Source organism: Tychonema sp. LEGE 07196 (genome assembly GCF_963890365.1).
Lineage (GTDB): Bacteria > Cyanobacteriota > Cyanobacteriia > Cyanobacteriales > Microcoleaceae > Microcoleus.
This window is the reverse complement of sequence record NZ_CAWPRX010000013.1, coordinates 1-115343: the sequence shown is the minus strand read 5'-3', so window position 1 is coordinate 115343 and position 115343 is coordinate 1. Positions and strand designations below refer to the sequence as shown.

The 115343-nt window shown below is 46.5% G+C and carries 98 protein-coding genes and 2 pseudogenes (1 of these 100 running past the window's edge); 66 read left to right on the top strand and 34 right to left on the bottom strand.

Annotated features, from left to right (window positions below):
- Both nth and rpsN read left to right on the top strand, forming a co-directional pair.
- On the top strand, positions 1–408 hold the 3' portion of the coding sequence (gene nth / locus AACV78_RS01830) for an endonuclease III (protein ID WP_194008667.1). It extends 237 nt beyond the left edge of the window; only the last 408 of its 645 coding nucleotides appear in the window; its start codon lies beyond the left edge, outside the window; it ends in the stop codon at positions 406–408.
- A gap of 146 nt (positions 409–554) precedes the next feature.
- Entirely contained in the window at positions 555–857 is a 303-nt protein-coding gene (rpsN, locus tag AACV78_RS01825) for a 30S ribosomal protein S14 (protein WP_194008668.1), read from the top strand.
- A gap of 264 nt (positions 858–1121) precedes the next feature.
- Here rpsN and AACV78_RS01820 read toward each other — a convergent pair whose 3' ends face one another.
- The gene (locus AACV78_RS01820; protein ID WP_194008669.1) at positions 1122–1451 is read right to left on the bottom strand and encodes a hypothetical protein; all 330 of its coding nucleotides are present in this window, start codon (positions 1449–1451) and stop codon (positions 1122–1124) included.
- 64 nt (positions 1452–1515) lie between these two features.
- Between AACV78_RS01820 and aat the strand changes: the two genes are divergently transcribed.
- The 3 genes from aat to leuS all read left to right on the top strand — a co-directional run bounded on the left by aat (position 1516) and on the right by leuS (position 5835).
- Entirely contained in the window at positions 1516–2094 is a 579-nt protein-coding gene (aat, locus tag AACV78_RS01815) for a leucyl/phenylalanyl-tRNA--protein transferase (RefSeq protein WP_194008702.1), read from the top strand.
- 100 nt (positions 2095–2194) lie between these two features.
- Entirely contained in the window at positions 2195–2875 is a 681-nt protein-coding gene (locus AACV78_RS01810) for a Uma2 family endonuclease (RefSeq protein ID WP_194008670.1), read from the top strand.
- Positions 2876–3237: 362 nt separating this feature from the next.
- A complete protein-coding gene (gene leuS, locus AACV78_RS01805; protein WP_194008671.1) occupies positions 3238–5835 on the top strand; it encodes a leucine--tRNA ligase in 2598 nt (865 codons plus the stop codon).
- Between the two features lie 120 nt (positions 5836–5955).
- Here the strand turns inward: leuS and AACV78_RS01800 are convergent, their stop codons facing one another.
- Positions 5956–6765 carry an SAM hydrolase/SAM-dependent halogenase family protein gene (locus AACV78_RS01800; RefSeq protein WP_194008672.1) on the bottom strand — a complete coding sequence of 270 codons (810 nt, stop codon included), beginning with the start codon at positions 6763–6765 and terminating at the stop codon, positions 5956–5958.
- 18 nt (positions 6766–6783) lie between these two features.
- On the opposite strand from AACV78_RS01800, the gene AACV78_RS01795 reads away from it, so the two are divergent.
- Positions 6784–7629: a DUF3598 family protein gene (locus tag AACV78_RS01795; RefSeq protein ID WP_194008673.1), complete on the top strand. Its 846-nt coding sequence runs from the start codon at positions 6784–6786 to the stop codon at positions 7627–7629.
- A gap of 248 nt (positions 7630–7877) precedes the next feature.
- On the opposite strand, the gene AACV78_RS01790 is transcribed toward AACV78_RS01795, so the two are convergent.
- The 3 genes from AACV78_RS01790 to AACV78_RS01780 all read right to left on the bottom strand — a co-directional run bounded on the left by AACV78_RS01790 (position 7878) and on the right by AACV78_RS01780 (position 10620).
- The gene (locus AACV78_RS01790) at positions 7878–8555 is read right to left on the bottom strand and encodes a GIY-YIG nuclease family protein (protein ID WP_194008674.1); all 678 of its coding nucleotides are present in this window, start codon (positions 8553–8555) and stop codon (positions 7878–7880) included.
- Positions 8556–8716: 161 nt separating this feature from the next.
- Positions 8717–9580: an aldo/keto reductase gene (locus tag AACV78_RS01785; protein WP_194008675.1), complete on the bottom strand. Its 864-nt coding sequence runs from the start codon at positions 9578–9580 to the stop codon at positions 8717–8719.
- Between the two features lie 245 nt (positions 9581–9825).
- A complete protein-coding gene (locus AACV78_RS01780) occupies positions 9826–10620 on the bottom strand; it encodes an ABC transporter permease (protein WP_339383426.1) in 795 nt (264 codons plus the stop codon).
- A 497-nt stretch (positions 10621–11117) separates the two neighbouring features.
- On the opposite strand from AACV78_RS01780, the gene AACV78_RS01775 reads away from it, so the two are divergent.
- The 4 genes from AACV78_RS01775 (at position 11118) to AACV78_RS01760 (ending at position 18580) form a co-directional block, all read left to right on the top strand.
- Positions 11118–11729, top strand: a complete 612-nt coding sequence (locus tag AACV78_RS01775) for a PadR family transcriptional regulator (RefSeq protein ID WP_194008676.1) — start codon at positions 11118–11120, stop codon at positions 11727–11729.
- Positions 11730–11767: 38 nt separating this feature from the next.
- Complete coding sequence (locus AACV78_RS01770; RefSeq protein ID WP_194008677.1) at positions 11768–13567, top strand: efflux RND transporter periplasmic adaptor subunit; 1800 nt, start codon at positions 11768–11770, stop codon at positions 13565–13567.
- Positions 13568–13975: 408 nt separating this feature from the next.
- Positions 13976–17179, top strand: coding sequence for an efflux RND transporter permease subunit (locus AACV78_RS01765; RefSeq protein ID WP_194008678.1), 3204 nt, complete (start codon positions 13976–13978; stop codon positions 17177–17179).
- Positions 17180–17551: 372 nt separating this feature from the next.
- Positions 17552–18580, top strand: coding sequence for a hypothetical protein (locus AACV78_RS01760; protein ID WP_194008679.1), 1029 nt, complete (start codon positions 17552–17554; stop codon positions 18578–18580).
- A gap of 201 nt (positions 18581–18781) precedes the next feature.
- On the opposite strand, the gene AACV78_RS01755 is transcribed toward AACV78_RS01760, so the two are convergent.
- Positions 18782–19030, bottom strand: a complete 249-nt coding sequence (locus AACV78_RS01755) for a transporter suffix domain-containing protein (RefSeq protein WP_194008680.1) — start codon at positions 19028–19030, stop codon at positions 18782–18784.
- Between the two features lie 122 nt (positions 19031–19152).
- Positions 19153–19971 (bottom strand): carbohydrate ABC transporter permease, encoded by an 819-nt coding sequence (locus AACV78_RS01750; protein WP_194008681.1) that lies wholly within the window; start codon positions 19969–19971, stop codon positions 19153–19155.
- 179 nt (positions 19972–20150) lie between these two features.
- Between AACV78_RS01750 and AACV78_RS01745 the strand changes: the two genes are divergently transcribed.
- Positions 20151–20843 carry an aldehyde oxygenase (deformylating) gene (locus AACV78_RS01745; RefSeq protein ID WP_194008682.1) on the top strand — a complete coding sequence of 231 codons (693 nt, stop codon included), beginning with the start codon at positions 20151–20153 and terminating at the stop codon, positions 20841–20843.
- Here AACV78_RS01745 and AACV78_RS01740 read toward each other — a convergent pair whose 3' ends face one another.
- Positions 20844–20990 carry a hypothetical protein gene (locus AACV78_RS01740; protein ID WP_194008683.1) on the bottom strand — a complete coding sequence of 49 codons (147 nt, stop codon included), beginning with the start codon at positions 20988–20990 and terminating at the stop codon, positions 20844–20846. It abuts the gene before it with no gap.
- A 102-nt stretch (positions 20991–21092) separates the two neighbouring features.
- Here AACV78_RS01740 and AACV78_RS01735 point away from each other — a divergent pair, with 102 nt between their 5' ends.
- Positions 21093–22115, top strand: coding sequence for a long-chain acyl-[acyl-carrier-protein] reductase (locus AACV78_RS01735; protein WP_194008684.1), 1023 nt, complete (start codon positions 21093–21095; stop codon positions 22113–22115).
- Between the two features lie 159 nt (positions 22116–22274).
- Here the strand turns inward: AACV78_RS01735 and AACV78_RS01730 are convergent, their stop codons facing one another.
- Both AACV78_RS01730 and AACV78_RS01725 read right to left on the bottom strand, forming a co-directional pair.
- Positions 22275–22421, bottom strand: a complete 147-nt coding sequence (locus AACV78_RS01730; RefSeq protein ID WP_228042039.1) for a hypothetical protein — start codon at positions 22419–22421, stop codon at positions 22275–22277.
- 43 nt (positions 22422–22464) lie between these two features.
- Entirely contained in the window at positions 22465–22692 is a 228-nt protein-coding gene (locus tag AACV78_RS01725) for a hypothetical protein (protein ID WP_228042038.1), read from the bottom strand.
- Between the two features lie 260 nt (positions 22693–22952).
- Here AACV78_RS01725 and accA point away from each other — a divergent pair, with 260 nt between their 5' ends.
- From accA to rdgB, 6 genes are all read left to right on the top strand, one after another.
- Complete coding sequence (gene accA, locus AACV78_RS01720; protein ID WP_194008685.1) at positions 22953–23933, top strand: acetyl-CoA carboxylase carboxyl transferase subunit alpha; 981 nt, start codon at positions 22953–22955, stop codon at positions 23931–23933.
- 395 nt (positions 23934–24328) lie between these two features.
- Positions 24329–25054 (top strand): SDR family oxidoreductase, encoded by a 726-nt coding sequence (locus AACV78_RS01715; protein WP_194008686.1) that lies wholly within the window; start codon positions 24329–24331, stop codon positions 25052–25054.
- A gap of 204 nt (positions 25055–25258) precedes the next feature.
- Positions 25259–25993: a GTP cyclohydrolase I FolE gene (folE, locus tag AACV78_RS01710; RefSeq protein WP_194008687.1), complete on the top strand. Its 735-nt coding sequence runs from the start codon at positions 25259–25261 to the stop codon at positions 25991–25993.
- A 271-nt stretch (positions 25994–26264) separates the two neighbouring features.
- A complete protein-coding gene (locus tag AACV78_RS01705; RefSeq protein ID WP_194008688.1) occupies positions 26265–27689 on the top strand; it encodes a phosphoglucomutase/phosphomannomutase family protein in 1425 nt (474 codons plus the stop codon).
- Between the two features lie 20 nt (positions 27690–27709).
- Positions 27710–27973, top strand: a complete 264-nt coding sequence (locus AACV78_RS01700; protein WP_194008689.1) for a hypothetical protein — start codon at positions 27710–27712, stop codon at positions 27971–27973.
- A gap of 30 nt (positions 27974–28003) precedes the next feature.
- Positions 28004–28594: an RdgB/HAM1 family non-canonical purine NTP pyrophosphatase gene (gene rdgB / locus AACV78_RS01695; RefSeq protein WP_194008690.1), complete on the top strand. Its 591-nt coding sequence runs from the start codon at positions 28004–28006 to the stop codon at positions 28592–28594.
- Positions 28595–28705: 111 nt separating this feature from the next.
- On the opposite strand, the gene AACV78_RS01690 is transcribed toward rdgB, so the two are convergent.
- Positions 28706–29044 (bottom strand): P-II family nitrogen regulator, encoded by a 339-nt coding sequence (locus AACV78_RS01690; RefSeq protein WP_006633346.1) that lies wholly within the window; start codon positions 29042–29044, stop codon positions 28706–28708.
- A gap of 348 nt (positions 29045–29392) precedes the next feature.
- Here AACV78_RS01690 and AACV78_RS01685 point away from each other — a divergent pair, with 348 nt between their 5' ends.
- The 8 genes and pseudogenes from AACV78_RS01685 (at position 29393) to AACV78_RS01650 (ending at position 37167) form a co-directional block, all read left to right on the top strand.
- Positions 29393–30691: an MFS transporter gene (locus AACV78_RS01685; RefSeq protein WP_194008691.1), complete on the top strand. Its 1299-nt coding sequence runs from the start codon at positions 29393–29395 to the stop codon at positions 30689–30691.
- Positions 30688–31218 (top strand): hypothetical protein, encoded by a 531-nt coding sequence (locus tag AACV78_RS01680; RefSeq protein ID WP_194008692.1) that lies wholly within the window; start codon positions 30688–30690, stop codon positions 31216–31218. The genes AACV78_RS01685 and AACV78_RS01680 overlap by 4 nt, the downstream gene beginning before the upstream one ends.
- 357 nt (positions 31219–31575) lie before the next feature.
- Positions 31576–33411, top strand: a complete 1836-nt coding sequence (ilvB, locus tag AACV78_RS01675) for a biosynthetic-type acetolactate synthase large subunit (RefSeq protein WP_194008693.1) — start codon at positions 31576–31578, stop codon at positions 33409–33411.
- Positions 33412–33828: 417 nt separating this feature from the next.
- Positions 33829–34320, top strand: a pseudogene (locus tag AACV78_RS01670) (protein kinase domain-containing protein); the annotation flags it as partial.
- 285 nt (positions 34321–34605) lie between these two features.
- On the top strand, positions 34606–34818 hold the full coding sequence (locus AACV78_RS01665; RefSeq protein ID WP_339383423.1) for a type II toxin-antitoxin system HicB family antitoxin: 213 nt from the start codon (positions 34606–34608) through the stop codon (positions 34816–34818).
- A 207-nt stretch (positions 34819–35025) separates the two neighbouring features.
- Positions 35026–36357 (top strand): FGGY-family carbohydrate kinase, encoded by a 1332-nt coding sequence (locus AACV78_RS01660; RefSeq protein WP_194008694.1) that lies wholly within the window; start codon positions 35026–35028, stop codon positions 36355–36357.
- A gap of 268 nt (positions 36358–36625) precedes the next feature.
- Positions 36626–36970: a hypothetical protein gene (locus AACV78_RS01655; RefSeq protein WP_194008695.1), complete on the top strand. Its 345-nt coding sequence runs from the start codon at positions 36626–36628 to the stop codon at positions 36968–36970.
- Positions 36967–37167 (top strand): hypothetical protein, encoded by a 201-nt coding sequence (locus tag AACV78_RS01650; RefSeq protein ID WP_194008696.1) that lies wholly within the window; start codon positions 36967–36969, stop codon positions 37165–37167. Before AACV78_RS01655 ends, AACV78_RS01650 begins: the two co-directional genes overlap by 4 nt.
- Positions 37168–37344: 177 nt before the next feature.
- On the opposite strand, the gene pcrA is transcribed toward AACV78_RS01650, so the two are convergent.
- Together pcrA and AACV78_RS01640 are read right to left on the bottom strand one after the other, a co-directional pair.
- Positions 37345–39693: a DNA helicase PcrA gene (gene pcrA, locus AACV78_RS01645; RefSeq protein ID WP_194008697.1), complete on the bottom strand. Its 2349-nt coding sequence runs from the start codon at positions 39691–39693 to the stop codon at positions 37345–37347.
- A 266-nt stretch (positions 39694–39959) separates the two neighbouring features.
- On the bottom strand, positions 39960–40343 hold the full coding sequence (locus AACV78_RS01640; RefSeq protein WP_194008698.1) for a YkvA family protein: 384 nt from the start codon (positions 40341–40343) through the stop codon (positions 39960–39962).
- Positions 40344–40513: 170 nt separating this feature from the next.
- Here AACV78_RS01640 and AACV78_RS01635 point away from each other — a divergent pair, with 170 nt between their 5' ends.
- The 16 genes from AACV78_RS01635 to AACV78_RS01560 all read left to right on the top strand — a co-directional run bounded on the left by AACV78_RS01635 (position 40514) and on the right by AACV78_RS01560 (position 55211).
- On the top strand, positions 40514–41248 hold the full coding sequence (locus tag AACV78_RS01635) for an SIMPL domain-containing protein (protein ID WP_194008699.1): 735 nt from the start codon (positions 40514–40516) through the stop codon (positions 41246–41248).
- Between the two features lie 183 nt (positions 41249–41431).
- On the top strand, positions 41432–42520 hold the full coding sequence (locus AACV78_RS01630; RefSeq protein WP_194008700.1) for a flagellar assembly protein H: 1089 nt from the start codon (positions 41432–41434) through the stop codon (positions 42518–42520).
- A 214-nt stretch (positions 42521–42734) separates the two neighbouring features.
- Positions 42735–43916: a F420-0:Gamma-glutamyl ligase gene (locus AACV78_RS01625; RefSeq protein ID WP_194008484.1), complete on the top strand. Its 1182-nt coding sequence runs from the start codon at positions 42735–42737 to the stop codon at positions 43914–43916.
- Positions 43917–44240: 324 nt separating this feature from the next.
- Positions 44241–45572 carry a GNAT family N-acetyltransferase gene (locus tag AACV78_RS01620; RefSeq protein ID WP_194008483.1) on the top strand — a complete coding sequence of 444 codons (1332 nt, stop codon included), beginning with the start codon at positions 44241–44243 and terminating at the stop codon, positions 45570–45572.
- A 227-nt stretch (positions 45573–45799) separates the two neighbouring features.
- Positions 45800–46267, top strand: coding sequence for a Holliday junction resolvase RuvX (ruvX, locus tag AACV78_RS01615; RefSeq protein WP_194008482.1), 468 nt, complete (start codon positions 45800–45802; stop codon positions 46265–46267).
- 107 nt (positions 46268–46374) lie between these two features.
- A complete protein-coding gene (locus tag AACV78_RS01610; RefSeq protein ID WP_194066471.1) occupies positions 46375–46539 on the top strand; it encodes a hypothetical protein in 165 nt (54 codons plus the stop codon).
- Positions 46540–46568: 29 nt separating this feature from the next.
- Positions 46569–47144 carry a DUF3727 domain-containing protein gene (locus AACV78_RS01605; RefSeq protein ID WP_194008480.1) on the top strand — a complete coding sequence of 192 codons (576 nt, stop codon included), beginning with the start codon at positions 46569–46571 and terminating at the stop codon, positions 47142–47144.
- A 377-nt stretch (positions 47145–47521) separates the two neighbouring features.
- Positions 47522–48646 carry an endolytic transglycosylase MltG gene (mltG, locus tag AACV78_RS01600; RefSeq protein WP_194008479.1) on the top strand — a complete coding sequence of 375 codons (1125 nt, stop codon included), beginning with the start codon at positions 47522–47524 and terminating at the stop codon, positions 48644–48646.
- 141 nt (positions 48647–48787) lie between these two features.
- Complete coding sequence (locus AACV78_RS01595; RefSeq protein ID WP_194008478.1) at positions 48788–49309, top strand: YqeG family HAD IIIA-type phosphatase; 522 nt, start codon at positions 48788–48790, stop codon at positions 49307–49309.
- 358 nt (positions 49310–49667) lie between these two features.
- Positions 49668–50777 carry a glutamate 5-kinase gene (gene proB / locus AACV78_RS01590; protein ID WP_194008477.1) on the top strand — a complete coding sequence of 370 codons (1110 nt, stop codon included), beginning with the start codon at positions 49668–49670 and terminating at the stop codon, positions 50775–50777.
- 648 nt (positions 50778–51425) lie between these two features.
- On the top strand, positions 51426–51875 hold the full coding sequence (gene ndk, locus AACV78_RS01585; protein ID WP_194008476.1) for a nucleoside-diphosphate kinase: 450 nt from the start codon (positions 51426–51428) through the stop codon (positions 51873–51875).
- Positions 51876–52149: 274 nt separating this feature from the next.
- A complete protein-coding gene (locus AACV78_RS01580; protein ID WP_194008475.1) occupies positions 52150–52443 on the top strand; it encodes a hypothetical protein in 294 nt (97 codons plus the stop codon).
- On the top strand, positions 52444–52656 hold the full coding sequence (locus AACV78_RS01575; RefSeq protein WP_194008474.1) for a hypothetical protein: 213 nt from the start codon (positions 52444–52446) through the stop codon (positions 52654–52656). It begins immediately after the preceding gene.
- Positions 52657–52874: 218 nt separating this feature from the next.
- Entirely contained in the window at positions 52875–54500 is a 1626-nt protein-coding gene (locus AACV78_RS01570) for a bifunctional lysylphosphatidylglycerol flippase/synthetase MprF (RefSeq protein ID WP_228042036.1), read from the top strand.
- 62 nt (positions 54501–54562) lie between these two features.
- Positions 54563–54805 carry a hypothetical protein gene (locus AACV78_RS01565; protein ID WP_194008487.1) on the top strand — a complete coding sequence of 81 codons (243 nt, stop codon included), beginning with the start codon at positions 54563–54565 and terminating at the stop codon, positions 54803–54805.
- A gap of 64 nt (positions 54806–54869) precedes the next feature.
- Positions 54870–55211 carry an aspartyl protease family protein gene (locus tag AACV78_RS01560; protein ID WP_228042035.1) on the top strand — a complete coding sequence of 114 codons (342 nt, stop codon included), beginning with the start codon at positions 54870–54872 and terminating at the stop codon, positions 55209–55211.
- Between the two features lie 154 nt (positions 55212–55365).
- Here AACV78_RS01560 and AACV78_RS28615 read toward each other — a convergent pair whose 3' ends face one another.
- The 6 genes from AACV78_RS28615 to deoC form a co-directional block, all read right to left on the bottom strand.
- Entirely contained in the window at positions 55366–55485 is a 120-nt protein-coding gene (locus AACV78_RS28615) for a D-galactonate transporter (protein ID WP_445329575.1), read from the bottom strand.
- A gap of 14 nt (positions 55486–55499) precedes the next feature.
- Positions 55500–56726: a glycosyltransferase family 4 protein gene (locus tag AACV78_RS01555; RefSeq protein ID WP_194008472.1), complete on the bottom strand. Its 1227-nt coding sequence runs from the start codon at positions 56724–56726 to the stop codon at positions 55500–55502.
- 118 nt (positions 56727–56844) lie between these two features.
- Positions 56845–58428 carry an MFS transporter gene (locus AACV78_RS01550; RefSeq protein ID WP_194008471.1) on the bottom strand — a complete coding sequence of 528 codons (1584 nt, stop codon included), beginning with the start codon at positions 58426–58428 and terminating at the stop codon, positions 56845–56847.
- A gap of 212 nt (positions 58429–58640) precedes the next feature.
- Positions 58641–59516, bottom strand: coding sequence for a DNA repair protein RecO (gene recO, locus AACV78_RS01545; RefSeq protein WP_194008470.1), 876 nt, complete (start codon positions 59514–59516; stop codon positions 58641–58643).
- Between the two features lie 133 nt (positions 59517–59649).
- The gene (locus AACV78_RS01540) at positions 59650–60015 is read right to left on the bottom strand and encodes a four helix bundle protein (protein WP_194008486.1); all 366 of its coding nucleotides are present in this window, start codon (positions 60013–60015) and stop codon (positions 59650–59652) included.
- Positions 60016–60236: 221 nt separating this feature from the next.
- The gene (gene deoC / locus AACV78_RS01535; RefSeq protein WP_194008469.1) at positions 60237–60914 is read right to left on the bottom strand and encodes a deoxyribose-phosphate aldolase; all 678 of its coding nucleotides are present in this window, start codon (positions 60912–60914) and stop codon (positions 60237–60239) included.
- A 194-nt stretch (positions 60915–61108) separates the two neighbouring features.
- Between deoC and AACV78_RS01530 the strand changes: the two are divergent.
- A pseudogene (locus AACV78_RS01530) lies at positions 61109–62301 on the top strand (RNA-guided endonuclease InsQ/TnpB family protein).
- Positions 62302–62485: 184 nt separating this feature from the next.
- Here AACV78_RS01530 and AACV78_RS01525 read toward each other — a convergent pair.
- A complete protein-coding gene (locus tag AACV78_RS01525; RefSeq protein ID WP_194008468.1) occupies positions 62486–62626 on the bottom strand; it encodes a hypothetical protein in 141 nt (46 codons plus the stop codon).
- Here AACV78_RS01525 and AACV78_RS01520 point away from each other — a divergent pair.
- Positions 62625–62987 (top strand): hypothetical protein, encoded by a 363-nt coding sequence (locus AACV78_RS01520; RefSeq protein WP_194008467.1) that lies wholly within the window; start codon positions 62625–62627, stop codon positions 62985–62987. The genes AACV78_RS01525 and AACV78_RS01520 overlap by 2 nt on opposite strands.
- 326 nt (positions 62988–63313) lie before the next feature.
- Positions 63314–64336, top strand: coding sequence for a tetratricopeptide repeat protein (locus AACV78_RS01515; RefSeq protein ID WP_194008466.1), 1023 nt, complete (start codon positions 63314–63316; stop codon positions 64334–64336).
- Positions 64337–64431: 95 nt separating this feature from the next.
- Here the strand turns inward: AACV78_RS01515 and AACV78_RS01510 are convergent, their stop codons facing one another.
- Positions 64432–65226 (bottom strand): hypothetical protein, encoded by a 795-nt coding sequence (locus tag AACV78_RS01510; RefSeq protein ID WP_194008465.1) that lies wholly within the window; start codon positions 65224–65226, stop codon positions 64432–64434.
- Here AACV78_RS01510 and AACV78_RS01505 point away from each other — a divergent pair.
- Together AACV78_RS01505 and AACV78_RS01500 are read left to right on the top strand one after the other, a co-directional pair.
- Positions 65225–65398, top strand: a complete 174-nt coding sequence (locus AACV78_RS01505; RefSeq protein ID WP_194008464.1) for a hypothetical protein — start codon at positions 65225–65227, stop codon at positions 65396–65398. The two genes, AACV78_RS01510 and AACV78_RS01505, sit on opposite strands and share 2 nt — an antisense overlap.
- Positions 65399–65512: 114 nt before the next feature.
- Positions 65513–65683: a hypothetical protein gene (locus AACV78_RS01500; protein ID WP_194008463.1), complete on the top strand. Its 171-nt coding sequence runs from the start codon at positions 65513–65515 to the stop codon at positions 65681–65683.
- Positions 65684–65996: 313 nt separating this feature from the next.
- Here the strand turns inward: AACV78_RS01500 and AACV78_RS01495 are convergent, their stop codons facing one another.
- From AACV78_RS01495 to AACV78_RS01485, 3 genes are all read right to left on the bottom strand, one after another.
- Positions 65997–66719: a pyridoxine 5'-phosphate synthase gene (locus AACV78_RS01495; protein ID WP_194008462.1), complete on the bottom strand. Its 723-nt coding sequence runs from the start codon at positions 66717–66719 to the stop codon at positions 65997–65999.
- 83 nt (positions 66720–66802) lie between these two features.
- Entirely contained in the window at positions 66803–67582 is a 780-nt protein-coding gene (locus tag AACV78_RS01490) for a nucleotidyltransferase domain-containing protein (protein ID WP_194008461.1), read from the bottom strand.
- A gap of 23 nt (positions 67583–67605) precedes the next feature.
- The gene (locus AACV78_RS01485) at positions 67606–67794 is read right to left on the bottom strand and encodes a hypothetical protein (RefSeq protein WP_146136968.1); all 189 of its coding nucleotides are present in this window, start codon (positions 67792–67794) and stop codon (positions 67606–67608) included.
- Between the two features lie 57 nt (positions 67795–67851).
- On the opposite strand from AACV78_RS01485, the gene AACV78_RS01480 reads away from it, so the two are divergent.
- The 4 genes from AACV78_RS01480 to AACV78_RS01465 all read left to right on the top strand — a co-directional run bounded on the left by AACV78_RS01480 (position 67852) and on the right by AACV78_RS01465 (position 73572).
- On the top strand, positions 67852–68712 hold the full coding sequence (locus AACV78_RS01480; RefSeq protein WP_194008460.1) for a Tab2/Atab2 family RNA-binding protein: 861 nt from the start codon (positions 67852–67854) through the stop codon (positions 68710–68712).
- A 224-nt stretch (positions 68713–68936) separates the two neighbouring features.
- The gene (locus AACV78_RS01475) at positions 68937–70232 is read left to right on the top strand and encodes a TldD/PmbA family protein (protein WP_194008459.1); all 1296 of its coding nucleotides are present in this window, start codon (positions 68937–68939) and stop codon (positions 70230–70232) included.
- Between the two features lie 698 nt (positions 70233–70930).
- Positions 70931–71887 (top strand): GDSL-type esterase/lipase family protein, encoded by a 957-nt coding sequence (locus AACV78_RS01470; protein ID WP_194008458.1) that lies wholly within the window; start codon positions 70931–70933, stop codon positions 71885–71887.
- 611 nt (positions 71888–72498) lie between these two features.
- Positions 72499–73572: a tetratricopeptide repeat protein gene (locus AACV78_RS01465; protein ID WP_194008456.1), complete on the top strand. Its 1074-nt coding sequence runs from the start codon at positions 72499–72501 to the stop codon at positions 73570–73572.
- 100 nt (positions 73573–73672) lie between these two features.
- Here AACV78_RS01465 and AACV78_RS01460 read toward each other — a convergent pair whose 3' ends face one another.
- Positions 73673–74032 (bottom strand): hypothetical protein, encoded by a 360-nt coding sequence (locus AACV78_RS01460; RefSeq protein WP_194008455.1) that lies wholly within the window; start codon positions 74030–74032, stop codon positions 73673–73675.
- A gap of 212 nt (positions 74033–74244) precedes the next feature.
- Complete coding sequence (locus AACV78_RS01455; protein ID WP_194008454.1) at positions 74245–79749, bottom strand: S8 family serine peptidase; 5505 nt, start codon at positions 79747–79749, stop codon at positions 74245–74247.
- Positions 79750–80575: 826 nt separating this feature from the next.
- Here AACV78_RS01455 and AACV78_RS01450 point away from each other — a divergent pair.
- The 3 genes from AACV78_RS01450 to AACV78_RS01440 all read left to right on the top strand — a co-directional run bounded on the left by AACV78_RS01450 (position 80576) and on the right by AACV78_RS01440 (position 84890).
- On the top strand, positions 80576–83386 hold the full coding sequence (locus AACV78_RS01450) for a chloride channel protein (RefSeq protein WP_194008453.1): 2811 nt from the start codon (positions 80576–80578) through the stop codon (positions 83384–83386).
- A gap of 132 nt (positions 83387–83518) precedes the next feature.
- Positions 83519–84646 (top strand): glycosyltransferase family 4 protein, encoded by a 1128-nt coding sequence (locus AACV78_RS01445; RefSeq protein ID WP_228042034.1) that lies wholly within the window; start codon positions 83519–83521, stop codon positions 84644–84646.
- A 10-nt stretch (positions 84647–84656) separates the two neighbouring features.
- Positions 84657–84890: a hypothetical protein gene (locus tag AACV78_RS01440; protein WP_194008452.1), complete on the top strand. Its 234-nt coding sequence runs from the start codon at positions 84657–84659 to the stop codon at positions 84888–84890.
- 201 nt (positions 84891–85091) lie between these two features.
- Here the strand turns inward: AACV78_RS01440 and AACV78_RS01435 are convergent, their stop codons facing one another.
- Positions 85092–86027, bottom strand: coding sequence for a DHH family phosphoesterase (locus AACV78_RS01435; protein ID WP_194008451.1), 936 nt, complete (start codon positions 86025–86027; stop codon positions 85092–85094).
- A gap of 66 nt (positions 86028–86093) precedes the next feature.
- On the opposite strand from AACV78_RS01435, the gene bioF reads away from it, so the two are divergent.
- Complete coding sequence (gene bioF, locus AACV78_RS01430) at positions 86094–87269, top strand: 8-amino-7-oxononanoate synthase (RefSeq protein WP_194008450.1); 1176 nt, start codon at positions 86094–86096, stop codon at positions 87267–87269.
- Positions 87270–87507: 238 nt separating this feature from the next.
- Positions 87508–87657, top strand: coding sequence for an arginine synthesis PII-interacting regulator PirA (gene pirA, locus AACV78_RS01425; RefSeq protein WP_194008449.1), 150 nt, complete (start codon positions 87508–87510; stop codon positions 87655–87657).
- A gap of 358 nt (positions 87658–88015) precedes the next feature.
- Here the strand turns inward: pirA and AACV78_RS01420 are convergent, their stop codons facing one another.
- Entirely contained in the window at positions 88016–89383 is a 1368-nt protein-coding gene (locus AACV78_RS01420; protein ID WP_194008448.1) for a TldD/PmbA family protein, read from the bottom strand.
- 439 nt (positions 89384–89822) lie between these two features.
- On the opposite strand from AACV78_RS01420, the gene AACV78_RS01415 reads away from it, so the two are divergent.
- The 4 genes from AACV78_RS01415 to AACV78_RS01400 all read left to right on the top strand — a co-directional run bounded on the left by AACV78_RS01415 (position 89823) and on the right by AACV78_RS01400 (position 99478).
- Positions 89823–94094, top strand: a complete 4272-nt coding sequence (locus AACV78_RS01415) for a PAS domain S-box protein (protein ID WP_194008447.1) — start codon at positions 89823–89825, stop codon at positions 94092–94094.
- 177 nt (positions 94095–94271) lie between these two features.
- Entirely contained in the window at positions 94272–95129 is an 858-nt protein-coding gene (locus AACV78_RS01410; protein WP_194008446.1) for a DUF1361 domain-containing protein, read from the top strand.
- A 316-nt stretch (positions 95130–95445) separates the two neighbouring features.
- Positions 95446–97419 (top strand): ABC transporter ATP-binding protein/permease, encoded by a 1974-nt coding sequence (locus AACV78_RS01405; RefSeq protein ID WP_194008445.1) that lies wholly within the window; start codon positions 95446–95448, stop codon positions 97417–97419.
- Between the two features lie 349 nt (positions 97420–97768).
- Complete coding sequence (locus AACV78_RS01400; RefSeq protein WP_194008444.1) at positions 97769–99478, top strand: NB-ARC domain-containing protein; 1710 nt, start codon at positions 97769–97771, stop codon at positions 99476–99478.
- A gap of 598 nt (positions 99479–100076) precedes the next feature.
- Here the strand turns inward: AACV78_RS01400 and AACV78_RS01395 are convergent.
- From AACV78_RS01395 to AACV78_RS01385, 3 genes are all read right to left on the bottom strand, one after another.
- Complete coding sequence (locus AACV78_RS01395; protein WP_194008443.1) at positions 100077–101807, bottom strand: NAD(P)H-quinone oxidoreductase subunit 4; 1731 nt, start codon at positions 101805–101807, stop codon at positions 100077–100079.
- Positions 101808–102149: 342 nt separating this feature from the next.
- Entirely contained in the window at positions 102150–102851 is a 702-nt protein-coding gene (locus AACV78_RS01390) for a DUF4079 domain-containing protein (protein ID WP_194008442.1), read from the bottom strand.
- 421 nt (positions 102852–103272) lie between these two features.
- On the bottom strand, positions 103273–104004 hold the full coding sequence (locus AACV78_RS01385; protein WP_228042033.1) for a YHS domain-containing (seleno)protein: 732 nt from the start codon (positions 104002–104004) through the stop codon (positions 103273–103275).
- A gap of 440 nt (positions 104005–104444) precedes the next feature.
- On the opposite strand from AACV78_RS01385, the gene AACV78_RS01380 reads away from it, so the two are divergent.
- The 6 genes from AACV78_RS01380 (at position 104445) to minE (ending at position 110444) form a co-directional block, all read left to right on the top strand.
- Entirely contained in the window at positions 104445–105056 is a 612-nt protein-coding gene (locus AACV78_RS01380) for a cysteine dioxygenase family protein (protein ID WP_194008440.1), read from the top strand.
- A 60-nt stretch (positions 105057–105116) separates the two neighbouring features.
- Positions 105117–106571: a sensor histidine kinase gene (locus AACV78_RS01375; protein WP_194008439.1), complete on the top strand. Its 1455-nt coding sequence runs from the start codon at positions 105117–105119 to the stop codon at positions 106569–106571.
- A complete protein-coding gene (locus AACV78_RS01370; RefSeq protein WP_194008438.1) occupies positions 106568–107248 on the top strand; it encodes a response regulator transcription factor in 681 nt (226 codons plus the stop codon). Before AACV78_RS01375 ends, AACV78_RS01370 begins: the two co-directional genes overlap by 4 nt.
- 388 nt (positions 107249–107636) lie before the next feature.
- Entirely contained in the window at positions 107637–108434 is a 798-nt protein-coding gene (gene minC / locus AACV78_RS01365) for a septum site-determining protein MinC (protein WP_194008437.1), read from the top strand.
- Positions 108435–109019: 585 nt separating this feature from the next.
- Positions 109020–109826, top strand: coding sequence for a septum site-determining protein MinD (minD, locus tag AACV78_RS01360; protein ID WP_194008436.1), 807 nt, complete (start codon positions 109020–109022; stop codon positions 109824–109826).
- 246 nt (positions 109827–110072) lie between these two features.
- On the top strand, positions 110073–110444 hold the full coding sequence (minE, locus tag AACV78_RS01355; protein WP_194008435.1) for a cell division topological specificity factor MinE: 372 nt from the start codon (positions 110073–110075) through the stop codon (positions 110442–110444).
- A 329-nt stretch (positions 110445–110773) separates the two neighbouring features.
- On the opposite strand, the gene AACV78_RS01350 is transcribed toward minE, so the two are convergent.
- From AACV78_RS01350 to AACV78_RS01340, 3 genes are all read right to left on the bottom strand, one after another.
- Positions 110774–113386: a chloride channel protein gene (locus AACV78_RS01350; protein ID WP_194008434.1), complete on the bottom strand. Its 2613-nt coding sequence runs from the start codon at positions 113384–113386 to the stop codon at positions 110774–110776.
- Positions 113387–113424: 38 nt separating this feature from the next.
- Positions 113425–113640: a hypothetical protein gene (locus AACV78_RS01345; protein WP_194008433.1), complete on the bottom strand. Its 216-nt coding sequence runs from the start codon at positions 113638–113640 to the stop codon at positions 113425–113427.
- Positions 113641–113726: 86 nt separating this feature from the next.
- Positions 113727–114881, bottom strand: a complete 1155-nt coding sequence (locus AACV78_RS01340; RefSeq protein WP_194008432.1) for a DUF58 domain-containing protein — start codon at positions 114879–114881, stop codon at positions 113727–113729.
- Positions 114882–115343: the final 462 nt, after the last annotated feature.

The window sequence follows — 115343 nt, the reverse complement described above, 5'->3', positions numbered from 1 at the left end:
CTGGTGCGATCGACTGGTTTTTACCGAAATAAGTCTAAAAATATTAAAGCTGCTTGTTGGGCGATCGTCAACAAATTCAACAATCAAGTGCCGCAGCAAATGGAACTGCTGCTAGAATTGCCCGGAGTTGCCCGCAAAACAGCTAATGTCGTTCTCGCTCACGCTTTTGGTATTCATATGGGCGTGACAGTAGACACCCACGTCAAGCGTTTGAGTCAACGGTTGGGATTGACCGAACATACCGATCCGAATCGGATCGAGCGGGATTTGATGCTATTGTTGCCGCAGCCGGATTGGGAAAATTGGTCGATTCGGTTAGTTTATCACGGTCGGGCGGTTTGTAATGCAAGAAAGCCGATTTGCAATATTTGCGAACTTGCCGATTTGTGCCCTTCTGCTAATAGTTAGATGTTGCACTATTTTCAGGAACAAGCAAGATGCCTGTGGTTAAAAATATTGTCAACAAAAAAAGTAATTTAAATAAAAGCGATCCGAAATGACCAAAATATAGTAAAATAGTTGATCGTGATTTATCTAAGGATATAAACTGAGTTATGGCAAAAAAGAGCATGATCGAGCGCGAGAAAAAGCGCCAAGCACTCGTAGACAAGTACGCTGACAAGCGGGAAGACCTGAAAGAGCAGTTTGACCAAGCTAGCAACCAGATGGACAAAATGGCGATTCACCGACAACTGCAACAGCTACCCCGCAGCAGTTCGCGGACTCGCTTGCGGAACCGCTGCTGGGCAACAGGACGGCCCAGAGGTTACTATCGCGACTTCGGACTGTCTCGCAACGTGATGCGAGAAATGGCTCACGAAGGTCTTTTGCCCGGTGTTGTGAAGTCTAGCTGGTAGCAGAAAGAACGAAGTTCGGCAACGGATTTCGTATTTCGTAACGGATTTAACGGATAGAAGAAAGAAGGGTTTAGTTATCGTCGCGAGAGAGGGAAGAAATAAGAAGGAATGAAGAAAAACTTATGAATAATCGGCAAGATTATATTTAGGGTTAATTTTTGTTTCAGACTTTCTTCCTTCTTCCTTCTTCCTTCTTCCTTCTTCCTTCTTCCTTCTTCCTTCTTCCTTCTTCCTTCTTCCTTCTTCCTTCTTCTCTTTCTTGCTTCACTGACCGCAGCATTTATCGATGCCGAGACTTTCGAGTAATAAGTCGCTGACGGCATTGGCGATCGCAAATTCGCCGTAAAAGCTTTTAGAAAAATCATAGGCCTGCATTTCGGTGACGATCGCAATTACGAGGCTGCCCACGTCGTTTTCGCCTTCCATACGCTGGCGGACATAGATTTGGGCAGCTCTTTTAGCTATTTGCTGGTTGGCAGCTTCTGGGATAAACTCGGAGTCTAGCCATGCGAGCAGCGTTTGTTGGAGCCACTGACCTTCTTGCTCTGGGTTTTGGGCGGGCGGTAAGGTAATAGGTTCGATGGTTTCAGACATAATTATTCCTAATTGCTAATGTTGACTTTGAAAAGTTAGCGGACAAATGACAACTGATAAATATATGCAATATGATATACCGTCAATTATACAGGGATACGCGCAAGGCTACTTCTTGATGGCAAATGACGGCGAAGAGAGTTTGGGGTGGTATTCGAGCCGTCAGCGGGCGCTGATACCGCTAGATGAAAGATTTACCTATCCGCGATCGCTGAGCCGCGCTATAAATCAAAATCGGTTTTCAGTGGCTGTAAACCGCGATTTTGGGGCGGTGGTTGAGGGTTGTGCCGATCGGGAAACGACCTGGATTTCTAAGGAGCTCAAGCAGATTTACTGGCGTTTGTATGAGGCCGGTTGGGCTTACAGCTTCGAGACTTGGTGCGGCGACGAATTGGCGGGCGGTATTCTGGGATTGTCTATAGGCGGTGCGTTTATTGGCGAATCGATGTTTTACCGAATTTCCGAGGGTTCTAAGGTGGCGATGGTAAAGTTGGTGGAGAGATTGCGCGATCGATCTTATCTACTTTTTGACGCTCAAATGAACAATCCCCACTTGGAAAGATTCGGAGCATATACTGTCAACCAAAAACAGTACAACACTCTTTTGCAAGCCGCTTTAAAACGCCGCTGTTCGCTCTTGTGAATATTCTTACCTGGCAAATAGCACTTCCGCATTCTCACCCGATACACCTACTTCAAATAATAGTATAATTAAGCATAGATACTTCTCGGAGACCACCACAATGCAAGTCACAACCGAAGAAATAATTTATCCATCCAGCGACGGTCAACCAATGGCAGAAAGTACAATTCAATACAAATTAATTGTCACCATCAAAGAAGGTTGCGAATCGCTGTTTCAAGATGACCCCAACGTGTTTGTAGCAGCCGATTTACTCTGGTATCCGGTTGAGAGAAGAAATGACATTTCTCAAGCACCAGATACAATGGTAATATTTGGTAGACCAAAAGGCGATCGCCGTTCCTACCTACAATTTAGCGAAGATAATATCCCTCCCCAAGTCGTCTTTGAGATTCGTTCCCACAACGATAGCAACACAAAAATGCACAAAAAACTTTCATTTTACAATCGCTATGGAGTTGAGGAATATTACCTTTACGACCCCGAAATAAATGAGTTGGAAGGTTGGCAAAGAATTGAAGGAAGCTTAGAACCAATTGAACCGATGGAGGGATGGATAAGTCCGAGACTGGGAGTGCGGTTTGAGTTGCCAGAATCAGGGTTAGAAATTTATAAACCTGATGGAGAAAAGTTTCTTTCCCCTGCTGAAATGAATGCAGAGCGACTACTAGAGCGAGAGCGTGCCGAAGAAGCCTCGCAGCGCGCCGAACAACAAGCTCAAAAAGCCGAACGTTTAGCCGCCAAACTGCGCGAATTGAACATCGACCCAGATAGCATCTAAGCCCAAACAACGAGTAGAAACCCGGTTTTTTAAACAAATCGGGTTGCTGCAGATTGCAGTTATTTACTTTTTTAGGACTTACGCATCAAGACCAAAGAAACCGGGTTTTTTGCGATTTGGCTGACTGTAACGGGTCTTCTCGTAAAAACCCGGTTTCTGACCGCCCCTGCGTAATTCTTATTCTTTTAACGGCGCATCGGGAATTTGGTCGATCGCCCCCAAGGAAAATTGCATATACTACAATATATAATACAGATATTAGAGCCAAAATGCTTGGGGTTCAAAAGAATCCTAATCGCGGCCCCATGAATGTGCAAAAATACTGAAGCAAACATTACTAAACTCTGCACGGAGAAATTGCTGTGGACTCCAGATACAACCCCCAATCCATAGAAGAAAAATGGCAGCAGATATGGGCTGAGCAAAACTTAGACCAAATGCCAGAAGATACCGAAAAGCCTAAATTTTATGCCTTATCCATGTTCCCCTACCCGTCGGGAAACCTGCACATGGGCCACGTCCGCAACTACACAATCATCGATGTAATTGCCAGACTCAAGCGAATGCAAGGCTATCGCGTACTCAATCCGATGGGATGGGACGCTTTTGGTTTGCCGGCAGAAAATGCAGCCATCGAACGCGGAATTCCCCCCGCAAAATGGACTTATGAAAATATTGCCCAAATGAAAGGCTTATTTCAGCGGCTGGGCATTTCCTTTGATTGGACAAAAGAAGTTACAACCTGTTCTCCCGATTATTATCGGTGGACTCAATGGATTTTCTTGCAATTTTTAGAAGCAGGATTAGCTTATCAAAAAGAAGCAGCAGTTAATTGGGATCCCATCGACCAAACAGTCTTAGCAAACGAACAAGTAGACAACGAAGGTCGTTCCTGGCGTTCCGGTGCGAAAGTCGAGCGCAAATTATTGCGGCAGTGGTTCCTCAAAATTACCGATTACGCCGAACAGTTATTAAACGACTTAGACAAATTGCCAAATTGGCCCGAAAGAGTCAAATTAATGCAAGCCAATTGGATTGGCAAATCAGTCGGCGCTTACTTGGAATTTCCGATTGTGGGAATGGATGAAAAAATCGCCGTTTTCACCACTCGCCCCGATACAGTTTATGGCGTTAGTTACCTTGTTTTAGCGCCAGAACATCCGTTAACCGCGCGCGTGACTACCGAAGACCAAAAAGCTGCTGCAGACACCTTCATCAAAGAAGTTGCACTGCAAAGCGAGATCGATCGCACCGCCGAAGACAAACCAAAGCGCGGCATCCCCACAGGCGGCAAAGCAATCAACCCTTTCAGCGGCGAAGAAATCCCGATTTGGATTGCCGATTACGTACTGTACGAATACGGCACCGGCGCAGTGATGGGAGTACCAGCCCACGACACGCGAGATTTCAAATTTGCCACTGAATATCAACTGCCAATTAAAGTAGTAATTGTGGATGATGATGAAACTCCGCTAACCGAAGCTTACACCGAACCAGGAATTATGATTAATTCCGAAAGCTTCAACGGCATGGATTCAATTAAATGCAAAGCCGCAATTATTGAAGCTGCCGAAAGTTCAGGTTGTGGCAAAGCGCGAGTGCAATATCGCTTGAGAGATTGGCTAATTTCTCGACAGCGTTATTGGGGTGCTCCGATTCCGGTAATTCACTGTCCCAACTGCGGAACAGTCCCCGTCCCGCAATCGGATTTACCCGTATTGTTGCCGGAAAATGTAGAATTTACTGGCAAAGGTTCGCCCTTGGCAAAAATGGCAGAATGGGTAAACGTTGCTTGTCCGAGTTGCGGCACTCCAGCGCATCGGGAAACAGATACGATGGATACTTTTATGGATTCATCGTGGTATTTCTTGCGCTATCCCGATGCAAAAAATCAGGAACAAGTTTTCGATACGGCGAAGACGAATGATTGGATGCCGGTAGATCAATATGTCGGCGGTATCGAACACGCAATCCTGCATTTACTATATTCGCGGTTCTTTACGAAGGTTTTGCGCGATCGGGGTTTGATCGACTGCGACGAACCATTTAAACGCCTCTTAACTCAAGGCATGGTGCAAGCAATGGCCTACAAAAATCCCGTTACTGGCAAATACGTTCCCCCAGCAGATGTAGACCCAACAAATCCCAAAGATCCGCAAACTGGCGAAGCTTTAGAAGTCTTCTACGAGAAGATGTCAAAATCAAAATACAACGGCGTTGACCCCTTGGAAGTTATGGGGAAATACGGGGTAGATACGGCGCGAATGTTTATTTTATTCAAAGCGCCGCCAGAGAAGGATTTGGAGTGGGACGACGCAGATGTGGAAGGGCAATTCCGCTTTTTAAATCGCGTTTGGCGCTTGGTGACAGAGTTTGCTTCACCCCCCCCAGCCCCCCCTTGGCAAGGGGGGGAGAAAGATGTGTTGAGCCAAGCTCACCCCGACCAAGGGGAGAAAGATGTGTTGAGCAAGGCTGAGAAGGATTTGCGGCGGGCGATTCACACTGCAATTAAGGAAGTGCGAGAAGATTTGGAGGGCGATTATCAGTTCAATACTGCTGTTTCGGAAATGATGAAATTGAACAATGCGCTGGCTGATTATAAATGTAAAGATTCGCCTGTTTATGCAGAGGGAATTAACACTTTAATTTTGCTGTTAGCGCCTTTTTCACCGCATATTGCTGATGAATTGTGGCATTTGATTGGTAACAGCGAATCGGTGCATACGCAAACTTGGCCGACTGTCGATCCATCAGCTTTAATTACCGATGAAATTACGCTGGTAATTCAAGTTATGGGCAAGACTCGTGGCACTATTCAAGTACCTTCTGGTGCTGATAAAGCTGCTTTGGAAAATTACGCCCGCGAGTCGGAATTGGCGAAGCGTCACCTGGAAGGTAAGGAGATTAAAAAGGTGATTGTAGTTCCTGGAAAGTTGGTAAATTTCGTGGTAGCTGGATAAAGATGAGAAACCCGGTTTTTTGGCTAAACCGGGTTTTTTATAATTGTATAGATATGAAACGGATATTGAAATCGTTTTTACAAGCAAAACATCTGCAGACGCGGACTGCAAGAGATGATTTTAATTGTTGGTTTCAAAAAGCAATTGTACGATCGCCCCACAGTCCAATTCTAATACTGATTGAGCGCTGCCGCCGTTAACGGCAATTTCTAGCCAACCGTCAGAACCAGTTATGGCAATTAAATCCCCTGGCTTGCTGTCGCTGTAAGTTTTACCGCTGGGGATGCGAATTGGATCGGAACTATTGCTAATTATAACTGACCAATTGTTAGATACAATGCAATTATTCGGGATATTAGTAATTAAATTGCCGAAGCGATCGACATATTGAACGCAACCTACCGCACCTGTGGCTGTAACGGCGCAATTTGGTATCTGTAGCTGCACTAAACTCGCAGGGCTTACCGCCCTTCCCAACTCTGCCAAAGCCACCCCGTTCGCCAAATGAGCCCCCGCTGCTGCGAAAATATCGCGACCGTGAAATGTGCTGCTGGGTTCGGGTGTACGCCAATATTGAGAATTCGTGAGTTCGACACAGGATCTCGCCCTTTCCCGACTCAACACCCCGCTAAACAACCCGTTATCAGGCCCGACAAGGAAGCAATTAGCACATTTAATTGCAACTGCGCGTCTGTTGCTACCCACACCCGGATCGACTACAGCAATATGTACGGTTTCCGCTGGAAAATAAGCAAAAGCAGTCATCAAACAAAACCTGGCCGCTGCAATATTTTGAGAGGGTATTTGGTGTGTAATGTCAATAACTTTTAACTGCGAGTTAATTTGGGCGATCGTACCTTTCATCACTCCCACATAAACATCGCTCAATCCAAAATCCGTCAGTAGAGTTATAATTCTATTTTTAGACATATATCCAAAGGTAAGAATATGGTAGCGCAGTGGGAAAACTTTCTGCAAAACTTAGGAGAATGGCACGGTTCCTTCACCCAGCTATCAACGCGAGGAGAGGTACTTCAAGATACTCCCAGCATTATTTCTCTCGAAGGACTCAACGACAACAAAACAGTGCGGTTAAAACTGCGCCGCTTCTCGCCAAATCCTAGCGGTGTCGGCGAACCGGAAGTCAGCGAACTTGTTCGAGAATATCAGAGTTTGGGACGAGATATCCTGTTCTTTGAAAATGGAAATTTTTGTCAGGGTACTATTCAATTAGCGCCTTATTCTGAGTCTGGTGCCGAGTTTGGTTTTATCTACAACTATCGCAGGTTGCGCTTCGTTCAACTCTATAATATTGACGGCAATTTATCCAAACTTACCTTAATTCGCGAAAAACAGCTTGATAAAAATGTCCCCGAACGGCCGCCTTTAACTGTTGATGCTTTGCTGGGAGAATGGCAAGGTGAGGCCGTGACAATCTATCCAGATTATCGTCATCCTGATTCCTATTCTACCAATTTACAATTGCATTTGCAAAATGGCGATCGGCTAGTACAGAAAATCACTTTTGGCAATAATGCTAATGTTATCAGTTCTAGCGGCAGCATTGACGGTTCTGCGATCGATTTTAACGAAGGTGCAACGCCCGTGCAAGTTTTGCTGCTTCCTGACGGCGCTTCTTGCACTTGTCCGGTAAAAGTTGAATTCAGAAAACCTATATTTTTTGAGGCCGGTTGGTTGGTAGAACCTGACTTGCGATTTCGGATGATTCGCAGTTACAATGACAAAGGTGAATGGGTAAGTTTGACTTTAGTTACTGAACGCAAAAAAGGTTGATCGCACTAATCCCAGAAACCGGGTTTCTTTCTATATCTCTCGTACTAAACCGAAAATTGTCGCAGAAACCCGGTTTCTCGCCACGCAACGAGAGAAATTAGAGCGCACCCTAATCCCAGAAACCGGGTTTCTTTCTATATCTTTCGTACTAAATCCAAACTTATCGCAGAAACCCGGTTTCTCGCCACGCAACAAGAGAAATTAGAGCGCGTACTTACGACAAACAAAAGTTGATCTAGCAGCGAATTTTATTCGCCGGACTTTGTTTCCTGGGTTTGCGATTGAATCACCGCACTCCAATCATCATTGTTAACTGCAGCTTCCAGATGTTCGTGTCGTTCGCCGTCAATCTTGGCTGCTGTTTCTAACTCTTTGGTAAGAGTAGAATCTGCCATTGCTTTGCGTAATTTTAGCTTCTTTTCTTCATAAGCTGTTTGTTCCTCAGCAGACATAGCAGCGCGCGCTGCTTGACCTACCGTACTCGCCCACATTTCGCTCTCTGCGCCGTTTCCCGGCGGAATAGTGCCTAGTTCTGCGATCCAAGCATCCCGCAAACTTTCCATTTCTTCCCGTTTGGGGAATTTGAAAGTTTGGACGCGCACAAAAGCACAATTTTCTGCGCCGTTTTGCGCGATGTGACCGTTGATTGAAAGCAGGATATTTCGCGAATAACCGATATACTGAGTGTTGCGCGCACTGTCCGTGACAGCGTAAACTCCGGCGACTTTTGCGTTAGTTGCTAGGTTTCGCCAGGTATCGATCGACATTACTTGCGTGCCGTCATTTTCTACTTCAGAAACAGCGGCCGCTGCGCTGTGTTCTGAGTCGGAACTGTATAAAAAGTTGTGCAGTCCTTCATGGGCGACAGGTACGTTTTGATGTTCAATTGCTACGTCTCGATCGGCATTCACTTGATTAGATTCCATAAAACGCAATTCCTCAAAAAGTGGCAATTTTACTAATTAAATCTCTGGATTTATAAGCTGTTGCGACATTTAAATATAATTTAAACAAATCAACAAATATTCTGGGTGCGCTTTTAGCAGCGTCCAGAATATGCAATTTAAATGCCCAACAGCTTACTTATTTAACTTACTGCAATTTGTTGCAATTCTTCGTCAGTTAATTTAACTTCGATCGCCTTTACGGAGTCCTCAATGCTCGATAATTTTGTCGCAGCAGGAATCGGAACGACGCAGGGCGATTGTGCCATCAACCAAGCTAATACTATACAGTACACTGAAACATTTTTTTCGGCTGCTAAAGAGGCGATCGCAGGCATATCTTGCAAGCTGGTGACGCGGCGGCTTCCCCCCAAAGGACTCCAGGGGAAAAATGTCAGGTTTTCGGCTTCGCAATATTCCAGTACGCCGTCAGATTCCGGCTGTCTGTGCCACGGATTGTACTGATTCTGCACCGAGACAATTTCTACTACATCCCGGGCGCGTTTGATCTGCTCTACAGAAAAGTTGGAAACTCCGATAAATCGAATCATTCCTGCTTCTACTGCTTCCTTTGCGGGTGCTAGGGCTGCTTCGATTGTATAGGCTGGATCGGGTGAGTGATACTGCCAAAGGTCGATCGGGTGATTGCCGCCCAAAGCTTCAAAACTTTCGCGAATTGTCTTACGCAAATGGTGGGGATTCCCGTTGCGCGTCCAGGCACCTTGAGGTCGCATTAAGCCGCCTTTCGTGGCCACAGTAACCGGCCGAATATCTCCGGTGTACTCTTGCAAAGCTTTGGCAATCAGGTGCTCGTTGTGGTGTTTGTCCGATTGATCTTCGCAATAGGAATCAGCAGTGTCAATCAGGGTGATACCCAAATCGAGGGCGCGGTGAATTACCGCAATTGCTTGCGATTCTGGTGGCCTGCCGCTTAACGACAACGGCATACCTCCCAGACCGATCGCGCTGATGTTAAAATTACTGTTGCCCAGTTTTTTTCTTTTCATTTGTTGGCCCTCGTTTGCGTGGTTGATTGAGAGTTGAGATTTCAAGCATATTTTGAAATTTTACTGTTTTTTTTAGAATATAAGTAGATAGGACACAAATATTTTCTCCGTCGGCTGTACTGTATTTAAACTGTATATGTTCGCTGCATATTTTAATTTGCTCTTTTCCTCGGTCAAATTTTCTCTCCCTCTCCCCCTCAAACATAACAGAAGATTTCTAGCCCCGCAGCAGCTTACCTACTTACCTAACTCGAAGCGCTGGTGTAAAAGCGGAGTGCAAATTTCCAGAAGTAGCACGAAAACAACAACAGCCCGATCGCCAAAATTCCCGCCCCTGCGATCCAAACAATTTCACCTCTGCCCAGCATGGTTTCTGCCGGCACAGTCGTCAAGAAAGCAACCGGAACTATAAAAGTGAAGAAAAATCGATAAGCTGCGGGATAAGCTGCCATTGGAAATCTACCCGCTTCTAACAATCCTTTGAGCACCGAGGTAACGTTGTAAATTTTGACAAACCAAATGCTAGTTGCACCTAACACAAACCAGATACTGTAAAGACTAATAGCTCCGAATAACAGCGGTATTGCTGTTAAAAAATAGTTGCCGATTGCTACTTCCAATTTGTTAGTAGCATATAGCAATAATAGCGCGCCGAAGATTAAATCGGGGACTCCCCAAGGAGAGACTGTGTTTGCAGACAGCCAAAATTGCGAATTGATGGGTTTGAGGAGTACGAAATCGAGAGTACCTTGCTGCACTCGATCGACAATACGGTTGAGGTTAGGGGCGAGAAAGGTTGACGAAAACCCTTGCAAAACCGTAAAAATGCCGAGTACAACCAAAGCTTCTTCCCATGAATAGCCCGAAAAACTGTAGCCAGTACGGTAGAACAAAAACAGTCCGAACCAACTGCCAGCAAGGTTTCCGAGGCTGCTAAGGGCTGCCAGGACAAAGTTGATCCGGTATTCGAGCTCCGCGGAGATCGCCGCAGCCCAGAACAATTTCAGTACCTGCAAATATCGTCCCATGTTTGTCGCCATTTTTTGTCCTTCAAATACTTAAATTCTCTCCTATAGCAATCCTAAATGATTTTCTGTAGGGAGACGGCAGTGCCGTGTTCCTACTCAAAACAAGATGGAGGCAGAGCCGACTGATCTGCGTTACTTTCGCAGAGCCTGGTAACGAGTAAATCCTGCATCAAAACAAGATGCAAAACAAGATGCAAAACAAGATGGAGGCTGGTGATGAGCGTGCCGATTCGTCGGAAAGTGCAATTGATTGTACAAATAGACGATCGCGACGTTCAGCGCAGTTGTTATTTTGATATATTTAGACATCTCCCCTCGCTTTGCAACAGGCTTTTCCAGCTTGTTCTTCAGTTTATTTGTTTGGTATGTCTAATCTGTCTTTAGAGTGTTGACAAATTTTATAAAATGTGTACTACACATTAAAATTTCTATCAAACTAACTATTGACCCGATCGCCCTTGAGTCAGCTATAGTTGTATAATCCAAAATATAATATCAACTTGATATAAATGCTTGAATTATCAGCCCTTGGTCTGCTACAGCGGGAACCGTTGCACGGCTATCGGCTAAAGCAAAAACTAGAGCTGTTCATGAGCAGTTGCATCAGCGTTAACTACGGAGCGATTTACCCGCTGCTCAAGCGTTTGGAACAGCGAGGCCAGATTGCGACAATTGCCGAAGAAGCCGGAGATGCGGGCTGTCCGCGCAAAATTTACGCCATTACAGACAAAGGGCGCGAACTCTGGCGAAAAAAAATGGTCGATCACCCTCAAGAAAGTTGGGTAAATAGTGGTTCCCGTTTCCAAATCAAATTTTTCTTTTTTGGCGACTTAGAACCTGCAGAACGCCTGAAATTGTTGGAACACCGCTTGCGAGTCTGTTACATCCGCCAAGACTACATCGAAAGTCTCAAAAGCGAATATCCACTCACCGACGAGTATCAACTCGCCTCTGGCGATCGCTGCAACTCAGTGCTGGCCTTAGAAATACAGTGGTTAACCGAGCAACTAGCTAAGGAGAAAAGCGATCGCGCGATTCTCCAACCCCATCAAAAAAACACTTGGGAGATTCCATCCCGCTTGAGAGGGACGCTAGGGAGCAAAGATTCCGCCAAAGTCTAAGTAAGTCAAATGTTAAAAAAAAATCTAAATGGTGCTCCATGAGTTATTCTAAATCCCCAGAATCCGTCGTTGAATCTAAATCTCTAGAATCCGCCGTTGAAGTTGAAAACCCAAAAACTGGTACACCAGAACTTCATCTAACCGATGCAGACAACTATCAACCCGAAGATTTTCCCGCCGTTGCCGATCGCCAGCGTCCAGCCAAACCGCGATCGCGCTGGCTGCTAATCGCCGCCATCGCGATCGTCACAGGTGGCGGCGGCTGGTACCTGTGGCAGTCGAGTCACAGTCGCCCGCCGCAACAAGCAGCAGCAGGTAAACCCAAAGGCATACCAGTCAAAATCGCAGCCCTTGAAACCAGCTCAATCCAAGATACCTCCGAATTTGTCAGCAGCCTAGAGGCAAAACGCTCAGTACAAATCAAACCCCAAACCGAAGGGCTAGTCACGGAGATCTTTGTCAAATCTGGAGACTCGATCGAAAAAGGACAAGCCATCGCCCGGATCAAAAGCGACAGCGCTCAAGCTCAGTTAAGACAATCCCAAGCCAATCTCAGCGCCGCCGAATCGAATTTAGCCGAACTCCAAGCAGGTGCCAGGCCAGAAGAAATCGCCCAAGCCCAAGCCCAAGTCGCCCAAGCTCAAGCCAACCTAGCCCAACTGCGATCGGGCAGTCGGCCCGAAGAAATTGGTCAAGCCCAAGCCCTCGTCTCCCAAGCCGAAGCCAACCTGGCCGATGCCCAAACAGGTAGCCTCCTAGAAGACATCGCCCAAGCAAAAGCCCAAGTAGAAGCAAGCACAGCCGAAGCTAAGCTGGCGGCCCAGCAACTTGTCAGATATCAAGCATTAGCCAAAGAAGGCGCAACATCCGCCAACACCCTCCAGGAATACATTCAAAAAGAAAGCACCGCCAAAGCCAATCTCCGAGAAGCTCAAAGGCGGTTGCAGCAGCGGCAAAAAAACCGAGAAGCCGAGATCGATCGGCGCACAGCAGCCTTGCAACAGCAGCGGGAAGCTTTGCGGCAATCGCAAAACGGTGCCCGCCCCGAAGAAATAGCCAAAGCCGAAGCAGAAGTCGCCCAAGCCAAAGCCAAATTAGCTCAGTTAGCCAACGGCACCCGCCAAGAACAGATCGATCGAGCCGAAGCGCAAGTGGCCCAAGCCGCCGCTCAAGTGCGCGGTTTTGAAGTACAACTCCAAGAAACTGCTGTCATCGCGCCCTTCGCCGGAGTCATCGGCGACATACCAGTCAAAGTCGGCGACTACTTGAAAACAGGTGATGCGATCGCCATCTTAACAGAGAACCAACTGCTAGACTTGCGGTTATCAATTCCTTTAGAACGGATGCCACAATTACGCCTCGGGTTGCCAGTAGAAATGCTCGACACTCAAGGAAAGGCGATCGCCAAAGGTCAAATCAGTTTTATCTCCCCCAACGTCAGCGCCAACTCCCAAACAATCTTAGCTAAAGCCACCTTTCCCAACCCCACTGGCGAACTACTAAACCTCCAATTTGTCAAAGCCAGAGTCATCTGGGATCAGAAGCCAGGAATTTTAGTTCCAGTCACAGCAGTCACTCGCTTGGGCGGGGAAACTTTTGTCTTCACAGCTCAAAAGCCAGAACAGTCAAAACCTGGAATGCCACCTTTAGTAGCGCGACAAAAAACCGTGAAACTGGGAACCATCGAAGGCAATAATTATCAAGTTATCGAAGGCTTGCAAGCCGGAGAAAAAGTTATTGTCGCAGGCATTCTCAACTTGACAGACGGCGCTCCCATCGTGATTCAAGAACCAGCAGAAGCGGAAGGAAAAAAACCACCAGTAGGAGGAAAAATTTAATCCCGGTTCGTAGTGCAGACGCTGACTGACGCAACATCTAATCAGACTTACAGCAGATTCCAGTTAAGTGAGTTACAAAAAAATTGTTATCTGTAGGGGCGATGCCCCCGCGATCGCCCTCCCGCTCCCGCTCCGGCTTTTTTGTACTTCATAAACCTGAAATCTTCTGTAAGTCCGCACTACCAACTAATTAAATATATTCGCAGCTTATACAAAAAATCAGGAAATAAACAAACTTTTTTGGGAGATCAATAATTTTTATAAATAGTATCAAATTTGAATCAAGATTTAGAGTATTTTTCAAATTAACAGGATTGAATAGAGGATGAATAAAATTAATCACCTTCATCCTTAAATATCTAAATTCCAATTGCAATTACCAATTACCGATTACCCATTACAGAAATAATGTTTGCAGATTTCTTTATTAAACGACCCGTCTTTGCCAGTGTCTGCGCCTTAGTGATCGTTCTAGTAGGCGCAATTAGCATTCCCACGCTGCCGATCGAACGCTTCCCCGACATCAGCCCCACCCAAATCACCGTCACAGCCAACTATAGCGGGGCTAGTGCCGAAATTGTCGAAAATGCAGTTACAAACATCCTAGAGAGGCAGATAAACGGCGTTGAAGGACTAAAATATCTAACTTCTAGCAGCAGTAACGACGGCACCAGTAGCATCACAGCCACCTTTGACTCCTCGCGCAACAAAGATATTGCCGCAGTCGATGTTCAAAATCGAGTTGCAGTCGCCCAACCCCAACTACCAGATGCCGTACAGCGCACGGGAGTGAGAGTTACAAAACAATCTAGCAGTCTCTTGCTGGCGATCGGCTTATTTACAGAAAATAAAGAATACGACACCATATTTTTAAGCAATTACGCCGACTTGTATTTAGCAGACGCGCTAAAGCGAGTAAAAGGCGTTGGCGACGTGCGAATTTTTGGAGAACGCCGCTATGCAATGCGCCTGTGGATAGACCCCAATAAATTAGCCGCCCGCAGTTTGACAATGCAAGATGTCACCAGGGCACTTAACGAACAAAACATACAAGTTGGCGCCGGGAGAGTTGGCCAAGAACCAGCTCCAGAGGGGCAAATGTATCAAATTGACTTACGGGCAAAAAGCCGCCTCCAAGAACCCGCAGAATTTGAAAACATTGTCTTAAAAACAGAGGCCAATGGCACGGTTGTTAAATTAAAAGACGTTGGTAGAGCCGAATTAGGAGCCGAGAATTACAACTCTTTTCTGCGATTTAGAGGCAAGGATGCGGTAGGCTTGGGAATTTATCAATTGCCAGGAAGCAATGCTTTGAATGTTGCCAATGCCGTCAAAGCAGAAATGGAAACACTAGCTAAAGGTTTCCCTCCGGGCTTGATACATAGAGTAGCGCTAGATACGACTTTGTTTGTCCAAGAGTCGATGTCAGAAGTTGTGAAGACACTATTTGAAGCCATCTTGCTAGTGGTAATAGTAATTTTTGTTTTCTTGCAAGACTGGCGGACTACTATTATTCCCACCATCACAATTCCGATTTCTTTGATTGGGACTTTTGCCTTTATCAAAGTTTTCGGATTTACAATTAACAGCTTATCTCTGTTTGGTCTAACATTAGCGACAGGGTTGGTGGTTGACGACGCTATTATTGTAGTAGAAAATATCGATCGTTTGATTCGCCAAGGCATGAATGCCCGCCAAGCAGCTTTCGAGTCAATGCGGGAGCTTTTTAGCGCTGTAATTGCGACTTCCTTAGTGTTGATGGCAGTGTTTATACCAGTGGCATTTTTTCCCGGAACTACGGGAGCACTCTACAAACAATTTGCTCTGACAATTGCTTTTTCTATTGCTCTTTCTACCTTCATGGCTATTACCCTCACGCCTGCACTGGCAGCTATATTACTGCGGCGAGGGCCGAAGTTTGGAGGGCCAATTGGTTGGGTGTTCGATCGCGTTAATGGATTTCTCGATTGGACGCAGCGGCAATACCGGCGATCTTTGATATTTCTCACTCGAATTAAAACAATCGTCACTCTTCTATTCATCGCTTCTCTGGGATTCACAGCTTGGCTTTATCTATCAGTACCGACAGCATTTATCCCAGAGGAAGACCAGGGCTATTTTCTAACAATTATTCAAGGGCCGCAAGGTGTTTCGCTGCAATACACTCGGCAAGTGATGGATGAAGTTGAAAAAGAAATTCTTAAACTTCCTGAAGTGGTAGGGACTTTTTCAGTAGGAGGTTTTGGTTTTAGCGGTAGCACATCTAACCAAGGTATTATTTTTACTACGCTTAAACCCTGGAGCGAACGTCACGGAGAAAGTCAAACTGTACAAGCGATTATTGGCAGCTTGCAGGGTAAGCTTATGGCGATTCCCGAAGCTAGGATTTTCCCGGTGAATCCGCCGGCAATTCAAGGTTTAGGTCAATTTGGAGGCTTCCAATTTCAATTGCAAGACCGCAAAGGTAACAGCGGTTTGGATGCGATGGTTCAGACGATGGGTGGAATTTTGAAGCAGGCAAATCAGACACCGGGATTGCAGGCGGTATTTAGTACGTTTGCTGCGAATACGCCTCAGTTAATTGTGGAGGTTGACCGCAATCGAGCTAAGGCTTTGGATATTTCTCTCAATGATATTTTCAGTACGCTACAAACGGCTCTGGGTTCGCAGTACGTGAACGATTTCAATCTGGAGCAGCGCAATTATCGGGTGTACGTTCAGGCCGATAAACAGTTTCGCGATAATCCTGAAGATATTGGTAAACTGTACGTCCGCTCTGGAAAGAATGAAATGATTTCTTTGAGCAATTTGGTGAAGCTAACTCCGGTGGTGGGAGCACAAACTGTTAATCACTACAATTTATATAGGTCAATTGAAATTACGGGTTCTCCGTCTCCGGGCGCGAGTTCGGGACAGGCGATTAAATCGATGGAAAAGGTCGCGGCTAAAGTTTTACCAGCAGGTTTTGCCTACGAATGGTCTGGCACTTCTTTAGAAGAAATTGAGTCGGGGGGTCAAGCTCCAATTATTTTTGGTTTGGGCTTAATTTTTGTGTTCTTGGTTTTGGCGGCTCAGTATGAGAATTATGTCGATCCTTTCATTATTTTGCTGTCGGTGCCTCTGGCGATTTTAGGTGCGCTCTTGGCTCAGTCGTTGCGGGGTTTGGCGAATGATGTTTATTGCCAGATTGGTTTGGTGATGTTGATTGGATTGGCTAGTAAAAATGCGATTTTAATCGTGGAGTTTGCTAATCAGTTGCGGGAGCGGGGATATCCAATTGCTAAGGCAGCAGTTGAGGCGGCCACGGAGCGTTTGCGACCGATTTTGATGACTTCTCTGTCTTTTATTTTGGGTATTACTCCTCTGATTAACCCGGAAGGTGCGGGGGCGGCGAGTCGCCGATCGCTAGGGAATGCGATCGCGGGGGGGATGGTTGTTTCTACTTTCTTGAGTTTGTTTATCGTGCCGGTGCTGTATGTGGTGATTGCTTCGGCTAGCGATCGCTTTAGGAAGCCCTCTCGCCCGGAAAATCCCCCCGACGATGACATCAATGTGGATGGAAAAACGACTGTCCACGATGAGGTGGAACGCGATCGGGTATCGCCATTGTAGTTTTAGAGGGATGGGTTTTTACTCATCCTGATTCTGAAAGCGAGTAATTCCTTGGTCGATCAAACCCTGGGTTACTCTTATCTTTTGGGAGATTTCAGAGTTTTTCAGCAAGCCCTAATTATAGAATGTCATCGCGAGCGTAACGGATTGAGATTGGTTCGCGCGGACGATCGCAATGGCCGTTAGGTAATTAGTCATTGCAGGTATCTTTTCGCCGATCGCCCTCCACCGTGCAATAATAAAATGACTTGCACCCAAACTCTATCACTAGGGTAAACACTGACAAATTTACCGCTACATATAGCGTCTCAACTGTCAAGCTATGCAAGTTTCAAAATCAAACCGGCTGTTGCACTACACAAATTTTTCCTAATGGCTGAAGTCCCCCAAACACCCTCAGAACTTGCCGAAGCCCTCAACGGCTTTACCGATATCAACTTTCAATTGCCAGATCCCGAAGACGAACAAATACCCGACTTCGACTTTGAGAATCAGGTTGACACAGCATGGAAAGTGTGCGATCGCTTCGACTTGCAAACCGACATCTGGCGCGGACAAATTCTCCGAACAGTTAGAGACAGAGAAAAAAAAGGCGGCGAAGGACGTGGCACTGGCTTTTTGAACTGGCTCAAAGAACGAGAAATTGGCAAAAGTCAAGCCTATTCTTTGATAGAATTAGCTAATAGCGCCGATACTCTAATCCAGCAAGGAGATTTAGATCCAAATTCGATTAGAAACTTCAGCAAAAGAGCCTTTATAGAAACCGCCAAAGCATCTCCCGAAGTGCAGCAAATGGTAACAGATGCAGCCGCAAGCGGCGATCGCATTACCCGTCGCGAAGTCAAACAACTGTCCGACGAATGGATGGCCATGAACTCAGAATTATTGCCAGAAGAAGTCAAAGAAAAAGCATCTAGCGGTTCTCTTCCTTCCCGCTACCTCGCACCCTTAGTCAAAGAAATGGAGAAACTATCTCCATCTCACCAAAGCGAAATTCAAAAAGAAATAACAGAAAATCCCGACGTAGATACAGTAAAACAGCTAACTTCCGATGCCAAGAATTTATCAAAATATCTCGACGCAGCCGCCCAAGTACAAGCTCTCAACCAGTCTCATTTAGACATGGAAATGGCTTTAGAAGAATCTTTGCGAGTCGGTTGTTTGGGAACCACCGCCGACGTAGTAAAACAAGCAGCACAGCTAGAACAAACAGTAGTCAAACTCTATACAATTTGGAAGCGTTTAGGGAGTTTAGCAGATAGATTGTATGTAGACACAGGAGCAAGCACACCCAATTTACGCTTACTGTTGGGATGCTTGGACAGTCTTTCGGGAGAAAAGATTGAGGTGGATTTCGGAGACGGAGAACGCTCTATTCGCTTACAAATTTTCAGCGAATAGCTAAACGTTGAAATAGGTTTGTAGTCAGGAATTCAGTTTTTCCTTATTGATGCGGAATAAAGTCCTGACTGCGAACCAAATCGGGAGCATCTGGTGTTTTGCAAAAAGCATTTTTTTATTGTAGTACCACTCGCGAGCGGGGATGCTCGCACTATCAATGAAAAACTGAAATACTGCCACCAAATCTGCGTTAATTCATGCTTATTTCCGCTTGAAATTTCTGATTTTTTTCCAAAGATAGCGCGGACTCAAATAACGCCGATATTTAGTAACTACTTCTTTCCCCAAAATTACCACGCTCAGCCAAAAGCAAACTTCTGCCCCAACAGCTAGAATGATATTAATTGTAGTTTTTTCGGCGAGGCTCAGTGGCATAAACGGCACAATAAACAAGATTGCCACCCAGGGTAGGAAAGATGCAATAAATAAAAACCAGCCCAGCTTTTGCATAGATTCACTTTGTCCGCAATGACATATTTTTTGGTAGCAAGCACTTCAGTCATTGTTGAGTTTGAATCCCAACAGAGGACTTATGTTCTTACTACTAACTTAATTTTGCTCCAAACCCAAAGTCAATTCTTAATTCCCGTCGCTGCAATCCCGCGAATAAACTGTCGCTGACCGGTCAAAAATAGCAACACCACCGGCACAGTCCCAATTACTACCGCCGCCATCAACAACTGCCAACTGCTAGTAAACTGTTCCTGAAACTCCGCTAAAACCAACTGCACAGTCCGCAATTCTGGCCGCGTCGTAAACACCAACGGCTTAAACAAATCGTTCCACTCCCCGATAAACGTAAACAAAAACAGCGTCACCAAAGCAGGGCGGGCCAAAGGTAACATCACCCGCCACAACACCTGCCAGCGGTTAGCCCCATCCAGCATTGCCGCTTCTTCCAATTCCACCGGAATTGTCATAAAATACTGGCGCAGCAGAAAAATCCCGAAACCGTTAGCCGCCGTCGGCAAAATCAGCGCCCCGTAAGTATTCAGCAGGTGGCCCCACTTCAAAACCATGAAAATGGGAATTACCAAAAGCTGAAACGGAATCACCAGCGTTGCCAAAACCACCAAAACTAGAGCCTGCCGCCCCCGAAACTTCAGCCGGGCCAAAGCATAACCCGCCAAAGCAGAAGTCACTACCTGAAAAGCGGTAACTGCGATCGCCACTAGAGTAGAATTAACAAATGCCAACAAAAAATTCCCCCTGCGCCAAGCCTCCTGATAGTTCGCCAAAGTCAAGCCTGTGGCCTTGACACCGACACCAGATGGTGACAGCGAAACCAAAAAAACCGCAGCCAGCGGCAGCAGCACCAGCGCAGCCCCCGCCAACAAAAAAATAAAGCTCAGCACTTTCAGCGCTTGAGACCAGCCCAACGATTTACCCATAAACTTGTGAATTAACCTAAAATAATAAGCTTGTGAGGCTCTCAAACCAGATCGCCTCCCAGATTCCCACACAATCGTAAATTTTTAGTCGAAAATAGGTAAAGTGTAGTGCACGTGACCCCAAAATTTTAAGGGGTTTCCAAACATCCTACAAGGTTATATAAGGAGAAAACGTATCCATGCCACAGCTTGAGGCCAGCCCAACAATAGACTTTCAAACCGAAACTTACAAAGACGCTTACAGCCGTATCAACGCCATTGTGATTGAAGGCGAACAAGAAGCTCACGACAATTACCTGACACTGGCCGAACTGTTGGCTGACAAAAAAAGCGAATTAATTGGCTTGTCCAAGATGGAAAACCGCCACATGAAAGGCTTCCAAGCTTGCGGTCGCAATCTCAAGGTTACGCCCGATATGGCATTTGCCAAGCAATTCTTTTCTGATTTGCACAGAAACTTCCAAACAGCCGCGGCTGAGGGTCAGATTGTAACTTGCTTGCTGATTCAATCGCTAATTATCGAGTGTTTTGCGATCGCAGCCTACAACATCTACATCCCCGTCGCCGATGACTTTGCACGCAAAATCACCGAAGGCGTCGTCAAAGAAGAATACAGCCACCTCAACTTTGGGGAAGTCTGGCTGCAAGCTCACTTCGAGGAATCCAAAGCCGAACTCGAAGCCGCCAACCGTCAAAACCTGCCCATCATCTGGAAGCTGCTAAACGCTGTCGCAGACGATGCCCGCGTCTTGGGAATGGAAAAAGACGCTTTAATCGAAGACTTTATGATTGCCTACGGCGAAGCCCTAGGCAACATTGGTTTTAACAACCGCGACATCATGCGGATGTCAGCACAAGGCCTCGCAGCCTAGTTAATTGGGAAATAAGGAATGGGGAAAAACTTGAAAATTAAAAATGATATCCCTCATTTTTAATGGAAAAATTGATATTTTTCTTCTTTCTTCTTCCTTCTTCCTTCTTCCTAATGACGGCAGAACTGATGGGTAATCGGTAATCAATGATGGGTAATCGGGAATTCTATCCGTTACATCCGTTAAATCCGCTACACAATCGGCTGCCGAACTTCCTTCTTCTTCAATCTTCCTTCATTTGACAACTTAATGTTTGGTCTAATCGGTCACTTAACCAGCTTAGAACACGCCCAATCAGTAGCTAACGAGCTGGGCTATCCAGAATATGCCGATCAAGGTCTCGATTTTTGGTGCAGCGCACCGCCCCAAATAGTTGACAATATCACTGTCACTAGCATTACCGGGCAAAAAATAGAAGGCCGCTATGTGGAGTCCTGTTTTCTGCCGGAAATGCTAGCCACGCGCCGGATTAAAGCAGCCACTCGCAAAATTCTTAATGCGATGGCACACGCTCAAAAAAACGGGATTAATATCACTGCATTAGGCGGATTTTCTTCGATAATTTTTGAGACTTTCAACTTGCAGCAAATTAAGCAAATTCGCAATCTCAAGTTGGAATTCGAGCGCTTCACCACTGGTAACACCCACACGGCTTACATCCTGTGCCGCCAAGTAGAACAAGCTGCCCCAAAATTGGGGATTGAACTTTCAAAAGCTACTGTAGCGGTTTGTGGGGCTACAGGTGATATTGGCAGTGCGGTGTGTCGCTGGCTCAATGTTAAAACAAATGTAGCAGAATTGTTGCTAATTGCCCGCGACAAAGAACGCTTGCAAGATTTGCAATCGGAATTGGGGCGAGGCAAAATCATGAAGTTGGAAGAAGCCCTGCCACAAGCGGATATTGTAGTGTGGGTCGCCAGTATGCCAAAGGGAGTAGAAATTGACCCGACAACTTTGAAGCAACCCTGTTTGTTGATTGACGGTGGCTATCCGAAAAATTTGGCAACTCAGGTTCAGCATCCCGAAGTTTTTGTGCTCAATGGCGGGATTGTGGAGCATTCCCTCGATATTGAGTGGAAAATCATGAAGATTGTCAATATGGATGTGCCGGGCCGACAGTTGTTTGCCTGTTTTGCCGAATCCATGCTGCTGGAATTTGAAAAATTGTATACCAATTTTTCTTGGGGACGGAATCAAATTACAGTGGAAAAGATGGAGCAAATTGGCGAGATGTCCGTTAAACACGGTTTCCGACCTTTGATGTCATTCTGATGTGATTTGTTGCGGTTATTGGTTATTGAGGAAAGTTTTTCTGAGAATAACCAGTAACTTTTTTTGATGCAGCTAACAGTTCATTAACAACGGATATATAGCAGTTAGAGCGAAAGATGAGGTGTTGACCGATCGATCTCTCATCGAAAGTCAAAACTGCTATATGTCGCCTCGAAAGTTCTCCCCGCAGTTTTTGAGAGTCATGACTGCGATAATGTTTTTGCTAAGTTCGTCTGGAATCTCCAAAGCTTCGGACAGTTGACGCAAAAAATCCTGTTCTTGAGCGGTGAAAATTCCATCTACCAAAACCAAATCTGTAGCGCAAAAGCTGTTCCTCGAAGCTGAGGAGTTAAGGCTTTTTTAGCAGCAGCAAATACCTCTTCAGGACTTTCTTAAAAAGTTTTTGGAAGTGTTGGCTAGAGTAATATCTAAATAAGCGAATGTGATTGGCTGCGAGAGTTGGTCTTTCTTCTTCTGAGATTTTACCGTCGGCGGCAACAGCTAATACAGACAGAGCTGTTAAAGCTTCCGAAGCGGTGAGTTCGATCGCACTGGTATCGCTTTTTGCACTTTGCAACACTTCAACAGAATTTAGTTTTTTGTTGCTGTGGCGGGCATAGGCCCGTGGGGAGTGGCGCCGGTAAACTCAGGGATTTAGCAAAAACAGTGTAGCAAAAAACGAGGCTGGAGCCTCTGGCTTTTAACTCTTGTCAACGAGCCAAGCATAATTAAAAATTAAAAACTTCCCAAGAACACTCTTTTTCAGCAACGCCTGACAGGGTAGGATCGGGAAACAGTCGATCGACTAAACCTTAAAACCCTATAGAAATTATCAGCGTGCCAAACTCAGACCGCAAACCACTACTCCTAGATTTTGAAAAGCCGCTGGCCGAACTCGAAGCCCGAATTCACCAGATCAGGCAACTCGCCGAAGAAAACAGCGTCGATGTCACCGACGAAATTCGCAAACTCGAAGCTCGTTCCACCCAACTGCGGCAAGAAATTTTCAGCAGCTTGTCCCCCATGCAGCGGCTGCAACTGGCCCGTCACCCGCGCCGCCCCAGCACCCTCGATTACATTCAGGCAATTAGCGACGAGTGGATCGAGCTGCACGGCGATCGCCGCGGCGGAGACGACCCGGCCCTAGTCGGCGGAATTGCCCGTATAGACGGGCGTCCTACAGTCATCATCGGCCATCAAAAAGGGCGCGACACCAAAGACAATATCGCCCGCAACTTCGGGATGGCAGCGCCGGGGGGCTACCGCAAAGCCTTGCGGTTGATGGAACACGCCGATCGCTTCTCCATGCCAATTTTCACCTTTATCGACACTCCCGGAGCTTGGGCGGGCTTAGAAGCCGAACAGCTAGGACAAGGAGAGGCGATCGCCTGCAACCTCCGAGAAATGTTTCGCCTCGACGTTCCGATTATATGTACGGTCATCGGCGAAGGAGGTTCCGGCGGTGCATTAGGTATCGGTGTTGGCGAGCGACTGTTGATGATGGAACATTCTGTTTATACCGTCGCCACCCCGGAAGCTTGCGCCGCCATCCTCTGGAAAGACTCTGGCAAAGCCAACTTAGCAGCAGAAGCCCTAAAAATCACTTCCTGGGACTTAAAAAACCTCGGCGTTCTCGATCAGATAGTACCCGAACCGATTGGTGGCGCTCACTCGAATCCCCTAAAAGCTGCGTCAGCGCTCAAACAAGCTTTGTTGGAAAACTTAGCAGAACTGACACAGCTTACTGGCAAGCAGCGGCGGGATCTCAGGTATCAAAAGTTTCGTAATATCGGTGTATTCAATGAAATTGCTGCTTGAGCCGATCAATTCAGATTTATAAGACACAAACAATAATTCTTGTGGAGCAGGCTCAAAGAGCCTGCTCTTTACAGGCTTTGAGAAGATTCGTTTATTAGTCACGAGTTTAAAATTTCTTAACTTCCAGCGACTAATATCATCTCCGGTCGATTATCACCATAACAAAAATGGTTCGCGCGTGCCCTGAGTCAATCCACCGGACACGACATCAAAACTCACTACGATCTGCAAATCTCTCAGCAGTGTTATAATTTTTCAGGTGACACCGGCTTAACAGTTCTTAATGTCGATCTCATAATTAACTGTTATCACCCGCAGCCGACAGTTGTGTAATTTGCCACAGAAGGCTGTAACGCTCGATCGAGAGTTGCCGAGGGAAAGTATCAGGAAATTTAATGAACGATCGAACAACAAAGCAGGCTCTGATTACCGGAGCCAGCAGCGGTATTGGCAAAGCGACGGCCCTGGCTTTCGCCGCCGAGGGCATCAATCTGGCCTTAGTTAGCCGAGAGTCAGAAAAATTAGAAGCCGTTGCAGCAGCGGCCAGAGAAGTCGGAGTGAAAGCAGAAGCTTATCCCTTAGACTTGGCAAAAATTGAACAAGTGCAAAGCGGCATCAGCGCGATCGCATCTCAATTCGGGCCCGTAGATATCCTGGTCAACAGCGCTGGCATGGGCTACACCGGCTCCTTGACGGAAACCTCCCTAGCCGACTGGCAGAGAGTTCTCGACCTCAATCTGACTAGCGTTTGGCAGTGCATTCTCGGAGTTGTGCCGTCCATGCGCGATCGCGGATCGGGAATCATCATCAACGTTTCCTCGATCGCAGGCAGCCAAACTTTCCCCAACTGGGGGCCCTACTCCGTCAGCAAATTCGGTCTCATGGCTTTGTCCAAGACTTTAGCCGCCGAAGAACGAGCTCGGGGAATTCGCGTCACAGTCGTATGTCCCGGTTCTGTCAACACTCCCATGTGGGACACAAACACCGTGCAAGCCGACTTCGATCGCACTGCCATGCTAACCCCTGAAATCGTCGCGCAATCAATTCTGCACGCAGTTCAGTTGCCGACAAGTGCAGTAATTGAAGAAATCACGATCATGTCCAACGCAGGAGTTTTGTGAACTTGAGATTTTAGACTGCTGAATTGCGATCGAATTCAACAATCTTTGAATCGATAGCTTGATCCCAATCCAAAATCGATAGATCGATCGCAATCGACAATCAAAAATCGAAAATCGATAGCTTTATCACAATCGAAAATTGATAGCTTGATCGCAATCGAAAATCACAAATTGAAAATAGCTCATTCCTCACACGAAATTATTATGACAATTGCATCGAACAACGGCTCAAATACCTCGAACTCTATTTCAACAGACAGCATGAAACCTTCACAAACCGCAGACAACAACGCCCCGCGCATCACGACTAGACCCGATCGCAATTCTTCCAACGGTCAAGAGTCTAACATACCCGTATCCTCAGAAGTAGGTATGGATGAAATGATGCAGTCCGTTCGGACGATGCTGCTGGGAATAGGAGAAGACCCCGAACGGGAAGGATTGCTCAAAACCCCCAAACGGGTAGCAGAAGCAATGCAGTTTCTCACCAGCGGCTACAGCCAATCCCTGGAAGAACTCCTCAACGGCGCTATCTTTGACGAAGGTCACAACGAAATGGTACTGGTGCGAGACATCAGCGTATTCAGTATGTGCGAACACCATATGCTGCCATTTATGGGTCGAGTTCACATCGCTTACATTCCCAACCAAAAAGTAGTGGGACTGAGCAAATTAGCCAGAATTGCCGAGATGTACAGCCGTCGCTTGCAGGTGCAGGAACGTTTGACCCGCCAAATTGCCGAAGCAGTTCAGACCATATTGGAACCGCAGGGAGTCGCTGTAGTAATGGAAGCCAGCCATATGTGCATGACAATGCGGGGCGTACAAAAACCCGGTGCTTGGACGGTTACGAGTGCCATGTTGGGCGTGTTTCAAGATGAACAAAAAACTCGCGAAGAATTCTTAAATTTGATCCGCCACCAACCAGCATTCTTTTAGTCATTAGTCATTAGTCATCAGTCATTAGTCATCAGTCATTAGTCATCAGTCATTAGTCATTAGCCAATCACTTTTTTCCTGGTGGCTGTAATCAAACATGGGGCCCAGAAACCGGGTTTTTTTACGATATACTTCGTTACGCACCGTAAATTCGGTAAAAAACCCGGTTTCTTTGTCGGAGTGCGTCCAGGACCGATCTAAAATCTAAAATCAGATGACGATCGCCCGTTCTGCCAATAAAATAGACGAGTGACCTATGGCTTTTGACTAAATGAATCCTATTAAATTCGGAACCGATGGCTGGCGCGGCATTATAGCCGACGATTTTACCTTCGATCGCGTAGCATTAGTAGCTCCCCTAGCAGCACAAGTTCTCGCACAAACCAGTGGCAATAATGCCAGCAGCGGTACCGTAATTGTCGGTTACGACCGCCGTTTTTTGGCTGAAGATTTTGCCCAAAACGCGGCTGAGGCAGTCCAAAACGCCGGATTTGACGTGCTGCTGAGCGAATCCTACGCCCCCACTCCGGCTTTCAGTTTAGCAGCCAAACAATTAAATGCTTTAGGTGCGATCGTCCTGACAGCCAGCCACAATCCCGGTCCATATTTAGGGTTAAAAGTCAAGGGCGGATTTGGAGGTTCAGTTTCGCCCGAAGTGACGCAACAGATAGAAGCAAAACTCGAAAATCCGGCCGCACTTTCAGCAACTCCCGGAAAATTGGAGAATTTCAATCCTTGGCCGGCTTACTGCAAAACCTTGCGGGAAATGGTGGATATTGAGGCGATTAAAGATGCGATCGCATCCGGGAAAATTACAGTATTTGTAGATGTAATGCACGGCGCTGCAGCAGGAGGATTATCTCAAATATTAGAAGAAACAGTGCAAGAAATCAACAGCGATCGCGATCCGCTGTTTGGCGGCGGCGCACCAGAACCATTACCGCGCTACCTGTCGAAATTGTTCCGCATGATGCGTACCCATCAGCGCCAAAATGCCGGTTTGTCGGTGGGATTTGTATTTGATGGAGATAGCGATCGAATTGCAGCCGTTGACTCTAGCGGCAACTTTCTCAGTTCACAAATCCTAGTTCCCATATTAATCGAACATTTAGCAAAACGGCGCGGGTTAACCGGAGAAGTCATCAAAACCGTCAGCGGTTCCGACATCATTCCCAAAATTGCCGAACTTTACGGCTTACCATTATTTGAAACGCCGATCGGTTACAAGTATATAGCCGATCGAATGTTAACCACCAAAGTCCTAGTAGGCGGCGAAGAATCAGGAGGAATCGGCTACGGAACCCACATACCCGAAAGAGACGCTTTACTATCAGCCCTGTACTTATTAGAAGCAGTCGTCAAATCCGGGGAAGACTTAAGCGAAATTTACAGCCGACTGCAAAAAGAAACAGAGTTTACCTCAGCCTACGACAGAATTGACCTGCACCTAGCAAACATGGAAGAAAGAGCGCGCTTGCTGGATTTGCTGCAAAACCAACCATTAACAGAAATCGCCGGCAAAACAGTAGTAGAATGCAACAAAGTAGACGGATACAAATTCCGTTTAGCCGACGGAAGCTGGCTGTTAATTCGGTTTAGCGGCACAGAACCGGTGTTGCGGTTGTATTCAGAAGCAGCCACATTGAAAGAAGTGATGCAAAACTTAAACTGGGCGAAAGCTTGGGCGCAGAATTAATCGGATAAAAACCACCGCAGATGAACGCAAATGGATTAATATTAAACCTCTCCTTCTCTGCGTTCTATGCGGCCTCTGCGGTAAAAAAAATCCACAAAATTGGGAAAACTCTCTTCTCTTCTTCTCTCTTCCTTCGCGTCTTCGCGGTTCGTAAAAAATCCATGATGAACGCAAATGGATTAATATTAAACCTCTCCTTCTCTGCGTTCTATGCGGCCTCTGCGGTAAAAAAAAATCCACAAAATTGGGAACTCTCTCTTCCTTCGCGTCTTCGCGGTTCGTAAAAAATCCATCCGTAAATTTTAACAGAAATAATGACTAATAATAAATTGCTAGTTGTGGCTACGGGCAATCCGGGTAAACTCAAAGAAATGCAGCTTTATCTTCAGGATTTGGGGTGGGAATTGCGGCTGAAACCGGAAGAATTGGAAATCGAGGAAACAGGCGAGACTTTTATTGCTAATGCTTGCTTGAAAGCTTCTGAAATAGCCAAAGCTACAGGCGAATGGTCGATCGCCGATGATTCTGGTTTAATGGTGGATGCACTCGACGGTAAACCTGGGATTTATTCCGCGCGCTACGGTTCAAGCGATGCTGACAGGATATCTCGGCTGCTGAAAGAATTGGGAAACGAAACAAACCGGGAAGCACAATTTGTTTGCGCGATCGCGATCGCCCGTCCCGACGGTACAATTGCCCTGCAAGTAGAAGGAATTTGCCCAGGTGAAATCCTGCACAGTCCTCGCGGTACCGGAGGTTTCGGATATGACCCGATTTTCTACGTGCGGGCACAGCAGCAGACTTTTGCCGAAATGACAACGGATATCAAGCGATCGCACTCCCACCGCGGCAAAGCATTCGAGGCTCTATTACCACAAATGGAGTCATTAGTCATTAGTCATTAGTTATTAGTCATTAGTTATTAGTTATTGGTTATTTGTGATTAGTACCAATTATCCAATGCCCAATGCCCAATGCTATAATGCCCAATGCCCAATGCCCCATTCCCCAGTATCCTAGATTGCCTCCAGGTTCTTTTCCCCAGTCCGAATTCGGATAATTTGTTCTACCGGAGAGATAAAAATCTTGCCGTCGCCAATCTCGCCCGTGCGGGAAGCAGCGATAATTTTATCAACCACCATATCAACCTGATCGTTTTCCACAACAATCTCGACTTTGAGCTTTTGCAAGAACTCAACGGTGTACTCAGAACCGCGATAGCGTTCAGTCATGCCCTTTTGACGGCCAAAACCTCTAACTTCAGAAACAGTCATCCCCACAATGCCGGCATTGACGAGCGCGATTTTCACTTCGTCTAGTTTAAAGGGGCGAATAATAGCTTCAACTTTTTTCAATTTTTTCACTCCTAACACTTAGTACCTTCGTTATATTACTTAACTGGCGTGACATCTTTTAATATCACTGATAAGATTAAGTATTTTGTAAAATATACTACCGTATGTTGTACTCGCGATGAAATGCAGGCCAATATTTAATCACATTGTCTGAATTTTCCGGCGCGGGTAATGGCTGTGGTCGATCGCGCTAGAGAAAAAAAGAACGCAGCCTTCCCCCGGCGATCTGCTAAAACAGAAAAAGAACGCAGGAGACAGGAGTTTTCATCCGTTTCGAGTTTGTTGTGTCAGGTTTGCAGGTATTGCTGAAAATTATCATTGCTACAAGCGGTCAGTTAAACTATTCCTATGCACCCAGCCAGCCCTCCCCCTGACCGCAGCGGGCTTGATGCCCTACTGAGAAATCGCCCCTTCCTCGCCTTGTGGACGGGCCAGTTGTTGGCCCAAGTGGCGGATAAAATCTTTTACGTATTGCTGATTATTCTGCTGAAAACCGGCGACTACCAACCCTGGCCGGTTTCTGGGGAGTATTCGGGAAATTCAATGCTGTCAGCGGTGATGATCGCCTACACGCTGCCGGCGATATTCTTTGGTACCGCGGCCGGTATTGTGGTAGACCGCTTTTCCAAAAAGCAAATGCTGATTGCCTGTAACGCGATCCGAGCCGTGTTGATTGTAGCTTTGCCGTTTTTGCCCAAAACTTTTGTCGTGTTGTTGGCGATTACGTTTTTGGTCTCTACTGTAACGCAATTTTTTGCTCCAGCAGAGGCCGCGGCAATCCCTCTGGCCGTCGGGCGAGAGGGACTGATGTCGGCAAATGCTCTGTTCGCCTCGTCCACAATGGGCGGAATTATTGTCGGGATGACGATCGGCGAACCGCTGTTTAGTTGGGTCAAACACAGCTTCGGGCCAGCTTATCAAGAGTTTTTGTTGGGCGGGTTGTACCTGATATCTGCAGGTTTGATCTATGCCATGCACATCAAAGAAAATCATGGCGGCGGCAGCAGCAAACACGTCCATCCCTGGCAAGACCTTAAGGAAGGTTTGCGCTATTTGAAGCACAACCACCTAGTTAGCAACGCGATGGTACAGTTGACGATTTTGTATTCGGTGTTTGCGGCGCTGCAAGTTCTGGCGATCGCACTTTCGGGCAAAATTGGTCTTAAAGAAACTCAATTCGGCTTTTTGCTGGCGGCGGCTGGTGTCGGAATGGTCTTCGGCGCAGCTTTTTTGGGTCACTGGGGCGATCGAATGCAGCACAAACCTTTGCCCTTACTTGGCTTCTTGATGATGGGTTTTGTGTTGGCAATGTTTGCCTTTAACAGACAGTTGTGGCTGGGATTTAGTTTGAGTGCTCTGTTCGGTTTTGGCGCTTCTTTAATTAACGGCCCGATGCAAGCTTTGATTCAAGAGAAAACTCCAGAATCTATGCGCGGAAAAGTCTTTGGCTTGGAGAACAATGCGATTAACATTGCCCTCAGCTTGCCTTTAGCAGTGACCGGCCCGCTGACGGATGCTGTGAGCAAAGTAGTGGGATCGGATGACTTGGGTTTGCGGATCGTGCTGCTGAGTTTGGGCTTTTTGGTCTCGGTGATGGGCATGGTAGCTTGGCACCACACTCGCAAAGTCTTAAAGGATGCTCTGTGAACTTTGGCAAGAAGTCCGAGGGGAGTTCGGCAACGAGCAATGTACGGGATGTAACGGATGTAACGGATGTAAGTCCGTCGGAAGAAGGAAGTTCGGCAACGAGCAATGTACGGGATGTAACGGATGTAACGGATGTAAGTCCGTCGGAAGAGGTTCGAGGGAAGTTCGGCAACGAGCAATGTACGGGATGTAACGGATGTAAGTCCGTCGGAAGAGGTTCGAGGTTCGAGGGAAGAAGGAAGAGGGGAGAAGGAAGTTCGGCAACGAGCAATGTACGGGATGTAACGGATGTAACAGATGTAAGTCCGTCGGAAGAGGGAAGTTCGGCAACGAGCAATGTACGGGATGTAACGGATGTAACGGATGTAACGGATGTAAGTCCGTCGGAAGAAGGAAGTTCGGCAACGAGCAATGTACGGGATGTAACGGATGTAACGGATGTAAGTCCGTCGGAAGAAGGAAGATGGAAGAGGGGAGAAGGAAGAAGGAAGATGGCTTTCTTTTGGCGATCGATCTCTAACATATAGCGGTTCGATCGCGTGGTGAGGTATGCCCAATCCCTCCGCAACGCTAGAGCCCTTCGGCCCAATGCCCAATGCCCAATGCCCAATGCCCCATCCCTCCGCAACGCTAGAGCCCTTCGGCCCAATGCCCAATGCCCTATAGCGTCAGATCGCGGTAAACCGGCATAGAAACCGCGATTTCTTCTATTTCTTTTCTGCCTCTGCTGTTCCACAATTTTGCGATCGGACGATCGCACACCGCCCCAGCGCGAAACTTTTTGTAAAATATCCGCCGGTGAACTACCAGAGTTCGATCGTAGAGATTAAAGTAGTATCAAAGCTTTCATTAAAATTCATAGTTAGTTGGAGGTAAAAAAATCAGTGCAATTAAAAACTAAAGTAGCCGTCAAGCGTGCAACGGGTGGATTTGCTTTAATCGATAGCTTGATCCGCCACGGTGTCAAGCATATTTTCGGTTATCCCGGCGGCGCAATTTTGCCACTTTACGACGAACTATACCGGGCTGAAGAAACAGGGGCGATCGATCACATTCTGGTACGCCACGAGCAAGGTGCTGCCCACGCCGCCGACGGTTACGCCCGCGCTACCGGAAAAGTTGGGGTTTGTTTCGCGACTTCCGGGCCCGGTGCAACTAATTTGGTGACGGGGATTGCGACGGCCCACATGGATTCTATCCCGATGGTAATTGTGACCGGTCAGGTTCCCCGTCCGGCGATCGGCACTGATGCGTTTCAGGAAACTGATATTTACGGCATTACTCTGCCCATTGTCAAGCATTCCTATGTAGTGCGCGACCCGAGAGACATGGCCCGAATTGTGGCTGAAGCTTTCCACATCGCGAGTACGGGGCGGCCGGGGCCGGTGTTGATTGACGTGCCCAAGGATGTCGGTTTAGAAGAGTTTGAGTATCTGCCGGTAGAACCCGGATCGGTGAGAATTCCTGGCTATCGCCCGACAGTCAAGGGAAATCCCCGGCAAATTAATCAAGCAATCCATTTGCTGAAGGAAGCGAAGCGTCCTTTGCTTTATGTGGGCGGCGGGGCGATCGCAGCCGGGGCCCACGAAGAAATTAAGGAACTCGCCGAGATGTTCCAATTACCTGTCACGACAACGCTGATGGGGAAAGGCGCTTTTGACGAAAAACATCCTTTGTCGGTGAAAATGCTGGGGATGCACGGCACTGCTTACGCTAATTTTGCCGTTACCGAGTGCGATTTGCTGGTGGCTGTAGGAGCTCGGTTTGACGATCGCGTCACGGGCAAATTAGACGAGTTTGCCGCCCGCGCGAAGGTGATTCACATCGATATCGATCCGGCGGAAGTAGGTAAAAATCGCGGCCCGGAGGTGCCGATTGTCGGAGATGTCCGGCAAGTTTTGATGGATTTGCTGCGCCGCTGTCGGGAAACAGGTGTTTCGGGTACTCCCGGACAAACTGCGGAATGGCTGCACAGGATCGATCGCTGGAAACAAGATTATCCGTTAGTTGTACCCCACTACCCCGACATTTTGTCTCCGCAAGAGGTGATTTCTCAGTTGGCTACTCAAGCGCCGGATGCTTACTACACGACGGATGTCGGCCAACATCAAATGTGGTCGGCTCAATTCTTAAACAACGGGCCGCGCCGCTGGATTTCCAGCGCTGGTTTGGGAACGATGGGTTTTGGGCTGCCGGCGGCGATGGGCGCGAAAATGGCGCTACCCAACGAGCAAGTCATTTGTATTGCTGGCGACGCTAGCATCCAAATGAATATTCAAGAGCTGGGAACATTAGCACAATACGGCATTAATGTCAAGACTGTTATTGTAAATAATGGCTGGCAGGGCATGGTGCGGCAGTGGCAGCAGGCTTTCTACGGCGAGCGTTATTCGTCGTCGAACATGACTGTGGGGATGCCGGATTTTGCGATGCTGGCTGAAGCTTATGGCGTGAAGGGGATGCAGGTTTCGCGGCCGGATGAGTTGGAGGGTGCGATCGCCCAAATGCTCGCTCACGACGGCCCTGTGCTGATGAACGTGAAGGTGACGAGGGACGAAAACTGCTATCCGATGGTAGTTCCGGGCAAAAGTAACGCTCAAATGGTTGGTTTGCCGGAACGCAGCACGTTGCCATCGGCAGAGTTGATTTATTGTCCGAGTTGCGGCGCGAAGAATGTTTCGATCAATAAGTTTTGTCCTGAGTGCGGGACAAAAGTTTAATTAGGGACACGGCAATCATTCGTGTCAATTTAAGGTTAAACGTAGTCACAGATAGCTATCTGGTGATTAAGGCCTAGAACCCCCCTAGCCGCCCTTGCTAAGGGGGGGACAAGAATCTTCTCAAAGTCCCCCTTTTTAAGGGGGATTTAGGGGGATCTGGCCTCAGATAACAGCGAGAGATACAAAGGTTTTCGGGTTTAAGTTAACGAGGACAATAGTCCGATCAAAGTCCCCCTTTTTAAGGGGGATTTAGGGGGATCTTGCCTCGGATAACAGCGAGAGATACAAAGGTTTCAGACTTAAGTTGACACATATCGGCAATGCCGTCTCTTTACCTGACTCTGCTGTTCCACATTTAAAGCCATCTCCGCTGGCATCCCATCAAGAGCTTTAATCTATAATTTATAAGCATATTTTATGAGCCAGTGTCTAAACCCTGATTGCCTATTCCAAAACCCGTCTGGCTATACAAAATTCTGTCACGAATGTGGGAATAAACTGCTATTGGGCGATCGCTACCGAGCCCAAAAAATCATTGGACAAGGAGGCTTTGGGCGCACTTTTCTAGCTGTTGACGAGTATAAACCCTCACAACCACCCTGTGTTATTAAACAATTTTATCCCCAATTTCAAGGCGCTTCTAGTATCCAGAAAGCTGCTGAGTTATTTGAGCTTGAAGCAGTCCGCCTCGAACAGTTGGGTAAACACTCTCAAATTCCTGAATTATTAGCATATTTTAGTCAAGATGAACGGCAGTATTTAGTCCAAGAATTCATCGACGGTGAAAATTTAGCCCAAACACTAAAATCTAAGGGATATTTTACCGAAACGCAGATTCGCAATTTACTTAATAATTTACTGCCAGTATTCGAGTTCATTCACTCTCGCCAAGTTATTCACCGAGATATCATATCAATTCCGGTTGCACTCATACAGGATGTTAACAGTTAACTGTTAACTGTTAACAGTGAATTTACTATTCCGATGAAGAGAGGATTTGATATTACGCTTTGATATCACTCTTCAAACAACAGACTTGCGAAATTCGGATCGTAGCAATTGGCTAACACAAACTGTTTAGGGTTCAGAAACCGGGTTTTTTGCCAAATATTTGGTTGCAGTCAGCAGATTCGGTAAAAACCCGGTTTCTTTGGTCAGTGCGTAAATCTTAATTTACTCTAAATTCGAGATAAAATGATGCGTTATGCCATTGTCATTGAAAAAACACCCAATAACTATTCAGCATATCCACCAGATTTACCCGGATGTGCAGCCACAGGCGCTACCCTTGCGGAAGTACAGCAGCAAATTAAAGAAGCGATCGAATTTCACTTAGAAGGATTGCGAGAAGAAGGTTTACCGATTCCCCAACCAACTACGCTTTGTGAATATGTAGAAGCACGATAATCTGGTGAAACCCGGTTTCTTGCTATATTTCTCGTCACTCAACGCAAAACTCGTAGAAACCGGGTTTCTAGCCCCCATGCTTAAGCCGTGAACTTACGCGCTAAGGCCAAAGAAACCGGGTTTTTTACCTAATCTGTGGGTGACAGCGAAAGATTTTCGTAAAAAAACCCGGTTTCTGAGATATAGAAAAATTCGCGGGAGTAATCAATGAATCTTTATTTGGGAATAGATTTCGGTACTACGGGCGCGCGATCGACAATCATCGACTCCCAGGGTACAATCCATTGCGAGACAGAATACACTTTTGCTAACGATCGACAGTCGGAATTGCCCTCGGTGTGGCAAAATGCACTCTCGGCTGTAATTGAGCAAATCCCCCCAGCAATCCGCAATCAGGTAAGGGCGATCGCCCTTGACGGCACATCTTCCACAGTCATGCTGTGCGATACTGACGGTATATCCGTATGCGAACCCATTTTATACAACGATGCGCGCGGTGCAGCCGTGACAGAGACGTTGCGGGCGATCGCCCCGGATAACCACACAGTATTAAGCGCTACATCCAGTCTGGCAAAACTCCTCTGGTGGCAGGAGGGCGGGCTAGAAGCCCACCCCACAACACAATTCAATCTTTGTGGAACAGGCATCTTGCCTGTTGTTGAGAAGCTTTATTTCCTGCATCAAGCTGACTGGCTGGCATTTTTGCTGCACGGAAAATTAGGAATTAGCGACTATCACAATGCTTTAAAACTCGGTTTCGATGTTGATACTTTGTGCTATCCCGATTGGCTGATCCAGGGAATTGCCGGCGCTGCAACGCCTAAATTGCCACAAGTTGTCGCACCGGGCACGCCTGTGGGGGAAGTTAAAGATGAAGTGAGGAGTCGCTTCGGATTTCCCCGCCATTGTACAGTTTGTGCCGGCACAACCGATAGCATTGCAGCATTTTTAGCAAGCGGTGTCAATTCACCAGGAGAAGCAGTAACTTCTCTCGGTTCTACTTTAGCCGTCAAACTGTTAAGTCATACCCGCGTAGATGATTCTCGATACGGGATTTACAGCCATAAATTAGGCGATTTGTGGTTGGTTGGAGGCGCTTCTAATACCGGAGGTGCGGTGCTGCGACACTTTTTTACTGATGCTGAATTAGCTGATTGTAGCACACAAATTAATCCCGAACAAGAGAGTTTGCTGGATTATTACCCATTGTTGAAAAAGGGCGATCGCTTTCCAATTAATGACCCGAATTTAGCGCCCAGACTCGAACCGCGTCCCGCTGATTCTGTGGAATTCCTGCACGGTTTGCTAGAAAGTATCGCGCGGATTGAAGCGCGGGGATATCAATTATTGCAGGAGTTGGGTGCAACACCTTTGACAAAGGTTTATACTGCTGGCGGCGGCGCAAAAAATCCGGTTTGGAGTGCGATTAGAAAACGTTATTTGAAAGTGCCGGTGGAAACTCCTGTTCAGACTGCGGCTGCTTATGGAGTTGCGCTTTTGGCGATGCGAAGTGCGATCGATTTTAGATTAAAGGATTGAAGAAAGCGACCTCACGGATCGATATGGATGCTGGTAATCTGTCGGACATTTAAATTGTATGTTCAGGGCGGGCTAGAAGCCCACCCCACAAGATTTTTATTGTTTTTTGGCATACAGTTTAAATGCTGAACAGCTTACCCTGAATGCTTTTAGTTAGGTTTAAATGTGGTAAATTGGGATGGCTATCGCTCTTGATTCAAACTCAAATGGGAGGAAACAAACATTCTGCTATATTGTGTTAAGTTGTTATTCCTAAAAATCAAGGACAATGGCAAAGCTACCTGATGACATCCTGAACACAATTTTCACATTACAGCGGCGGCTAGTGGAAATCCTCAACGAAACAACCGCCACAGAATATATTTTAATGCAGCAGTTTGGCGAGACAGAAGCAACACTCCCCGAACTAGAATCCCTAGATAATGTTAAGGAAAGGTTGAGAAACCCTTACAATCGTTTGTACAGGCTTTTGCAGCAGGTAGCAGAATCTCAACCCGCTGCGACTGCGGATACGTTAAACTTTCTGTATAGAACGATAGAACAAACAGAGGCGGCTGTCGATGCCTCAGAAGCAACTATCCGAGAAATCAAAATAGATTGGAATTTGCCATGAATCAACAACCTAGAATCCCCGACGCTGAAACCAGAAAGCGACACGTTGAAAAGATGCGTGAAGTCTGCCAACAGTTGGACGCTTTGACTCTAAACCTGGATGAATTAATCGCTATATTTGAAGCTGACAACCGCCGCCAGCGTCGAGAACGTTTGGCTGGTAAATACAGGCGTGTGGAATCTCAGGTAATCGAATAATAGAAGAAAATCCGGCGGTTGAAACCGCATCTTGTCAAACAATGTCCGCCTCCGCAGACTGAAGAAAACAATGTAATTTTTACCGCCATTTTTACCGCCCATTCTTCAACCTGCAGAGGCGGGTTTTGCCTGTACAGACGCGGTTTCAACCGCCGGGTATTCTTGGAGTCTTTTCTATTACACTCGCTGCAACTTGGCCGTCCTCGGATCGATGATTTTGCGCCCCAAACCTTTAAACTTAATTGCCAGATTAGTTTTATCGCCCACTCCCAAAACGTGGGTAATTTCTCCAACTCCAAAAGCATGATGAAAAACCCGTTCCCCCGTTTTCCATTCTGATGGAGAACTCCCAGAATGGGCGGCTGAATTATTAGTTTTTCCCTGGGATGCAGCAGTTTTCATAGTCTTAGTTTTCTTCGCACTTCCAGCCAGCAAATGTGTCGGTAATTCGCCCAAGAATAGCGAAGGCGTACAGTGTTCGCGGTATCCTCCCCAGAGGCGGCGTTCGCGAGTGTGGGTGAGAAATAGCAATTCTTGGGCGCGAGTGATGCCGACATAGCACAAACGGCGTTCTTCTTCAACTGCTTTCGGGTCATCTAAACTGCGGAAATTGGGAAATAAACCCTGTTCCATTCCGACTAAAAATACTACGGGGAATTCTAACCCTTTGGCTGAGTGCAGCGTCATCAGCGACACGCGGGAATCGTCTTCTTTCAAATCATCTAAATCGGATGCTAAGGATGCTTTTGCTAAAAATGATGTTAGCGTCGGTTCTTCGTTTTGTTCTTCAAATTGCAGCACTGCGTTGTACAATTCTCGCACGTTTTCAATGCGATTTTCTGCTTCTTCGGTTCCTTGATTTTTCAAATCGTCAATGTAACCAGAATCTTCGATAATTCCTTGGACAATTTGCGACGCGGGCGTAGTTTCAAGTTTTTGTTGCCAATTACCAATCATGGCGGCAAATTTAATTATAGCTTTTGCCGATCGCCCTGCTAGAGTATTTACAGAAGATTCGTCGCTGAGAATTTCCCACAGCGGAATACCTAATTGAGTTGCAGCGTCTTCGATTTTACCAAATGTCGTGTCGCCAATGCCGCGGCGGGGAGTGTTGATGATGCGTTTGAGGCTGACGCTATCGTCGGGATTGGCGATCGCCCGCAGGTATGCTAGGATATCTTTGATTTCTTTGCGATCGTAAAACTTCAGGCCGCCGACAATATTGTAGGGAATATCCAAGTACATTAACGCTTCTTCAAAGGAACGAGATTGAGCGTTGGTGCGGTAGAGAATCGCAAAGTTACTCCCGTGTTCGTATTCGGAATTTTGGCGCTTCAGGGACTGAATTTGACCGGCTACAAATTGCGCTTCTTCTAATTCATTGTCGGCGCGCCATACCACAATCGGAGCTCCGGGTTCGCGAGTCGGGCGCAGAACTTTCTCGATGCGTTCGGTATTGTGTTCGATCAAGTGGTTGGCGACTTCCAGGATGTTTTCGCGCGATCGATAATTCTCCTCTAATTTGACCATCGTCTGAGTTTTTTCGTCCGACAAACCATCGCCGAAATCCTCTTGAAATTCCAGCAAAATGGTATAATCAGCCATCCGAAAACTGTAAATAGATTGATCGACATCGCCCACCACAAAAATCGAGCGATTTTGCCATTTATCAAACTCTTTCGGGTCAACATTATTTGTGACCAACATCCGAATCAAATCATATTGAGTGCGGTTCGTATCTTGGTATTCATCAACTAAAATATGTCTGAATTTGTGATGCCAATAACTTAATACTTGCTCGTTTTGGGATAAGAGTTTAACCGGAACTAGAATTAAATCGTCAAAATCTAAGCCGTTGTTGGCGGCTAAAGCATCTTGGTAGCGGCTGTAAACATCCGCAATTACCCGCCCTCGGTAATCCGGTTCTGCTGCGAGGAATTCTTGAGGCGACCAACCTTGATTTTTAGCGTTGCTGATGGCATAGCGGACTTTGCGCGGGTCAAATTTCTTATCGTCTAAATTGAGGACTTTGGTAACAATTTGTTTGACGAGACTTTGAGCATCTGACTCATCAAAAATCGAAAAGTTCTTCTTCCATTGGCGGCCTTTTTCGTCTTGATATTTCTCAATATCGTAGCGGAGAATCCGGCCGCACAGAGAGTGAAAAGTCCCCATCCAAATCTGTTTGGTAATTCTGTGGTAAATTTGCGATCGCAATCTGGTTTGCACATCCGGCGCTAAATCTGCCAAAGGTTTCCCATATTCCGCTTCAGCTTGCTGAGTAGCCAGCAATTTTTCAATTCTTTCTTTCATCTCTCTAGCGGCTTTATTCGTAAATGTCACCGCCAGAATATTTTCGGGATCGACTCGGTGGGTGCGAACTAAGTTTGCTACGCGGTAAGTTAGAGCTCTGGTTTTCCCCGAACCAGCCCCCGCTACTACTAACAGCGGCCCGTTGTAATGGACGACTGCTTGGCGCTGGGATGGGTTGAGGTGGCTGAGGTGATCGGTAGTAGTTTGAGTCATCGTTGGATGGTTAGTTGTTGGATTTTTTTAAGGGATAAATAATACTTGGTATGTGATGCCGCGAGTTTTTTTAAGGTTAAGTGCGATCGCCCCATAACATAATATCATGAATACCTGGCGGTTGAAACCGCGTCTACACAAACGATGTCCGGATGGTGCGCGGACGAAGAGAGAATAAGGTAAAACATAATTTTCACCGCCTATTATTCAACCCGCGCACCATCCGGGTTTTGTCTGTACAGCCGCGGTTTCAACCGCCAGGTATTCTAATGTTTAAATATTTGTTTGATCGAAATTGCAGCTAATATTCCCAAGCCAATCCAAATAACAATAATTATAGCAGCCGCAGCCCGATTTATCGGTTTTTCTCGCTCTATTTCAGCAGCGGCTTTTTCCCGACACTCGGCTAAAACCTGTGGGGGAATCATCTTCAGTACCAGCCAAATTCCCAAAGGTACAATTATCAAATCGTCCAAGTAGCCGAGAATTGGTATGAAATCGGGTATTAAGTCGATCGGGCTAAAAGCGTAGGCAACCGTAAGACCTGCTAAAATTCTGGCGTACCAAGGTACTCTCGGGTCTGTACTGGCTAAATAAACAGCGTAAGTCTCTTTTTTGAGTCGGCGGGCCACTTGTTTTAAGGATTGCATATAGTAATAACTAATGACTAATGACCAATCACTAATGACTAATGACTAATGACTAATGACTAATGACTAATATTTTTTTTAGTTGCCAAAAATGTAACAAGCCGGATATTTAGCAATTTCAGTGGCAAAGTAAAATATAGCATCTGTTGTATGTGAGGATAATCAAAGTTATGAATTCAAATTTGCGGCGCGGTACTAGAAATAATTTCCGCAGTCTGTTAACAGCGTTGTGTTTAACGTTAACTTTCGTGAGTTTTGTGAGGTTAGACCCGGCGGTGGCTCAAGAACAGCGGATCAGAACGCTGACTGTTACCGGGCGGGGTGTGGAAGCGATTCCTACAACTAAAACCCAAGTGCGGCTGGGTGTTGAGGTGCAGGGGAAAACGGCGACTGCGGTGCAGCAGGAAGCGGCGAGGCGATCGTCCGCTGTGGTAGAGTTGCTGCGATCGCGCCAAGTAGAAAAACTCGAAACTGCCGGCATTACCCTCAGCCCGAATTACAGCTACGAAAACAACCAGCAGCGCTTGACGGGCTATACGGCGACGAATACCGTCACTTTTCGGATTAATACTGAATCTGCAGGCACTTTGCTCGACGATGCGGTGAACGCCGGAGCAACGCGCATTCAAGGTGTGAGTTTTGTGGCCGCCGAAAGCGCGATCGAACAAGCTCAAAAACAAGCACTCAAAAAAGCCACTCAAGACGCTCAATCGCAAGCGGATGCAGTCTTGAGCGCGCTCAACCTCAAACGGGGAGAAATTCTCAGCATTCAAGTCAACAATGCGAGCGCGCCAGCTCCCGTGTACCGCCAATTTGCTGCTAAGGCTGATGCTAATGCTGCAACGCCTGTGGTGGGAGGCGAACAGGAGGTAGATGCTTCTGTGACTTTACAAATTGCATATTGATTGCAGCTTGCATTCTAAATGAACGTAAAATGCGATATCTGTTAGATACCCGACTTCTTGAAAAAGTCGGGTATCTGAGTGTTTGATGGTTTTATGTTTGCGTGCTGGTTGTCAGATAAAATATCTTAAATATCTGACAGCAACCTGATAAAATTTAATCGTAAAATATGAAACTAAATTTTTATGACGCGATTTATTCACGATCGCTTTGCCAAAGACTTGTTGACAGAACTGCTGTCTCCCATCGGAACGGTGAATATCGGGCATGATGTTACTGCCGAAGTCCGAGAAATCGATGTTTATTTCATTCCCAGCACTGTAATTCCCGAATACTCAGCAACTTTAGGATTGTTGGGAAAAATGGCTGATACGGCGGCAATTTTTGAACCGTTTCGCAATGCAGCAACTGTCGGCGAAGTCATTAGCTGTATGAGTAAGTTATGGGATTTGCGGGGTGAATTGGAGCGACAAGCCAGAAGAGAAAATACTCGCTACGACGATGCTAAGCTGCCCTTATTGTGGATTTTGACACCTACAGCGTCGAAAGCACTGCTGGAGGGTTTTGGCGCGATACCCAAGCCGGATGATTGGCTCGATGGCATTTATTTTTTGCCGAGGCATTTGAAATCGGCAATGGTGGTGATTCACCAATTGCCCGAAACTCCCGAAACGTTGTGGCTGAGGATTTTAGGCAAAGGAAAAGTGCAGCAAAGGGCGATCGCCGAACTGAGCTCTTTAGCAACCGACGATCCGTTACGGATTATCGCGCTAGAATTGCTGTATCAGTTACAGTCAAACTTAGTAACCGATACCGAACAAGAGTTACAGCCAGAAGAGCGGGAGTTAATTATGGCGATCCCATCACTTTTTAGAGAACAGTTAGAAGCCGCACAACAACAAGGATTAGAACAAGGATTAGAACAAGGCAGGCAAGCACAACAGCGCTTAATTTTAGAGAATTTCCTGCAAGTGCGATTTGGAGAAGTCAACTCGAAAATGACAGCTTTTTTATCTCCAATATCAAAGTTGCCCGCTGCGGAATTTACAGTGCTGTTGCTGGCAATATCCATGCTGACAGTGGATGAAGCAGGAAGACAACAAGCGGTGAGATTATTGGCAGAAAATGTCTTGAGAATGCGCCAAAATGAATTGGAGGATATTCTGCCTGCTGCCCTTACCAATTTATTAGCAATGCCTGTCGATGAATTGACATTGTTTGTCGAACAATTGCCTCAGTTGTCGGCTGATGAAGTGAGAGCAAGGTTGGAATAAAAACCGCGATCAGATTTGTTCGGGCAGTCATAAAGTCTACCCGAATTTCCCGCCATCCCGTGCAAGTCATCCGAAAAATCTATTTCGATCGCGCCCATCCCACTCCCAACCCCGCCCCCAACAACCCCCACAACTTCCAATTACTGCCGGATCGGATCGCGAAGTACCCGATATCGACTACAGTAAACACAAAATATTATTGGCGGTGATTTGAGTGATTGAGAGTTTAGCAACAGGAATCGCAGCAGCAGGTTCGCTGCTAGCATTGGGCGGATTGGGCCTAGAGTTGAACTATCGCCGGACTGGGAGTGCAAATAAACTAGAACTTACAGCCGGAGAATGGCACTTAGCCATAAACGAACCCAATCGCTATCTTTTAGTCGGGGAAATGGAATTCCGCAACCTGACACAGCGGTTCGAGGTGATGTTGCCGGAAGTGCGCGCAGAGGTGAAACTGCTGTCAGACGCAAGTTTGGATGGCGTGACTTTCCAGACAAAAGTGATTCCTTGTCACAAAGACGCAAAAGCCCGATCGGACGATTACTGGTTCGGCTATATTGTAAAAGCCCAACAAAACACCAAAATTAAAGTTTCTGTAGACATTCAAGGGCAAGATTTAACCAAATTGCAGTCAGCTTGGGTGCAAGTACACTTCGTCACCTACGGCCCGGGCGGGCGCATCCCCAAAATCCGCAACGTCGTAGTCCCGCTGCAATTTCCCAACTCGGACACCGTACCCGTCGCCCGCAATGTCGGAGTTGCCGAAGTTTTGCCGATTCGCACCCACATACTGGCAGAACTAGACGATCCCGTCGAAATTGTCAAGCGCTACGTGCTGCCGCGCGCCCAGAAAGGCGATATTGTCGCCCTTGCAGAAACTCCCCTAGCTTTGATGCAGGGACGCTACCACCACCCCAGCGAAGTTAAACCCGGATGGGTAGCAAAGCGAGTTTGTTTGTTTTTCTTGCCGATGTCGAGTTTGGCCACAGCTTGCGGAATGCAAACTTTGGTGGATGTAGTTGGGCCTTGGCGCGTAGTCGCAGCATTTGCGATCGGCTCTGTAGCTAAAATATTCGGTAAACCGGGAGTCTTTTACCAACTAGCAGGGGAACAAGCAAGGCTAATCGACGACGTTACCGGGACTTTGCCTCCCTTCGACCAATTTATTGTGCTTGGCCCGGACAATCCCCAGCAAGTTGTAGAAGAAATTCAACGAGAAACTGGACTTGCGGCGGCGATCGTAGACGCCAATGACTTGAAAGCAGTTAAGATATTAGCAGCGACCTCCGATTTATCGGTAACATTTTTAGAGCAAGCCTTGCGAAGCAACCCCGCCGGGAATGCTGACGAGCGAACACCGGTCGTATTGATTCGACCTCTGCCACAGAAATCTTGATTTTAAAACTGAAAATTAAAAATTCAAATTAAAAATTAAAAAAAGATGATTTGAAATTTTTAATTTTCGCTCGATCGAGAAAGGGAGAAGCATCAAAAGTTTTTAGTTCGCGGACGCACGGGCTGCCAGAAACCGGTTTTTTAAAAGCGTTTCCTTCGCAGTAACCCACAGAAAGAGTAAAAAACCCGGTTTCTTTGTAGGTCGCGTCCCCGAACAGGTTCTAAGTTTTGAACGCAAAATTAACGCCTTCAAAACTCAAAACTTCCCTAACTTTTCCCCTTTCTGAAATTTTATTTAAAAACTTCCATTCCCCACTTTCGTGCTATGACTTCATTTACCTCTCAAAACCAAAACCAGGTTGTGATTCGCCCGTTTCAGTACCGCGACATCGAGGCGATGGAACAACTGTGCGCGGAAACAGCCGAACAACCAGAAAAACGCAAGGGTGCAAGCTGCGACTTGGTACTAGGTAAAAAATTGCAGCAGATTCGTCGCTGGTACGGAATGCTAAAGCTGCTTAGCTTGTTTCCCAACCCTTGTCAGTCTTTGTTTAGGGCCCACGTTGCTGAAGAACAGGGGAAAGTTAAGGGCATAATTCAGATTTCTCCTTTCAACCGCACCCGCAGCACTTGGCGGATCGATCGCATCGGAGTAGACCCAGAAGCCCGCAGCAAAGGCATTGGTTCCATGCTGCTGCGGTACTGCTTTGAGGCAATCTGGGAGGCGCGGACGTGGCTGTTGGAGGTGAACGTCGGCGACAAAAACTCCCTGGCTTTGTACCGGCAGAACGGGTTTCAGCCGTTGGCGCAGATGACTTACTGGACGATCGCCCCAGAACGCCTGCAATTCATGGCAAACTCAACGCCAGATTTGCCCAACCTGCTGCCGGTCAGCAACGCGGACGCTCAATTGCTGTATCAACTCGATACCGCATCGATGCCGCCCTTGGTGCGCCAAGTATTCGATCGGCACATTCAAGACTTCAAAACCAGTTTTTTCGGCGCTTTAGTCGAAGGTGCCAGACAATGGCTGGCGAAAACAGAAGTAGTCAGCGGTTACGTGTTTGAACCGCAGCGGAAAGCCGCGATCGGCTATTTTCAGGTGCAGCTATCCCGCAACGGCCAAGCGCCGCACGTCGCCCAGTTGACCGTACACCCGGCCTACACTTGGCTGTACCCAGAACTGCTATCCCAGATGGCGCGACTCGTTCAAGACTTCCCCGTTCAAAGCCTGCAACTAGCTTCCGCCGACTATCAACCGGAACGCGAAGCTTATTTAGAGCAATTTGGAGCCGTGCGCGTGGAACACAGCTTGCTGATGTCTCGATCGGTATGGCACAAACTGCGCGAATCAAAGTTAGTCTCCCTCGAAGGACTCCAACTATCAGAAATGTTGCAGAGCTTCCAACCAACTCGCAAACCAGTACCGGGTCGGATGTCCTGGCTAGGCCCGATGGCTGGGGAAGCCGCAGCAGGGCCCGCGTCCTCAGAGATTAAACCGTTTTTGTCGGACTCAGGAAACGGTAAAGCCGATCGAATTAACCCCTTGAACGGTCAAAATTCCGAATCAGCAGCAACAGATGCAAACAGCATTTTGCCTCTGAATTTGCCGGAATTGCCTCAAGACGGCGGCGCGCCAGGAGAACTCAATTCTTAACAATTGAAAGCAGAAGGTAGAAGGTAGAAAACAGAAAAAAAATTACTTTTTTTCTGTCATATTTACACAAATTCCCTTCTGCTTTTGATTGATATCAACCTAAGATTACCTATCATATTCTTACTTTCTTCTCTTAATTCCTTCGCGTTCTTTGCGCCTTCGCGGTTCGTTAAATAAAATTGTGTCCGCCAAAAAACAGTAAATCTAAAATCTAAAATCCATCGATAATGTCCAACGAAAAATTATGGATTAGTGCCCTCGGATTAGATATCGGCAGCAAACGAGTCGGCATCGCCGGATGTGACGGCACAGGTTTAATCGCTACGGGGATTACTACTCTAGTGCGATCGTCCTTCGATCGCGACGTAGCTTGCCTGCAAGAACTCGTCCGATCGCGCGGAGTGAAAATTTTGGTTGCAGGCTTGCCCTACTCCATGAACGGAGAATTGGGCAATCAAGCGCGACAAGTGCAGAAATATGCTGGCCGCATCGCCGAGGCCTTAGAGCTCCCCCTAGAATACGTAGATGAGCGCCTGACTTCGGTTGAGGCAGAGGAATTGATTCAAGCACAAGGAATGTCGCCTTCCCGAAATAAGGGTTCGATCGATCGCAAAGCAGCAGCCCTGATTTTGCAGCGGTGGTTGGATATGAGAAGACAAAATATCGCCCCTGTTCCCAATCGTGATAGCTTTTAACAAAGCCGTGATATCCTAGTTGTGCAAGTTTGCTAGGCACACCTGTAACCGTTGACATACTTGAGAAAATTTCGCTGTACCCTTCGGTACTGAAGCAGCACAAAATTGTGATTTGTCCTCAGTATCGCTCTGGATTAGACAGAAATTTAAACGCTGCACTCTCCGCGTGGAAAATGCCGCGAGTCTCGCAGTTTAAACTTGTGGGCTGGCGATCGCCCGCGCCGCCAGAATATCGCCACGAAAACTCCCCATTGTCAAGCACAAATTACTGAATAATTGACGGAAAATTAAGATACACGCGATGTCCTCATCCCCAAACCGCAAAGAGAATGGCAGTTCCAACGAAGAGTCCGTCACCCTGACGGATGAATTCGGGCGATCGCTGACTTGCAACATAGAGCATTCGATGAACCTAGAAGGTCAAGAATATGCTTTGCTGATTCCGATCGACTCTCCAGTAGAAATTTTTACTTGGCACGGAGACGAAAGCGACGAAGCCGCAATTCCTGTAGAAGACGAGACCGAAATTGACAAAATTTTTGATATTGCTCAAGTTGTGCTGCAAGAGCAGAACTTGACACTCCGGCGCACGGCGGTGACGCTGACTGTAGTTGGCGAATTGCCAGAATTTCCCGACGAGGAGATGGCACCGGATACCGATCCCGATGAAGAGTCGGATTTCGAGGAACTAATGTGGCTGACAAGCTTCTATCACGAAGAACAGGAATATGCCATTTATACTCCTCTCGATCCGTTCTTTATCTTGGCTCGCATCAATGATGACGGCGAGCCAGAATTGCTCTCGGAAGAAGAGTTCCAAAGGCTCGAACCGATGTTGCCGATGCTAGAAGACCAGTTTTTTGACGAGCTTGATTAGATATTGATTGCAGGCAGAAGACCTGACGGCAAAAAGCAGAATTTTTGATTATCTTATGATTAGAATTTAACTGCTTGCCCGATCGAACTTTTTCGAGATTGTGCCTTCTGCCCTGTCGGCTCAGGGTGTTGAATTGAGACGTGAATATGGTTGCGGAGCGTCGATTTTAGATTTTAGATTTTAGATTTACTTGCAGCTAGGTGAATCTGGGATGTTGAACTCTTGTCTAAAATTTTAGTCTCTCCACGACTGAACTCGGGGGCTTATATCAGTTTTTGGGTGGATCGAACAGGCTGCATCCCTGACTTTCGGTCAACAATCGCAGAGAGTTAGTCATTAGTCGTTAATTAATTGGCGCTTATCGAGGACAACGCACTATGAGCAAAGAACAACTGACAAAAAGCAGCGAGTCTGAGAGCCGAAAAGCTGCTCCGCAACTTTCAAAATGGTTGTTTTATCTGGTGTTGCTGCCGGCTATTTGGGGTGTTTGCGCTTGGCAGGGCTGGGCTTGGTGGAGCTGGGCTTCGGCCGCTCCTAAAATCGCTGAAACCTCAAATTCTTCGGGAGATGCTGCTGCTGTTTCCATCCAAATTCCCCCCGGTACTTCCAGTCAACAAATCGGGCAGGATTTGGAAGCCGCGGGCTTAATTCGATCTGCAGGAGCATGGGATATGTGGGCCCGCTGGCTGACAATGCAAAACCGCAACGGAGGTTTTAAAGCCGGAACTTACCAACTGTCGGCGACTCAGCCTCTGAGTGCGGTTGCTGAGAAAATTTGGAATGGCGAAGTCGCACAGCAGAGTTTCACGATTCCCGAAGGGTGGTCGATGCAACAAATGAGCGCTTATTTTGAAGCCCAAGGTTTTTTCCCGGCTAAGGATTTTATGGCGGCGGCGAGTCAAGTTCCCTACGCTCAGTACCCTTGGCTACCCAGCGGCTTGCCTCATTTGGAAGGGTTTTTGTACCCGGATACTTATCAGCTAGACGGCGATGCAATTAGCCCGGAAGCTGTCATCAAGCAAATGCTCGATCGTTTCGAGCGGTTAGCTTTGCCCGTCTATCAAAAAAATCAGAACAATACTAAGTTTTCTTTGAAAGAGTGGGTGACGCTGGCGAGTATTGTGGAAAAAGAAGCTGTGGTGGCGAGCGAGCGCAATCGCATTTCAGGCGTGTTCAATAACCGTCTGAAAAACAATATGCCCTTGGGTTCCGATCCTACAGTTGAATATGCCCTCGGCATCAGGCAAACTAAGGAGAAGCCTTTGACTTTTAAGCAGGTGGAAACGCCTTCTCCTTACAATACTTATATCAATGTAGGGCTGCCGCCAACTCCGATCGCATCTCCGGGAATTGCCAGTTTGGAAGCTACTCTGGCTCCTGAAAATACGGAATATCTGTATTTTATGGCTCGGTACGACGGCACTCACATTTTCAGCCGCACCCTGGCCGAACACAATGCTGCTGTGGCTCAAGTTGACCAAAAAGTGCGATCGGGTCAATAGATTGGCAAAAACTAATACAAAAGTAAAAAGTAACAAAGCAAAAGCAATAATGCTTGCTGGAGATTTTTTACTTTTTTAATCCTTAACTTCCAATTTCTTATTTCTGAATCTAAAATCTAAAATCTCAACTCTAAAATCATTATGACTTGGGGTAAACTATTACAGCCTGACTTAGTTTTAGGCAATTCGATCGTAAATTTAACTGCAGATATTCTTCAGGAATATCAGATTAAAGGATTAGTTTTGGATGTGGACGACACTCTCGTTCCCATGACAGCAATGAATGCTTCTCCCGAACTCAGCGTGTGGGTGGAAGAAATTAAACCGATAGTATCGCTGTGGTTGGCGAGCAATAATTTAAGTCAGACTCGGATCGGTCGAATTGCTGAGTCGTTGAATCTACCTTACATTACTGGTGCTGCTAAACCGTCGCGCCGCAAGTTGCGAAAAGCTGTGACGGCGATGAATTTGCCGGTGGAACAGGTGGCGATGGTGGGCGATCGACTTTTTACGGATGTTTTGGCCGGCAATCGTTTGGGTATGTTTACTATTTTAGTCGAGCCAATGATTGATGCTGGCTACGCGCTTCGCAAATATCCGGTGCGCTCTTTTGAAGTGTGGGTTTCTCAAGCTTTGGGGGCAACTCTGAAAATTAAAGATTAAATTGGGCATAGGCCAAACCGGGCATAGGGCATAGGTTAGTAGTTAGCAGTCATACCAAATTCGGGTTTTGGATATCCCTTATGAACCAGTCGGCCTTCTGCCGACATCGTTTTTGCAGACGGGGTTTCAACCGCCGAATCATCTATTACCCGGATTTGGTATCATCAGTGATTAGACATATCATAAAAAGCCTGTTTGGAACAGGCATCCTGCCTGTTCCACAATAGTTATTGGAGAGGTATATTAGTAATTAATCTAAAATATTGTTTATGAATAGGCAGTTGGGAACTCGATCGCAATTAAATAAAAAAGCTCTCATTGTCATAACAAACAACAAACAACAAATAACAAATAAGAAATGACTCAAACTATTGTTATTAAAATAGGAACTTCGACACTGACTCGATCGACTACCGGAAACTTAGCTCTCTCAACTATTGCTGCATTAGTCGAAATATTAGCAGGTTTGCGGCAGAGCGGCCATCGAGTAGTTTTGGTTTCTTCCGGTGCGGTGGGCGTGGGTTGCGCGCGCTTGGGTTTGACGGAACGCCCGCGAAATATCGCTATGAAACAGGCTGTGGCCGCCGTGGGCCAAGGGCGGCTGATGCGCGTGTACGATGACTTGTTTACTACTCTACAACAGCCGATCGCCCAAGTATTGCTCACTAGGGGCGATTTAGTGCAGCGCAACGGTTATGTTAACGCTTGCAATACCTTTGGGCAACTGCTGAAGTTGGGCGTGATTCCGATCGTCAACGAGAACGATACAGTAGCGATAGACGAGCTCAAATTTGGTGATAACGACACGCTTTCGGCGCTAGTAGCGAGTTTGGTAGAAGCAGATTGGTTGTTCGTGCTCACAGATGTCGATCGGCTGTATTCTGCCGATCCGCGCAGCAATCCCGACGCGCAGCCGATCGCCCTAGTCCAAAGTATGGCACAGCTCACAGAATTGCAGATCAAAATAGGAGATTCCCGCAGCGGTTGGGGAACCGGCGGAATGCTAACAAAAATTGAAGCAGCCAGAATCGCCACAGCATCGGGAGTGCGGACAGTCATCACAGACGGCTGTTTTCCTGGTAATATCGAGAAAATACTTAACGGAGAGTCGATCGGCACTCAATTCGAGCCGCAACCTCGCCCAGTAAACGCTCGCAAACACTGGATAGCCAACGTGCTAATTCCCGCAGGAAAACTGTATTTAGATGCGGGTGCTGTCAAAGCAATTTCCCACGGCGGAAAATCGCTGTTAGCTGCCGGAATTTCTCAAGTAGAAGGAGAGTTTCAAGCAGATGATTCCGTGCAGTTGTGCGACGGAGAAGGCAAACAAATTGCCAGAGGACTTGTGAATTATAGCAGTTTAGAACTGAGACAAATTCAGGGATGCAAGTCCGATAAAATTGCAGAAATTTTAGGCTACGCAGGCGTAGAAACAGCCGTACACCGAGACAATTTAGTAATAGTTTAAGTAAGTCATTAATTGTCGGGGCGGGTTTAGCTGAACATCTCAGAAAAAAGCGACAAAATAAAGGCAAAACCCGCCCGCCCCATCGCAGATTTATTGGCACCAACAATCTCAGATTTATTGATACTCAAAAGCGCGATCGAACGCAGAAATCGAAGATACTTGCAGCACAGTATTCCAATATTTTTTTTTGCTGTGTCCGAACAACTCTTTCATCGCTTCTGTAAATAATTCAAATCGAAAAAAAACGTAGCAGTTGCTTCCACGACTTCGACTACAACCAACTTCTGAAGGAGAGAAGCTTTCCAAGCATAGCGTTCTAGCACCAAACAAAGCGATCGCGTTTTTTGAATTTATTCACCCCAAAGCAGCCGGAAGTCGCCATAATATCAAATCCGGTAGCATCGGAATGATTCAGATATATATTCTCTCCCTCTGTGTACTCTGTGTTCTCTGTGGTTAAATCATTCCGATGCAAGCGGAAACGATATAATTCATTAAAACGAAGCAATCTTAGTCTCGGCGATTGCTTCGTTCCTCGCAATGACACTTCTGTCTAAAATAACAATTTGCTCTTCCCAGAATTGCCATTGGGTACATTGTGAGCTACTCTATCTTTTGGATCGGTTAAGAAAATAATAGGAGTTAATCTTGGAACGGACTTTTTTAGCGATTAAACCAGACGGCGTACAGCGCGGACTCGTCGGTCAAATTATCAGTCGTTTTGAAGCCAAAGGCTTCACGCTAGTAGGGATGAAGCTAATCACGGCGAGTCGCGAACTAGCCGAACAGCATTACGCCGTACACAAAGAAAGACCGTTTTTTGCGGGACTGGTAGACTTCATCATTTCTGGGCCAATGGTGGCGATGGTGTGGGAAGGCGAGGGCGTGGTGGCGTCGGCGAGAAAAATCATTGGCGCTACAAATCCTCTGTATTCTGAACCTGGGACAATTCGCGGCGATTTTGGTGTGAATGTCGGCCGCAACATCATTCACGGTTCTGATGCTGTGGAAACTGCGAACCAAGAAATTAATCTCTGGTTCAAATCGGATGAATTGAGTAATTGGACTTCTTGCTTGAGTCCTTGGATTCTGGAGTAGTGTTGATATTCTCCCGATGGTTAATCGGGAGATATTCTAAGTTTTAATCAATACAAAGCCGGATTTATATAGAAACCGAATTTCTTCCTAAATCCCAGAAACCGGGTTTGTTTCGAGATTTATCGCGTCCAACCGAAAATCTCATAGAAACCCGGTTTCTAGCTACGAAGCGACAGAATTAGATACACTTAAATCCCAGAAACCGGGTTGGTTTCGAGATTTATCGCGTCTCACCGAAAATCTCATAGAAACCCGGTTTCTAGCTACTCAATGAATGAAAATCGAGCGCAAATGGGCGATTGTTAACGGCCAGTCTCCAATTCGCGGGATGGTGGAAATCGAACAGGCGCAGTTGAGCGGGGAACAGGGAGAAAGGGAACATCAGCGCGATCGCGAACAAATACAATTATACAAGCAAAAGGAAGAAGAGCAGAAAGATCGCGATCGAGATAAAATGATAAAAAGCGCGATCGCCAAATTGAGAATATCATCTTTTTTGTCGGAACTGCGATCGGCGGCGGCCAAATCTTTTCAGCAGCCTATCCCTAATCAAGGATACACCCATTAAATGGCAACCCGATTCTTCCCTCCCGCTTCATCCCTTCACCGCGACGATTATCTGGAGTTTGCTTGGCGGTTTAGGATTGGGCGGGCTGATATTAGTTATGCTGTGGGTGGTAAGGAAAATATTCCCCAAGTCGTAGTCGCAGCTAAGAAAAATATTGCCCAGGTAGGGGCGACTTCACCAACAATCTTTAATTCCCACCGACAATTTACATAAACCCGCCCCCACCCAACTACGAACCTAAATAAAACTCATCAAACAAAAAAACCGGCTTTCTTACCAAAACCAGCCTACCCCGAACACAAATCACAATTGCGATCGGCGATTGCTTTCATAATATATCCCTAGGGCAAATGTTATTAAAATTATTAAGGTGAACAGTGTTATCCCGAAAAAATAGGATTGGACTATGGACGGCATCGTTTTTAACTGGATTGGTAGGAATTATTAACCTGCTATCTGCCGTAACTCCCAGTTTACCCGATCGCCGAAATTGGCTGGAACCGTTTTTTCCTTTTACCGTCCGTGCAGGCAGCCATTTTTTTGCAGCAGTTATCGGGTTTATGTTGCTAACTTTGGCCGCTAATTTGTTGCGGCGCAAGCGGATTGCTTGGTTGTTGACTGTGGGACTGTTAAACGTTTCTATCGTAGTTCATTTAGTTAAGGGATTAGATATTGAAGAAAGTTTGCTTTCTGGGGTGCTGCTGTTGCAATTGTTGGTGATGCGGAAGACATTTACCGCTCAATCCGATCGCCCTTCAATTGCTCAAGGAATCCGGGTTTTGGTAGGCGCTTTGTTATTTACACTCGCTTACGGTACGGCTGGTTTTTACATATTAGACGGGCGTTTTGAAGTTAACGAACGAGCAGTTAATTTCAATTTGGACGATGCTTTGTACCAGACTTTCGCTATGTTTTTTACGGCGGACAATGCGGGTTTGGTTCCGAAAACTCGGTTTGCTAACTTTTTCGCAGATTCGATTTATGCTGTCGGTGCGGTAACGCTTGGTTACGCACTTTTGATGCTGCTGCGGCCGGTGCTGCTGCGAAATTCGGCAAGTATTTCGGAACGCAATAAAGCTCAGGAAGTTGTAGCAGAATACGGGCGGACAACCCTAGCGAGACTGGCGTTGCTTGAGGATAAATCTTATTATTTTAGTGCTTCGGGAAAAAGTACGATCGCCTACGTGCCCAAAGGTAGAGGCGCGATCGCCCTCGGAGACCCCATCGGGCCTGCCGAAGACCGCAAAGAGGCAATTCTGGGGTTTCAAGAATTTTGCGATCGCAACGATTGGTATCCAGCATTTTATCAAACTTTGCCCGACGATTTAGAAATGTATTCTACTCTCGGTTTTCGAGTATTACAAATTGGCGAAGAAGCAATTGTAAATCTCAAAAATTTTACTCTCAAAGGCAAGGCAAATCAAAACTTAAGAACTGCGATTAACCGACTGACAAAAGCAGGCCATCGTATTGAATTTTACGAACCTCCTTTAAGTGGGGAATTGATGCGACAAATGAAATCTGTTAGCGACGAGTGGCTGCAAATGGTTCAGGGTGCGGAAAAACAGTTTTCTGTGGGTTGGTTTGACGAGGCATATTTGCAGAAAACGCGCGCCGTAGCGATTCACACTCCCGACGGTAAAATTAGTGCTTTTGCGAATATGATATCTGTGGGTAATGATGCGATCGGAGTTGATTTAATGCGGCGGCGCACCGAGGTAGAAAATGGCACGATGGAGTGTTTGTTTGCTTCGATGTTGCAGCACTGTCAAGAGTTGGGCTATGCAGAATTTGATTTGGGTTTGTCGGCTTTGGCGGGAGTCGGAGAAGAGGGTAAATCCGGGCGGTTAGAAAAGGTTTTGATTTATCTTTCGGATCACTTGAGCAAGTTTTATAATTTTAAGGGATTGCACAGTTTTAAAGATAAGTTTGGGCCGCGCTGGGAACCGCGTTATTTTGTTTATCCAAGTTTGGGAAGTTTGCCGGATGTTGTGGTTGCTTTGATTCGGGCCGATTCGGGCGATAGGCTTTTGGATTATTTGCGTCCGGGAAGTTAGGCAATTTTAGATTGAAGATTGAAGGTTTTAACGCAGCAATTACCAACAAATAGGAGCGGTTTATGAATTTGACGCTGAATCTATCACCTGAATTGGAGCAATATCTCTTACAGTCTGCTGAGCGGCGCGGTATTTCTGTAGAGGAAGTAACCTTACAAATGCTGATGGGATGTATGCAGAGTCAGGAACAGGATTTGATCGCATCTGGGGCGGTGTGTGATGTTTGGTCGCCCTATGATGCGTTTGATGCTGCACAGACGATGCTGGGAGTTTTAAAGCAATCGAAAGCCCAAAAGGATGAGTAATGTGGAACGATTTTCTTTTGTATCTGTTGATAATGCTTTAGGGGAAATTTGATTTCGCCCTATTTTGCCGATTACTTTAGTTTACCAGAATGCTTCTGTGGTAGCTTCTGGGCTACTGGATACGGGGGCGAGCGTCAATGTTTTACCCTATAACGCGGGTGTCCAACTTGGTTATGAATGGGAGCGGCAGACTACTGTTCTTAGTTTGACGGGAAATTTGGCACAGTATGAGGCGCGCGTTGTGGTTATGCAGGGACAGGTTGGGCAGTTTGAACCCGTTCAGCTTGTGTTTGCTTGGACTCGGGCTAAAAATGTACCGTTGATTTTGGGTCAGGTGAATTTCTTTATGGAGTTCGATGTTTGTTTTTATCGATCGCAATTGGCGTTTAATATTAGTCCTCGTTGACTGGTTTAACTGGTTCCGAGGCTCTGCCTGGGAACCCATATCACTCTTGCTCTGCCTCGGCTGGAGAAATCGAACGGACATGATATGACTAATGACTGTTGACTGTTGACTGTTGACTGTTGACTGTTAGCTGTTAGCTGTTAGCTGTTAGTTGTTAGTTGTTATTGGGAATTGAGAATTGGAAATTGGGAATTCGTAGCGAGTAACCAATAACCAATAACCAATAACCAATAACTAATAACCAATTCCCAACAACTAATGACCAATGACTAATGACTAATGACTAAGTTATGCCAAGCCCCGCAACGGCACGCGCTGCTTCTGCAAAACCTCTGAGTACAGCTTTTCGAGCTCAGTAATATTCTGACTGAGAGTGTACCGCTCGATCGCCCGTTGGCGTGCTTTTTGGCCGAGCAGCATTCCAAACTCAGGATGATCGCAAAACAGCGGCAGCAAAGTTTGTAACTGACTCCGCACCCGCTGAGTGTTCAAAACTATCCCCGCGCCTTCCTCCAAGGCTTCGCCGTCAGCACCCGCATCCGTTGCCAAACAAGCTAAACCGCAGGCCATCGCTTCCAGCAACGACAGCGACAGTCCCTCCACCAAAGAAGGCAAAATAAATACATCTGCACCGCGCAGAATTTCGATCCGGCGCTCCTCCTCGGCGACAAATCCGAGCCACACAATGCCCTCCTCTTCGCCGTAGGAAAGTTGCAGCGACGCGGATAGGGGCCCGTCGCCCACGATGGCCAATACGTTACCAGGCCCAAAATTACAGTGTTTCCAAGCCTTCAGCAGAGCCTCGACATTTTTCTCCGGCGCAATCCTGCCTTGGTAGACAAAAAGTCGATCGGCCTTTAACTCCGACTTCAACCCCGAAGGCCCAGGAGAATACTTCGTCGCGTCTACTCCGTTGGGAATCACGGCTACCCGTTCTTGCGGTACTCCCAACTTCATCAAAATTTCCCGCTGAATGTAAGAAAATACGATCGTTGAGTCGTAGTGAGCCAAAAACGGAGCGTAGAGTTGATACATCAGGTGTTGGGTTCCCGATGTCAAATTCCGCAATTTGCGATCGAACGGCGGGTGAAAAGTCGCCACCAAAGGCAAATTCAATTCTTGACAAATTTCCGGCAGCAGAAAATCTAGAGGCGAAAGCGTCAGGGAAGCGTGAACAACATCGGGTTTCAGCCTCCGCAAAGATTTCATCAACACGGTGCGGGATTTGAGAGTCGGAATCGTATAAATTTGCGATTTGTAGTGACAGGGTAAAGAAACTTCATTGCAACTCGCTGGCGAGAGCGAATTGGTAAATGAAGTTTGAGCAATGGAAGCTCCCCATTTCCCATTTGCCATGCTCCACGCCGTATTGTTCCTGTCCAGCGGGCCGGCTTCTTGGGCAAAGTGCAGGAAACTTACCTGGTATCCCCGGTCTAACAGTGCGTTGGTGACTTCCCTGGAGTAAGTGACGTTACCGCAAAAAGGTGATTTTTTTCCTAGCCAAGCGATGTGCATTCGAGTAAATCAGAGTTTGTTAAGCAGAAGGAAGAAGGAAGAAGGAAGAAGGAAGAAGGAAGAGTGCTTATATAGCAAGCTTTATTGTCATCTGTATCTTACGTTTCATTAGGTGGATTTACTTATTTGATTGGAGTCGATCGACTTTGCTATTAGTGCTACGGAAAATATACCAGGTTAAGACACCGCCAGCGATCGCCAATCCAGCCAAAGCCAAAAACACAGCAGGTAAACCCAGAAATGTTTCCGCTACTCCCGCCAAAGCTAATGGTAAACTCAAAGCGATATTAGTGGCATTATTTTGCAGGCCGAAGACTTTTCCCCGCATTTCTTCTGGGGTTTCTGATTGAATTGTCGTCTGCATCGGCACTCCTACCAATGAGGCAAATAAACCCAACATGGTAATAAAAAGCACCGAGATCCACAAATGGTGTGTAAATGCAGAAAGGCCCAGCAGAGCAAGTGCCATCCCAACCGATCCGATTAAACTCAGTTGGGAATGAGAAAGTTTGTGGCCGAGATAGCCGACAGTCGTCGCCCCAACAGCCATCCCCACGCCCACCGCAGCCAGCAAAAAGCCAAATTGCGACGCTTTCATACCGGGCAGCATTTCTGCCAGCCGCACCGCTAGAACTGCCAAGGCTGCAAAAATGGAAAATAGAATAATTAGTTGAATTAAAGCATTGCGGACTTTCGGTTGATCGTTGATGTAACGCAGGCCGTCTTTTAAGTCGGCTAGGGGATGCGGCGGTTCGTGTTCGGTTTCGTTTTTTTCGCCTGTTTTCATCAACAGCAACAGCACTCCGGCGAAGGCGTAACTTCCGCCTACTACTATTTCTTTGCCGATGCCGATTCCGCCGCCGAGGTTGGTGAATAGGGTGTCGGCTAAGGCTAGTAAGGGTTCTCCGACGGCAAAGCCAATAATCACCGAACCCATCATGGTGGTGGTGTAAAGGGAGTTTGCCGATAGCAGGTGGCGGCGTTCCACAATTAGCGGAATCACTGACTGTTCTGCTGGGGCGAAAAATTGAGTTAGTGTCGAAACTAGGAATGTTACTAGCAGCAGCAAGCAGAATCCGAGCGGCAGTTGACCGATTTCAAAACCGTCTGAGAGCCACAGCAGCAGGGGTAATGCTAATACGAAGCCTCCTCGCAGCAGGTTTGTGGCTACGAGCACGGCTTTTTTCGGCCAGCGATCGACATACACGCCCGCAGCGGCACCGAACAGCACTGCGGGTATGGTAAAGGCGATCATGATTGCTGATACCCATCTGCTGATGCTTTGATCTGGCGCTTGAAACCGGCTGGCTACGAGGGCGATCGTCAGTACGAGATAAACTTTATCTGCTAGTTGGGAGAATATTTGTCCGCTCCACAGTGCTAGAAAATTGCGGTTTTTGATGACTGGCAAAAATCCTGTGCCTTTTTCGGGAGTTTCGCTAACTGTTTCGGATATTTCTGCTGCTGGCTCTGCTGTTGGCTGCGGGGGGATTGCTGCGGGTGGTTGGCCGTTACTTGTGCTGGCGTCTGTTTCTGGATTTGTCAGATATTTATCCATTTCTGGGTGTTGGGCGTTGCTCCATTGTCGATCGGCCAAAACAGGCTCAGACTGAAAATCTGGACAATTTTCTCGTTCTTCCATCTTGTGGTTGGTCGCAGCTAAAATAGATGTTCTCAAATCAGAATCGGACAGTCGCATCATAGGATTGGGGGGTGGCTCGCTGGGGATGGTTCAGGGTTGGGGATGTGAAGTTCAAATTGACTTTTTTAGCTCCTAAATTTAATAATTTATAACTTGATCTATTATCTAATGTTGCGAGAATGTTGGAAATTTACCTGAAATTGCCGACAGGTTCGGATATCCGCCGGCTCGGGGTGCTGTACGATCGCCCGTTCACTTCTTTAACCTAAAATTTAAAACTCAAAATTCTCTAAGTAAGCGTCGATCGAGCTTCCCGATCGAATCGTGCAACCTAAATGATACTGGGCGTACTGTCGCAAAATATTTTCGACAGATACCCAAGCTGCGCGATCGGCAATCCCCTCTTCTAGTTCTGCACTACCCAACTGTTGCAGCGCTGCTAATTCCTTAGCATTTATATGGAGGTTTGTCAAGTGTTTGCTGTCGCTGGTTGGCCGGGAACGGGAAGCGACTCTGTAGGAGTTGCCAATTTCAGAGGATAGTTCAGCTTCTAAGTTAGCTAATTCTGGCAAGCTAAAGGTTCCCCCAGAGGGTATACTAAAGCCGGTTTGCCAGTTCGGATCGTTGAAATTGGGGGCGATCGGTTGTCTGGTGGCGCAGCAGACTTGGACTTGGGGCGCGAGGCCCGCTAGGGCGAGCAAGTGAAAAATACCTTGGGCGAGGTGGGCGACGAGCACGGCGGCGGATTGGATTTCGGTGCGATCGGACAAACGCTCCAAACGGCTCAAGTGTTCGCCCAGCAAAAAGAAGAGGTCTTCTTGGGGTTCGTCGGAAAGGGCGCTGGCGATCGCCAATTCGGCCAGATATTGCGCGGCTGCGAGTTTTCCCAAGTTGCGGCTCAAACCCGGATAGGATTCGACGGTGGAGGCTTGGGTAATTTTGTCGAGCGATCGACCTTTAGCAATCAGCAATTCGTTGACGACAAATAACTCGCTTCTACCGCCAATGCTCGATCGCTGTTTGCGAACACCGGGCGCTACAGCTCGAATTAAGCCGAATTCCCGCGTTAAAACTGTCAGCACGCGATCGGATTCGCCGATCGGTGCACTCTTAAGATTGATTCCAGTTGCTTTGTAAGTTCTAATCATTTGTTAGTTGACTGTTGGCTGTTAACTGTTAACAGTTAACTGTTAACTGTTGACTGTTGGCTGTTAACTGTTAACTGTTGATTGTTGGCTGTGGGCTGTTAACTATTGGCTGTTGATTGTTGGCTGTGGGCTGTTAACCTTTAGTTTTTTGTTTTAGTGAGTTAAGATAGGCATTAAGTTTTGGTGAAAGTTCATTCAATAACGGATGCAATCGATCGCTCTCTTCTTGAGTTAAAAGATTACGAGCATAGGCAAGTCTTAACCAGTGTCTTGTTTCATTTAATGAACCTCTGGCAATTTTTACGAAACGCTGATTATCTTGATAACTATGCCGTCCGTGTCCTTCTGCAATGTTAGCACCAACACTATCAGCCGCTCTCACGATTTGTTTGCCCATCGTATCTTTCGTAAAGTAGTCCCATTTTTTAACAATAAACCATATTTCGTTTGATATTTTTTCGGCTAATTGATAAACTTGTAGCTGTTGGAAGTTCTCCATATTAACTCCTTTAAATAATTGGTAGTCAACAGCCAACAGCCAACAGCCAACAGTCAACAGCCAACAGTTAACAGTCAACAGCCAACAGCCAACAGTCAACCGTCAACAGCCAACAGTCAACAGCCAACAGTTAACAGTCAACAGCCAACAGCCAACAGTCAACCGTCAACAGCCAACAACCAACAGCCAACAGTCAACAGTCAACAGTTAACAGTCAACAATCAACTATTGCCTAATTTATCGCGCTGGCGGATCAATTCCGGGCCACGAGAAGTCCCCAAACGAGTAGCACCAGCTACTACCAAATCTAAAGCTTGTTCGTGAGTCCGAATTCCCCCAGCCGCTTTAATCCCAATCCGTCCCTTCGTAACTTCGTTCAGCAGTCGCACATCGTCAACTGTCGCCGCGCCAAAAAAGCCAGTGTTGGTTTTTATATAAGCAACACCAGCTTCCATACAAATTTCAGCAGCTAATTGTTTTTCGGCATCGGAAAGCAGCGAACTTTCGATAATTGCTTTGATAGTTTTTCCGGTTTGTTCGCAAATTTCGGCTAATTCCCGGTGGAATTCGTCGATTCTGCCAGCTTTCAATAAGCCTAAGTTAACAGAGACATCTAACTCTACGGCTCCATTATCTGCGGCTTCTAGAGCTTCGTAAAGTTTTACCGTTGAAGTCGAAGCACCAGTGGGAAAACCGATAACAGTACAGACTTTGGGCTTTTTGCCGTGCAGCAATTGCACTGCTTGTCGGACGTAGGCGGGATACACGCACACTGTCGCAAACCCAAATCTCTCTGCTTGTTGGCAACAGTTTTCTACTTGATCTGGCGTCGCAGTCGGGTCGATCAGGCCGTAGTCGATCAAGGGGGCAATATCGATGTCTGCCTGGTTTCGAGCCATTGTTGTTTATCCGAAGTAACTGCTTCCTTATTATAGGATACAAGCTGAAAATCCTATGACTTCAGTCCAGGGATGAAAGGTCACGGGAGACTTTAGTCTCAAGCGTCAGACTCCTGTTTCATCATTGTAAACTTTTTTAACTCACAAAATAATCTTATCTCAAACAATATAAGATAAAAGCGGGAGGTGAAGCCATGTTAGTTTTTGAGTTTAAATCTTACGGCAAGCAGAATCAGCATAAAGCAGTAGATGAAGCAATTCGTACCGCTCACTTCATTCGTAATAGCTGTTTGCGCTATTGGATGGATAATAAAAAAGTGAGTCGGCACGACTTGAATAAATACTGCGCTGTACTTGCGGCTACGTTTCCTTTTGCCTCGGAACTAAACTCAATGGCTCGACAATCGAGCGCAGAACGAGCATGGTCTGCTATTTCCAGATTTTACGACAATTGCCAGAAAAAGATTCCCGGTAAAAAAGGGTATCCACAATTCCAAAAAGACTGTCGTTCGGTAGAGTACAAAACGTCTGGATGGAAACTTGCAGATGATAGAAAGTCGATAACTTTTACCGACAAAAAAGGGATTGGGCGATTAAAGCTTAAAGGTACACGCGACTTGCACTTCTACCAAATCAATCAAATAAAAAGGGTAAGATTGGTTAAACGGGCTTCGGGCGTGTACGTCCAATTCTGTGTAGATATTAACAGAAAGGAGAACATAGAACCGAATGGCACTACAATCGGATTAGACGTAGGTTTAAAAGAATATTACACCGACTAGAACGGAACTACGGTGGAAAATCCGAGGTTTTTGAGAAAAGGTGATCGAGTTCTTAAACGCGCTCAACGTCGCGTATCCAGAAAAGTTAAAGGTTCAAATAACAGGGGCAAGGCTAGGCAGATTCTAGGCAAACGCCACCTCAAAATAAGTAGACAGCGCTCATACCATGCAATAAAACTTGCAAGGTGCGTAATCTCGTCAAACGATGTAGTCGTCTACGAAGATTTGAGAATCAAAAACATGGTGAAGAATCATTGCTTAGCTAAGTCTATTAACGATGCTTCTTGGTATCAATTTCGTGTTTGGCTTGAATACTTCGGAAAAGTGTTTGAGAAAATCACGGTGGCGGTAAATCCGCAATATACCAGCCAAGAATGCTCGCGTCTGCGGTGTAATTGTCAAGAAAACGCTATCCACAAGAACGCACATTTGTAAGTGCGGTTGTGTTTTAGATCGTGATAAAAATGCAGCTAGAAACATCCTAAGTCGGGGATTGGGTACGGTAGGGCATACCGGAACCTTTGGTCTTGAGCCAAGTAACGCTCTCTTGAGAGTTGACCTCTACTGTTGTTGGAGAAATCCTGCCTCAGCAAGTCGGCTCGTAGATTAAAGAATCTCCGTGCGTTAACGCCGGAGAGTGTCAAGTAGCGAATTTATTCATTTTGTACTTGACTCCGAGCCTGATTGAGCATAAATACTCAATTTGCTGCTCGTAAAAACTCTGGCGGAAATTGGTTGATACATTTATTCCCAAAAAATATATTTTTGTATCTGCCTTTAGATACATTTTTAATCTTTCTTTAGGTATACTTTGTTAAATGGAGTTGCAGTAGAGCCTGCGTCAGCCACGCCGTCTGGATGAGCCCGATCGCGATCGCTGTTGTTACTCCTCCTTCTTGCTTTAAAAACATAACAGCCAGTGCTAAGCATGAATCATTTAGAACTCGAACAAGAAATTGGGAAGATGGCTAGGGCGATGATGACTCGCAATAGCTTAATTGGTAAAGATTTGATTGCCGGTCTCAGAGGGCGGCTGTCTGTTGAAAGTGTCGCTGCTTTGATGATTGTCAGTATTGAACGTTTGATTTGGTCTGACTGCGAGTCGGTGATCTGGAGTTTGACTTATTTGATTCCTGCTGACGTGATGGAAGAAATTCGCCGGATTACGGCGCTGATAGTTTGTCAGCGGTTGATGGGCAAGGGTTTTGTGCTGGGGAAGGATTTTAGTATTGATGCTGCTGGCAGGTTGTTGTTGAGCGAGACTGCTCAAACAGCGGTTGTGCTTGCTTGAATTTGGCAAGCAGAGATTGGAGCCGCCCGCACTGTGGAATTTTCACTATTTTTGTAACTGGAAACCTCATTCGCGATGCGGTAATAGTTGCTTGACTCGCGCAGATTTCAGATTCGCAGCAGCTCCAACCAGCGATGAGTATGGTTAGCAGAAAGAGCTTTTCGTCTTGGGAAAGTAGTTAGTTTCGATCGCAAATAGTTGAGGTTGTTACGGGCGGTTTGTACGGGCGATCGCCCTGTATCAAAATTTTCCAAGTTTTAGTGGAATTACAGTTTAAATCCGCAGATTGTTTGTGTAAAATCATCCCTAAGATAGATGCAAATATTATGAACTTAATCCAAAACTTGGAAGCGGCTTGGTATTATCATTTGGGTTCGCGCCTCCTCGAAGCTGACGATCGCGATGGTGCTCTGGCTAACTTTAACAGAGCTTTGAAGTTGCAATCGGATCATTATCAGGCTTGGTTCGGGCGAGGCATGGCTTTGGGCAACTTAGAACGGCACTTAGAGGCATTAAAAAGTTTTGATGAGGCTTTGGCGCTGCAGCCGAATGCGAGTTTTGGCTGGCACAACCGAGCTATTGCTTTAGGAAAGTTGGGCCGCCCTTGGGAGGCACTCAACAGTTTTGACAGGGCTCTGGAGTTCAACCCCTGTTCGGCGAGTATTTGGCACAACCGAGGATTGACGCTGATCGATATGGGGCTTTACGATAAGGCGGTTCTGAGTTTCGATCGCTCTTTAAGTTTGGAGCCAGAGGTTGCTGGGGCGTGGTACAACCGAGGTAATGCTTTGTTGGAACTCAAGCTTTACTATCAGGCGCTCAACAGTTTCGATCGCGCGATCGAATTTAACCCAGACGATGCGAATGCTTGGTACAATCGCGGTCTAGCTGCTAACTCAATGGGACTTTACAAACAAGCAGTGGCTAGTTTTAGCCGAGCGATCGCTCTGAAACCGGGCGGAACTGAAGCTGTGGGCGAACGGAGGGTAGCTTTGGCGAAATTAGTCGGTTTCAATCATAAAAATAGTAAGTTTACTCCCACATCAGAGTGTGGTTTTGAGGATTATTTGATTTGGTACAACCGGGGTGTGGAATTAGCCCGAAAAGGCTCCTACTCGGAGGCAATTGCTTGCTACGAAACAGTCTTAGAAATTAATCCTGATTTTGCTAATGCTTTTTACAATAAAGCTTGTTGTTATGCTCTACTGGGATTTGTTGATTTAGCCCTTGACAATTTGCAGCGGGCTGTGGAGTTTATCCCTAATTTATACCGAGAACTAGCCTTGGCTGATTCGGATTTAAGCTGCATTTGGAAACAAGAACGTTTTGCCGCGCTGATCCGAGGTTAGTTTTAGATAGAAAATAGCTCGCCGGTGGGGCGAGCTTTTGTGGCCGGGCGACGGAAATTCGATCGCCCACAAAGAGTTTTTTTTGCCATCTCGATCTAACGTACAGAAACTTTTATGGAGGGCTTGACTGGCCTTTTGGCAACTACTAGCACTTTGTAAATGCCGGATTCGGGAAGTTCAGCAAAAGTTTGACCTTCGCCTTGATCTAGGAGTTGTCCCGACGGAGATTCGATCGCCACACCGAGATTTTTGCTGTTAGCACTCACCCTAATTGTCTGTCCCTGTTTTCCTGGAACTGTGAGGGGCTGGACTTGGTAGCCGGACATTTTGAGTTTGACTGTGGCTTCTTTTTCTCCGAATGCGATGGGCATTGCGCGATCGGGCCTGTAAATCCACTTGGCGTTAAAGTCGCGTCCGATTACAAAGCTGCTGGTTTCACCTTTCGGGGTGACTCGCAGGCGGTAGATTCCAGAGTCTGGTAACTGGCCGATCCACTGATTGTCGCTTTTTTCAATAACTCCCAGATTCTCGCCGTTGGGGCTGTAGAGTTCGGCTGTCAGTTGTCCCGCCCACAGCGAGAGTGTGAGTTCTCGTCCTTTGATGCCTTCAAAAATATAGGTGGTTGGTTGGTTGATAGTGGCTCGAATTTGTGAGGTTGACATTCGCTCGATCGGCTCTATCTTCGCAACTGAGTCAGATGTAGCTGGCATGGGATCGATCGGTTCTACGTTAGCAACAAAGGCAGAAGTAGCGGGTTGGTTAACGGTTTCTGTAATTTCCGAGGCGCCCATCCGATCGCCCGGTGCAATTTTTGGGGCTACAGGGCTGGCAAATACTGATTTTGCCGTCATCATTAGTAGCATTCCAGTCAGTAAAATTAGTTTTTTCATGTCACGCTTGCCAGGGGTAATCAGTTGTATATGTTTACTTGTGTGGTGCTGTTTGCACCGGATTAAATTTGCCGATCGCGCGATCGGCGTCATCAGCATAGAGGATACAGCTAAATATTTGGTAATTTCACAAAAATTCGCGGTAGCAGATGGCCCTGCCGAAGCTAAATAGTAGCCTTGGTCGATCGGACATTTCCACCATATTCCCTACCCATAATATCATCGGATCGTCCTAGTAATTTGGTCAATAAAAATTCAAGCTTTTGCCCAAAAACTTGCTAAAAAAATGCCAACCACTAAAAAAACGCGGTGTCTGGGTTCCAAGAGAGGCTTTGCTACCAGAAAACTGCCCTTCACCCAGCGGGGGTTACAGCCTCTACTGTTAACTGCTGCGAGGGCGATCGGCTTTTACGGCTTGCACAGTGCGCCTTACCCAATCAATAACCCCAAACAATAGAATTTGCTTGTCATATCAATTCCGGTTGCACTCCTCAACAGTTAACAGTCAACAGTCAACAGTGAATTTACTATTCCGATGAAGAGAGCATTTGATATCATATCATGTCCAGTCGATTACTATCACAAACACGGTTTGTAATGCGGACTAAAGTCCGCTTTCATGTTGCGAAGTTTAGTCCGCACTACGAACCTTAAGCGCGTGTGGCGCTAGCTAAAAACCAGAATTTTTAGGGTGCGGCAAGCCGCAATATTTAACACAAACGCAACGAATTATATAGAACCCGCTCTCTGCCACGCGAGGTTTACTCCCACTACGAATCAGAAAGGATTTTGAGGTAAGCTTGCACTGTATTGGATAATCCCATTTCTAGCGCTTCCGCAATTAAAGCGTGACCGATAGATACTTCTAGGATATCAGGAATTGAGCAAAATTCAGCTAAATTTTGCAAATTCAAATCGTGTCCGGCATTCACTCCCAAACCTGCTGATTGAGCTGCTTTAGCTGCCAAGGCATATTGTTGCAAAACAGATTCTACTTTACCTTCGCGAAAAGCAGTTGCATAGGGTTCCGTGTACAGTTCTACGCGATCGGCTCCAACTTCTTTTGCTAGGGGCATGAGAGCAGGATCTGCATCCATAAACAAGCTGACTCTGATGCCGTTATTTTTTAATTTTTCAATAATTGGTAAAAGCCGAGATCGATTTTCGGGAATATTCCAGCCGCTATCGGATGTTAGCACGTCGGGAGCATCCGGCACCAAGGTACACTGAGCCGGTTTGACATCGCAAACTATATCCATAAATGGTGGCTGAAACGGATTTCCTTCGATGTTGAACTCGACAGTTAGCATTTTGGCTAAGTCGTAAACATCGGCAGCTTTGATGTGTCTTTCATCGGGGCGGGGATGGACTGTAACGCCGTGGGCTCCGGCGGCAATTACTGTTTTTGCGGCTTCGGTAACGCTGGGAATGCCGATGTTTCGAGAGTTTCTGAGGAGGGCGATTCTGTTGATGTTGACGCTGAGTTTTGTCATGGGATTGGAAGTTGCGGATGTTTGTTGATTTTTAATTTTAACCGCTGATGAACGCTAATGAACGCTGATTTTTTTTCCGGCTGTTAATTGGGTTGATTTGGATGGTTTTGCATCAGCTTTTCCGCAAGCGGTAAGGTTTCGGCAAAAATCGCCTCTGCTGTTTGGTGTTTTGCTGCTAAATCTTCTAGATTGGTAATGCAGAAAAGCGGTGCGGTGCGATCGACTATTTGGGACGGAAAATCTCGGCTAAAATATTTGAGTTGAAAGTCGTATCTGTGGGGACGATAAATCATGCCCAACAGTTCAACTAAGGGTAGAAGCGTCCAGTTGTGATAGTTGCCGATCGCCTCTACTATATGTCCGCGATAAATCTCTTTTTTTACCAGAGGTTGCAGCAAATTAAAACGATTTTTTATTTCGTTGAAGCGAATTTGCATTTGGGCAAAATGCTGGTTTGTATCCAAATGAGCGGGTACAATTAGATTGGCTTTGTCAAAGGCGATCGGGACTTTTCCGTGTCTCTCGATTTCGAGAAATTCGTTGCGGCTGCTGCGCCGGAAAACGGCAAAATCAATTAGCAAGAATTGCGGGGTTTCTTTTAGCCGCCAGAAGCACTGCGATTGACCGTGCCAAGCGGGTTCTGGAACTCGATATTTGAGTTCGATTTCGCTAATTTGTGCGAGGGCTGTTTCGACAATTTCAAAGGTTTCTTCGACGCAGTTATCTGCAACGACAACTGCAATGTCGATGTCTGACCATTCGTCGGTGTATCCGTGGGCTGCTGAACCTCCTTGCCACAAAGCGAGAACAAAATCTAAAGGTTGTAAAGTTGAAACAATCTTTTCGAGAATGATTTGTCTCATGGAATCAAGCTATACTGTTGGTTTTACCCTGGTTCCACAAGTTTAACAAATATTGCGGGTGGAGATTGCTGTGGCATAGTTGTGCTAGACATTGCTAATGTGTCCGATTGTGTGCTGCGGAAAATTATAGGGGAAGCTGCAAGCGAGAGTGGCAATTTTTGGGAAAGTACGATCGCCCGCTGCGAGAAAATCAGTCTTAAATTATCGCTCATCAGAAACGAGACCGCTGTCGGGTAGTATGAGAAAGGATTAATTTTTAACAGCGCGGCATGGCTACTATTTGGGAACTTGACTTTTACAGCCGTCCAATTATAGACGAGCGAGGAAAAAAGAAATGGGAAGTGTTGATTTGCGAAAGCCCGCTGAATGTAAGCGACAAGGCAGAATCTCTGTTTCGCTACTCGCAATTTTGCCCGAGTACAACGGTGAATTCCCTGTGGCTGGCTGGCGCGATTAAAGATGCGATCGCCTCTGCACCGAAACGCCCCGAAAAAATCCGCTTTTTCCGCCGCCAAATGGCGAACATGATTACCAAAGCCTGTGAGGAGTTGGACATTCCCGCAGCCTCCAGCCGCCGCACCCTCGCCCTCAGCCTGTGGCTGGAAGAACGGATGCAAAACGTTTATCCCGCCGAACCGGGCTATCAAGCCGCTCCCAACCCGAGCGTTCAATTTGTACCCGAAACGCCCGTGGCGCTGCCGGACGCTTTAATCGGCGAAAAATGGGCGTTTGTGAGTTTGCCGATCGCAGCTTTTGATGAAATGTCCGAGTGGGATATCGGATTTGGCGAAGCTTTCGGGCTACCGATGACAAAGCTGCCGCCTGAAACGCAAATTCCAGGGCTGATCGTCTATTCGTCGAGAGCAACAGCTTTGGCTGGTTGGATGTCGGGTTTGGAGTTGGCTTTTATCAAATTTGAGACTGGCCCGCCAGCTAGGCTGGTGTTAGATACGGGAGCTAACGATCGCTGGATTTTAGCTAATCTCAAAGACGCAGCAATTGAGAGAGAAGCAAAAGGATTTGAAGCGGCGAAAAAACAAGCAAGAAAAGTACATTTTTTAGCAATTCAGTCGAATCCACAATCGGAATCCTTCGCCGGATTTTGGCTGCTGCACGAACTAAGTATTTAGTTAGTGGTTAGTTGTTATTTCTTAGTTGTTAGTTGTTAGTTGTTAGTGGTTAGTTGTTGGTTTTTAGTTGTTAGTTGTTAGTTGTTATTAGCTAATGCCAACTGCTTTCCTGCCAACAACCAACTGCTTTCCTGTCAACTACCAACTGCCAAGAACCAACTACCATCTGCCAACAACCAACTGCCAACAACCAACTGCTTTCCTGTCAACTACCAACTACAAAAATGACCAATCACCAATCAGCAGAACAACTGCTAGAATTAGCAACCAAAGCAGGTGCCGAAGCTGCTGAGGTATTGGAATCGCAATCGCTCTCGCGGCCGGTATTTTTTGAAGCAAACCGCCTCAAACAGCTAGAAACCGCCCAAGCAGAAGGTATTGCTCTGCGACTGTGGCGGGACGGGCGGCCTGGGTTGGCGGTGGCCTACGGGCCCGTGGAACCGCAGATTTTGGTCGATCGGGCGATCGCGCTTTCGCAACTAAACGAACCGGAAACCATCGAACTCGGCACCGGGGAAAAAGTTGTTTATCCCGATCTCGGAGTGTCGGTGCCGGCCGAACAGCTAGTAAACTGGGGAAAAGAGGCGATCGCGATCGTCCGCCAAGCCTATCCCGAAAGCCTCTGCACCGCCGAACTCGACTGCGAAATCGAAAGCACCCGCTTGCTGAACACATTAGGCTTGGATTGCAGCCACACCGACACCACCCTCAGCGGTTACTTGTCAGCAGAATTAGTGCGGGGCGAAGATTTCCTCAACATTTGGGAAGGCGAAACCGAACGCGGTACCCTGGACTTAAACACGAGCGCCCAGCGGGTTTTGCAGCGATTGGAATGGGCGAAAGAGAATGTAGCCCCCGCCACTGGGCGCGTGCCGGTGCTGTTTACAGCCAAAGCCGCCGATTTGCTGTGGGGGACTCTCTGTGCGGCATTGAATGGTAAACAGGTACTAGAAGGCGCTTCGCCTTGGAGCGATCGACTAGGCCAACAAGTGACATCGCCCCTTGTCACCCTCTGGCAGCAGCCGGATATCGGGCCCTATAGCTGTCCTTTTGATGACGAAGGCACTCCCACTAGGGCGATCGTCTTGATCGACAGCGGAGTATTGCAGCTATTTTATACCGATCGCACCACCGGTCGAGCCTTGGGAAGCGGCACCACCGGCAACGGATTTCGCCCTGGTTTGGGCAGCTATCCCACACCGAGTTTGTTTAATGTTTTAATTAAACCAGGTTCCCTTTCATTAATCGATTTAATCGCTAAATTAGACGACGGAATTGTAGTCGATCAAACCCTAGGTGGCAGTGCCGGAATTTCCGGCGACTTTTCCATTAACGTCGATCTCGGCTACCGAGTCAAAAAAGGTCAAATAGTAGGCAGAATCAAAGACACAATGGTAGCCGGCAACGTCTACAGCGTCCTCAAACAATTAGTAGAATTAGGAGGAGACTCCGAGTGGAACGGTTCTTGCCACACACCATCTGTAATTGTAGAGGGATTGTCCGTCACCGGCAAAAACTAATCGGTAATCGGTAATCCAACTCTCTCCGAGTACGCGAAAGCGACAAATATTCACAGGAATTACGCATCAGCGGCTAAAAACCGGGTTTTTGGATAAAATAGTGCATCACAGCCTTTAATATCTGTGAAAAACCCGTCTTCTTTGATATTGATACGTAACTCCTATAGCGGTTATCAAGCGTAGTGAGGTATGTCCTATGCCCGGTTTGGCCACGGCGGCCTATGCCCACGGCGGCCTATGCCCGGTTTGGCCACGGCGGCCTATGCCGCATAGTACCTCATACCAGAGCACAGAAAGGCTATAATTCAAATCCCAACTATGAGACTATAGACTCTCACGCACAGCCCAAACGATTAAACATCTCCTCGAAAAGCAAGTCTTGAACAGACTTTTCGTGCCAGATTCACAATAATTGTTAGAGAAGACTATTGAATAACATTGATGCAGCAAACGAGATGACAATCCAATTCTAGCGCAGTAAATTATCAACTCCCAGCCCAATTGTCTCTTGCTACAACTGGTAAGCTGGAAAGCCCGCGCACCCGACAGATAACTCACAAATTATCTGAAAAGCATCTGCGTTGCATCTATGTTGCATCTGCCTTTCATCTGCGGTTGAAGTATCAATCGAGGAACTATAGAATCTTGTCTGTAGAAGTTCCGGCTAAATCCCGCACTATCAAAAATCTCAAATTTTTATGCGTATTTGTTTTATCGGCGATTCTTTCGTAAACGGTACTTGCGATCCAAAATGTTTAGGTTGGACAGGACGAATTTGCTCAGCAGTTTGCAAGCAAGGACACGATATCACCTACTATAATTTAGGAGTGCGGGGAGAAACCAGTACCGATATAGAAACTCGCTGGTTCAACGAAGTTTCTTGCCGCTTACCTCACTACTGCGACGGTAGAATAGTTTTTTCCTTTGGCGTTAACGACACTCACTTTGAAAACGGCAAAACTCTCGTCGCACTAGAAAAATCCATTGAAAACCTGCGCCATATTCTCAAATCTGCCCAAGAAACAGTACCAGTTTTAATGATTGGGCCGCCGCCAGTTATTGATGTCGATCGCACAATCAGAATAGCTAATTTATCCCAAGAGTTTTCCCAAGTTTGCCGCGAGTTAAACGTACCTTATTTAGATATTTGTACCCCGCTCCAAAAATCAGAAATTTGGCTGCAAGAACTTGCCCAAAATGACGGTTCCCATCCCCGTGCTGTCGGTTATGCGGAATTGGCTAGAATTATTCACAATTGGGAGAGTTGGAAAGATTGGTTTAAAAATATCACTGTGTCAGAGCGAGAGACAGTAACTCTGTTTAGAGCCGTCGGTAAAAAAGAAATGGAATTAATCAAAGAAAGCGATTTCTTGGCATTTCCGCCACGGCTGTCTTTTCAACCTATTTTTTATCCCGTACTACAAAAAGCTTACGCGATGCAAATTGCGCGAGATTGGAATACTAAAGATGCAGCATCTGGATATTTTGGCTATGTAACTAAGTTTCGAGTTTTGGCTGATTTCTTAAACAAATATCCCGTGCAAACTGTCGGCAGTTCGAGCCATCAAGAGTATTGGATTCCTGCTGAAGAGTTGGCGCAATTCAATCGCAATATTGTCGGTAAAATTGAAATTTTTGCAGAATATCAACCGTAAAAAAAGATAGGACTTAGGAATGGGCGATCGGAAAGCGGCTTTTTTCGCGAAATAGGGGTTTATAATTTTTAATTTCTGTAATGTTATGTCCGGTTGTAGGGGGTTTTGGAGTCCTCGATTTAAGAGCGGATTGAAATCTGCACGCGCTATCGGTTCGTTTCCGGTAACATCGGAATGATTTAACCGCAGAGGGCGCAGAGAACACAGAGGAAGACAAGAGAGAGAGATGAATACAGAAGTATGAAGCGCGGATTTGATCTGACTCGATTTTGTAATTCCGATGCTACCGGATTTGATATTAATGGATCGGACACGATATAAAAATCCGGTTTCTAGACGGAGCGGATCGTTCTCGATACAATAGGAGCAATGACAGATGTTGGATTTTAATCAATTTGAAGTTGTGAGTTTTGAATGTTATGGCACTCTCATCTATTGGAAAAGCGGCATATTGCCAGTCTTGAGATAATTGCTGTCGGGTCGCGAACTCGATTTCAGCGCGCAATTTTAGAAATGCCGGATTTGAAAAGGTTGGTGGAGGCGATCGGGTAAATAAACCGCAGATTGATGTCAAAATAGTTGTTTAAAATTATACAAGTGTGGAGATTACTATGAATTGCCAAATATTGACCGGATTGTTGACGGGATTAGTTGTTTCTAGTACCGCAAGTTTGATCGATTGTCAACCAAGTTATGCGAAAAATAATCAAATCTTAAGGGGGATTTCGATTAATTCAAATTTGAAATTGTTGGCTTCAGCAAAGGTGGATTTGGGAGTTGAGGTTGCGAGGGAGCTTGTGGCGGCAGAACCCACAGCCGAGGATTTGTATAATCAGGCTGAGGAGAAGTACAACAAAGGAGATTTTCAAGGTGCTATAGAGGCTTACGATGGAGCAATTAAGCTTAATCCTAATTATGTTGAGGCCTACGTTGGTCGGGGTAATGCCCGCGATGACTCAGGAGACAGACAGGGTGCGATCGCCGATTACGATCGAGCCCTAAAAATTGACCCCAACAATGGCTCAGCCTATTACAACCGGGGTGTTACCCGATCGAGGTTAAGAGACTATGAAGGTGCGATCGCCGATTACAGCGCAGCCCTGAAAATTAACCCCAACAATGGCTCAGCCTACTACCACCGGGGTGTTATCCGAGTGAGGTTAGGAGACAATCAAGGTGCGATCGCCGATTACAGCGAAGCCCTGAAAATTAAGCCCAACGATGCGTTAGCCTACAACGAGCGGGGTTATGCTCGCTATATATTAGGAGACAAGCAGGCTGCTCTCGCCGATTTCAACGAAGCCTTGAAAATTAACCCCAACTATGCGTCTGCTTACACAAACCGGGGTAATGCTCGCGATGACTTAGGAGACAAGCAGGGCGCGATCGCCGATTACGATCGATCCTTAAAAATTGACCCCAATAGTGATAATACCTACTACAATCGGGGTGTTACCCGATCGAGGTTAGGAGACAAGCAGGGTGCGAGCGAAGATTACAGCGAAACCGTGAAAATTAACCCCAACTATGCGTCTGCTTACTACAATCGGGGAGTTATCCGCTATGACTTAGGAGACAAGCCTGGTGCGATACAAGATTTCCAAAAAGCCGCCAACTTGTATCAGCAACAAGGAAACACAGATAGCTACGAAAAAACATTAAACATAATTAGAAGAATCCAATAAATTCATACAAATCCGGGGCGGGTGCCGGTTGCACAAGTTCACAGCTTTGATGTTAGAAATATGCGCGCACCAGCCTGACAAAATTATGCTTGTTGCTTGTTTAACCGGACAAAAGCTCAATAAGAGTGCGATCGTTCAACTTGCAGCGACTTAATCCTCTTTTCAACTGCTGGGAAAGCGCGATCGCCCCTAGGAACTTATACCATTTCTCTAAAATCATGCAATACTCTCCGACCCCCCCTAGCCCCCCCTTAGCAAGGGGGGGGACAAGAATACTGTTATTTCGTTTGAAATTGGTATTACCTAAAGGGCGATCGAGCCTTGTATCCCTTACAGCACAAAGAATTACAATTATAGTAGAGAGCGATCGCACCGCGCATTTATCGCAGAAAATCACTATACGAGCAATTGCCAAAATCAGAAAATACCCTGAAATCATCTGCGTCAATCGGTGTTGCATCTGTCCGATATCTGCGGTTTCTCTATCGAGATCGGACAGATGCAACTCAAGTCTACTTTAAGAGCGATCGCCCGCGACGCATATCACAAAAATACTAAACTGGCAATTAAAACACCCTATCGATACAAAACAACGCAGATATTTTGTGACAATATCTGCGCCATTCTGCGTGCATTACCTGCGTGTATCAGCGGTAAACAATCCGCTCAAACCTAGATGAAAGTGAAATAAGGTAGATCGAGATTTAGATCCGTCACTCCTTGGACAGAAGCAATCAAATCATCCGACTGACCGGATTTTTTCAGGAAAATGCTGGTAACATTCCCCGCAACCGACAGCGAATAATCAGCCTTAACTCCCGAAAGGACGATCGTATCTGAAGCCGAATTAAAATCACTAATCACAGCATTACCATCACCAGAGTAGTAAATTTTGTCACTATCTCCCAACAAGAAACGGTCGCTACCTTCCCCGCCAGTCAAAGTATCAAACTCACCAACACCCGGATTAGTAGCACCCGGATCGATACCCACAACAGTATCATCTCCTTCACCACCGCTGACGGCATCATTACCGCTGCCACCGAGCAAATAATCATTGCCCAACTGACCGAAAATGCTGTCATCTCCAGCATCGCCGCCGAGAGAATCGTCACCCTTACCGCCAAAGATTAGATCGTTACCGTCGCCTCCCAAAACAAAATCAAAGCCTTTATTGCCGTACAGCGAATCATTGCCGTTTGCGCCTAAAATGCCATCGTTGCCTTTACCTGCGTAAACAACATCATCGCCATTTCCACCATCGATAAAGTCATTGCCAGCATTGCCAAATAGCGAATCGTTACCGTCATCGCCACCGATGTTGTCGTTGCCGTCCAAACCGAAAATCGAGTCATTTCCAGTTAAACCGTTCAGCGCATCAGCTTGGGGAGTGCCGAAGTACAAATCGTTCAGCGGGCCGGTGCTGAAAGTCAAATCAACGGTAGTATTCGGAATCGGAATCGGAATGCTGGGCGTTAAAATTCGGGGGCCGCTAGGTGTTGGGGTAGTGGTGGGTGTAGGTGTGGGTGCGGGTAGAGGTATGGGTCGAGGTGGAGCAAACTGAGAGAGAATAGAATTGCCCGACAAACCTCCCACATTTTCCACAAATCCGCTACCGGGAAGACTGCTGGTTGCAGAATCGAAGAAATTGAGAATTTCGATATCATCTGCGGCGTTGATTTTACCGTCTTTGTTGATGTCTGCTAGCAAGCTAGTACCGCTGCGGCCGACTCCAACCGTACCGGGACTGAGAGATAAAGCTGCGGTAACATCGGTGAGAACCAGGCTGTCATTGCCAGTACCTGCTTGAATCTTGCTGCCGGCGGATGTTGTGGGATCGAGGATAAAGGTATCGTTGCCGCCGCCACCGGTGAGGATGTCTGGGCCACCGTTACCGGTTAAGGTTTCGTCGCTGCTGCTGCCGGTGATGGTATCGGCGAAAGCAGTACCGATGATGACTTCGATACCATTGAGAGTATCAGTACCTTCGGCGATCGCAATTCCAGTCGCGAGATTGATATTAACAGGACTCGGCAGAGTAGCATAGGACACAGTATCGATACCGGCACCGCCGACAATACTGTCATTGCCCAAACCGCCGTTAAGGGAATCATCACCATCGCCGCCGTCAAGAGTATCATTGTCTTCTCCGCCGAACAGAGAATCATTGCCGGCACCACCTAACAAACTATCGTTACCATCACCGCCGTCGAGAGTATCGTTGCCGTCTCCTCCATTGAGAATGTCATCGCCCTCATAGGCCCAGAGACTGTCGTCACCGGCACCGCCAAGCAAAGTATCGTTACCTTCGCCAGCGTCTAGAGTGTCGTTACCTTCACCGCCGTCGAGATAGTCGTTGCCAATTCCCGTACCGAGAATTACGTCACCCTCCGCCTCACTAATCACAATGAGTTCGTCGCCGTTCAACAAGTCGTTGCCAGCATTACCAAACAGCGAGTCATTGCCTTGATTGCCCTCGATAATATCGTCGCCGGCCAATCCGTCAATGCTGTCATCGCCGGTGCCACCGGGAAGGAAATCAGGGCCGGGAGTCGCCTTGACGGGGAAACTCTTGAGAATGTTGGCCCCTGAGAGGTTGCCAACTTGTTCGATAAAACCGTCTCCTTGTTCGAGATTTGCTTCGGCGAAGAAGTCGAGAATCAACAAGTCGTCAGCATCTTTAAAAACCCCATCTTTGTTGAGGTCAATTTGCAAGTCGGTATTGAATTCGCCGCCCCGCGTGACACCTGCCGTACCTGCCGCCAGACCGATCGCCAGCGTGACACCATTGAGAGTTAGACTATCGGTGCCGTTGTCGTCAGCAATGATGCTGCCCCCTGCGGAAGTACCATTTAACACGTAGAAGTCATTGCCGATGCCGCCAAATAAGATATCTGCACCGCCACCGCCTTCTAGGGTATCGTTACCGTCATCTCCGTAGAGTGCGTCGCTGCCAAGGCCGCCGTTGATACTGTCATTATCGAAACCGCCAGCGAAGGTATCATCGCCATCACCACCAGCTAAGGTATCGTTGCCATCACCCCCATCTGCAACATCGCTGCCGACACCGCCAGAAATAGAGTCATTGCCTTCGCCACCATCTAAGTAGTCATCTCCGGCATCTCCTGTGAGGGAGTCGGCACCGTTTCCGCCAAAAATTAGATCGTTACCGTCGCCGCCGGAGAGCAAATTATTGCCCAATTCATCGTCTAGGATGTCATTTCCCGCGCCGCCAACTAGGCTGTCGTTACCTTCGTCACCATCTAAGTAGTCATCGCCGGCATCTCCTGTGAGGGTGTCGGCACCGCTGCCGCCTACAACTCCGTCATCGCCGTCGCCGCCGGTGAGCAAATTATTGCCCAATTTATCTTCTAAGAAGTCATTTCCCGCGCCGCCAAAGAGGCTGTCGTCACCTTCCTCGCCATCTAAGTAGTCATCTCCGGCATTTCCTGTGAGGGAGTCATTTCCTGCCCCACCGAAGATTACATCGTTGCCTCCGAGGCCGTCAATGGTGTCGTTTTGAGCGCTACCTTCGAGGAAATCATCGCCAGCAGTAGCTATTACACTTGGAGTTGGAGTTGTCGGAGTCGGAGTTGTCGGAGTTGGAGTTGTCGGAGTCGGAGTTGTCGGAGTCGGAGTTGTCGGAGTCGGAGTTGTCGGAGTCGGAGTTGTCGGAGTTGTTGGAGTCGGAGTTGTTGGAGTCGGAGTTGTTGGAGTCGGAGTTGTTGGAGTCGGAGTTGTCGGAGTCGGAGTTGTCGGAGTCGGAGTTGTTGGAGTCGGAGTCGTGGGAGTCGGAGTCGTGGGAGTCGGTGTGGGAACGCCGGGAATGTCACTCGCGAGCAGGTTGCCGACCTTTTTGAAGCTGCCGTTACCTGGTAGGAAAAAGTTTTCTATAGTCAAATCATCCCGCGAATTTACCTTGCCATCGGCATTGAGGTCGATCAGCAAGTTTTGTCCTTTTCTTTCAATCCCGTTCTGCCCCCCTGCCAGCGTGGTCAGGGTGACGCCATTGAGAATTAAAATATTTTCGACGCCGCCTGGAGCCTTAATTGTGCTGCCGGCTGCTTTCTTAGCATTGAGGATGTAGGTGGTGTTTCCGGTGCCACCGACGAGGGAGTCGCTGCCACCGTAGAGGGTGTCGCCGATCACAGCGGTGTCGAGGGTGTCGCCACCGATCAGGGTGTCGCCGGCACCAACGGCGACGAGGGTGTCGTTGCCACGGCCGCCGTAGAGGGTGTTGGGTGCGTCATTACCGACGATCGAGTCATTTCCGTCGCCGGCGAAGACATTCTCGATGATGCTGCCAGGGGCGATGGTGAGGGTTTGAGGAGCGAGTTTTTTATGTTCTTTAAGCTCGCGGCCGGGCAGGGTACTGGTTGAACCGGGCGCTAGGTTGATAATAACGTCATCGGTAATGGCCGCGGTGTTAATAATATCGTTGCCGCCGTTGGTGTCGGTGAGAGTTTTGCGAGTAGCATCGCCGGCAGCAGTCAAACTCGCGAACTCGTTGGTGTAGATGTAGATGTTGTCATTAATAATATCGTCGCCGTAAAGGCTCAAAGTTGCGCCTTTGAGTTTGCCGGTATTGTTGCCGCTGGTGGGAGTTGGGAATGTTTGGTCTCCAATTTTTAACGGGTACTCTTTACCCGTATTTTTGGCGTCGTTGGTGGCGCTGTTATCTGAAATGTTCAGCGTCCAATCGCCAAGGCCGGTTTCTCCCCAGTCGCGGGCGCTGCTGAAGGTGTAGTCAATGGTTGTGCCTTTGAAACCGTAGTCTTTTTTAGCTGTATCTACCTCTGTGAAGTAAGGAACACGATCGAGAATTACACTCTCGGTTTTATCGGGAGAAGTCAGCTTAACTACTAAGTCTTGAAATTGACCGTGATCGATGTTCAATTTTAGTTCAAGCTTGTCAATGTTGATGCCTTGAGTAATCTTGAAGGTTTGATTAATGCCTGCGGGGTTATTGTCGGGAATATCCACTCCCGATGTTGGCAGGGTCAATTGGGCAATTTGAACCTTTTCATTTTTGTCGCCAAAAGTCGCTGCTTCATTTTTGCCAGTGCCGGATCGCAACTGCCAAGTTTCAGCCAAACGCACTGCTGCTGTGGCATCGACTAATCCGAAGCCGTAGTCGTGATTGACATGGAGTCCGCCGCCGTTCCAATTTTTGGCGCCGTTGAATTTCCAATCGCTGTTGCCGGAGTCAGTTTTGCGGGCGGAGTAAGCGAGAATTTCCTGAACGTCGCGGTTGCCGAGTTTGGGATTGGCTTGCAGGATTAAAGCGACAACCCCCGAAACCATCGGCGTCGCTGATGACGTGCCGTTAAAGTCGTTGGTGTAGTTCCTGTCGGTAAAGTTAAGTGATGGGTATTTAGGATTTGGGTTTTCGCCGTCATTTCCGGTACGATCGACTGTGACAATACTTGCTTGATCGCCGAAGGCTGAGACGAGAAGTGGTGCGCCGGGGTTGCTGTAAGGGGCAACAACTCCATTATGGTCGATCGCAGCTACGGCGATTACATAGCGACTGCTTTCGTAATCGCCATCGTTGACATTTCTCCCCCGCTGTTCTCCCAGCAACTGTGGGTTAACATTTTCCCGCTCGTTTCCCCCAGCCCAAGCAAACACAGTGCCTAACCCGCCGCGGCCGGAGGTGACAGCGGTCTTGATGGCTGCAATATTCGAGGAATTGCCAAAAGACAAGTTGTAATTACTCCCCCAGCTATTGTTGGAAACATCGAATTTACCTTGCTCCTGTAAACTTTGTAGGGCGTTCTCACCAAATCTGTAACCGCCAAATGTTGCATCGTAGGCAACACCTACTGTACCCAGATTGTTTTTTCTAGCTGCGATAATGCCAGCTACAGAGGTACCGTGATTACCATCTAAATTCCCCTGAATCTTCTCTATATCTGGTTGAGACGGCTCTGTGAAGTTATCCTTAAGATCTTCGTGAGACTTGTCGATGCCACTATCGATGATGCCTACTTTGATGCCTTTGCCCGTATACTGCGGCCACAGGGGGAGTACATTGATATCAATGCCGGGAGTGCCTTCGGTTAGGTTGGAATTGGAATAATTATTTGTTACTTTCTGCCCCGTATTGAACAGCCACCACTGCTCCGTGGCTAGCGGATCTTTTAAGTCGTCTGGTAATTTGAATGGAGTAGTCATAACAAGCCTCACACTGATAATTTTCTAAACTGCTCAAAGCAATGGGCACAGGGAGAGGTCGATCGCCCCTCTTCGGTGAGACGGGCGATCGATATCCGCATCCCCCACAAGATAGATTTTTTCATACATCGGTTGCGATCGCTTGAGTAATTTATCGGAAATAAAAATTTATTACAGCTCGCCAAAATCCAACTGCATAAAACCCAAGCGATCGCGGGTTGACTTTCGCTATCTCTATTATTTCTGCCGGCGGCTGTTTGTAAAAGTCGGAAAAGTCGGATCTTCCAGTCGGAAAAATCGGAAAAGTCGGATCTTTGGCGATGAGGGCGGTTGAGGGTTGACTTTTGAGGATTGTTGTGTTAATGCAATTGAATTTTCCAAATGGGCGAAAGAATCCTCAGCAAAGTGAATCTCCACAAATCAGGGAAGTAGTTCTTCCGTACTTGTGATGCTAAATCGACTGCTATAAGCTCTTTGACTGCTATGAGCGATCGCAAGATTTCAAATGGGTTCTATGAATACTTCGGACAGTTTTAGATATAGTCGAGTCTCCGAAACCCTTGCTGGCTATATTGTGGGCTATTTTTTCAAGGTTTGAGTCCAGCCCTAAGTTTCCTAAAATGCGTTAAAAATGACAGGGCTTCCTGGCGATCGGCTTACAGGACAGTTGTTTAACTGTCCCAACTATTGTTCTATAAACATATAAAATTAATCAGCGTTAATCTGCGTGAATCTCCGGTTAAAGATTAGTTATATTTTCCCAAACCAAGCAATTTCTTGCTAAACTCTAACCGAGCAGGAAATTTGCAGGCAATAAACGCTATTTATGCCGTACATTACTATCCCTAAACAATTTAGGGAACCTTCCCGGATCGTCAAATCTCAACTATTTTTAAAACCGAGAAGGCTCGCCATTTTTGAAGCTTGCTTGATTGGCTTGGTCGCCGGAATCGCAGGTGTTTTGCTCAAGTCAGGAGTCGGATGGCTCGGCAGTTGGCGAGTAGCTAGCTCCACATTAATTCCAGTTTGGATATTACTCCCCAGCGTCGGATTAGCGGGCGGGTTCCTAACAGGTTTGTTGGTAGAACGTTTAGCTCCCGAAACTGCAGGTAGCGGCATTCCTCACGTCAAAGCTGCTCTCGGCGGAGTCAATCTTGCCTTAGATTTGCGAGTAGCTGTCGCCAAACTTCTCACCACTATTTTAGCAGTTGGTTCCGGTTTATCTTTAGGAAGACAAGGCCCCACCGTGCAAATAGGAGCATCTTTAGCAGGCTGGATCGGTCACTTAATGCCTACTTCCCCAGACTACCGCCGACAATTGATTGCTTGCGGTGCAGCGGCGGGATTAGCTGCGGGTTTCAATGCTCCTATTGCGGGAGTTTTGTTTGTAGTTGAAGAACTTTTGCAGGATGTTTCGGGATTGACATTAGGGACTGCAATCATCGCTTCATTTATTGGTGCAGTTGTCTCGCAACTTTTGGGCGGCGATAGTTTAAACTTGAACCTGCGCGAGTACCCAATAAGTTTTCAAGTTTCCGAAATTCCGTTTTTCATACTGTTAGGAGTTCTAGCCGGAATTTTCGGAGCTTTGTTTAGTAAAGGGATTATTGCCAGCTTGAATTTCAACAAGCGAACCCTAAAATTGTCCTTGCCCGTGCGAATTGCTCTAGCTGGCATAATCTGCGGTTCAGTAATAGCTTTTTTGCCAGAAACTTTTCGCAACAATACAGGTTTGCGGGAGTTCTTGCTGACTGGTGAAGCCAATGCTATAACGAGTTTAACTGCTTTGATAGCTCATTTTTGTCTCACAATTATTTCCGCTGCTTCTGGAGCTCCGGGAGGATTGTTTTCTCCTTCCTTAGTTATGGGTTCTGCCCTAGGTCAGCTTGTGGGGATTTTGCAAGAAAATTCCCTTGGTGTCGGTTTGCCGACAACCTATGCTTTGGCGGGAATGGGAGCGTTTTTTTGCGCGGTTTCGAGAGCGCCGATTACTGCGGTAGTAATTGTGTTTGAAATTACGGCGGATTTCAAATTAGTGCTACCTTTAATGATCTGTTCTGTTGTTGCTTATTTAGTCGCAGAAAAGGTAGACAGCGGCTCGTTGTACAGTCACCTTTTGGAGTTTAACGGTATTCAACTGACGCAGGCAAAAGCTGCTACCAATACTTTGAGCGACTTGCACGCAAACGACGTTATGCAGCGCCGAGTTGAAACTCTGTCGAGCCTGCTGACTTTGGATGAAGTGATGCAGGCTTTTTCGCGATCGCACCACCGAGGCTTTCCAGTAGTAGACGGCGGTAAATTAGTTGGAATTGTCAGCCAAACCGATTTAGCCAATACCAGCAATCGCAATTTTTCCGGAAACTCCCTGCTGAAAGAATTTATGACTGCACAGCCAATTACGGTAAAAGCAAGCGATACTTTAAGCGAAGTTTTGCACAGGCTCAATTACTACCATCTCAGCCGTTTGCCGGTAGTAGAAGGCCGCCATTTGGTGGGAATTATTACCCGCAGCGACATTATCCGAGTTGAATCCGATCGCCTCAGCGGAGAAACAACCCAGGGCCCGCATCCAGAACCTTCCTATGTAGTGTATCAAACCAAAGCTCCCCAAGTCGGCAACGGCAGGCTGTTAGTGCCGCTTTCCAACCCCCAAACAGCGCCGGCTTTGCTGCGGCTGGCGGCGGCCATTGCGCGCGATCGCAATTACGAACTAGAATGCCTGCAAATCATCATCGTACCGCGCAACAGTTCCCCCTCAGAAAGCGCAGTGCGGACTACAAAAAGCCGTCGCCTGCTACAACAAGCCGAGCGAATAATTCGCAATTGGAACTTGCCAGTACACACCCAAATCCGGGTAGCTCACGACGTACCTAACGCGATTTTGGAGACAATTAAGGAGCGACATATAGACTTAATTTTAATGGGCTGGCAAGGCGAATTATCCACAAAAGAACGCATTTTTGGCGATGTTGTAGATACCGTAATTCGGCAAGCTGGTTGCGAGGTAGTTCTGGTAAAATGGAGCAAACAATTATTAATAAAAAGCCACAAAAATGTGTTTTCAACCAGCAGCGACGGGAGAGAATATGCCTCTAAAGAATGGCAGTTAAATGCCGCAAAAGTTGATGAGGCAGAAAATTCTACATTGGCTGCATCAAGTTCATCAGCGACTCCTGAGACAGAACTTTTGTCGCCGAATTCTGACATTCCGGTGCCAGAATTGGGACTGCACACGTTGATGAGCTTGCGGCGCTGGTTGGTGCCAATTCGCGGTGGTTACAAACAAGCTGCAGCTTTGCGCCTGCTACCTGCTTTAGTGGCTGCGAGTTCAGTACCGGAGATTAAATTGTGTCAAATTCACCAGCCTTCTGTTGCAGAACCCTCGCGCGACGAATTAAAGCAAGCTGCGGAGTTTGTTCAGCGCCGGGTTAGGTGTTCGGTAGTCGCGACTGCGGTTTGCGCTACATCGGTTTCTGATGCTTTAATCGATCAGGCTCAGAACGATCAGTGCGATGCGATCGTCCTCGGAGCCAGCCGCGAAGGGCTGTTGAAGCAGGTGATTCACGGGAACATCCCGGAAGCCGTGGCGCGCGGGTGCGACTGTACAGTCATTTTAGTGCGATCGGCCTCTTAGTTATTGCTAATCGAGCTGTTGATTGTTGACTGTTGACTGTTGACTGTTGACTGTTAACAACTAACAACTGAGGGCGGGCACGCACCATCCACCGCCCCTAACAACTAACAACTAACAACTAACAACTAACCAATGACTATGGTTCACTTTAACGTCGGCTTTGAAAACTTTAATTCCTTCGCAGACATTACCCTATCCTTGGCGAAAACATTAGACAAAATGGAAATTCCCATTTCAGTCGCACCATCGCCCATCGCCTCTCACATCACCCGCAATTCCACAGCAGAAGAAAATCACCTACTAGCAAAGTGGATGAACGCCGTACCATCAGATTTATTTCAGATCAAGTGGTCTCATTACTGGAAACCTTATTTTCTCAAAGAACTTAACGGACATCTCAACTTAGAATTTTTTGCCATCAATTACGAATTTACCAGAAACGATGATAATTATGATTACTGGATTTATGATGCAGTCAATAATTCATCCCGCATTTTAGCAGTAAGCGAATATTCTAAAAACGTTTTAATCAAAGCTGGCTGTCCCGCCAAAAAAGTCTCAGTCGTGCCTTTAGGGTTCAATCCTTTAATCTCGCAGCTTTATTCTCCCAAACCGCATAAAACTAAAAACGATGTAAAATATATTCTGCACATGACCAATTCTTATGACTTGTATAGATTTGGCACCGACCTCGCCATTCAAGCATTTTATCAAGAGTTTCAAGATGATCCTAACGTAGAGTTAATTATCAAAGATGGCGGCAAAAATCCTGATGTCATAGTGGAACATCTCGTAAATATCGAAAAGCAATTCGGCAAGTTAAAGCCAAAAGTTCAGATCAGACCTAAATTTTGCAATAAAGCAGAACTAGCTGATTTATACTTATCAGCAGATGCTGTTTTAGCTCCGTTTCGCGGCGAAGGTTTTGCGATTAAAATTTTGGATGCCTTTGCTGCTGGCTTACCCGTCGCCATGACTCTGTACGGAGGGCCGACGGACTACGCCAATACTGATAACTGCTATCCCATTGCTTACGATCTAATTCCCGTTGGAGAGTGTTACGATACTCAGTATCTGAAAATCAGAAATGCTCCTCATTGGGCCGAACCAAATGTTCAGTCTGTTCGCGAGCAATTACGAAAAATTATTGAAGACCCGATGCGTTTTGAGATAGCTCAAAAAGCTAGAGAGACGGCGGATTTATTTAATTGGAAAGCAACGAGCAAAAAATTGCTAAAATTAATGCGAGAGTTGTTTTAGGAGCGGAATTATGGGACTCGAACGCAAAATGTTTAGGGGAATGTTTGCACCTAGCGAAGTCGTACAATTGAAACAGCCTTGTTTTACTCCTGGGCGGTTGTTTGAACCAGGAAAATATAATGCGGCCGATTTGCCGGATGTAGCTTTTGATATGGGTTTAGTAGACCATTTACCCCCAGTCAAAGGCAATAGTCCAGCAAATCTCAACGCCTCGAACCCACAGCCTCAAAACCTTGATGAATAAACTCCCGGTTTGAGGGTTCGGACTTCTGTCAGAAAAATTCAAACAATCAAAAGACCTCTTGCACTCATTCCCAAATTATCGTGAAATAATCTGCGTTTATCAGTGTTTATCTAGCTTAAATCTGCGCTTGAAAAATCGAGTTCGGATTTATGCAAGAGGTCTAGAAACTAATGTCCAAACTGCAAAAAAGATCGAGCCAATTTAACCATTTTGCTCGATTTGGGCAATTAACTCCGTCAAAACCTTACTAGCCTTATCATTTTCAATCTGACAAGTTCCGGCGTTCTGATGACCGCCACCACCATATTTTAACATTAACTCCCCAATATTAGTTTGAGAAGTTTTGTTGAAAATTGACTTACCAACTGCGAAAACCGTATTTTGTTGTTTCAGCCCCCAAAGTACGTGAATTGAGATATTGCATTCGGGGAATAAAGCATAAATTACAAAACGATTCCCTGCATAAATCACATCTTCGTTACGCAAATCCAAAACAACTAATTTATGATAAACTTGGGCGCAGCGCTGTATTTGCTCTTTGAATTTTTCTGATTGCTCGAAGTAAAGATCTACTCTTTCTTTAACATCAGGAAGCTGCAAGATTGAGTCGATAGTATGACTTTTGCAGTAATCAATTAACTGCATCATTAACTGATAGTTGGAAACGGTAAATTCTTTAAACCTGCCCAACCCAGTTCTAGCATCCATCAAGAAGTTTAACAGCACCCATTTCTCCGGGTCTAAAACTTCTTCTTTGGCAAATTGAGCGGAATCTGATTTGTCAACTGCCGCCATCATTTCCTCGGAGATATTGGGAAATTTTGTTTTGCCTCCATAATATTTGTACAGCACTCTAGCTGCTGAAGCTGCATAGGGGTCGATAATGTGATTGATTTTAATTTTTTCGTGTCTGAGAGTTTCGCTGAAATGGTGGTCGAAGGCTAGATAAACTCCTTCAACATAGGGTAAATTGGTGGTAATATCGTTATTTGTTATGTCGATTTTTCCGTCCTGCATATCTTTAGGATGGACGAATTTAATCTCGTCGATTAAATCTAGTTCTTTGAGCAAAACGGCACAGACAAGACCGTCAAAGTCGCTGCGGGTAACTAATCTGTATTTTTTAGTGAGTGGCATATGCTTTGGTGATGCGGAGGAACTGATCACCCGCTAATATAACTTATTACCCGATCGCTAAACAATATGAACGCAGACCCTTACGCTTGGATAGAGAAATCCCTGGACACTGTTCGCCGCGCCGACTGGTATCGATCGCCCCAATCGATCGAAAGTTGCCCTGGCCCTGCGGTAAAATTAGGAAACCGCCGGCTGATTAACTTTGCCAGCAACGATTATCTCGGCCTCGCGGGGGATGACAGGCTAATTCAAGCGGCTGTGGCTGCAACAAAGGAATTTGGTACGGGGGCGACGGGTTCAAGGTTGCTCAGCGGACACCGCGATTTGCACCGACAGCTAGAACAGGCTATAGCTAATTTAAAACAAACCGAAGACGCTTTAGTATTCAGTTCGGGATATTTAGCGAATTTAGGGGCGATCGCCTCGATTGTCGGCAAGCGCGATTTGGTATTATCTGACAAGTACAACCATTCGAGCCTCAAAAACGGAGCAGTGCTCAGCGGTGCAACAGTGCTAGAGTACGATCGTTCCCATCTTGAGGATTTAACAGCCAAACTAGAGCAAAATCGGGCAAAATACCGCAAGTGTTTAATTATTACCGATAGCGTCTTCAGCATGGATGGGGACTTGTGTCCGCTACCGCAGTTGCTAGCTTTGGCGGAACAATTTAACTGCATGGTATTAGTAGATGAAGCTCACGCTACAGGAGTTTTCGGTGCTAGCGGTGCCGGTTGCGCGGAACATTTCGGATGTACGGGATTGCCGCTAATCCAAGTTGGCACCCTTAGCAAAGCTTTGGGAAGTTTGGGCGGCTACGTTGCGGGCTCTGCGGCTTTAATTGACTTTCTCCGCAATCGAGCTGCAACTTGGATTTATACTACAGCATTAACGCCTGCTGACACAGCGGCTGCTTTGGAAGCTGTGAGAATTGTACAGCAAGAACCAGAACGCCGAGTGCGGTTGCAGCGTAATATTGAAACTTTCAAATATTGTGCTACCAATCGACAATTACCAATTAACAACTCCCTCTCCCCAATTTTCAGTTTGCCCTTAAAAGATGCAGCCACAGCTTTAACAGCCGCCACCAAACTCAAGGAAATTGGTATTTTTGCTCCAGCGATTCGGCCTCCGACTGTAAGTGTAAGCCGAATTCGGATTTCGCTGATGGCAACTCACGAGCTCGCACACCTGCAGCAGTTGGTAGAGGCTTTGGAGCAAGTTTTGAGTCTTCAGTCAATGTAGGGTGTGCGCTGCGTACCGCTTGACTAAATATAGTTGAGTTTGTAGGTGCGCGCTTCGCCCTGCTTTAGATTGTGGGAAATGTTAAGATATCGCTATTGACTTATCGCAAATACTGTAGGTTATTGCGATCGATCGCTCCACAAGTGTAAATTTTTTGTAAATTTAGATACTTTTTGCAATTTCGCGCTATATACTAGAAATAGTCGGTACACCAAATTAAATATAAGGAATGTCCATCATGAACACAAATCGCAAAAACGTACAAAAAGTAGCTGAAACCCACCGCGCTAACATTCACAAGCAACTGATGCACCGCATCGAAGTTGCTAGAGCCAGCGGCAATCAAGATTTGGTTCGGGTGCTGGAAGAGGAAATGAAACAGTTGTAAGAAGCTACCACTAGAATATTGCCCGCAGTCTGGTTTAGAGGGTTGTGCGAGAAATGCAGAATTCCCGCAACCGCTATTCGTTAAATTTTCACTTCTCTATTTGTTGATCTAAAAAAACCCGGTTTCATCAAGAAACCGGGTTTTTTTTATTTATTGGAGAGGATTTATGATTGACTTTTGACTGTTGACTGATGGCTGTTAACTGTTGACTGATGGCTGTTGACTGTTGACTGTTGACTGTTGACTGTTAACAACTGCTTTCCTAACAACTAACAACTAACAACTAACAACTAACAACTAACAACTAACAACTAACAACTGCTTTCCTAACAACTAACAACTGCCAACTGACTATTGCCTATCTTCCTCCGACTACAACATTTTTAATTCGCAGGTGGGGGCCGCCGACGCTGACGGGTAAACCGCCTTGGCCACCTTTTCCGCAGCCGCCGTAGGCATAAACTGAGTCGTTGCCGATCGACTCAATATCCTTTAAAGTCTGAAATACGTTGCCGCTTAAAGTAACATCACTCACCGGTTCGGCCAATTTGCCGTCGCGAATCATGAAGCCTTCAGCCGCCGCAAAGGTAAACATTTCGCCGTTGGTTTGTCCTCCCAACATCCGCACTGCATACACTCCTTCCTCAATGTCGCCCACCATTTCGTCAAAAGAATGTGTACCAGATTCGATCGCCGTATTAGTCATCCGCACCAACGGCATAAAAGTAGCGCTCAGGGCCCTGGCATTTCCCGTCGGAGCTTCGCCCATTTTGCCCGCAGTCTCGCGATTGTGCATCCGAGCTGCTAAAACTCCATTTTTGATTAAATGCTTGCACTGAGCGGGCACGCCTTCGTCGTCGTATTTCAGAGTTCCCGGCAGTCCCGGCAAGGTTGCGTCGTCAATTACGTTCAATTGTTCGATCGCCACAGGCTTGCCCAAAGTCAACAATTCCTGCATTTTGGGGTTTTCGTAAATGCCGTCAGCTTCCGATAAATGCCCGAAAGCTTCGTGAATAAATACCCCCGACAAATAAGGGTCTAAAATCACCGGATACTGACCGCCTTTGACCGGTTTTGCGTCTAGTTGGCCGACAGCTCGAACAGCCGCACTTTTAACACGATCTTCAATATTTGTCAACACACCATAGTCCGATCGCGAGTGAATCGACTCAAACCCTTGGCGGACGACACCATCTTCATTGCGGGCGATCGCCCCGAAACGCCCGGTGACATCCAAACGCTCCTGAGCGATCGAAGTACCTTGAGAATTCACAAAATAAGTAATCCCAAATCTGTCGCTATAACCGGCCATTGTCGTCTGAATTCGCGGGTCATAATCTAACAGCAACTGATTGTAAGATTCGAGCAATTTCCGCTTTTCGGCTAAAGTAATAGAGCGCGGATCGCGGCCCAATTCCACCGCTACATAATCTTGAATCGGAGCGACATCTGCTAGTAGAGTTTTTTCGCTCCCAACCAACCGAGACTGAACGACAGCTTCTTCAATCCGAGCTTTTAACTCAGCTAAACCGTTAAAAGTTACAAAACTCCAGCCGCCTTTGTGACAAGCGCGGATGCCGCCGGCGAGACTGAAACTGCGGTTGACAGCATCTAACCCAGGGCCGCGAAAACTAATCGCAGTTGACTCGCTTTGTTCGAGGCGAACTTCTAGATAATCTACTCGATCGCGATAAGGTGCGATCGCTTCCATCAACTGTTCCTGCATCAAATTGCCCCTATGAAGATTTACAGCGCTGAAAAAAATTATTGCTAACCCTATTTTAACCAATAAATCCCGTCTTTCGGGTGGGCGAGTCCGAAGGGGGAGCGGGAGAGGGGAGAACGGGAGAACGGGAGAAGGAATTGAAAGAGCAAACTCACATCTTGCACGCCCGATCGAGAACCTGTAGGGGTGGATTCACCAATAGCTTTAAATTGTGCAGACAGGTTAAATAAACCCGCCCCCCGACCCCGCGCCAGCTCCTTTGATTGGCTGGCGTGCAAGATGTCAGATTTAAGTTAAATGCACAATAGCCTAGAACACAAAACAAACTCGCGCAGGCTTGCCCCAAGCCCCGTATGCCGGAAATTTCGCGTCTGCCTAGAAAAATAGAATTAAAATAAATCTATCTAAAGACTTAGAAATATAGCTTAAGTGTCGGCAAATGCAATACTTTAAGATTAAAAAATTTCAAATTTCACCTTATTTAGCAGCAATTGCCACATCAGTAGCAATTTTGGTCGGAGTTGGCATTTTAGATCGATCGGAACAACAGCGATTTTTGCAGTACAAACGCGCTAGCACGATCGATCGCCTCAGTACAGTCCGTTCTAAGCTGGAAAGCTCTTTGAATTCCCGGCTGTTTTTGATCCGGGGTTTGGTGGCTGACATTTCCAACAACCCAAACATCACCGAAGCCGAATTTGCAGCGACGGCGAGAATTCTGCTGGCACAGCAAACCGGTATTCGCAACATAACTTTAGTTAAAGGCACGACGATTGCTTACATTTATCCGCCGGAGGGAAATAAAAAGGCGATCGGGCTTGACTTGATGGCGGTATCCGAACAGCGACAAATGGTTCAAGATGCGATCGAAACCAGAAAAACTTTGGTTGCCGGGCCCGTGAAATTATTGGAGGGAGGTCTGGCCTTCGTCAGCAGAACACCCATTTTTCTCACACCCTCCGGCGCAGAGCCCGAAACAGGAGTTTACTGGGGGTTGATCGGCGTGATCCTCGATAAAAACTCCCTTATCGAGGAAGCCGGACTCAATGATTCCTCAGCCAACCTGCAATACGCTGTGCGGGGCAAAGACGGGAGAGGAAAGTCCGGGGACGTATTTTTTGGCAACAAGTCGATTTTTCAGAACAATCCCGTGGTTCTGCAAGTGACCATGCCCAACGGTTCCTGGCAGTTGGCCGCAATTCCGGCGGGAGGATGGCCAAAGAATTCGCCGTTGCGGGGGTGGTTGCTGTTTGGTGGCTGCTTGCTGGCTGTTTTCTGCGGGGCGGTGGCCTTTAGTTGGGTCTACGGGCCAGCGAAATTGCGCGCGAACGAAGCTAAGTACCGGCAATTGGTGGAGAATGCTAACAGCATTATTGTGCAGTTAGACAGCGAAGGTAAGATTACTTTTTTTAATGAGTTTGCGGAAACTTTTTTCGGGTATTTAGAATCAGAAATAATTGGCAAAAGTGCGATCGGCACAATTGTAGATTCGGCCGATTTGTCAGAAAATCATTTAGCCGTAATAATTCGAGACTGTGCGACAGAACCGGACAAATACTTTAAACACGAAAATCAAAACATCCGCCGCAATGGCGAAAAAGTCTGGGTAGCCTGGAGAAACCAACCTTTGCTCGATGACGGAGGACGAGCGATCGGGATTCTGTCGGTGGGTACAGATATTAGCGATCGCAAAAAAGCTGAAATCGCCCTGCAAGCTTCTGAATCAGAATTGCTAGCTTTGTTTGCTGCCATGAACGACGTAATTTTTGTACTCGATGTTGAAGGACGCTTCCTAAAAATTGCCCCCACCAGTCCTGAACTTTTGTACAAGCCACGGGCCGAACTTGTCGGACAAAAAACCCGCGATATATTTGAGCCAGAAATAGCAGAAAAGTTTCTGGAGTCAATTCGCCTCGCCCTCGCTACTAATCAAGTCAGTAGTTTAGAATATAACCTGCAAATTGGTAGCGAACAAAGGTGGTTTTTCGCTAACATTTCGCCAATGACAGAAAATACGGTGCTCTTAGTAGCCCGTGACATTACGCAGCGCAAGCAGTCTGAAAATTGGTTGAACGGTCAAAAACAAATTTTAGAAATGATTACTCAGGGCGCTCCTCTCGGCGATACTTTAAATACTTTAATTGAAATTGTCGAACAGCAATCGAGAGATGTCATGGGTTCGGTTTTACTGTTAGATGAAGACGGTCAACATTTTCTGCACGGAGCCGCGCCGAGTTTGCCGGAAAGGTACAACGCTGCTGTTCATGGTGCAGCCATCGGCCCGAATGTCGGTTCCTGCGGTACTGCTGTCTACCGCCGCGAACAAGTGATTGTTACAGATATTACTACCGATCCTTTGTGGGACAATTATCGAGATTTAGCCTTGACTTTTGGACTGAAAGCTTGTTGGTCTAGTCCGATTTTTTCGTCTACAGGTCAAGTTTTAGGCACTTTCGCCATGTATTGTGCCCAACCGCGCGTTCCCCAAAATTTCGATCTGCAATCGATCGAAACTGTCAGGCATTTAGCAGGAATTGCGATCGAGCGCAAACAAGCAGAAGAAAGTCTCAAAAAGCTCAATCAAGAACTAGAAAATAGAGTCGAACGAAGAACAGCTCAATTGCTCCAAACAGAAGAACGCTGGCAGTTAGCGCTCAAAGGCAATAATGACGGTATTTGGGATTGGGACTTACAGACAGGAGAAATCTTCATATCCGATCGCTTTAAGGAAATCACCGGATATGAAGACAGCCCCAATCTCGATTACTTTGACGAATGGAAAAGGATCACGCATCCCGACGATTTAGACTTAGTAATGCAGGCTTTCCAAGACCATTTAGACAAAAGAACACCCCATTACATCATCGAATACCGCTTGTGGTGCTACAACGTCTCCTACAAATGGATACTCTGTCGGGGACAAGCTTTGTGGGGCGAAAATAAAAAAGCAATCCGCATAGTTGGTTCAATTACTGACATTACGGAGCGCAAAGAAGCAGAGGAAGCACTGCGTTTGAGCGAGGCAAAATTCCAAAAGCTGTCGGCTAATTTGCCGGGAACTATTTATCAATGTTTGGTGAGTGCAGATGGATATGTCAGTTTCCCTTACATCAGTCCTGCGGCCAGAGAAATGTTTGAATTAGAACCCGAAGCTATTTTAAAAAATGCGGATTTACTAATAGATTTGATTCATCCAGACGACTCCAAAAGTTATGAGGAATGTATTACTACTTCAGCGCAAACTTTGCAACCTTGGCAGTGGGTAGGACGGCTGGTGTTGCCTTCTGGGAAAATTCGCTGGTTTCAGGTAATTGCGCGTCCTGAAGCTAAAGAAAATGGCGATCTTCTTTGGGACGGCATTGGCATTGATGTGACGGATCGCAAACAAGCTGAGTTAGCTTTGCAAGAGAGCCAGCAGTTCATTCAAAAAGTAGCCGATGCTACTCCCGGTATTTTGTATCTCTACGACTTGGAAGAACAGCGAAATATCTACACTAATAATTCACTACTCGCGCTTTTGGGCTATACCTCTGACGACATTGTAGCGATGGAGTCGTCAATGATGCCTCAGTTAATACACCCCGAAGATTTGTTGAGAATCGTGAAACATCACGCGAGCCTTGTAGAAGTTGAAGATGGCGAAATTAGGGAAATTGAGTACCGGATGCGGGCAGCAGACGGTCAATTTTTGTGGCTGCACAGTCGGGATACTATTTTTAGCAGGAATGCTGACGGTCGGGGTAAGGTAATAATTGGATTTTGCCTGGATATTACGACTCGCAAACAAGCAGAGGAAGCACTGCGACAAAGCGAAGCGCGAGAAAGAGAAAGAGCCGGAGAGTTGGAGTCAGCGCTGCAGTCATTGCGCTCTACTCAATCTCAGCTTATTCAAACTGAAAAAATGTCTTCTTTGGGGCAGTTGGTTGCCGGCATCGCTCACGAAATTAATAATCCGGTGAATTTCATTCACGCTAACATTGATTATCTCAACCAGTATACAAAACAGTTGCTCGATCTGGTGAATCTTTACGAAGACGAGTATCCAGAACCTAATGCAAAGATTGTCGATCGCATTCAAGAGATTGATTTGGACTTCATGGCCGAGGATTTAAGAAAACTTGTGGGTTCGATGCAGGTAGGAACCGATCGCATCCGGCAAATTGTTTTGTCCCTCAGAAATTTCTCGCGGCTGGACGAATCGGCAATGAAGCCTGTGGATATTCATGCAGGAATTGATAGCACTTTGTTGATTTTGCAGCACCGCTTGAAAAGTCACGACAGCCGTCCGGCCATTGAAGTAATTAAGGAGTTCGACAAACTGCCACTGGTGGAGTGCTATGCTAGCCAACTAAATCAAGTGTTTATGAATATTATTGTTAATGGCATTGATGCGATTGAGGAACGCTGTCACAAGTTGTCGGTTTCTGAAGCAGAGAAAAATCCCGGCCGGATTGCTATTTGGACTGGTGTAACGCCTCAAAACACTGTGATGGTGGAAATTTCGGATAACGGTACGGGTATTCCCGATGAGATAGTCGATCGCATTTGTAACCCGTTTTTTACAACAAAGGCTGTTGGGAAAGGTACGGGGCTGGGAATGTCGATCGCGCACTCGATTGTGGTAGAAAAGCACAAGGGTAAGATTGAGTGTATTTCCCAAATGGGACGGGGAACGACTTTTAAGATACAAATTCCGATCGCCAAAACCTAGTCGATTTTAGATTTTAGATTTTAGATTTTAGATTGGTAGGGTGCGTCAGCTCATAGCTGAATTTTCAGGCTGTGAGCGATGAGCCGCGAGCTGACGCACCCTACAAGTTAACCTAAGATAGATCCAAGCTGCTAGAAAAGCGGTGCTGCATCAACCTTTAAATGGATAAAAACTGACATGATGGGATTAATCCTGGAAGCGCTCGAAGCAATGGGACACAATGTCCGCTGGATGTCTTGGAATTTGTTTTTAGGTTTACTACCGCTGGCGCTGAGTTTTTGGCTGTTCCGCAAACCCCGATCGCGCTGGCTGCTTTGGGGTACGTGGGCTCTCCTGGGCGCTACATTTGTGCCGAGCACGCGCCATGTTTTAGCCTATCTGAGGCACATTGTGCAAGATGTGGGCAAAACTTACGTTTTGGGGGCGATCGCCATTACGATCGTGCTGATGGCTTTAGATATCTGGGTACTGCGACAGCGCGGAGTTCGCTCTCTCCGCTGGTGGGGCGGTTTTTTCTGGTTTATCGCATTTTTGCCCAACGCACCCTACGTTTTAACTGATATCATTCACCTGATTGAGCAGATTAAAGAGGATCGATCGGTGTGGACTGTGACTCTGGCTTTAATTCCGCAGTATCTGGCGTTTATGCTGGCTGGGTTTGGAGCTTACGTGCTGTCGGTGATGAATTTGGGTTACTATCTCAAGCAACAGGGTTGGGGTAGATTTATCCTCGCCACCGAGATGATTATTCACGCACTTTCGGCGATCGGCATTTATTTAGGGCGATTTATCCGCTTCAACACTTGGGACATCCTGACTAACCCGGATGCGCTGGTTAACACCGTCATGAATGATTTGATTGGTAAGCGTCCGTTTGTAGTAATGGCTGCAACATTTGTAGTAATTACGGTTTTGTATTGGCTGATGAAGCAAGTGATTTTGGGGATTAGCCAGCGATTTTACAGCACTCAATCCGAGTCGGAGTCGATCGACCAAACCGCGACTTCTTCTGATTCCATCGATTTGAGATTCTAGAGATGCCCATTGAGAATTGACTTGTAGCTCCGTGAATCTGCCAGCTTGAACTAATAGCAGTTCAAAAAACCAATGCAACTCTAGGATAGCTGCTAAACCGCTATTTTATAAGTCATTCTCAATCGAAAAACGCAAAACAAAAAATGAAAATCCTATGAAATCCAATTTTTTTAGATCGAGTATTTAAGCCGGCAAGCAAGTATCCGTCTGTAGGTAAGATTAATTTCTGCGATCGGCTCCCAAATAAATTACTGCAGCCATCGGTAATAAAACTTGATATGTTATAACAGCCGAAGTAGTTTTGTAACAAGCAAAGATGAATCGATTTGACCGTCAGTTGTGGGAGCGATTTATGGCGATCGCTCAGCCTTACTTTTATCCTTTAGAGCCTGGGGGCGGCAGAAGATTTTTAGGATTAGTCGCACTGCTGTTGATATTTCTCTTTGCTGCGATGTTTGTGGCTGTGAGCGCTTTATGTCTCGGAGGTGCTGCTCTTTTTCCAGATTTTGTCAATAGTATTGCGGCCGGCTTAGTTACTTTGTTGAAAGGAATTATTAATTCGCCCGCAATTGCGATCGTAGCTTTCATGCTAATAATTCCTTTCATTGCTTTTATCTGCTTCAAAAACAGATTGACAGCGCACTGGCAGCCCTGGGCTTTATTGACTTTGCTGCTATTTTTGTCCCTGTCAGTTAGCGGGCTGAATGTAATCATTAGTTATGTCGGTAACTTTTTTAACACAGCACTAGCTAAAAAAGACGAACTCAATTACTGGAAGTATCTGTTTGTCTATGCAGGCGTTTTTGCACTCGGCACTCCTATTGTCGTAATTTACCGCTACATCCAAGATAAATTAAGTCTCTACTGGCGAGAGTGGATGACAAATAAGTTCCTCGATAAATATTTTCACGATCGGGCTTATTATGAAATCAATTCTCACAAAGAAATCGACAATCCAGACCAGCGAATTTCCGAAGACATCAAATCATTTACCAGAACAAGTTTGTCATTTTTGCTGATAATCTTGGGCTCAATAGTTGACATTATATCTTTCACAGGTATTCTGTGGTCTATCTCCAAACAACTTTCGATATTCCTGATAGTTTATGCTATCTTGGGGACGGTCGCCACTCTGATTTTTGGGCAAAAATTAGTACCTCTTAATTTTAACCAACTTAAAAAAGAAGCTAACTTCCGCTACGGACTGGTTCACATTCGCGACAATGCTGAATCTATTGCTTTTTATCGGGGAGAAGAACAGGAATCGACACAAATAAAACAGCGGTTCGTGGAAGTATTCCGCAATTTTAATTTACTAATTGGCTGGCAGCGAAATCTGGATTATTTTACAACGGGATACGGATATGCTGTGGTGATTATTCCGGCTTTGTTTCTAGCACCTGCTTACTTTGCCGACAAAACCGATACAATCCAGTTTGGAGATATCACGCAAGCAGGTTTTGCTTTCAGTCAAGTTTTAGGCGCTTTTTCGGTGGTTGTAACTCAGATTGAACCGCTGAGTTCTTTTGCAGCTAGTATCAATCGTTTGACTGTATTTACAGATACTTTGGAAGCAGAAAAAGCGGTATCTCGTGCCGGAGAAACAACTATAGATTTAGTAGTTGATTCTCAGTTGACGCTGGAACACGTTACTTTAGATACTCCCAAGCATCAAAAGACTTTGATTAGGGATTTGTCGGTAGCGGTGTCGCCGGGAGAAGGACTGTTAATTGTCGGTCAAAGCGGCGCAGGAAAGAGTTCTTTGGTGCGGGCTATTGCGGGTTTGTGGGACTCGGGAACTGGTCGTTTGGTGCGGCCGGAACTTGGGGAAATGTTGTTTTTGCCGCAGCGTCCTTATATGATTTTGGGCAGTTTGCGATCGCAACTTCTGTATCCCAACACCAGCAGCGAGGTTGATGAGGAAAAATTTCGCCGCGTTTTGGCATCAGTAAACTTAGCAGATTTACCCGACAGATTGGGCGGTTTTGAGGCGGATTTAGATTGGACGGAGATTTTGTCGCTGGGAGAACAGCAGCGTTTAGCTTTTGCCCGATTGTTGCTGACAGAACCGCGCTACGCTATTTTGGATGAGGCGACAAGTGCTTTGGATTTGAAGAACGAGCAACATTTATACGAACAGTTGCAAGCAACTAAAACTACGTTTGTGAGTGTCGGCCACCGCTTGAGTTTGTTGAAATATCACCAGCAGGTTTTGGAACTTTTGGGCGATGGAAGTTGGCGTCTGATTTCTGCTGAGGAATACCGGGATAGTGCGAGCGTGTTTGATTGATAGAGGGCTGCTAAAGATGATATTATGTCCGGCAAAAAAATAACGTTCAGGTTGGTAGTAAGGACTTCCGTCCTCATCCAATTTAAAAGCTGAAGTCCTCACTACCAACCTGTTTTATTGCTGTTGTTCGCTCGGACATAATATTACTGATTGCATCAGGGTTGGGAGGTTTTCCGCAGTTGCATGGTTTTTTAAACTGGTACCAAAACCTAGAATTTGGGAAAAAAGATCTCAAATTTTCCGAAAAAAAAAACAAGCAAACTGAACTTTAAACGATGCAATTGTTCGCCCGCGAGAACTCACAGAATATAATAGAAGATAGATTTTTAGTAGAGGCGAGATTCCTACCTTGACTACTCCGATTCCTCAAAACTTTGTGCAAAATATCGCCAAACAGCTCGGTGTGACAGATGCCGAGTTAAAAACCGTGTTTATGGCTCTTGACGGTCAATCTACCGCTACGATCGCCAAAAAGCTCGGCATTAGCGACATCGCCGTTCGCAAAAGACTAGGCGAAGTTTACAAAAAGTTTCAAATTGGGGGGAAGGGCCCAGGAAAATTGTCAGAATTGAGACATCAGTTACTGTTTTCATACCACGCAGAGCAGGGAGCAAGCGATTTTAGTCCCGGAGGTAAAGGATCTTTTTTCAAAATGCCGATCCTCTCCGGTGATGAGCCTTCCGTTGGGGCGGGCTTTCCTTCGGATCGCCTCGCTAACGCTAACGGGCGCAGACAAGAAGATTGGGGCCAAGCACCGGATGTTGCGGTTTTTTACGGACGCAGTGAAGAATTAACTGCGCTAAAACAGTCGATCGTATCGGATAATTGTCGCTTGGTAGCGCTGCTGGGTTTGGCCGGTAGCGGGAAAACAACTCTGTCGGTACAGTTGGCGAAACAGATACAGCATGAGTTTGATTTTGTGATTTGGCGATCGCTGCGATCGACACCAACACCATCCGAATTTCTAGACAGCTTAATTCAACTTTTTTATAACCCAAAAAAGCCCGATGTGCCGTTAGCGGCTCCATCGAAAAAGATCGATCTCAACGACAAAATTTCGCGCTTAATCGAGCATTTGCGAAAACAGCGCTGTCTGCTAATTGTAGATGATTTTGAAGCAGTCCTCCGACCCGAAGAACTAGCGGGACACTACCGCGAAGGCTGCGAAGGCTATCGAGATTTAATTGTGCGCCTCGGTCAAGTCAATCACCATAGCTGTTTAGTGCTAGTTAGTGCCGAAGAACCTACAGAACTAGCTTTGCTGGCGGGAGAAAAAGTGCGGTCTTTCAAACCCGCTATTTCTTCAGAAATAGCGCGAGAAATTTTTCAAGAAAAAGGCTTGTCAGCTCGCGATCGAGAGTGGGAAATTTTGTTAGCTCGCTACGGAGTAAATTTGTTAGCCTTAAAAATTGTGGCTACCACAATTAACGATTTCTTTGATGGTAATGTTGTCAAATTCTTAGAAGCGACGGCGTTATTTATTGAAGAACACATCAGCAATTTACTCGCGCAGCAATTCGATCGAATGTCGAATTCAGAACAAGAGATTGTCTGCTGGCTAGCTATTGCACAAAGTCCGATTTCCCTGACGACTTTGAGAGAAAAAATGTTAGTCAATTCCTCGCTTTCCGATTTGCTAAAAAATCTCGATTCTCTCAGCCGTCGCTTGCTAATTGAAAAAATCAGTGAGGGCGGAGAAACTGTTTTTAGGCTTCAGCCTTTAATTGTGAAATACGTCAGCGAAAGATTGGTTGAGCAGATTCGGGTGGAGGTTTTGGAAACAGTTAAAACGCAAGGAACAGAAAGAATGCGGCTGTTGAAAACTCACAATTTTAGCCAGAGCATTGCTCAAGAAAAAGCAGGTGAAGAATCTCGCAGTCGCTCAATTTTAGCATTAGTTAAAAATCGGCTGCAAGTGTTGTTTCTGAGAACTACAGGCTTTGAAGAACCGCTAAATATCCTGACGAAAGTTGTCTCGGGTTTGGAGGATAAATCGACGCTTGAGGTGGGATATGCGAAGGAGAATCTAGCGCAGATTATTTGGGAATTTCAGCGCTAAGTAGATGAGTGGTAAATTATAGCAATTATTAAAAATATTGCAATATTATTTGTAGGGTGTGTCGCCATAAAAAATCCCTAAATTAAGTCGATAATCTGACAGCGACGCACCTTACAAGATAGTTGAGAAAACAATCGAAAAAATTGTTTTGTAGCAATATAGCAATCCTAAATCATTATCACGTGCGGCGAACATAAATGTGATTTTCCCAAAATCCATCCTCCGGGACACTCAAGATGCCGTGTCCGGGAGACGGCAGTTACAGAAAATCATTTAGGATTGCTATAGTTTTTATAAATGCTATAAGAGACTTTTTGCGTAAATCTTTGATAGAGCCGGTTAACCGCAGATGTCAAGCAAATAAACACAGATAAACGCAGATACATTTCCTGATAGGAAAGTGCATGAGTGCAAGAAGTCTAAGGTGCGTCGCTATGAAATTGTCGATTTTTTGTGATAAATTTTCGAGGGCGACGCACCCTACGCTTCCTTATTCCTTATTCCTTCTTCCTTCTTCCTTCTTCCCTCTACAAAAAAACGATCGCCCTTTCAAAAAAAGCGATCGCCCAATTTTCAACAAAAACAGAATTCGATAAAATTATTTGACAATACCGAAAGCCGATGCAGATTCAGAGCTAGTAATTTGGCCCAAAGCAGGCGCTGTTGGAGTCTGTGCAATTTTGGGTGTCAAAAATCCCTTCGCATAAATCTGAGGATTTTCTTGAACAATTAGGCTGTAAGATTGGCGGACTTCGGCGTTTACCGCCACAGTCGTCGCATCGTAAACTTGCATCGCCATGTTGGGATAAAAACCAATTCCCACAATCGGTATCAAAAAGCAAAATGCGATCGCCACTTCCCGAGGTTTAGCATCAATAAACTGTGCATCACCAGGCAAAATACAACTATTACCGAAACAAACCGCTTCATCCAGATTCTCTCGCTGATTCCGCAAATCTAGATCCTCAAGGTCACAAGCCGCCAATGTTCCACAGTTGTAAAATAACTGTCTCAGCATCGAGAGCAAATAAATCGGTGTCAAAATCACTCCCACCGCCGCCAAAAACACGATCGCCGCGCGGAAATAAGTGCCGTAAACATCGCTAGTTGCAACGCCTACAAAGATTGACAATTCGCTAGCAAAACCGCTCATACCGGGGAGTGCTAAAGAAGCCATTGCGCCTGCGGTAAACAAGGCAAAAACTTTCGGCATCACTTTCCCAATCTCGCCCATCTCGTCCATCACCATTGTATGGGTGCGATCGTAGGTAACGCCAGCTAGGAAAAACAATACTGAGGCGATCAAACCGTGGGAAATCATTTGCAACAGCGCCCCGTTGATTCCCAAATCCGTGAAGGAAGCAATACCCAACAACACGAATCCCATGTGAGAAATCGACGAATTCGCAAGGCGGCGCTTCATGTTCGTTTGGCCGAAGGAATTCAGCGCGCCGTAGATAATGTTAACAACACCCAGCACCGCCATAATCGGTGCAAAGTAAATGTGTGCTTTCGGAAGAAGTTCCAAATTCAGGCGGATCAGTCCGTAGCCGCCCATTTTCAGCAACACGCCGGCCAGAATCATCGACACCGGAGAAGATGCTTCGCCGTGGGCATCAGGCAGCCATGTATGAAAGGGGAAAATCGCCAGTTTTACGCCGAAGGCAATGAACAATCCGCCATAAAGCAGGATTTCTAAACCCAGCGGGTAGTCCTTCAAGCCGAGTTCTACCATGTCGAAGGTAACGTTTCCTCCGCCGTAAAATCCCATTGCTAAGGCAGCTATCAAAATAAAGATGGAAGCCCCAGCGGTGTAAATCAAGAATTTGGTAGCTGCGTAGCGGCGGTTTTGTCCGCCCCAAATCGAGATTAGCAGGTACACCGGAATTAGTTCTAATTCCCAGACAATGAACAGCAGCATGATGTCTTGGGCGACGAATACTCCGATTTGTGCCGAATACATCACCAACATTAGGAAGTAGAACAATCGCGGCTTGCGATCGACCTCCCACGCAGCAAAAATAGATAGCGTCGTCACCAATCCCGCCAACAACACCAGCGGAACCGACAGCCCGTCAACCGAAACAGACCAGTTGATCCCTAAAGAAGGTATCCAGGAATATTTCTCGACGATTTGAAAAGTAGAGATGCTCGGATCGTAGTGAGTCCAAAACACCCAGCACATTAATACAAAGTCTGCAATACCAACGCTCAGAGCATACCAGCGGACTGTTTTGCCGTCTGTATCCGGCAAAAAAGGGATGCCGGCGGCAGCTATGAGGGGTAGGATGACAATTGCGGTCAGCCAAGGAAATTGATCCGCTATCATGATAGTGAGAATAAATACTTAGTTGGAAGTTACGACAATTATAATACTAAATTTAAGTAAAACTTAACATTTGTAAATATATTTTTTTGACAAATACCGCAGTGGCTAGCACAATCATAGATTGTGGCAAATGTCAATAGTTTTTGCAGTTATTTTATTCAGCAGTTTTTAACCGGACTCAAACATTTTCTAGCAGCTAAAGTGGCTCTAAACCTCTCTGGATAAGGCTTGTGAAGTCGGAAACCCAAAAATGACAGTAATGCGACGGCGAGCATCTGTGTTGTGTATTTCTAGCATCGCCCAGCCCAAAAAATCCTTTTTACAAAACACAGATACTCCTGCTTACGGTTTCGGGCAAGTCTTATTGGCGAAATCACAGCTATAAATATACGGTTTTTGCCAGCTTAGAGGAATTTCCAACAAATCCCTAGTTCCCGTCATTCCCTGTCCCAGAAACAGCAGCACAGCGATCGAATTCAAGATGACATGGACAGTGCGCCACCGATTCGATCGATCTTTGTAAATATCTTGAACAATCGCCAGCGAAAACACCATCAGCAGCGCCGCAGTGATCCCAATGTAGTAGTGAGACCAATACCATTCATTAGTCCGCCGATAAACGCCGTCTTGAGTGCCAAGAATCACCAAACCAGCACCAGTCAAAGTAGCAAATATACCGCGCCACAAAGCCGGCTCAGCTCGGTACAGCATCACCAAAGAAGCCACAGTCGCAACAAACATCAGCACAATGAAAACGACCTGAAACGAGTTTTTGCTCCAAATTTGTTCGGTCAAAATATGCTCAAAAATCGCGTAGCCTAAACCCAACAAAGTCACTCCTACCACCGAACCAGACAGAATTCTACCTGCTTTTACGTGTTCTTGACCGACTACTGGAGGAATTTTGCTCTTATCCCCGGATGCAACTTGCTTGCGGCGCTGCATGGTTTGCCAAGCCATATTCAGCACAATACCAAGCATCGGAAAAACGATCGCTACAGCTAAAATCGGATGCAGCAAAGCCAGAAAATCTTTCAGTTCCATATAATACAGCGCCTTTTCATTATTGCTTGCAGTTGAGCAAAGAGACGATCGAAAGTGCCGTTACCGGAAAACCAAGCCACCACCAGTCCCCCCGCTAAAATAACCGAACCGAACATAACATGACTGTGGTGGCTTGGTATCCGGTTTCTGCCAGCACTGTCTCGACGATGAAAGCTCAAATAATTAAGCCATAAAATCATATTTTTTTTGAGCAAAATTTATAAATTGGCGCGGTGCCCGTCCCGCCTGCCCGGCCTGTACCACAATAGATCGAATTGCCTGAGTCCTATTCGATCTCAGATGTTGCACCATTCGTGTGGAAGCTCTTAAAAACCGGGTTTCTGAACGAGAGATATAGGTTGTGATGCTAAATTTGCGGTCAGAAACCCGGTTTTTGCCACAGAAGATGTCAGATTCGATCTTAACGGAACAATTCTTTGTTATTCAGAATAGCAGGCCAATTTTTATTTGCTAAAGCAATATGACCGGGGATATCACTCATCCACTGTGCTTGTACTTTCTTGTCGTAGTTGAGATAAAGCTTCCCATTAACAATTTTCCAGGCATCAGGTTGGGTAGCAACAAGATTTCCTTCACTGGCAGCCTGAGCGCAATATCCACCGTATTCAGGAGCATATTTTTCAGGATTTTTAGCAAACATATCGCGGTTTGCTGCACTAGCAAACATCCAAGTTGTGCCACCCCAATTATGTTTGAATTGGCTAACTCCCATCACTAATTTGCTTTGGGTAAAATAGGCTACGACATCCTGACCGTCAAGAGCCATACCATTTTCGGTGTAATACTTAGGATGAACGGTTGTTGTGCTGTTTTTACCAGCGCAAGGATTGGCTTTACCAGCGCAAGGATTGGCTTTACCAGCACAAGGATTGGCTTTACCCGCGCAAGGATTGGCTTTACCCGCGCAAGGATTGGCTTTACCCGCGCAAGGATTGGCTTTACCAGCGCAAGCATTGGCTTTACCCGCGCAAGGATTGGCTTTACCCGCACAAGGATTTGATTCTGCAATCTTGAATGAAACGGTTGTAGAGTTTGAGCTTGTGGCAGCCTTGAAGTTGGCGTAGCTAACATTAGCTGTTGCCAAACCCAGAATAGTGGCAATGGCGATCGTGGTAAAGTATTTTACTTTCATGTGTTTAATTTTCCGATAAATTGTTAACAGTTCCATGCCAGAGATTAGCTTGAGAATTCTTACTCTGTGGCAAATCGGCTGGCTTTTTGTTGTCCCCGACGCACTTCCGATCAAAGAAACCGGGTTTTTACTTGATTTGTGGGTGACAGTGAAGGATTATTGGTAAAAAACCCGGTTTCTGGCCACCCGTGCGTCAGTCCTAATGGTGTTGTCCTCAAGACTTGAGGTTATTTACATTAACACTCAAGAAAATGAGTGCTAGATGAGGAAGAGATGGATGGGAGATAAAACTCTGAATGTTTTCTATCTCAGTTTCTTCAGCAAAAATTCATCTGGGAATTAGGAACCCATCATCTAGTTACCAGGAATATCTTATAGACTGGAGATTAAGCCTGACTATCTTTTAGTAGTTCAGTCATTTAATCGCGAGTTGAGAAATTATGACAGGAAAAGACTTGTTAGTGACTGATGATGGACAGTACCGGGTTGGTGAGGCTATCAGTCAAACACACAATTTGACCCATCCCTACCGACTTTACCGCTTTTTAACTGACTTGGAAGATGTATTAGAACAAATTAGTGACGATTATTTACGGCTCCAGGCAATTTGTCCCCTTGTACGCAAATTATTAGATAGTTCTTCCTGGCTTCAAATTGCTCTTTTAGAGCCTGACGCTGAGACAGGATGGGCAGTACAAACACTTTATGATGAACCATTTTTTCCTCTGACTGTGCAGTTGGTGGCTTGGGCTCCGGGGGCTGTTTCTCCGATTCACAATCATGCTAGTTGGGGGCTGGTGGCGCTACTTAGCGGACAGGAAAAAAATACTTTTTGGCAGCGATCGCCAAATGCTAAATTTCCCAATAAAATCAAAACAGCGGGCGATATTTTGCTTGCATCTGGTGACATTTTGTGCTTTATGCCCGATGCAATTCATCATGTGGAGGCGATCGGAGATGAACCAACAATTAGTTTTAATATTTATGGTGAAACAGATTACGATCGACGCTTTGAGTTTAACCAAATTCAAGGCACTGCAGAAAATTTTTAAGCGAGCATTCTGATTGGAAAGTGGAAATTGGGAATTAGGAATTGGGAATTGGTAAATTGAATGAAGCATATAACCAAATTTAGAGCTGCTATTAATCATTTTACTGGTAAGCGAATTTCTACTTCTTCGCTTCAGTTTCGCCTGACGCTGGAATTGCTGTTACTCTCGATTTTAGGACTTGGCAGCGTGGCATTTTGGTCTGGCTGGCAAAGGTCGCAAAATCTGGTCGGTGCCCACAAACAAACGCTGGAATATATTGGAATGCGTTTTCCCGAACAGGTTGAACTTTATAGTGAAATGGGTTCCCTAGAAATTGGTTTAACCCGCAGCGTTCATAAAGCTTCTACAGGAGGAATCATGGTGTGGGTGAAGCGAAATGACGGGATGCTGTTGGTAAATTCACCTGATATGGATCTGCAATCTTCTAAGATTAGGAAGATGCTTTCGTTGACGGAAGTACCCGCTGAGCCGACTTTTGTGCGGGTGGAAGATCGCTACATGGTGATCTGTAGCACGACTCTGAGAATCAAAAACCAGTTGCTGGGTACGGTATATTTTTCTCAAGATATCACTGACGAGCAACGTCAATTAAATGATGGGATTCGGAGTTTAATTGTTGTCAGTATTGTGGTAATTTTGGTGTTAATGTTGGCGATCGCCAATCGAATTCGTCATGCTCTGGGCCCCTTGGAACACATGAGTCAAGTGGCTAGCACTTTGTCTGCTGATAATTTGCAGGGGGCAAAACTCCAACTGGATGAGGCTCCAGATGAAATTTTAGGACTTGCACAAACTTTTAATGAGATGTTGTTTCGATTGTCTGGTTCCTGGGAGCAACAACGCCAATTTGTCGGCAACGTTTCCCACGAATTACGCACTCCCCTGACGGTTGTTCTCGGTTATTTACAAAGTTTGCTCCGGCGCAGCACTAATTTAAGTGACTACCAGCAGCAAGCACTGGAAACAGCGGTTGGTGAAACTGAACGCACGATTCGGATGTTAGAAGATTTGCTCGATTTGGCACGGGCTGATAGTGGCAATTTGCACTTTCGATCGCATCCGGTGATCCTGAATACTCTGGTGGCTGAGGTGGCTGAAATGAGTCAAAAAGTTAGCAATCGAAAAATTATTTTGGTTTCCAATGATGAGGATGTTGTCGCCTGTGCGGATCAAGCTCGTTTACAACAAGTTTTAATTAATTTAGTCGATAATGCAATTAAGTATTCTGATTCCGAACAACCTGTGGAGTTAGTCTTAGAAAAGAGGGAAGAGCAGGTGATGATTCATGTGGTCGATCGCGGAATTGGCATTTCTCTCTCCCATCAAAACCGGATTTTTGAGCGGTTTTACCGGGTGGATGAGTCGGTGACGCGCTCTAGAGACGGTACTGGGTTGGGATTGGCGATCGCCAAAAGCCTGATCGAAGGTATGGAAGGACGTATCGCGCTGCGATCGAAACCGGGAGAAGGTAGTATTTTTACTATCACCTTACCTGTCTGGAATCCGCAACTATGAGCGATCGCATTCTCCTGGTTGAAGATGACCCTAAACTAGCGAAGTTCATCGAATCGGAACTTACTCTAGAAGGCTATCACGTCACCGTCGCCCCCAATGGATTGGATGGATTGACGATCGCCCGCACGGCCCAACTGGATTTATTGATTTTAGATTGGATGCTTCCGGGTATCTCTGGATTGGATATTTGTTTGAGGTTGCGATCGACTGGCGTGCAAGTACCAATAATTATGTTAACAGCAAAAGATGAAGTACCCGATCGCGTAACCGGATTAAATGCTGGCGCTGATGATTATGTGACTAAACCTTTCAGTATCGAAGAACTTCTAGCGAGGGTAAAAGCGCGTCTGCGTCGCCTCCAACCAAATGACCCAGATAGCTTAGAATTTGAAGACCTAATCTTAAATTGTTTAACCCGCGAAGTTTATCGAGCAAATAAACTAATTGAACTCACGGCTAAAGAGTTTGATTTGTTAGAATTTTTGCTGCGAAATCCCCGTCAAGTCATTACGCGCGATCGGATTTTAGAAAAAGTCTGGGGTTACGATTTTATGGGCGAGTCAAATATTATTGAAGTGTATATTCGGGCGTTACGGATTAAGTTAGAAGCAAGTAACTCAAAACGCTTGCTGCATACTGTTCGGGGAGTTGGCTATGTGTTGCGAGAGCAAAAGTAATATTACAACCTATTCTAGGTTTATGAAGTACACAATCCTAACCGGGTTTTTATCTAAATTATATCAAATCCTCTTTTCATCGCAATAGTAAATTCAGGCGTTGACTGTTGACAGTTAAAATCATGAGGAGTGCAACCGGAATTGGTATTAAAGGTCTAAATGCAGTATTTTTGCAAAAAAACCCGGTTTTTCGCCACTGGTGCGTAAGTCCTATCTATACCTGTACTCTCTGCGATCGAGCAAAAAAAATTGTTCGCAAACAAAATATAATTGCCATAGCTGCCGTTAAAAATAAAAAAACCAGACTTTTCCCCCCAAAGGCTGAGGCAAAAGACGACTCAAGCTAATATTGATGTTAACCTGTCCCTACCCGAGATCGAACTGTTTCATGATACCCGATGCCTCTGCCGGAGCCGCTGCTGCTGCTCAATCAACACCCGAAATCAGCTTAGATTTGCAAGTCCGACTCAAGACTGAAGACGGACAGCTATTGTTGCTGCTTCCCCCAGAAACCAACACCGAGGCCGCAACTGGTGCGGCTTCGACTTGGACTGAACTTTGCCAGCAGCTAAAAGTTAGGCTGAATGCAGGAGAACGCTTTTGGCAGCCAAATGCAGAAGTAAAATTGATGGGGAGCGATCGACTTTTAGATATCCGCCAACTGCAAGAAATCGCCGATGCCCTATCGGAAGTGGAACTGCAACTCAAACGAGTCTACACCAGCCGCCGCCAAACCGCCGTTGCTGCAGCTACTGCAGGCTATTGTGTAGAACAGCAGCCTCCGGTTTCTTCTCTGAGTCAAACGGTGGCCGAAAAACCGCAATCGCTGGCGGAACCTTTATATTTGCAGATGACAGTGCGATCGGGCGTAGAAATTCGCCATCCAGGGACGATCGTACTTTTGGGAGATGTAAATCCCGGTGGCTCAGTCATCGCCGGAGGGGATATCCTAGTTTGGGGGCGTTTGCGGGGCGTAGTGCACGCCGGTGCGGGCGGCAATACCAAAAGCGTGATTATGACCTTGCAGATGGAACCGATGGTGATTAGGATTGCTAAGTATGTGGCCAGAGGCCCTGAAACCTCACCCGCTCAGTTTTTCCCGGAAGTCGCCTATGTGACGCCTCAAGGGATTCGGATCGGTAGAGCCTCGGATTTTGACAAATCGCAGTTAACTGGGGGTGATTAGTTATTGGTTATTGGTTATTGGTTATTGGTTATTGGTTATTGGTTATTGGTTATTGGTTATTGGCGATCGATCGTACTATTTCTCTGGAATTCGGCGCTTGATAAATTTGGCCTTGGCTAAATCAGTCACTAAAGGAAGATTTAAAATTTCAGGGTAAATTCAGAGAGAATTGGTGGAACAAGGAGAGTTATTAGTTTTGAGCTTTGAGTTGATTCAAGGGAGTATTTCCGGCTTGGCAAAAGCATTTTTTTGTGATAGTAGTGCAAACTATTGATGTTCACTACCATCACAAAACTGAACTACTCCCTAATTCAATCAATAATAAACTCCCGGAAAAACATCCAAAAAACCAGCTAATTAGCAACCAAAAATAAGACCGTTGCCAATAATAACTAACAACTAACAACTAACAACTAACAACTAACAACTAACAACTGACAACTGACAACTAACAACTGACAACTAACAACTGACAACTAACAACTGACAACTAACAACTGACAACTGACAACTAACAACTGACAACTGACAACTAACAACTGACAACTGACAACTGACAACTGACTAATAAATCTAAAATCGCTTATGGCTCGCATTATTGTTGTTACATCAGGGAAAGGCGGAGTGGGAAAAACCACATCCACAGCCAATCTCGGCATGGCTTTAGCTAAGCGGGGGCGCAATGTTGCCGTCATTGATGCCGATTTCGGTCTCAGAAATTTAGACTTGCTGCTGGGCTTAGAAAACCGCATTGTTTACACGGCCTTAGAAGTTCTCGCCGGAGAGTGCCGGTTAGAGCAAGCTTTGGTGAAAGATAAGCGGCAGCCGCGTTTGGTGCTGTTGCCGGCTGCCCAAACTCGGATGAAGGATGCCATCAGCGCCGATCAAATGAAGCAGCTTGTGGGGATGTTGGGAGCAAAATACGACTATATTTTGATTGACTCTCCGGCTGGAATTGAACAGGGCTTTCAAAACGCGATCGCCCCGGCGCAAGAAGGCATCATTGTCACCACTCCAGAAATCGCTGCTGTCCGGGATGCCGATCGAGTCATCGGGCTGCTAGAAGCCAACAATGTCAAAAAAATTAGGCTGATCGTCAACCGGATCAGGCCTGCAATGGTGCTGGCAAATGATATGATGTCGGTGCAAGACGTGCGGGAAATCCTCGCCATTCCGCTGTTAGGCGTTGTTCCCGACGATGAGCGCGTCATTGTTTCTACGAACCGAGGCGAACCATTAGTATTGTCGGAAACGGCCTCTTTAGCTGGAACGGCCTTCGACAATATTGCCCGGCGCTTAGAAGGCGAAAAAGTTGACTTTCTCGATCTCAATTCCCGTCCCGAAAACTTTTTTACTCGCCTCCGCAAGTTCTTCAATACTAAAATTATGTGATGTGCTGCAATATTGGCGATCGACCTCAAACAGCAACCACCGCACCACAAAAATTACTTGAAAGTTTTCCCAAGTGATACCGGTTCCCCAAAAGCATTAAACTGCTACCCCCTACTCCAACCCAGATGGGAATAAGTCATTCCCCAATCTAAAATCTCAAACTTGTATTGAGCGAAGCCGAAGTATCTAAAATCTAAAATCGACTGACTTGTTCTATGCCCAACCCTTGATAAATCCGCTATACCCATGCTATACACACTTCTCGAACGACTTTTCCCGCGCACCCCTGACAACAGCCGCGACGATGTAAAACGTCGCCTGAAACTGGTTTTAGCCCACGATCGCTCAGAGCTCAGCCCCGAAATGGTTGAATCGATGCGCCGAGAAATTCTAGAGGTGGTGTCTCGCTATGTGGAAATCGATACTACTGAGTCGGAGTTTGCGCTAGCAAGCGATCAGCGGGCGACAGCATTGATTGCAAATCTCCCGATCCGGCGAGTCCGCCTCGAACAGCCACGGGAGAATTTGCCCCAGAATTTGCCCCAGAATTTGCCCCAAGATATTCCCGAGTATGTACCGGAGTATGTCGTGGACATTCTCCCGGAAACGACAGATTAACCGGCGAGCATCTGCGGCTTTGTAAAAATATTTTTTTTGTGGAAATGCGAGCCTTTACTAGGCGATCGCGCGACAGCGCTACAAAAACAAAACTCAGATGCTCTCTCAAAAAATGCGATCGTTTCTATTAAAAATTTTTCAATATCAAAAAAAATCACCGGATTAGCGATCGCTCTAGGATTCCTATTCTGTCAGCTAGATTACTATAACAAAAACGTTTCGTAGTGCGGACGACCGTCCGTAATAAGAGCGGACAGTCGTCCGCACGAACCTTATTTACTGCGGTTAATCGACCGGAAACTATATCTTTTGTGGTTCATTTTCTTGCTTCAAGACGCTCTCACCAAAATTACATTGCAGTTGCTTTGACGAGAAATCAGGGCTGGAATATTTCCCTGTTTCATCTGTTGCAACAATCCCTCTCGACTCGCACCCAAAATAATCACATCGCTCCCATCCTGCTTGGCATAACTCAATACTGCAGCCGACACAGAATCAGCACATACAGAAGTCGTTAAGATAGAGGCATTCACTTGGGGCTTGAGAAACTCAGCGGCAGCTTTCAAGATTTCTTCGGTTGGTTCAAAGTCAACACGATTGGCTTGGCGCTCCTTAGAAGAATCGTACACATGAAATAATCGGACTTGTGCAGTTTTGGTCAGAGAAATCAATCCAGGTAGCAACCGAACTGCTTGATGGGCATTGGGGCCGCCTGCCATTGGTACTAACCACCGCTCAAAAATTGCTCGATCGGTTAACTTCACCAACACCACTTCACAAACAGCCAGTCGAATCATAGTATCGACAACTCGACTAAAAACCTGCCCCGGTGTTTTAGTGCTACCTTTCCACCCCATGAAGACGAGATCGATATGTCGCTCTTCGATCGTTTCGAGAATGGCACTTGACAAATCATGCGCCACTAAAATCTGGGTATGGATCGGAACTTGCCACGCTTGACACAGACGGATTGCCTGCTTTAGTAACTTTTGACCCTCCGCCGTTTTTACTGGAGTTTCTGCAAGCACCTGATGTCTCGGCACAACAATCACCTGCAAACATTCAATTTCATAGTTGCGATCGCGGGCAATTGCCACTGCCATTTCTAACAGCGTCAGGGAGGTTTTTGGATTGCTCAACGGCACGAGGATGCGCCCTTGTCCAGTTTCTGGCGATTTGGTTTGGTGAACGATCCGAGATCGTTCTAGCTTTGGTTGAGCGAGACTTTCGTTGTTGAGATAAGCTGCTTCAACGCGAATAATATCGCTGCGGGTAATAATACCGACCAATCGCCGTCCTTCTACGACTGGTAAGCTATGGAGATTGTGTCGATCGAGCAAATGCAGCACATAGGCAAGCGTATCTTCTGGGTTAATGCGAACCGGCTCTGGTGTCATCAGCTCGCTGACAAGATTCTCACCATTCAATCCTCGTGCAGAAAAGTTGGCAATATCCTTTTGAGTTACAATGCCGACAAGCTTGCCGCTTTCTACCACCGGAAACGTGCGGTGGGAAGACAGGGAAAACGCCTGTAACGCTTCTTCCAGACGAATCCGACTAGAAAGCGTTTCTACTTTCGGCTGCATCACATTCAATGCAGTTAAATCTGTCCAAGGATCTTGAGCGCTCGTTTCTTTCGTCAGGTGAATGCCTTTAAAGGCCAGCAAGCGATCGTAAAGCGAACCCTCATCAAGCAATTCTGCAATCAGATAAGAAGTCACAGATGCGATCATCAGCGGCAACACTAAATTAAAGTCAGTCGTCATCTCAAACACTAGGATTACCGCAGTAATCGGAGTGCGAGCAACCGCACAGAAAAATGCCGCCATCCCCACCCGTGCATAGGTGGTTGCCAGACTTAAACCCAAAACTTGATGTTCTCCGACTCCTACGAGGTATCCTAACGCTGCACCGAGTACCATGCTGGGAATCAGCAACCCGCCCGGTGCGCCAGAACCGTAGGTGACGACGATCAGAAAAAACTGGATGCAAAAGACGATCGCCACGAGTTTCCAGTCTGCATTGCCGGTTAATAGCAGTTCTTTGAGTCCGGCATTGTCTCGAAATATATCTGGTAAAGCAGCGAATGCAATTCCCGTAATCAGCCCAGCAAATCCGATTCGCCAGGGTAAGCTGACATGGAAAAAGCGGCGGTACAACGTCAAACTTGTCAGGATTGAGCGATTGAACAGCACGCCAAGTCCGCCTGCTATGATTCCCAGCAGCAGGTAAAAAGGAATCTCAGAAGCAGAAAAGCTGGTATTAAAGACAACAAGATGCAGGTCTAAATCGAGATTGTGCGAACCACTGATCCGAGCGACAACTGACCCGATGAACGAAGCTAGGATCGCGGTTCCCAAGGTGATTCCAGACACGTCTTGCAACAGTTCTTCGACCACAAATAAAACACCTGCGATCGGCGCGTTAAACGCGGCTGCAAGTCCCGCTCCGGCTCCGGCTGCGAGGATCTGACGGCGATGATCGGGTGAAGTTGGGAACCATCGACTCAGTTGACTCGCTAACGCTGCCCCAATCTGTACCGTGGGGCCTTCTCGTCCGAGGGGTATGCCGGCAGCGAGTATGAGGGTGGCGCTGACCAACTTCACGAGGGCAATTCGTAAATTCAAAGGCATCGGAACGTTGGCGAGTACCGCCTTGACTTCGCTCATGCCGCTCCCGCTGGCGGCCGGAGCGAGGCGATCGACTATGAATCCAGACAAGAATCCGCCTAGGGCCCCGATCGAGGGCAGTGCAATATAGGCCGGGATGAAATGCGTTGCCTGTTGCCGCCAGCCGCCGAGCCAACCTACTCCTTGTGCCAACAGCAGCGCAGCCAGTCCTGACACTAGCCCAATCAGGCAGGCTTCAAAAATCGCTAATCGCTTGGGACGCAACAGTAGATGCGAAAAGCGACTCCAGATAAGTTTTCCGATGCGTATCATTTTGCCTTTGGGGAAAGTGCAGACGTTGACGATCCCGCTTAAAGCAGCGGTTTGGGGGATGGTGGATTGAGACCCGCAGGCTGCTCGGTGGGCGATCGCCAAAGCTGTTGTGGGTGATGCCTAAACCAGTAGTCTATCGTAATCCCACCGACGAACAACAGCAGTAATAAATATAGTTCTGTTCGCCCAAAAATAGCGTTTGATCGATCGCCGGGAGAAAATTTTCTCTCTTTGTCATCCAGTTCATCTTTCATATTTCTTTAGCTAAACGATAAGAACACTCCCATTCTGACTGAAGTGGCTCCGATCTTCCTTCAGGGCGATCCTAACGTCTAAAAGTCTAGGAGATGCTTGCTTGTAACTGAAGTTCTAACGGTCGATCGGAGCGAATTTCTAACCCTGGTAAATCGTGTTTTACTAATGTTTTTTCGCCTGTTTCAGCAGTGGCGCTCGGCCATAGCACCCAGCGGCTGCCTTGGGAAAGAGTGCTTAAACTCGTAGCGTTTTGAGTCAGCCAAATTATCGACTGTTTCGATCGATTCTCGATCGCCTCTTCCCCAGAATTAACCGCGGCTAAAGTTTCCAAAACTACCCGGTTCCCCGAGACGAGTCCGGTTCCGGCCGTCCAAAGTTTGACGTTTAACAGGCGCTTGCTAGCATAGAAGTAAAGAGAAGCTGCTACTGTCACGGCTCGTTCAAATTCCTTTGCTTCCCACAAAGCGCCGCTGTCGAGAGCAATAATAATGTCTTGACCGCCGGCGGCAACTTCTAACTCTCTCACGCGCAGTTCTCCGTAGCGGGCGCTGGTGCGCCAGTGAATCAGGCGGGTGGGGTCTCCGTGGCGGTAAGGTCTGAGGTTGCGGGTGAGGCCTTCGGTAGCAGTTTGCGATCGACTGCGATTGTACAATTGCGGGCTATCTTCTTGACCGATGCGATCGATCAAAGGGCAAGCGCTCAACGGCAAAACCTGCGGGTAGACAACCGCCACCGCTTTCGCCGGACGGCTGCGGCGGCACCAAAACAACCCTAAAGGCGCAGCGGTTCTCAAGTGCACCTCTTGCCAGCGATAGATACCGCGCTGCGGAACTTCTATATAGTATGTATCCCTGTATGTACTGTTAGGCTCTATGACTTCGATCGGGCGGATGACCTCTTTTCCCAATACAAACGGCAAGATGTCTACCACTTGCAACAAAGTTTTAGGTTGGCGATCGCGATTTGTGATTTCTAGTTCGATCGTAATTCGATCGCCCGCACTCACCGGTTCGATGGGGCGACGGCGCACTTCCAAAGAACGAAGCGATTTGACCGGCAAAACCGCCGCTACGACCAACAGCGCCAAACTCCCACCGCTTAGTGCGTACAACCAACCAGCCATTGTATTAGTAGCAGACCCAAAAAAGAAAACCGTCATTCCCGATAGCAGCCAACCCGCGTAGGCGGGGGTTACAGCACGATTTTCGAGCCAGCCGACAATTTTTTGACTGATATTCATACAAGTTAAAATTGTTAATTAGTCGATCGTCCCATCAAGCCCAATTGTAAAATATTTTCAGCATCTAGCACCGAATGAGCCAGCGAGCGATTAGATTATAAATTGGGTGTTTTTTCGCAGTTATAGCAGTTCGAGCCAAAGATAGGGTATTGAGCGATCGATTCCTCAATCTTCCAATCCCTAAATCCCCCAATCTAAAATCTAAAATCTAAAATCTAAAATCGACTCACTTCTCACCTTTTTGATAAAAGCTATAATACACTGACCTCGCCCAATAACGGATACAACCTCCCGATACTCAATCACCAATTCGCAAATTGTAGACCCTCATTGAAACTGCCAGATTCACGGCGCTGCGAGTCAATCCAAAATCTCAAATTTCACACCTAAAATCGACTGATTGGAGACTAAAAAATGAACCCATTAAACAATCCTACACCCGTTCGACCAGAGCCTCAAGCC

Excerpts from the sequence above, each read along its gene's own strand:
- rpsN (WP_194008668.1), top strand. The coding sequence starts at position 555 with ATGGCAAAAAAGAGCATGATCGAGCGCGAGAAAAAGCGCCAAGCACTC.
- AACV78_RS01820 (WP_194008669.1), bottom strand. The coding sequence starts at position 1,451 with ATGTCTGAAACCATCGAACCTATTACCTTACCGCCCGCCCAAAACCCA.
- aat (WP_194008702.1), top strand. The coding sequence starts at position 1,516 with ATGCAATATGATATACCGTCAATTATACAGGGATACGCGCAAGGCTAC.
- AACV78_RS01810 (WP_194008670.1), top strand. The coding sequence starts at position 2,195 with ATGCAAGTCACAACCGAAGAAATAATTTATCCATCCAGCGACGGTCAA.
- AACV78_RS01800 (WP_194008672.1), bottom strand. The coding sequence starts at position 6,765 with ATGTCTAAAAATAGAATTATAACTCTACTGACGGATTTTGGATTGAGC.
- AACV78_RS01795 (WP_194008673.1), top strand. The coding sequence starts at position 6,784 with ATGGTAGCGCAGTGGGAAAACTTTCTGCAAAACTTAGGAGAATGGCAC.
- AACV78_RS01790 (WP_194008674.1), bottom strand. The coding sequence starts at position 8,555 with ATGGAATCTAATCAAGTGAATGCCGATCGAGACGTAGCAATTGAACAT.
- AACV78_RS01785 (WP_194008675.1), bottom strand. The coding sequence starts at position 9,580 with ATGAAAAGAAAAAAACTGGGCAACAGTAATTTTAACATCAGCGCGATC.
- AACV78_RS01780 (WP_339383426.1), bottom strand. The coding sequence starts at position 10,620 with ATGGCGACAAACATGGGACGATATTTGCAGGTACTGAAATTGTTCTGG.
- AACV78_RS01775 (WP_194008676.1), top strand. The coding sequence starts at position 11,118 with ATGCTTGAATTATCAGCCCTTGGTCTGCTACAGCGGGAACCGTTGCAC.
- AACV78_RS01770 (WP_194008677.1), top strand. The coding sequence starts at position 11,768 with ATGAGTTATTCTAAATCCCCAGAATCCGTCGTTGAATCTAAATCTCTA.
- AACV78_RS01765 (WP_194008678.1), top strand. The coding sequence starts at position 13,976 with ATGTTTGCAGATTTCTTTATTAAACGACCCGTCTTTGCCAGTGTCTGC.
- AACV78_RS01760 (WP_194008679.1), top strand. The coding sequence starts at position 17,552 with ATGGCTGAAGTCCCCCAAACACCCTCAGAACTTGCCGAAGCCCTCAAC.
- AACV78_RS01755 (WP_194008680.1), bottom strand. The coding sequence starts at position 19,030 with ATGCAAAAGCTGGGCTGGTTTTTATTTATTGCATCTTTCCTACCCTGG.
- AACV78_RS01750 (WP_194008681.1), bottom strand. The coding sequence starts at position 19,971 with ATGGGTAAATCGTTGGGCTGGTCTCAAGCGCTGAAAGTGCTGAGCTTT.
- AACV78_RS01745 (WP_194008682.1), top strand. The coding sequence starts at position 20,151 with ATGCCACAGCTTGAGGCCAGCCCAACAATAGACTTTCAAACCGAAACT.
- AACV78_RS01735 (WP_194008684.1), top strand. The coding sequence starts at position 21,093 with ATGTTTGGTCTAATCGGTCACTTAACCAGCTTAGAACACGCCCAATCA.
- AACV78_RS01715 (WP_194008686.1), top strand. The coding sequence starts at position 24,329 with ATGAACGATCGAACAACAAAGCAGGCTCTGATTACCGGAGCCAGCAGC.
- folE (WP_194008687.1), top strand. The coding sequence starts at position 25,259 with ATGACAATTGCATCGAACAACGGCTCAAATACCTCGAACTCTATTTCA.
- AACV78_RS01705 (WP_194008688.1), top strand. The coding sequence starts at position 26,265 with ATGAATCCTATTAAATTCGGAACCGATGGCTGGCGCGGCATTATAGCC.
- AACV78_RS01700 (WP_194008689.1), top strand. The coding sequence starts at position 27,710 with ATGAACGCAAATGGATTAATATTAAACCTCTCCTTCTCTGCGTTCTAT.
- rdgB (WP_194008690.1), top strand. The coding sequence starts at position 28,004 with ATGACTAATAATAAATTGCTAGTTGTGGCTACGGGCAATCCGGGTAAA.
- AACV78_RS01685 (WP_194008691.1), top strand. The coding sequence starts at position 29,393 with ATGCACCCAGCCAGCCCTCCCCCTGACCGCAGCGGGCTTGATGCCCTA.
- AACV78_RS01665 (WP_339383423.1), top strand. The coding sequence starts at position 34,606 with ATGATGCGTTATGCCATTGTCATTGAAAAAACACCCAATAACTATTCA.
- AACV78_RS01660 (WP_194008694.1), top strand. The coding sequence starts at position 35,026 with ATGAATCTTTATTTGGGAATAGATTTCGGTACTACGGGCGCGCGATCG.
- AACV78_RS01655 (WP_194008695.1), top strand. The coding sequence starts at position 36,626 with ATGGCAAAGCTACCTGATGACATCCTGAACACAATTTTCACATTACAG.
- AACV78_RS01650 (WP_194008696.1), top strand. The coding sequence starts at position 36,967 with ATGAATCAACAACCTAGAATCCCCGACGCTGAAACCAGAAAGCGACAC.
- pcrA (WP_194008697.1), bottom strand. The coding sequence starts at position 39,693 with ATGACTCAAACTACTACCGATCACCTCAGCCACCTCAACCCATCCCAG.
- AACV78_RS01640 (WP_194008698.1), bottom strand. The coding sequence starts at position 40,343 with ATGCAATCCTTAAAACAAGTGGCCCGCCGACTCAAAAAAGAGACTTAC.
- AACV78_RS01635 (WP_194008699.1), top strand. The coding sequence starts at position 40,514 with ATGAATTCAAATTTGCGGCGCGGTACTAGAAATAATTTCCGCAGTCTG.
- AACV78_RS01630 (WP_194008700.1), top strand. The coding sequence starts at position 41,432 with ATGACGCGATTTATTCACGATCGCTTTGCCAAAGACTTGTTGACAGAA.
- AACV78_RS01620 (WP_194008483.1), top strand. The coding sequence starts at position 44,241 with ATGACTTCATTTACCTCTCAAAACCAAAACCAGGTTGTGATTCGCCCG.
- ruvX (WP_194008482.1), top strand. The coding sequence starts at position 45,800 with ATGTCCAACGAAAAATTATGGATTAGTGCCCTCGGATTAGATATCGGC.
- AACV78_RS01605 (WP_194008480.1), top strand. The coding sequence starts at position 46,569 with ATGTCCTCATCCCCAAACCGCAAAGAGAATGGCAGTTCCAACGAAGAG.
- mltG (WP_194008479.1), top strand. The coding sequence starts at position 47,522 with ATGAGCAAAGAACAACTGACAAAAAGCAGCGAGTCTGAGAGCCGAAAA.
- AACV78_RS01595 (WP_194008478.1), top strand. The coding sequence starts at position 48,788 with ATGACTTGGGGTAAACTATTACAGCCTGACTTAGTTTTAGGCAATTCG.
- proB (WP_194008477.1), top strand. The coding sequence starts at position 49,668 with ATGACTCAAACTATTGTTATTAAAATAGGAACTTCGACACTGACTCGA.
- AACV78_RS01580 (WP_194008475.1), top strand. The coding sequence starts at position 52,150 with ATGAAAATCGAGCGCAAATGGGCGATTGTTAACGGCCAGTCTCCAATT.
- AACV78_RS01575 (WP_194008474.1), top strand. The coding sequence starts at position 52,444 with ATGGCAACCCGATTCTTCCCTCCCGCTTCATCCCTTCACCGCGACGAT.
- AACV78_RS01565 (WP_194008487.1), top strand. The coding sequence starts at position 54,563 with ATGAATTTGACGCTGAATCTATCACCTGAATTGGAGCAATATCTCTTA.
- AACV78_RS01555 (WP_194008472.1), bottom strand. The coding sequence starts at position 56,726 with ATGCACATCGCTTGGCTAGGAAAAAAATCACCTTTTTGCGGTAACGTC.
- AACV78_RS01550 (WP_194008471.1), bottom strand. The coding sequence starts at position 58,428 with ATGATGCGACTGTCCGATTCTGATTTGAGAACATCTATTTTAGCTGCG.
- recO (WP_194008470.1), bottom strand. The coding sequence starts at position 59,516 with ATGATTAGAACTTACAAAGCAACTGGAATCAATCTTAAGAGTGCACCG.
- AACV78_RS01540 (WP_194008486.1), bottom strand. The coding sequence starts at position 60,015 with ATGGAGAACTTCCAACAGCTACAAGTTTATCAATTAGCCGAAAAAATA.
- deoC (WP_194008469.1), bottom strand. The coding sequence starts at position 60,914 with ATGGCTCGAAACCAGGCAGACATCGATATTGCCCCCTTGATCGACTAC.
- AACV78_RS01520 (WP_194008467.1), top strand. The coding sequence starts at position 62,625 with ATGAATCATTTAGAACTCGAACAAGAAATTGGGAAGATGGCTAGGGCG.
- AACV78_RS01525 (WP_194008468.1), bottom strand. The coding sequence starts at position 62,626 with ATGCTTAGCACTGGCTGTTATGTTTTTAAAGCAAGAAGGAGGAGTAAC.
- AACV78_RS01515 (WP_194008466.1), top strand. The coding sequence starts at position 63,314 with ATGAACTTAATCCAAAACTTGGAAGCGGCTTGGTATTATCATTTGGGT.
- AACV78_RS01505 (WP_194008464.1), top strand. The coding sequence starts at position 65,225 with ATGTCACGCTTGCCAGGGGTAATCAGTTGTATATGTTTACTTGTGTGG.
- AACV78_RS01510 (WP_194008465.1), bottom strand. The coding sequence starts at position 65,226 with ATGAAAAAACTAATTTTACTGACTGGAATGCTACTAATGATGACGGCA.
- AACV78_RS01500 (WP_194008463.1), top strand. The coding sequence starts at position 65,513 with ATGCCAACCACTAAAAAAACGCGGTGTCTGGGTTCCAAGAGAGGCTTT.
- AACV78_RS01495 (WP_194008462.1), bottom strand. The coding sequence starts at position 66,719 with ATGACAAAACTCAGCGTCAACATCAACAGAATCGCCCTCCTCAGAAAC.
- AACV78_RS01490 (WP_194008461.1), bottom strand. The coding sequence starts at position 67,582 with ATGAGACAAATCATTCTCGAAAAGATTGTTTCAACTTTACAACCTTTA.
- AACV78_RS01485 (WP_146136968.1), bottom strand. The coding sequence starts at position 67,794 with ATGAGCGATAATTTAAGACTGATTTTCTCGCAGCGGGCGATCGTACTT.
- AACV78_RS01480 (WP_194008460.1), top strand. The coding sequence starts at position 67,852 with ATGGCTACTATTTGGGAACTTGACTTTTACAGCCGTCCAATTATAGAC.
- AACV78_RS01475 (WP_194008459.1), top strand. The coding sequence starts at position 68,937 with ATGACCAATCACCAATCAGCAGAACAACTGCTAGAATTAGCAACCAAA.
- AACV78_RS01470 (WP_194008458.1), top strand. The coding sequence starts at position 70,931 with ATGCGTATTTGTTTTATCGGCGATTCTTTCGTAAACGGTACTTGCGAT.
- AACV78_RS01465 (WP_194008456.1), top strand. The coding sequence starts at position 72,499 with ATGAATTGCCAAATATTGACCGGATTGTTGACGGGATTAGTTGTTTCT.
- AACV78_RS01460 (WP_194008455.1), bottom strand. The coding sequence starts at position 74,032 with ATGCAACACCGATTGACGCAGATGATTTCAGGGTATTTTCTGATTTTG.
- AACV78_RS01455 (WP_194008454.1), bottom strand. The coding sequence starts at position 79,749 with ATGACTACTCCATTCAAATTACCAGACGACTTAAAAGATCCGCTAGCC.
- AACV78_RS01450 (WP_194008453.1), top strand. The coding sequence starts at position 80,576 with ATGCCGTACATTACTATCCCTAAACAATTTAGGGAACCTTCCCGGATC.
- AACV78_RS01445 (WP_228042034.1), top strand. The coding sequence starts at position 83,519 with ATGACTATGGTTCACTTTAACGTCGGCTTTGAAAACTTTAATTCCTTC.
- AACV78_RS01440 (WP_194008452.1), top strand. The coding sequence starts at position 84,657 with ATGGGACTCGAACGCAAAATGTTTAGGGGAATGTTTGCACCTAGCGAA.
- AACV78_RS01435 (WP_194008451.1), bottom strand. The coding sequence starts at position 86,027 with ATGCCACTCACTAAAAAATACAGATTAGTTACCCGCAGCGACTTTGAC.
- bioF (WP_194008450.1), top strand. The coding sequence starts at position 86,094 with ATGAACGCAGACCCTTACGCTTGGATAGAGAAATCCCTGGACACTGTT.
- pirA (WP_194008449.1), top strand. The coding sequence starts at position 87,508 with ATGAACACAAATCGCAAAAACGTACAAAAAGTAGCTGAAACCCACCGC.
- AACV78_RS01420 (WP_194008448.1), bottom strand. The coding sequence starts at position 89,383 with ATGCAGGAACAGTTGATGGAAGCGATCGCACCTTATCGCGATCGAGTA.
- AACV78_RS01415 (WP_194008447.1), top strand. The coding sequence starts at position 89,823 with ATGCAATACTTTAAGATTAAAAAATTTCAAATTTCACCTTATTTAGCA.
- AACV78_RS01410 (WP_194008446.1), top strand. The coding sequence starts at position 94,272 with ATGATGGGATTAATCCTGGAAGCGCTCGAAGCAATGGGACACAATGTC.
- AACV78_RS01405 (WP_194008445.1), top strand. The coding sequence starts at position 95,446 with ATGAATCGATTTGACCGTCAGTTGTGGGAGCGATTTATGGCGATCGCT.
- AACV78_RS01395 (WP_194008443.1), bottom strand. The coding sequence starts at position 101,807 with ATGATAGCGGATCAATTTCCTTGGCTGACCGCAATTGTCATCCTACCC.
- AACV78_RS01390 (WP_194008442.1), bottom strand. The coding sequence starts at position 102,851 with ATGGAACTGAAAGATTTTCTGGCTTTGCTGCATCCGATTTTAGCTGTA.
- AACV78_RS01385 (WP_228042033.1), bottom strand. The coding sequence starts at position 104,004 with ATGAAAGTAAAATACTTTACCACGATCGCCATTGCCACTATTCTGGGT.
- AACV78_RS01380 (WP_194008440.1), top strand. The coding sequence starts at position 104,445 with ATGACAGGAAAAGACTTGTTAGTGACTGATGATGGACAGTACCGGGTT.
- AACV78_RS01375 (WP_194008439.1), top strand. The coding sequence starts at position 105,117 with ATGAAGCATATAACCAAATTTAGAGCTGCTATTAATCATTTTACTGGT.
- AACV78_RS01370 (WP_194008438.1), top strand. The coding sequence starts at position 106,568 with ATGAGCGATCGCATTCTCCTGGTTGAAGATGACCCTAAACTAGCGAAG.
- minC (WP_194008437.1), top strand. The coding sequence starts at position 107,637 with ATGATACCCGATGCCTCTGCCGGAGCCGCTGCTGCTGCTCAATCAACA.
- minD (WP_194008436.1), top strand. The coding sequence starts at position 109,020 with ATGGCTCGCATTATTGTTGTTACATCAGGGAAAGGCGGAGTGGGAAAA.
- minE (WP_194008435.1), top strand. The coding sequence starts at position 110,073 with ATGCTATACACACTTCTCGAACGACTTTTCCCGCGCACCCCTGACAAC.
- AACV78_RS01350 (WP_194008434.1), bottom strand. The coding sequence starts at position 113,386 with ATGATACGCATCGGAAAACTTATCTGGAGTCGCTTTTCGCATCTACTG.
- AACV78_RS01345 (WP_194008433.1), bottom strand. The coding sequence starts at position 113,640 with ATGAAAGATGAACTGGATGACAAAGAGAGAAAATTTTCTCCCGGCGAT.
- AACV78_RS01340 (WP_194008432.1), bottom strand. The coding sequence starts at position 114,881 with ATGAATATCAGTCAAAAAATTGTCGGCTGGCTCGAAAATCGTGCTGTA.